This window comes from Pseudonocardia kujensis (assembly GCF_021283305.1).
Taxonomy (GTDB): Bacteria; Actinomycetota; Actinomycetes; order Mycobacteriales; family Pseudonocardiaceae; genus Pseudonocardia; species Pseudonocardia kujensis.
Genome location: NZ_JAJSOK010000004.1, coordinates 114,036 through 226,698, shown reverse-complemented (window position 1 = coordinate 226,698; position 112,663 = coordinate 114,036). Strand labels below are relative to the sequence as shown.

Below are 112,663 nucleotides of genomic sequence, written 5' to 3'. Positions count from 1 at the left end.
GCCTGGGACGACAACATCTTCAGCGAGTCCGCCGCCGCCGCCTTCTGGCAGACGCTGTCGCTGCCGCCGCTGCTCCTGGGGCTGCTGGGCAGTCTCGGCTACATCGGCGGCTGGTTCGGCCCCGACACGATCGGCCTGGCGGAGCAGCAGATCCTGCGCGGCGCGTCCACGGTCTTCAGCCGCAACGTCGTCGACGAGATCATCGCGCCGACCGTCTCGACGCTGCTCACCACGGGCCGCAGCGAGCTGGTGTCACTGGGCTTCGTGATCTCGCTGTGGTCGGGGTCGTCGGCCATGTCGTCGTTCGTCGACGCGATCACGCGCGCGCACGACCAGTACGGGGTCCGCAACCCGGTCTGGCAGCGGATCCTGGCGCTCCTGATGTACCTCGTGGCGCTGGTCGGCGGGATCGTCTCCCTGCCGCTGCTGGCCCTCGGGCCGGACCGGGTGCCCAAGCTGCTCCCGGCGTCGTGGCAGGACCCGGCGGTCACGTTGATCGGCTGGCTGTACTACCCGGTGCTCGGGTTCGTGCTGGTCTTCGCGCTGACCACGCTCTACAAGCTCGCCCTCCCCGCCAAACCGCCCTGGCACCGCGGGCTGCCGGGCGCGCTGCTCGCGGCCGTGGTGTTCCTGGCCGGGGTCACCGGGCTGCGGGTCTACATCAGCTGGCTGACCACCACGGGCTACACCTACGGCGCCCTCGCCGCCCCGATCGCCTTCCTGCTCGCCGCGTTCTTCATCGGGTTCGCCATCGTCCTGGGCGCCCACTTCAACGCCGCCGTGCAGCACTACTGGCCGAAACGGCTCAAGGACCGCCGTAACGTCGTGCCCCAGCCGCCACTGTCGTGACGGCCGCGAGATCGGCTCCGAACGCCCGCGGTCGACGGCGACCACGGAGGTGTCCACGTGCTGACCCCGGGCGAGACGAAGAACCTGATGCGGCGTTTCGAGGCCGCCATGAACGAGCGCCGACTCGACGACCTGGACGCGATCATGGCGCCGGACGTGGTGCGGCACTGCGAGGCGACGCCCGGCTTCGTCGTCACGAACCTGGCGCAGCTGAAGGACTTCCTGCGGGCCGACACCGCGGTCTTCCCGGACAACAAGCAGGTCTTCGAGCACATCGTCGTCGACGGGGACATGGTCGGGCTGTGGGCGACGTACGAGGGGACCCAGGAGGGCGACCTCGGCCCGTTCCCGGCGACGGGGAAGTACGCGAAGGTCAGCTTCGGGTGCGTGTTCCGGCTGTCGGAGGGCCGGATCGCCGAGTGGTGGGTCACCTGGGACAACATGACGATCCTCCGGCAGCTCGGGCTCCTACCGGGCTGACAGACGGCCGCATCGGCGGCAGGATTCCCACCATGACCCCGGGAGCGTGGCTGCGCCGTCACGACCCCGGGCTGTCCGCGGTCCGACGGGCCGCGCGCGTCACGATCGTCGCCTGCCTGGGCTTCTACGTGTGCCGGTACGTCCTCGGCGAGCCGGAGATGGCGGCGTACGCGCTGTTCGGGACGGTGGCGCTCGGCGCGCTCTCGCAGATCCCGGGCCCGCCGGCCCGCCGGGCACGCACGCTCCTGGCGATGCTCCCCTTCGGTGCCGTGCTGATCACGCTCGGGACCCTGCTGTCCTTCGACCTCGTGGCCGCGACGGCCGGGATGTTCGTCCTGGGCTTCGCGGTCAGCTTCGTGGGCGTGGGCGGGCCGCGGCTGGTGGGACTCGCCGCGGGCACCCAGCTGCTCTACATCCTCCCGTGCTTCCCGCCGTTCGAACCGGGGTCGCTGGGCGGGCGCATCGCGGGGTTCGCGATCGCCGTCGTGCTGCTGACCGCCGCCGAGCTGGTGCTCTGGCCCGACCGGAGCCCGCCGCCGTACACCGACCGGCTGGCCGCGGCCGTCGGTGGGCTCGCCGCGTGCCTCGACGCCGTGGCCGACGCCTGGTCCGGGCGGGGCCGGAACCGGCTGGAGGGCCTGCTGCCCGAGGCGGTGGACGCCGCCGAGGCCCTCCGGCCCTCGCAGCTCCCGCCGGGCCAGGCACCCGCGTCGGCGAGCCGGCGCGACCACGCCCTCGCCACGGCCGCCGGGACGACCCGACTGCTGCTCGGGCGCACCGCCGACCTCGCCCTGTCCGACGACCGGGAGGCCCCGGACCTGCCCGCCGCCGCGGCCCTGTTGCGCGTGGTGTCCGGGTGCGCCGCGGCCGCCGCCGCGTGGTTGCGCGGGGAGGGCGAGCTCCCCGACACCGATCGCATCTCCGAGGCGCTGCGCGCGTTCCGGGCCGCCCGCGCGGCCGTCCCTCCCGACGGCCTCCCGCCCGAGCGGCTGCGGCTCGGGTCGATGGCGCTGCAGCTGGGGGAGTGGACGAAGACGCTGGTCACCGCCCTGCGCGTGGCCGGCGGCGCGCCGATCCCACCCGATCCGACGCCGGCCTCGGCCCGGCCCGGCGTGTTCTGGTTCGCCCGCGAGCCGGAGTGGGCCCTGCTCTGGCACCGGGTGCGGGAGCACCTGACCCCGCGGTCGGTCTACTTCCAGGGCGCCCTGCGCCTCGCCGTGGCCCTCGCCGTCGCACGGCTGCTGGCGGGGGTGTTCGACCTGTCGCACGGGTTCTGGGTGCTGCTGACCATCCTCACCGTGCTCCGGACGACGGCGGCCGAGACCCGCGCCCTGCTGCGGCCGGCGCTGATCGGCACCACGGTCGGCGCGCTCGTCGCGGCCGGCCTGCTCGTGCTGGGCGTACCGCCGACGACGTATGCGGTCCTGCTGCCCTTCGTCATGCTCGTCGGCTTCGCGGCGGGTCCGCTGCTCGGTCCCGGCTGGGCCCAGGCGCTGTTCACGTTGGTCATCTCGCTGGTGTTCGCCCAGGTCAGCCCGGCCGACTGGCATCTCGCCGAGGCCCGGCTGCTCGACGTCGCCGTCGGCGCCGCGATCGGTGTGGTGATCGGGCTCATCGCCTGGCCCCGGGGCGGCACCGGCGAGCTGCACCGCGCCGCCGCCGAGTTCCTCGCGGACTCCGCGGGTGTGGTCCGCGAGACGGTCCGGGTGGTCGCCGAGGGTGCCCGGCCCGCCGACGCCCTGCCCCGCGCCCGTCGCACCGGCCGGCTCGCCGAGGCCTCGTACGCGCTGTACCAGAGCGAACGGCACCCGCAGGCCGGCGTCGTGGACTGGCAGGCGACCCTCGTGGCCGGGCACCACGCCGTCCGCGGTGCCGAGGCGCTGGTCCGTGAGTGCCCGACCGGCAGGCTCCTCACCTGCGTCGGGCCGCTCGACCTGGCCGCGGCCGACGTCGCCGCCCGCTTCGAGCACGTCGCCCTCGGCCTCGCCCGTCGGGACCGCACGGCCCTGTCGGTCCCGACCCTCCCGGAGCCGGACCTCGCCTGGCCCACCGACCTCGGCGTGGACCTCTACCACCTCGCCGACCTGCGGGTCTGGCTCGACGGCCTGCGCGACGACCTCTCCCGGGTCATGACGTCCCCGGCCGCCGGGCCCGCGTCCTCCGGTACCGGCGTCCGCGTGCGGCTGGCGCGGATCGCGGACGGGGCGCCCTGAGGGGGCGTCCTCAGCTCCGCAGCGCGGCGAGGGCCGCGCCGACCGCACCCTGCAGCAGCCCGGCCTCGGAGGGCAGGGTGAGCCAGGTGAAGCCGAGCGCGCGGTAGGTCGGGGCCCAGTCCGGGGCGCCGCAGTAGACCCCGACCGGCATGCCGGCCTCCCGGCACTGCGCGGTGACGGACCGGAGGAGGTCGCGGTACCCGTCGTCGTCGAGCGGCGGGATCGCGGCCCGCCCCGAGCTCAACGACAGGTCCGACGGCCCGACGAAGATCGCGTCGACGCCCTCGACCAGCAGGATCGCCGGGAGGTCGGCGACGGCCGCCATGGTCTCGACCATGATCACGCAGCGGCCCCGGGCGAGGACGTCCGCGCCGGTCCAGCCCACGCGCGTCGGCCCGAAGCTGCGGACCCCGGCCTCCGGGTAGGCGCAGGCGGACGCCGCGGCCGCGGCCTCCACGGCGGAGTCGACGAGCGGGACGATCACGCCGTCGGCCCCGCGGTCCAGCGCCCGGGCGATCGGGTCCGGCGCGTTGTGCGGCACACGGACCAGGGTGGGGACGCCGCGCAGCGCCTGGAGCGAGGCGAGCAGGGAGTCGTCGCCGAGCAGGCCGTGCTGGGCGTCGAGGCAGACCAGGTCCACGCCGGAGGAGCCGACGATCTCGGCCGCGGCGGGGGAAGGCAGCTGGCACCAGCCGGCGACGGCGCCGTCGAAGGAGAGGCTCATGACGTGACCCTGCCCCGTCGGCGCGCCTCGCGGGAAGCGGGGCTCGGTCGCCGTACGGTCACGCGGTGCTCGGGGTCAGTCACGCCACGTCCGGAGCGGCCCTCGGGCTCGCGGTCGCGGGGCTCGCCCCGCAGGTCGTCGGCATGTCCCCGACCGCCGGCACGATCCTGACCTTCGCCGGGGTCACGGCCGGAGCGGCCCTGCTGCCCGACCTCGACCACCCGTCGTCGACGGCCAGCCGCCGGTTCTCCTGGGCCTCCTGGCTGGCCGCGCACGCCGTCCGGCCGCTGTCGGCGCTGGTCTTCCGGCTCACCCGCGGACCGCGCGACTCCGGGCGCGGCACGCACCGAGGGCTGACGCACACGGTCGCGGGCGCGCTGCTGCTCGCCGCGGTCATCGGCGTCGCCGGTGCGCGCTGGGGAACGCCGGTCACCGCCGGCGTGCTGTTCGTCTGCCTCGCGCTGGCGATCAAGGGACTCGACGGCCTCGTGCCCGGCCCGCCCTCGCTGGTCGTCGCCGCGGGGCTGACCTGGGTCGCGGAGGAGCTCCTCCCCGGGGGCACCGCAGGTACGGGGGGCTGGCTCGGCCTGGCGGTCGGACTCGGGATGGTGGTGCACTCGCTGGGCGACGCCGTCACCGAGTCCGGCGCCCCGTTGCTGTGGCCGCTGCCGATCCGCGGCCGGCACTGGTACCCGATCGGCAGCCCGCGCCCGCTGCGGTTCCGTGCCGGCGGTCGTGTGGAGGCGCTGCTGGTGGCGCCGCTGCTCACCCTGGGCACCCTCGCCCTGGCGGTCTACGTCGTGCCCGGGGCGCTCGACGTCCTCCTGGACCTGCGCGCCCGGCTGGTCGCGGGCGGATGATGGTCGGCGTGAGCGACTGGAGCCTGCCCGCCCGGCCCGTGATCGGGATCCTGCACCCGGGGGCCATGGGTGCCGCCCTCGGCTCGGCGCTGAAGGCCCGCGCCGGCGCCGTGATCTGGGCCGACGCGGGCCGCTCGCAGGCGACCTCGAAGCGCGCCGAGCTGGCCGACCTGATCGCCGTGCCGGACGTCCGGGAGCTGGCCCGCCGCGCCCACGTCGTCATCTCGATCTGTCCGCCCGGTGCGGCGCGCGAGGTGGCCGAGCAGGTGGCCCACGCCGTCGCCGGCCTGGACCGGACGCCGCTCTACGTCGACGCGAACGCCGTCTCGCCGGCCACGGTCGCGAGCATCGGCGGGCTGTTCCCCGACGGGGCCGTGGTCGACGGGGCCGTGATCGGCCCACCGGCGTGGGAGGCGGGCACCACGGTGCTGTGGCTCTCCGGACCCCGGGCCACGACGGTCGAGGCGCTGTTCGCCGGGACCCCCTTCGCGACCCGCGTCCTCGGCGCCGAGCTGGGCACCGCCAGCGCACTCAAGGCCTGCTTCGCCCTGCAGAGCAAGGCGCTGCCCGCGATCTGGCTGGCGCTCGACGAGGCCGCCCGCACCCTCGGCGTCGACGGGCCGCTGCGCGAGGAGCTGGCCCGGACCGGCGTCGACTACCCCGCCGAGCTGGGCGCGGTGGCGGCACGGGCGAAGGAGAAGGGCTGGCGCTGGGTCGCCGAGATGGAGGAGGCCGCCGACGCCCTCGCCGCGGCCGGGGTGCCCGACGGCTTCTCCCGTGCCGCTGCCGAGATGTACCGGCGCGCCTGACCTCCCGACTCGCGGGTCCAGAGCTCCCGACTCGCGGGTCCAGAACTCCCGACTCGCGGGTCCAGAGCTCCCGACTCGCGGGTCCAGAGCTCCCGACTCGCGGGTCCGGAGCTCCCGACTCGCGGGCCGGGAGGGTCAGCTCGAGGGACCGAAGCGCTCCACCCGGATCCGGTCCGTGCCCACGCCGAGGCCCGTGAGCAGGTCGGTGGCGGTGTCGCAGAAGGGTGGCGTGCCACAGACGAAGACCGTCTGGTCCGGCACCAGCAGCGGTTCGAGGTCCGCGGCGGTGAGCCGGCCCGGCGGACGCGCGTACCCGGGCGGCACCTGCCGGGTGTAGACGACCGTGGTCTCCGGCCCGGGCAGCTCGTCGGCGTAGTAGAGGTCGGCCGGGCGGCGCGCCGAGACGATCAGCCGGAACAGCTCCGACCCCGCGATCCGGGCCGACCGCAGCATCGCCATCAGCGGCACCACACCCGACCCGCCGGCCACGCCGAGCGCCGGGGTCGCCCCGGGCCAGGCGAACCAGCCGCCGATCGGCCCGCGGACCTCGAGCTGGTCCCCGGGCTCGACCACCTCGTGCAGGAACTCCGACACCTCGCCGCCGGGCAGCAGCTCGACGGTCAGGTCGATCTCGTCCGTGCCGGGCACCGAGGCCACGGAGTAGTCCCGCTGGGCGGTGTAGCCGTCCTCCGCGGTCAGCCGCACCACGAAGTACTGACCGGCGATGTGCCCGGACGCCTCCGGGAGCTTGAGACGGAAGGTCTTCGCCGAGGGCGTCTCGCGGCGGACCTCGAGGACCGTCGCCGTCTGCCAGACCGCCATCAGTCCCCCTGGTAGCGCTGCTCGAGCCAGGGGTCGCCCCGGTCGTGGTACCCGTTGCGCTCCCAGAAGCCCTGGTCGTCCTCGGCCATGAGCCGCAGGCCGGAGGCCCACTTGGCGCTCTTCCAGAAGTACAGGTGCGGCACCAACAGCCGCGCCGGGCCGCCGTGCTCGACGGTCAGGGGCCGCCCGTCGGCCTGCCACACGACCCAGGCCTTGCCCCCGGTCACGTCGGCCAGCGGCAGGTTCGTGGTGTAGCCGGTGTGCGCCGTGGCCATGACGAACCTCGCCTCGGGCTGCACGCCCACGGCGTCGAGCAGGGTGTCGACCGAGACGCCGTCGAACGTCATGCCCAGCTTCGACCACGTGGTCACGCAGTGGATGTCGCCGGAGTACCGCGACCCGGGCAGCGCGTGGATCTCGTCCCAGGTCCAGCTGCGCGGACGGTCGACGAGCCCCTCGATCGTGAAGGTCCAGCGGTCCGTGCCGATCCGCGGGGTGGCCTCGGCGTTGAGCACGGGCCAGTCGTCCTTCGCGTCGTACTGGCCCGGGGGCAGCCGCGGGTCGCGCGTGGCCCGGCCGCGTCCGGTGAATCCTCGGGTGATCGCCATGCCCGTCCCTTCGCCCGTCCGGTGTCCCACCGGGGACAGCATGGCGGATCGGGTCGACATTCCCGCGCCCGGAGCGGTGTGAGGTCGTCAGATCCGGTCGAGCCCCGGTTCGCGGTCCGGGATCACGAACGACCCGGCGGTGCGGATCGGCAGGCCCGCCGTCGTCACGGCGTCGAGCACCCGGAAGTCCGCCGTGACCTGCCCGGGCTCGTACCGGGCCCGGACGTACCCGCGCCGGTTGCTGCGGAACCGCAGGTGCGGGTTGGTGTGCAGGTCGGGGTGGTCGACGGCGGCGTCGCCGTCGCCGCCGGAGGTGATCGAGCTGGACACGAGCTCGGTGCCGACGACCGGCGCGGCCGGGTCGCGGTAGTCGAGCTTGATCTCGTTGGCCCAGTGGGTGTGGACGTCGCCGGTGAGGACGACGGCGTTGCGCACCCCGGCGTCGACCCAGCTGCGGGTCACGCGGTCGCGGGAGGCGGCGTAGCCGTCCCAACCGTCCATCGAGAACCTCGCCGGCGCGCCCGGGTCGGTGTCGCGCTGCGCGAAGAACACCTGCTGGCCCAGCACGTCCCAGCGGGCCCGCGAGCGGCGGAAGCCGTCGGCGAGCCAGCGCTCCTGGGCGGCGCCGGGCAGCGAGCGGGCGGGATCGAGCCGCGCCGCGCAGTCGACCCGCTGCCCGTCGCCACAGGCCTGGTCGTCGCGGTACTGGCGCGTGTCGAGCATGTGGAAGGTGGCGAGCCCGCCCCACTGCACCCGGCGGTAGAGCTGCATGTCGTGCCCCCGCGGCACCGCGCTGCGGCGCAGCGGCATGTTCTCGTAGTAGGCCCGGGAGGCGGCGGCCCGGCGGGCCAGGAAGGCCCCCCGGGTCTGGCCGTCCTCGGGCACGTCGCCGGCCCAGTTGTCGTCGGTCTCGTGGTCGTCCCACACCACCAGCCACGGCGCGACGGCGTGTGCCGCCTGCAGGTCCGGGTCCGTCTTGTACTGCGCGTACCGCTGTCGGTACCCGGCCAGCCCGGTCGTCTCGGCCCCGGCGACGGGCCGCACGGACTTCTCCGGGGTGGGGTACTCGTACTGGTAGTCGCCGAGGTGCAGGACGAGGTCGGGCTCGTCCTCGGCGAGCCGCCGGTAGGCCGTGAACCAGCCGACGGGGTAGTTCGAACAGGACGCGACGCACGTCGTGAGCGCCGGGCCGAGGGCCCCGGCAGGGGGAGCGGTGCGGGTCCGGCCGGCGGGGGAGACCGCACCGTTCGCGCGGAACCGGTAGAAGTACTCGCGCCCCGCCGCCAGACCGGTCGTCTCGACGTGCACGGTGTGCGCGGCCTCCGGGGCGGCGTCGACCGTGCCCCGCTGCTCGACCCGGGTGAAGCGCTCGTCCCGGGCGACCTCCCAGTCGACCGGCACCACCCGGGTGGGCATGCCGCCCGACCCGTCGGCCGCGAGCGGGTCGGGGGCCAGGCGCGTCCACAGCACCACGCCGTCGGACGTGGGATCGCCGGACGCGACGCCCAGGGTGAAGGGGTCGCGCGTCCCGGAGAGGCGCGGGATCCCGGTCGCGATCACCCCGGTGGCGGCGGAGGCCCCGAGCAGGAACAGGCGGCGGCCGAACGGCGGGAGCGTCATGTCCCCCGTGCGACGCAGCGGAGATGACCGGCGCCCCTCTCCGCGGTCGACCCCCACCCCACCTCCTGATGAACAGTGGCGCTCAGCCGGCGGCGAGCCCCGGCAGCCTGCGGTCCAGCGCGAGCGCCCCGAACCCGAGCCCGACGAACAGCAGGGCCACGACCAGACAGTTGATCGCGACCCGCGCGTAGCCGTGCGCGACGACGTCGACGAACGGGTACGGGTACCAGTCGACGACCGCCCCGCGGGCCAGGGTGAACGCCAGCCACGCGAGCGGGTAGACCGCCGAGAGCAGCACGACGTCCAGGTCCACCAGCCCGCGCGGCCCGAACAGCAGCCACCCGAGGACGGCGAGCAACGGGGTGATCATGTGGCAGAGCACGTTGGCGACCTCGTGCAGGCCCTGCGGGTTCGCGGTCTGCGCCAGCACCAGGTTGTAGACGATGCCGGTGACCGCGATGGCCACCACGGCGTCGAGCACCAGGACCCGCATCGCCCGCGAGTCCCGCTCCGGGGCGGCCGCCAGCAGCACGTGGGCGATCCCGACCAGCAGGTTGCTGAGGATCGTGAAGAAGGCGAACAGATTGGCCACCCGGGCCCCGGTGCTCGTGAAGGCCGAGTACGGACCGGGGTCCACGGCCGTCGCCACCACCTGCAGCACGACCCCGAGCAGGGCGAACGCCGCCACGAGCCCGAACCACGGCCGGGCGAGCGGGAGGTAGCGGGGCACCGGGGGACTGTAGCCGCGGATCCGCGACGCCGAGGGGTGGTGACGGCCCGACCACGATGATCATCAGCAGGGGTGACGGTCCCGCTCGTCCCCTTTCGGCGGGTTCGTCCGGCGTGATGGTGACACTGGGCAGCGCTTCCGTCACCCGTTCGCCGGAGACGGACCACGGAGAGCGATCGTCATGCCGGTGGAACGCCGGCGTCACGACTGCGTAACACGCCCCCGGGACGGTGCAGACCGCTCCACGCTCCGCACCGCGATCAGGGAGACCCATGACGCCCGCCGACGACTTCGACATCGGCCTCACCGGTGCCCGCTTCGGCGGCGCGCCCCGGAAACGGCGGCGCAAGAAGGCCGAGGAGTCGGCAGCGGGCGCCTCCGGCAGCGGGCCCGGGCGGCGGACCGCGGACGAGGCGGACACCGCGGAGATCCCGGTCGTGTCCGAGCGGGTGCCGCCGCGCCCGGACCGCCCGGTCGAGGACGTCGACGACGAGCACGGCCACGACGTGCGCGGCCGCTCGCTCGCCGTGCGGCCGTACTTCTACACGAAGGGCCGCACCCGCTCCCGCTACGAGCTGGCCATGGAGACGCTGGTGTCGACCCCGCCCGCGGCCCTGCGCCGTGCGGAGCTCGCCGAGCACCTGCCGATCCTGGAGCTGTGTCGCGAGCCGCGGTCCGTCGCCGAGGTGGGCGCGATCATGGGCATGCCGCTCGGTGTGGCCCGGGTCGTGGTCGGCGACCTGGCGGTGACGGGCGGGCTCGAGGTGCACCGCACGGTCACGGCCGAGGGTCCGGACCTGGCCCTGATGGAACGGGTGCTCAGCGGCCTGCGCCGGCTCTGACCGACTCTCCTCCCCGGCTCCGGCGAACGGGTCCGGCCTGCCCGATCGGCCGGTCCCGGCGGGCGCGCGGGGTCGCGATGTGGCACAACAACCTCCATGAGCGACTTCCTGGCCCCGCCCGTCCCGGTCGTCCCCGCCCCGTTCCACACGCCGGAGCGGGAGAAGCTGCAGGAGCAGGCCCGCGCCTTCGCCGCCGAGCGCGTCCTGCCCGCCGCGGACGAGCTGGACAAGGTCAAGGGCGAGATCCCGCGCTCGCTGCTCGACGAGATGGCGGAGCTCGGCTACTTCGGCATCACCGTGCCGCGCGAGCACGGCGGGCTGGGGCTCGGCGCCTTCGAGTACTGCATGATCGCCGAGGAGCTGGCCCGGGGCTGGATGAGCGTGGGCAGCATCATCGCCCGCGCACAGGGGGCGGGCACCGGCGTGGCCGACGAGGCCCGCAGGGCGGAGCTGTTGCGTCGCAGCGCCGCCGGCACGTGGATCGGGGCCATCGCCCTCTCGGAGCCGGAGGCGGGGTCGGACCTCGCCGCCGTCGCCACCCGTGCGGAGCGCGACGGGGACGACTTCGTGATCACCGGTCGCAAGCGGTGGATCGGGAACGCGAAGGCCGCGGACTTCCTGCAGATCCTCGTGCGGACGTCGGACCCGGAGCCGGGGGAGAAGCGGTCCGCGGGGCTGGCGACCCTCGTCCTCGAGAAGGAGCGGGACGCCTTCCCCGAGGGCCTCTCCGGCACCCCGATCGACAAGATCGGGTACCACGGCTTCGTGACGTGGGACCTGGAGTTCGACGGGCTGCGCGTCCCCGCCGCGAACCTGCTCGGCGAGCAGGGCTTCGCGGAGGCCCAGCAGTGGCTCAACATCGCCCGCGTGCACACCGCGGCCCGCGCGGTGGGGCTCGCCCGGGGCGCCGTCGAGGACTGCATCGTCTACCTGCAGGAGCGCGAGCAGTTCGAGCACCCGATCGCCGACTTCCAGGCCGTCCGGTTCAAGCTCGCCACGATGGCCGCGAAGGTCGAGCAGGCGCGGTCGTTCTACCAGCACGTCGCACAGCGGCTGGACCAGGGCGAACCGTGCGAGCGGGAGGCGGCGATGGTGAAGCTGCTGGCCACCGAGATGGCCGCCGAGGTCACCGGGGACGGCATCCAGCTGCACGGCGGCAACGGCTACACCACCGAGCACCGCGTCGAGCGCTACTGGCGCGACGCCCGGCTCACCACGATCTTCGAGGGCACCAGCGAGATCCAGCAGAAGATCATCGCCGACCGGCTGCTGCCGCGGAGCCCGCTCGGCTGACCCAGCTCGGGAGCCAGGCGTCCGGCACCTCGCGGCGGTGCGCCGCGAGGTGTTCGCGCAGCCGCGCGAGGCCGGGGTGCCGGTTGTCGGTGCGCCGGATCAGCGACATCGGGTACACCGGCGCCGGGTCGCGGAGGGGGATGCGGCGCAGGTCGTAGCGGTCCGGCCACAGGTACCGGGAGCCCTCGCCGACCAGCGTCGCGAGCTCCGCCGACTCCGCGATCTCCGCGTGGAAGACCTCGTAGCCGAACACCGGCCCCCGCACGTCGATCGTCAGGCCGAACGCCGCGGCCAGCTCGTCGTAGTAGGTGGCCCACTCGGTGCCGGGCGCGAGGCCGGGCATCCGGATCGGGTGTCCGACGAGGTCGGCGGGCGTGACCGCCGCAGCGTCGGCGAGCGGGTGGCGGGGGCCGACGAGGAGCTGGTGGGGGTCGTCGAGGGCGTGGTCCGCGGCGATCGACGCCGGCAGCGGGCGCGGCACCGCGTGGAAGGTCGCGTCGATCGTGCCGGCCTCCACCGCCGCGACGGCGCCGTCGACGTCCGCGGTGAGGGCCACGACGTCCAGCTCGACGTCCGGGTGCCGCCGGTGGAAGTCCTGCAGGGCACCCGCGGGCGCGATCCGGCGGCTCAGGACGTCCACGCGCAGGGCACGCCGCCCGGGCCGGACGGCCGCCTCCGCCCGGGCCGCGACCCGGAGGAGCTCGCGGGCGTGGGGGAGGAAGGCCTGACCGTCGACGGTGAGGGTGACGCCGCGAGGGGTGCGCGCGAAGAGCCGGACGCCGAGAGCGCGTTCCAGGGCGGCGATGCGCTTCGACACGGCCTGTTGGGTGAGTGCGAGGGCATCGGCCGCGTCCTGGAACCGGCCGGTGTCCGCCGCGGCGACGGCGGTGCGCACGGCATCAAGGTCCACACCGGAACGGTAGTGCCACAACCAGCGGTTGTGACTCGCCGATGGTCGCGTTGTTGGCGTCCGGGTCGGTGATCGGCTTCGGTCCTGGTCGTGGATCGTCGCTTCCGGCTGCTGTGGACCGCCTACGCCCTCAGCGCATACGGGTCGGGGCTCGGGTTCGGCGCGCTGCCGTTGCTCGCCGTGCTGGTCGTGGGCGCCGGGCCGGCCGAGGTCGCCGCGCAGTCCGCGGTGGGCCCCGCCGTGGGCGCGCTGCTCGCGGTGCCGCTCGCGCCGTGGATCGAGCGCCGGCGCAAGCGGCCCGTCATGATCGCCACGGACCTGGTCCGGTTCGCGGCGACGGTCAGCGTGCCGGTGGCGGCCGCGGTCGGTGTCCTCGGCATCGCGCAGCTGATGGTCGTGTCCGCCGTGGTGGCCGCCGCCAAGATCGCCTCCACCGCGGCCACCGGTGCGTACCTCAAGGCGCTGCTGCCGGGGCCGGAGCTGCTCCGGGCGAACTCCCGCCTCGAGTCGACGACCTGGAGCGCGCTCGTCGTCGGGCCGCCCCTCGGCGGAGCGGCGATCGGGCTGTTCGGGCCCGTGACCACCGTGGTCCTCGACGCGGTCAGCTACCTCGCCTCGGCGCTCGGCCTGACGGCGATCGGGGGCGGGGAGACGCGGGCGATCCGGCCCCGGGTCCGCGCCGGCGAGCTGCTCGACGGCTGGCGCCACCTGCTCACCCATCCCGGCCTGCGCGGGCTCTACCTCAACACGATGCTCGTCAACGGGCTGGTCATGGCGACCGAGCCGCTGCTGGCCGTCCTCCTGCTCCGGGACCTCGGGTTCGCGCCGTGGCAGTACGGGCTCGCGTTCGCCGCGCCGTGCCTCGGCGGCCTCGTCGGGTCCCGGACGGCCCGCCGCGTGGTCGAGCGTGTCGGTACCCGGCGCGTGCTCCGGACCGTCGGCGCGGTGCGTGCGGTGTGGCTGCCGGGCCTGGCGTTCGTCCCCGCCGGGGCGGCCGGGCTGGTCACGGTGATCGCCGTGGAGTTCGCGATGATCGTCGGGATGAGCCTGTACAACCCGGTCCTCGCCACGTACCGCCTCGAGCGGACCCCCGACGACCGCGTGGCCCGCACGCTCGCGGCCTGGTCGATCGGCACGGGCACCGCGGTCGCGCTGCTCACCGCCCTGGCCGGGGTGCTCGCCGAGGCGGTGGGCACCCGCACGGCGATCGGCGTCGCCGGGGTGCTGATCCTCGCCGCACCGGTGCTCCTGCCCCGGGCACGAGCCCTGTCCTAGGCTCCTAGTCGCCGAAGCCGGTGATCCAGACGACGGCCTCGCCCGCCTCGTCCGACGCGGCCAGGTCGACCTCGGCGGTGATGGCCCAGTCGTGGTCGCCCTCGGGATCGTCGATCACCTGGCGGACGAGCCAGCGCTCCGGCTCCTCGACGATGTCGATCATCTTGGGGCCGCGGGCGTTCGGGCCGATGCCGATGCCGCCGAAGCCGTGCAGGTCGAAGAAGGGCCGGAACGCCTCCCGCCAGCGGTCCCCGGTCCAGCCGGACTCCTTGTCCAGCTCGCCGAGCAGGTCCCACCGGTTGAGCGAGGCGAGCTCGACCCGGCGGAACAGCGCGTTGCGCACCAGCACCCGGAAGGCCCGGGCGTTACGGGTGACCCCGGCCGGGCCCTGGTCGAGCGACGGGGGAGCGGACTCGTCCTCGACCCCGCCGCCGGCGGCGAGCTTCTCCCACTCGTCGAGCAGGCTGGAGTCGACCTGGCGGACCAGCTCGCCGAGCCACTCGATGAGGTCGGTCAGCTCGTCGGTCCGCGCGTGCTCGGGCACGGTCTGCCGCAGCGCCCGGTAGCAGTCCGCGAGGTACCGCAGCACCAGCCCCTCGGAGCGGGCGAGCTGGTAGAAGGCCACGTACTCGTGGAAGGTCATAGCGCGCTCGGACATGTCCCGCACCACGGACTTGGGCGAGAGCCGGGCGTCCTCCACCCACGGCGCGCCGCGCCGGTAGGTCTCCAGCGCGCCGACCAGCAGCTCCTCGAGCGGCTTCGGGTACGAGACGTCCTCGAGCAGCGTCATCCGCTCCTCGTACTCGATGCCCTCGGCCTTCATCGCCGCGACCGCCTCGCCCTTGGCCTTGTTCTCCTGGGCGTAGAGCACGGGGCGCGGGTCGTCGAGCGTCGCCTCCACCACCGAGACGACGTCGTGGGCGTACGACGGCGCCTCGCGGTCGAGCAGGTCGAAGGCGGCGAGGGCGAACGGCGACAGCGGCTGGTTGAGCGCGAAGTCGAGCTGGAGGTCGCCGACGAGCCGGACCGTGCGGCCCTCGGCGTCGGGCTCGTCGAGCTTCTCCACCACGCCCGCGGCGAGCAGGGCCCGGTAGATCGCGATGGCGCGCAGGATGTGCTTGCGCTGCCGGGGGCGCGGCTCGTGGTTGTCCTCGAGCAGGTGCCGCATCGCGGCGAAGGCGTCCCCCGGGCGGGAGATCACGTTCAGCAGCATGGCATGCGAAACGTGGAAGTGGCTGGTCAACGCCTCGGGCTGGGCGGTCTGCAGCTTCTCGTAGGAGGTCTGCGACCAGCCGACGAAGCCCTCCGGCGGCTGCTTGCGCACCACGCGGCGGCGCTTCCTGGGGTCGTCGCCGGCCTTCTGCAGGGCCTTGTGGTTCTCGATCTCGTGCTCGGGCGCCTCGGCGACGACCGTGCCGACGGTGTCGTAGCCGGCCCGGCCGGCCCGCCCCGCGATCTGGTGGAACTCGCGCGCCTTGAGCGGGCGGGTGCGCCGGCCGTCGTACTTCGACAGGCCGGTGAACAGGACGGTCCGGATCGGGACGTTGATGCCGACGCCGAGGGTGTCCGTGCCGCAGATGACCTTGAGCAGGCCGGCCTGGGCGAGGGTCTCCACGAGCCGCCGGTAGCGGGGGAGCATGCCGGCGTGGTGCACGCCGATCCCGTGCCGCACCAGCCGGGACAGGGTCTTGCCGAAGCCGGCGGTGAACCGGAAGTCGCCGATCAGCTCGGCGATGGCCGCCTTCTCCTCCTTCGAGGTGACGTTGACGCTCATCAGTGCCTGCGCCCGCTCGACGGCCGACTGCTGGGTGAAGTGCACGACGTAGACCGGCGCCTCGTGCGTCTCGAGCAGCTCGGTGATCGTCTCGTGCAGCGGGGTGAGGACGTACCGGTAGTGCAGCGGCACGGGCCGCTCGACCGAGGTGATCTCGCGGGTGGCCCGTCCGGTGCGGCGGGTGAGGTCGTCCCGGAAGAACGAGGTGTCGCCGAGCGTGGCGCTCATCAGCAGGAACTGCGCCTGGGGCAGCTCGACCAGCGGCACCTGCCAGGCCCAGCCGCGGTCCGGATCGGCGTAGAAGTGGAACTCGTCCATCACCACCGAGCCGACGTCGGCCTTCGCCCCCTGGCGCAGCGCGATGTTGGCCAGGATCTCGGCGGTGCAGCAGATGATCTCGGCGCCCTCGTTCACCGCGGCGTCGCCGGTGAGCATGCCGACCTTGTCCGCGCCGAACACGTCGATCAGGTCGAAGAACTTCTCGCTGACCAGCGCCTTGATCGGCGCGGTGTAGAAGGTGCGGGCACCCCGGGAGAGCGCGGCGGCGTGCGCCGCGATCGCGACCAGGGACTTCCCGGACCCGGTGGGGGTGGAGAGGATGACGTTGCCGCCGGTCGCGATCTCCAGCAGCGCCTCCTCCTGGGCGGGGTAGAGCGAGAGTCCCCGCTCCTCGAAGGCCCAGTCCGCGAACACCTCGACCAGGGCGTCCGGGTCGTCGCCGGTGGGCAGGCGGTCGGTGAGCAGCGCGGCGGAGGTGGCGGTCATGATGACACCGATTGTCCACGACTCCCGCCGGCGGGGCCGGGCCGACCTGCCGGGCCAGGCCGAGGAGCAGGAACACGGCGCCGAGCGCGATCCCGATGCCGGAGGCGAGCCGACCGCGAGCCCGGCCGCAGGGAGGTGCGGTGCGCCGACCACCATCCGCCGCACGGGGGGGCGCCCTGGGCGCGCTGCCACCGCCGTACGGCCGATCAGGTGACATCCGGCCCTTTCGGCCGTTTACCGTAGAGATCGTGACAGGGCGGGGAGCGGGCAGCGGCATGCCCGACGTCGTCCCGCCGATGCTCCCCTCCCAGGGGGACCTGGCCGACGGCGAGCGGGGTGGCGACTGGGCGGTCGAGTTCGCCTGGGCGGGCTTCCGCTGCGTCGCGTACGTCCGGCCCGGGCGCGTCCGGCTGCTGTCCTCGACCGCGCGCAGCGTCACCCGCAGCTTTCCGGAGCTCTCCGTGCTGGGCGAGCGGGTGCGCGGCTCCGGCATGGTGCTCGACGGTGTGGTCGTGGCCCTCGACGACGCCGGCCGGCCCAGCCGGCGTCCGCTGATGCGCCGCACCTCGACCGTGGCGCCCTCGGAGTCCCTGCGCGCCCGCGTGCCCGTCGGGTTCGTGGCGACCGATCTGCTCTGGCTCGACGGCCGCGCCTTGCTGCGCCGGCCCTACGCCGAGCGGCGCCGGCTGCTGGAGGGCCTGGACATCGCCGGGCCGCACGTGCTGGTGCCGCCCTCGCACCCGGCGGCGGAGGCCCGGTTCGTGATGGAGGCCGCCGAGCGCTTCGGACTCGACGGGCTGCACCTCAAGCGGGTCGACGCCGCCTACAAGGCCGGCCGGCGCACCCGGGACTGGCTGCGGGTGCCGCTGCGGCGCGCGCGCCCGGTCGTCGTCGGGGGGTGGATGCCGGCCGAGCGGAACCGCCCCGGTCGCGTCGGTGCGCTGCTGCTCGGGATCCCCGAGACCCCGCCCGCGCCGGGCGAGCCCCTCGGCCCCCTGCGGTACGTCGGACGGGTGGGGATCGGCTCCGGGCCCGCGCGCCGCGACCTCGGCGAGCTGCTCCGCACCCTGAACGCACAGATCTCCCCGTTCGCGGCCGCCGGGCCGGGCGCCGTGCCCGAGGCGGTGGCCGCGGACGCTCGCTGGCTCGTGCCCCGGCTCGTCGGGCAGGCCGAGTACCAGGGCTGGACCCGCGGCGCCCACCTGCGGCTGCCGGTGTGGCGGGGGATCCTGCGGCCCGGCGAGGTCGGGCAGCAGGAGTGGGCGGGCACCCCCTGGGACCACGACCGCACCACGCAGGCCGACGACGGGGCGGGGGTCTGGGGCCCGGGCCGGCGCACCGGGCAGGTCCGTCCGCCACAGGAGCACGGCCGGCGCCCGCACGCCGCGCCCGCTCCGGCGGCACCGGCCGCCTCGCCGGCCTCGGCCGGGCCCGAACCGCCCGCCCTCCCCGCGGTGCCGCGCGAGACCACCGGCCTCGCGCCGGCGGCGCCCGCCAGCTCGATCAACCGCAGCCTCGAGCAGCACTTCGTCTACAACGCCTTCAACACGATCGCGGCCCTGATGCGCACCGACCCCGGGCAGGCCCGCGAGCTCCTGCTCGGGTTCGCCGACCTCAGCCGCACCGCCGACCGCGTCGGCACCCCGGAGATCCCGCTCGCCGACGAGCTGGCCGCGGTCCGCGCCTATCTCGCGATCGAGCAGGCCCGCTTCGGCCGCCGCCTGGAGGCGACCGTGACGGTCGAGGACGGGCTCCGGCCGGACGACGTCGCCGTCGCGCCGCTGCAGGTGCTGGTGCTCGTCCGCGAGACGGTGCAGCAGCACATCGAGCCGCGCCCGGAGGGCGGAGCCGTCACCGTCCACGCCGCACCGGACGGAGCGGGCGGAGCCGAGGTCGTCGTCACCGACCGCGGGCACGGCGAGACGCGACTGCGGGTGCCTGCCCCCGCCGCCTGCCCGGGCTGAACACCCTCCTGTGTGAACGGCAGGTGACAACCTGCGAGGTGCCGGTGTGACGTGACGGCGTCGGTCTGCGGCGACGATCAGCGGGACGCTACGGTGCGCGCATGCTCGGCCTTCCCGAGGGCGCCCGCGCCTGCCTGTTCGACCTCGACGGTGTGCTCACCGACACCGCCAGCGTGCACGCGGCGTCGTGGAAGACGATGTTCGACGAGTTCCTGCAGAAGCGGGAGGGCCCGGGCTACCGGCCCTTCGACGTCGCGGCCGACTACGGTCCGTACGTCGACGGGAAGCCGCGGCTGGAGGGCACCCGCAGCTTCCTCGCCTCCCGCGGGATCACGCTGCCCGAGGGCACCCCGGACGACCCGCCCGAGGCCGAGACGCTCTGGGGCCTGTCCACCCGCAAGAACGACCTGGTGCAGGTGGTGCTGCAGGAGAAGGGCGTCGACGTCTACCCGGCCTCGCGGCCGTACCTGGAGGCCGTGCGCAAGGCGGGCCTGAAGGTGGCGGTGGTGTCGTCGTCGGCCAACGCCGAGCAGGTGCTCGACGTGGCGGGTCTGTCCGAACTCATCGACCACCGGGTCGACGGCGTGGTCGCGCGCGAGCGTCACCTGCCGGGCAAGCCGAAGCCCGACACCTTCCTCGCCGCGGCGCAGGACCTGGACGTCCCGGTCGCGGCCGCCGTGGTCTACGAGGACGCGCTGGCCGGCGTCGAGGCGGGCCGGGCCGGCGGGTTCGGCCGGGTCGTCGGCGTCGACCGGCTCGGGCACGCGGACAAGCTGCGCGAGCACGGCGCCGACCTCGTGGTGTCCGACCTCTCCGAGCTGTTGGAGGAGCAGTGGTGAAGCCGGACGCGGGCCGCACGTTCGCGGTCGAGCCCTGGGTCGTGCGCGAGCCCTCTCTCGACATCGCCGCGATGGGCCAGACGGAGTCCGTCTTCGCCCTGTCCAACGGCCACATCGGGCTGCGCGGCAACCTCGACGAGGGCGATCCGCACCACCTGCCCGGGACCTACCTGAACTCGTTCTACGAGGTCCGGCCGCTGCCCTACGCCGAGGGCGGCTACGGCTACCCGGAGTCCGGGCAGACCATCATCAACGTCACCAACGGCAAGCTGATCCGGCTGCTGGTCGACGACGAGCCGTTCGACCTGCGCTACGGCAAGCTCCGCCGGCACGAGCGGGTGCTCGACCTGCGCGCGGGCACGCTGACCCGCGAGGTCGAGTGGGAGTCCCCGGCCGGGCGCGTGGTGCGGGTGCACAGCACGCGGCTGGTGTCGCTGACCCAGCGCGCGATCGCCGCCATCTGCTACGAGGTCGAGGTGCTCGACGAGCCGGCGCTGCTCGTCGTGCAGTCCGAGCTGGTGGCCAACGAGCAGCTGCCCACCCGGGGCGCGGACGACCCGCGCCTGGAGGCCGCGCTCACCAACGCGCTCGAGTCCGAGATGCACCGCGCCGACGAGGCCGGCGCCACGCTCGTGCACAGCACCCGCAGGTCCGGCCTGCGCGTCGCCGCCGCGATGGACCACGAGGTGCACGGGCCCGAGGGCATCAAGATCACCTCGGACGCGACCGAGGACGCCGGCAGCACCACGATCATCGGCCGGGTCAAGCCCGGCGAGACGCTGAAGATCGTCAAGTACCTGTCCTACGGCTGGTCGTCGCAGCGCAGCCTGCCCGCGGTCTACGACCAGGTCCGCGCCGCCCTGGCCGCGGCCCGCTACACCGGCTGGGAGGGGCTGCTCCGGGAGCAGGCCGAGTACCTCGAGGACTTCTGGGAGACCGCCGACGTCGAGATCGACGGCGACGCGGAGCTCCAGCAGGCGGTCCGGCTGGCCACGTTCCACGTGCTGCAGGCAGGTGCCCGCGCCGAGCGCCGGTGCATCTCCGCCAAGGGCCTCACCGCGGACGGCTACGACGGCCACACCTTCTGGGACACCGAGACCTTCTGCCTGCAGGTGCTGTCCTTCCTGGCGCCCGACGCCGCGGCGGACGCCCTGCGCTGGCGGCAGTCGATCCTGCCCAAGGCCTTCGAGCGCGCCCAGCAGCTCGGCCTCGACGGCGCCGCATTCCCGTGGCGCACCATCCGCGGCGAGGAGTGCTCGGGCTACTGGCCCGCCGGTACCGCGGCCTTCCACATCAACGCCGACATCGCCGACGCCGTCCGCCGGCACGTCGCCGCGACCGGTGACACCCAGTTCGAGCTGGAGGTCGGCCTGGAGATCCTGGTCGCGACGGCGCGGCTGTGGCGCTCGCTGGGGCACCACGACTCGGCGGGCGAGTTCCGGATCGACGGCGTGACCGGACCGGACGAGTACTCGGCCATCGTGGACAACAACGTCTACACGAACCTCATGGCGCAGCTGAACCTGCGCTACGCCGCCGAGGTCGCCGCGAAGCACCCGCGCAGCGCGGCCAAGCTGGGCGTGAACTCCGAGGAGATGGCCAGCTGGCGCGACGCGGCGTCGTCGATGCGCATCCCGTTCGACGACGAGCTGCGCGTGCACCCGCAGTCCGAGGGCTTCACGAAGCACAAGATCTGGGACTTCGAGAACACCCCGGCCGACACCTACCCGCTGCTGCTGCACTACCCGTACTTCGACCTGTACCGCAAGCAGGTGATCAAGCAGGCCGACCTCGTGCTGGCGATGCAGCTGCGGCCCGACGCGTTCCCGCCGGAGCAGATGCGCCGCAACTTCGCCTACTACGAGGCGATCACGGTGCGGGACTCGTCGCTGTCGGCCTGCACGCAGTCCATGGTCGCCGCGCGCACGGGGCACCTGGACCTGGCCTACGACTACCTGGCCGAGGCCGCGCTGATCGACCTCAACAACCTGGCCGGCAACACCGACCACGGCATGCACATCGCGTCGATGGCCGGGACCTGGGTGGCGATCACCACCGGGCTCGGCGGCATGACGTGCGACGCGACCGGGCTGGCCTTCGCCCCGGTGCTGCCGGCCGCGCTGAGCCGGATCTCGTTCGGGCTGCGCTGGCAGGGGCGGCACATCCGGGTCACGATCACGCAGGACGACGTCGAGTACCGCCTCGTCAGCGGCCCGCCCATGCGGCTGCGCCACCACGGCGAGCCGGTCGCGCTCGCCGAGGACCCGCAGGTGCGTCCGCTGCCGTCGCCGCCGACGGTGGACCCGGTGGAGCAGCCGTACGGCCGCGCCCCGCGCCAGCGGCACCACGGCGGCTGACCCGGCCGGTACGCCGGAACCGATCGTCCGGGGGATTGCGGAAGGGCGGCCGGGGTACCTCCCGGCCGTGACCGCAGCAGCAGTCGATCCCCCTGCCGGGCTCGTCCGCTCCGACCCCGCCGCGCCGGGGTACGGGCGGCGCCGCTCCGGCCGGGGCTGGGTCTTCCTCGGGCCGGACGGCGACCGGATCGACGACCGCGCGGAGATCGCGCGGATCAAGAGCCTGGTCATCCCGCCGGCGTGGCGCGACGTCTGGATCGCGCCCGACCCCCGCGGTCACATCCAGGCCGTCGGGACGGACGACGCAGGCCGCCGCCAGTACCGCTACCACGACGACTGGCGTCGCGCCCGCGACGAGGAGAAGCACGACCGCGTGCTCTCCCTCGGCCGCCGGCTGGCCGACATCCGCGGCGAGATCACCACGCGGCTGGAGGACAGCGGGCTGCACCGCGAGCGGGTGCTGGCCGGGGCCGTGCGGATGCTCGACATCGGTGTGTTCCGTGCCGGGGGCGAACAGTATGCCCCGAGCTGCGGCGACGACGGCTCCGACAACTGTGCCGACGGAACCGGCTCCGCCGGTTGTGGGCACGACGGCGACGACCACGACGACTCCGGCACGTTCGGGCTCGCCACCCTGCGCCGCGACCACGTGTCGCTGCGCCGGGGCCTGATCCACTTCGACTACCCGGCGAAGGGCGGGGTGCCGCGCAAGCTGGACCTGCGCGACCCGCTGCTGCACCGGCTGGTCAACGGGCTGCTGCGGCGCAAGGGCGGCGGCGAGGACCTGCTGGCCTACCGCACCGGCCGGTCGAGTTGGCACGACGTGCGCTCGGAGGACCTCAACACCGCCGTGAAGGAGCTGGCGGGGGAGCAGTTCACCTGCAAGGACCTGCGCACCTGGAACGCCACCGTGCTCGCCGCGGTGACCCTGGCCGGGGCGGTGGCCGAGGAGGGCCGGGTGCCGTCGGCCGAGCGGGCGCGGGCCCGGATGGTGCGCCGCGCGATCACCACGGTGTCCGACCACCTCGGCAACACCCCGACCGTCGCCAAGAACTCCTACGTGGACCCGCGCGTGGTCGAGCGGTTCGAGGAAGGGCGCACCGTGCTGGTCGCCCTGCAGCGGCTGGAGGTCCCCGACCTCACCGACGACCACAGCCGGGCCGCGGTGGAGCGGGCCGTGGTGCGGCTCGTCACGGGCTGAGCCGCACCCCGGCGCACGCCTCGGTCGTTCCACGGTCGTTCCACGGTCATTCCTCGCCCAGGCGCTGCCGCAGCTGGGCGAGCGTGCGGGCCAGCAACCGGGAGACGTGCATCTGGGAGATCCCGATCTGGTCGGCGATCTGCGTCTGGGTCTTGTTGCCGAAGAAGCGCAGCACCAGGATCGTGCGCTCGCGCTGCGGCAGCTCGTCGAGCAGGGGCGCCAGGGTCTGCCGGTACTCGACCTTGTCCAGCTCGGCGTCGGCCTCGCCGAGGGTGTCGGCGAGCGGGGAGTCGGCGCCGGCCACCAGCTCGTCGAGCGACGGGCCGCGGTAGGCCTGCTGGGCGTCGAGCCCCTCCAGGACCTCCTCGGCCGAGAGCCCGAGCCGCTCGGCGATCTCCGACGGCTTCGGCGCACGGCCCAGCTCCTGGGACAGCGGCCCGATCGCGCCGTTGATGGAGCTCTGCATCTCCTTGAGCCGGCGGGGCACCCGCATCGCCCAGGTGCGGTCGCGGAAGTGCCGGCGGACCTCGCCGGTGATGGTCGGGATCGCGTAGGAGAGGAAGTCGACCCCGCGGTCCGGCTCGAACCGGTCCACGGCGTTGATGAGCCCGACGGTGCCGGCCTGCTCCAGGTCGTCGACGGGCTCGCCGCGGTTGGCGAAACGGCGGGCGATGTGCTGGACGACGGGGAGGTGGCCGGTGACCAGCTCGGCGCGCAGCGCGTCGCGGTCGGGATGGTCGGCGGGGAGCGCCACGAACTTCTCGAACAGCGGGGCGAGGTGCGCGTACTCCGAGTCCGACCCCTGCCCGTTCGGGGCGGGGGCCTGCGCGGAACGCGGGTCCCGGTCAGCCACGACGCCCCGGGGAACGGTCTGCGATGTGCGACGCCACGCAGGGATCTACCCGACGGCCCCGATCCTTCAAACGCGGCCACCCGGCCGGGGAAATGCGGGCGGAGGCCGCGCGAGATCGCTGGTAGGTTGGACTGCCGCGCTGCCGGGCGACGAGGGACGACGAGGACGTCGGCCGCGCCGCACGCGCGTCCCATGCCGACAGATCGAGGGACGACCGGGAGGACCGGCCGATCCGTCACTCCCGCGAAGGACATCTGAGCAGGTGCCGACCTCCGAACCCGCCACGGGCGAAACGCCGCTCGAGCACGAGCGCGCCTATGTCGCGATGCTCTACGAGCGGCTCGACGAGCGCCGCCGGGACACCGCGCGCCGGCTGGCCGACGTGCTGCACGGCGAGACCGTGGGCACACCGCAGGCCCTGACCGAGCGCGACGCGGCCGCCGCGATGTACACCGACCGGCTCGCCGCGCTGCGGGCCGCCGAGCACGGCCTGGCGTTCGGCCGGCTCGACGCGGAGACCGGCGAGGTGCGCTACATCGGCCGGCTCGGCCTCCTCGACGAGGAGCACGACTACGAGCCGCTGCTCATGGACTGGCGCGCCCCCGCGGCGCAGCCCTTCTACACCGCCACCGCGGCCAACCCCGAGGGCATGCGGCGCCGCCGGCACCTGCGTACCCGCGGCCGCTCGGTCGTCGCCGTCGACGACGAGGTGCTCGACCTCGCCGACGCCGCCGCCGGCGGCAGCGGATCGGGCCTGACCAGCGAGGCCGCCCTGATGGGTGCCTTGGTCGAGCCCCGTACGGGCCGCATGAGCGACATCGTGGCCACGATCCAGGCAGAACAAGATCGAATCATCCGGTCCAAGCCGTCGGGTGTGCTGGTGGTGCAGGGCGGGCCGGGTACCGGGAAGACCGCGGTCGCGCTGCACCGGGCGGCCTACCTGCTCTACACGCACCGGGACCGGCTGGCCCGCCGCGGCGTGCTGGTGATCGGGCCGAACCCGACCTTCCTGCGCTACATCGGCCAGGTCCTGCCGTCGCTGGGCGAGACCTCGGTCGTGCTCGCCACCCCCGCCGAGCTGTTCCCGGGCCTGCACGCCCGCCGGCACGAGGACACGCGCACCGCGGAGGTGAAGGGCCGCGCCGACATGGCCGCGGTCGTCGCCGCGGCCGTCCGGGACCGACAGCAGCTGCCGCGCAAGCCGATCGAGCTCGTGGTCGAGCGGCAGGAGGTGCGCATCGACCGGGACCTGGTCAACGCGGCCCGCTCGCGCGCCCGACGCTCGCGCAAGCCGCACAACGAGGCCAAGCGGATTTTCCGCAACGAGGCGCTGCGGCTGCTCGCGCAGCAGGTGGCGCGGACCCTCGGCGGCCGGAACCTGCTCGGCAAGCTCGACGTCGAGGACATCCGCGACGAGCTCGCCGAGGACGCCGCCGTCGCCCGCGAGCTCGACGCGCTGTGGCCCACGCTCACCCCGGAGCAGCTGCTCACCGACCTGTTCGCCGACCGGCGCAAGCTCAACTCGATCGCCCGGCGGATCCCGGCCGAGGACCGGGCGCTGCTGGAGCGCCCCGCGCCCGGCGCGGACGTGCCGCCCGAGCTGCGCTGGACCCCGGCGGATGTCCCGCTGCTCGACGAGGCCGCCGAGCTCCTGGGCGACGACGGGTCCGCCGCCCGGGCCGCCGAGCAGGCCGCCCTGCGCGAGGAGGTCGAGTACGCCCAGGGCGTGCTCGACGTGCTGGACCTCGAGGAGGACCTGGACCCGGAGCTGTTGCGGGCCACGGACATCGTCGACGCCGACCGGCTGGCCGAGCGCATGCAGGTACGGACCTACGAGTCGACCGCCGACCGCGCCGCCGCGGACCGCGAGTGGACCTACGGGCACGTGATCGTCGACGAGGCGCAGGAGCTCTCGGCGATGGCGTGGCGGCTGGTGATGCGCCGGGTGCCCAGCCGCTCGATGACGATCGTGGGCGACGTGGCGCAGACCGGCGACATCGCCGGGACCTCCACCTGGGGACAGGTGCTCTCGCCGTTCGTGCAGAACCGGTGGAAGCTCGAGCAGCTCACGGTGAACTACCGGACGCCGGCCGAGATCGCCGACGTCGCCGACGACGTCCTGGCCGCGATCGACCCCGGCCTGACCCCGCCGACGTCCGTGCGCAGCACCGGCGTGCCGCCGCGGGCCGTGCCGGTGGCCGCGGGCTCGCTGGAGGGGAGCGACGAGGTGGTCGCCGGGATCGTCGCCGAGGAGCAGGGCGCGGTGGGCGAGGGTCGCACCGCGGTGCTGGTGCCGGCCGCGCGGCTCGCGCAGATGCGTGAGGCGGTGCTCGGCGACGCCGCGCCGGAGGACCCCGAGGACCTCGAGGCGCCGGTCGTCGTCCTCCCGGTCGGCGCGTCGAAGGGCCTGGAGTTCGACGCCGTGGTCCTCGTCGAGCCGGCCGAGGTGCTGGCCGAGAGCCCGCGCGGGATGAACGACCTCTACGTGGCGCTGACCCGCGCCACGCAGCGCCTCACGGTGGTGCACGCCGCCGACCTCCCGGAACCGCTCAAGCGCCTGCGCCGCGCCTGACGCCCGCGTCGGCAGCCGGGTTGTTCGGTTCGGCGGCGCAGCGCGAACGAGGACTCCCGGGCGTCGGCGTGCAGCAGGGTGATGTTCGGCCCGGAGTCCGCCGCGACGAGCGACCGAGCCGGCCGGCGCCCGCTGCTGGGCTCCGTCGAAACGTCCCGTCCCTGCTCGGCTCAGCCGGGGTCGAGGTCGAGCCCGTCGGCCGCGTTGTGCCGCCACTGGTCCACCGTGCGGATGTAGCGGAACAGCTCCTGCGAGCCCGGCGCCCAACGGCCCTGGGTGGCGATGTCGAGCAGCGACGCACCGGCGCGGTAGGACTCGGTGGCGAAGCCGGCCCGCAGCGAGTGGCAGGTGACCGGGTAGGGGAGCCCCGCCCGCTCCCCGGCCCGCGCGATCACGGCGGTGACGGCGTCGGGGGAGAGGGGCTCGTCGCGGACGGTGTCGTGCCGGTCGATGCGCCGGAAGGCCGGGCCGCCCGTGTGTCCGCCCGCGCGCAGCCACGCGAGCCAGGCCGAACGCGGGCACAGCAGCGGGTGGCGGCGCCGCGGCAGCGCGCTGCGCCCGGTCGTCTTGCCGACCCGGACGTCGAGGACCACGCCGTTCTGCTCGACGACCACGTCGGAGACGAGCAGGTGGGCCTGGTCGCTGGCCCGGGTCGCGCCGTAGAAGCCGAGTGTGAGCATGGCGCGGTCGCGCAGCCCGCGGCGCGAGTCGGGGCAGGCCTGCGACATGGCCAGCACCGCCGGCAGGTCGACGGCGTGGGCCTGGCCGCGGCCGCGGCGCTCGCCGCCTGCGGCGAGCCGCCTCTGGTAGATCGTGAGGGCCTCGCGGGCGGCCGCCGGGCCCCGCGGGTCGACGTCCGCGCCGAACTTGCGGAGCCCGTGCAGCGCACCGGCGAGCTTGCGGCGGATGGTGGCGGGTGCCGCCGGCGCTCCGGGCACCCGCCCGACCCGGGGCGCGCCCTGCTCGAGCCAGAGCACGAAGCCGACGAGGGCACCGCGGCCGCCGGAGAGCAGCGGGATGCCGGCCCAGCGGGTGTAGTCCTCCCAGGCCGCCCAGTCCCGGGCGTAGGCCTCGCGGGTGCTGGCGACGCGCTCGGCGTCGAGGTAGCGGTCGGCTGCCGCGTCGAGGGCCTCGACGCGCAGGCCGGCGTCCGAGGCCGGGTCACCGGGCAGCGGCCGGCGTCGCGGCGCGGACGCGGACCGGGGGGTCAGCGCGGAGCCGGTCACCGGCACGTCGCGTGGTCGGGTCCGGGATGCTCGGGGGGCGTGGTGACCGGGTCGTGCACGGGACCGAGCCTACGAGCCGGGCGGTCGACGTCGTCGGCGACGCGCCCGGCTTGGCGGCCGGCCCCGCGGGGGTGGGACCGGCCGTCGTCCGGGAGCCGGTTCGGCGCCGGATCAGCGCCGGTTCAGCGGCGCAGCATCCCGCGCCTCCGCCGGCCGTAGGCGCCCGAGGCGAGGCTGACGCCGATGGCCGCGACGACCACCTGGATGACCAGCAGGAGCCACGGGAACCCGCCGCCGGCGTTGTGGTAACCGAACAGGCCGGCCAGGTACGAGCCGACGAACGAGGCCACGATGCCGATCACGATGGTCAGCCAGATCGGGATGTGCTGGCGCCCGGGCACCACCAGGCGGCCCAGGGCTCCGATGACGAGGCCGACGACGATGGCCGAGATGATGCCGGTGACGGTCATGGCGTTCTCCTCCGCGTGAGGCCGTGACCCCGGTGTACCCCTTTCACAACATCGTTACCGGACTTCTCAGCAGGTCCACAGCGCGGGACCGAGAGCGTAGGGCTCCGCGCCCGGAGACCGGGAGGCTGACCCGCCGGCCGCTACCGGAGCCGAGCCGGGCACAACCAGGCCCGGCAGGACCCGTCAGAGGTCGAGGACCAGCCGGGCCGAGCAGGAGCGGGACACGCAGATCATCATCGCGTCGTTCTCGGCCTGCTCCTCGGCGGTGAGCACCGAGTCGCGGTGGTCCGGGACGCCCTCGAGCACCCCGGTCTCGCACGTCCCGCAGGTGCCCTCGCGGCACGACGAGAGGATCCCGACGCCGGCCTCCTCCACCACCTCGAGGATCGACCGGTCCGCCGGCACGGTCAGCGTGGTGCCGGTCTGCGCGAGCTCGACCTCGAAGGCCTCCCGCGGCCCGTCGTCCGCGCCGGCCTTGGGCGCGAACCGCTCCAGGTGCAGGGAACCGGCGGGCCAGGCGGCGCACCGCTCCTCGACGGCGGCCAGCAGCGGCTCGGGGCCGCAGCAGTAGACCGCCGTGTCCGCGGCCGGCTCGCCGAGCAGGGCGGCCAGGTCGAGCAGCCCCGTCTCGTCCTGCGGCCGGACGTCGACCCGGTCGGGGTACCGCTCCTCAAGCCGGTCGCGGAAGGCCATCGACGCGCGGCTGCGACCGCCGTAGACGAGCCGCCAGTCGGCGCCGGCGGCCTCGGCCGCGGCGACCATCGGCAGGATCGGCGTGATGCCGATGCCGCCGGCCAGGAACAGGTAGCGCGGGGCGTCGACGAGCGCGAAGTGGTTGCGCGGCCCGCGGACCCGCACGGTGTCGCCCTCGGCCAGCTCGTCGTGGACGTGGGCCGAGCCGCCGCGACCGGCAGGTTCGCGCAGCACGGCGACCTGCATCACGGAGCGCTCGGCCGGGTCGCCGCAGAGCGAGTACTGCCGGGTCAGGTCCCCGGTGAGCACCAGGTCGACGTGCGCCCCGGGCGCCCAGGCGGGCAGGTCGGCGCCGGCGGGGTCGCGCAGGGTCAGCTGCACGACGCCGTCGGCGAGGGTCTCCTTCTTCTCCAGGACGAGGTCGAGCTCGGGCTCGGTCGTCTCGCTCGGCATGGGTCTCCTCGGTGGCTCAGGCCGGCGCGGGTTCGCGGGCCGGGGCGGGTTCGGGCGAGGGGGCGGGAACGGCGGCGGGCTCGTGACCGTCCGGGTGGGCGAGCAGCCACTCCCACAGCTCCACCGGGTCCTCGAAGATCCGCTCGCTGCCGCAGTGGCAGACCGCGCGGAGCCGGTCGGTGCCGAGGACCCAGTGGATGCGGTAGACGCGGTCGCCGCCCAGGACGGGCGGGGCCTCCGGGATGCCGCCGCTCATCGGGCGGGGGCCGCCGGCGCGTTCCGCGGGGCCTGCCCGACCATCCGGGCGAGCATGCGGCGCGCGGCCAGGCCGCCGGTGTCGATGTTGATCGAGAGCTCCTGATAGCCCTCCGGCTCGCCCTGGATCACCTGCTCGAGCACGTCGAGGGCCTCGACGTCCTGCAGCACCACGGTCCGGTTGTTCTCGGCGAGGAAGGCCGAGACCTCCTCGTCGTCGAGCGCGAAGTCCCGGGCGACCATCCAGAAGTCGTGCGTGGAGTGCTCGGTCTCGGGGGTGATCGCGTAGACGACCTCGACGTGGAAGGCGTCGGGGTCGGTGCCGTCGGGGTTCGGGACGGAGCCGACGGGCGCGATCCGGCTGTGCAGCTTGTACAGGCACGGCGGGGTGTACTCGATGTCCTGCCAGCGGGCGATGCGCCCCTGCAGGCCGGTGGACCTCGCGTAGAAGGGCGGGCACTCCGCGTCGTCCATGTGCCGGGAGACGTAGACGATGCCGGCCTCGTCGTCGACCTCGGTGGAGATCGGGGTCGAGGCGACCTCGGGGGTGCCGATGTAGCCGCCGTGCAGGTAGGTCTCGTGCGACAGGTCGAGCAGGTTGTCGACCAGCAGCGAGAAGCGGGCCTGCAGCGGCTCCATCCCGCGGACCGTGGTGAAGGCCGGCGAGGCCAGGTAGGTCGCGCGGGGGATGCGGGTCGGGTCGGCCAGGGCGGGGTCGCCGATCCAGATCCAGACCAGCGAGTCGAGCTCGACGACCGGGTACGGGGTGAGCCGGGCGGTGCGCGGCACGCGGGTCTGGCCGGGCACGGCGACGCACTTGCCGTCGCCGCCGTAGGTGAAGCCGTGGTAGCCGCAGACGACCTTGTCGTCGACGAGACGGGACGGGGCCTGGGAGAGCGGGAAGCGGCGGTGCACGCAGCGGTCGGAGTTGGCGACGACCTCGCCGGACCCGGTGCGCCAGAACAGGATCGGCTCGTCGCAGATCGTGCGGGCGAACAGCTCGTGGCGGATCTCGGAGCCGTACGCGGCGACGTACCACTGGTTGCGGGGGATGGTGCTCATGAGGTGGCTCCCTCGGCTCGGACGGTGGTGGTGCCGGCGGCGCGCGATCCGGTGGTGTCCGCGGTGGTGCTGCGCAGCCGGAGGAGGAAGAGCAGGGCGGCGGTCGCGACGAACACCGCGCCGAAGGCGACGTAGAGCTGCTCGGGGGTCCAGCCGCCGTCGAGCAGCGTGCCGGCGAGCGTCGGGGCGAGGATCGCGCCGGCGCGACCGATGGCCAGTCCGGTGCCCACGCCCGTGGTGCGCACGGCCGGGTCGTAGACGGTCGGGGTGAGGGCGTAGAGGCCGGCGACACAGCCGTTGACGAACACGCCGATCACGGCGGCGATCGCGAAGGCCGCGGCCAGCGACGACGACGCGCCGATGAAGACCGCCAGCAGCACGCCCGTCGCGACCAGGTAGGTGGCAAGCACGGTGCGCAGGGCGAACTTCGCTGCCAGCAGGCCGAGCAGCGCGGCGCCGAAGATCCCGCCGACGTTGAGCAGGGTGCCGCCGGCGATCCCGGCGGTGGGGGAGAGGCCGGCCTCGACCAGCAGGGTCGGCGTCCAGCTCGTCACGAAGTAGAAGCCCGCCATGATGCAGAAGAAGACGACCCAGAGCACGAGCGTGGTGCGGCGCAGCCGCGGGGTGAGCAGCTCCTTGTAGCCGGCGCCGACGCCCCGGGGTGCCGCGGTCTGCTCGGGCAGGGCGACCAGCGGCTCGTGGCGCATCCGCGCGAGCAGGCCGTTGACCCGCTCCAGGGCGCGCGCCGGGCGGCGGACCAGGAGGAAGTCCAGCGACTCGGGCAGCCGCCACCAGACCAGCGGGATCGACGCGGCGGTCGCGAGGCCACCGGCGAGGAACACCGCCCGCCAGCCGAACTGGCCGATGAGCACGGCGGCGAGCAGGCCGCCGAGGGTGGCGCCGAGCGCGTAGCCCGTCGAGTTCAGGCTGACCGCGAGGCCGCGCCAGCGGGTCGAGGCGTACTCGGCGGCGATGACGTTGCTGGTGGCGAGGATGCTGCCGATGCCCAGGCCGGTCACCGCGCGGAGCACGCCGAGCTGGGCCGGGGACTGGCTGGCCGCCGACAGCAGCATCGCGGCGGCCGCGACGGCGAGGCAGCCGAGCACGATCGGGCGCCGGCCGAGCCGGTCCGCCCACGGGGCCACGACCATCGAGCCGACGGCCATACCGATCAGGCCGGCGGAGAGCAGCAGGCCGAGCTGGGCACCGTTGAGACCCCAGTCGGCGGCGACGGACTTGCCCGTGAAGGCCATGACCAGCACGTCGAAGCCGTCGAGCATGTTCAGCAGCACGCACACCACGACGGCGCCCCACTGGAAACGGGACATCGGCCGCTCGTCGATCAGCTCCCGGACCGTGGCGCTCATCGGCGCCGGCCCGCGGGATCGCGAGGGGTGGGAGGACGCATGGCAGCACTCCGTTGTCGTCTGCGCCGGGCCCGCCGTGCGTCGGTGGTGACCGGGGCGGGCGCCGCCCGGGTCTGGTCCCGGTGCGGTGTCCGAGAGCATGCGTTCGGCGACCGGCGGCGCCGAACCCGACTTCCGGGAAATGGAAGGATTTGTGCGGTGTCGGGCGTCCTCAGCCCGCGCGGTAGCCCTCGGCGAGCGCCCGGCTGATCGCGCGGGCGCTCGTCCGCACGAGCGGGCTGAGCGTGTGCGGTGAGGCGGTGCCGTGCCGGACCACCAGCGAGACGGCCGCGACGACCTGCCCGCGCTCGTCCTGGATCGGCGCGCCGACGGAGAGCGCGTCCATCGTCACCTGGCGGTCGCTGATCGAGAACCCGTTCACGCGGACGTCGGCGAGCATGCGGCGCAGCCGGTCGGCGTCGGTGACCGTGCGCTCGGTGAACCGCTCGAGGCGGCTGCCGAGGACGTCCTCCTGCACCTCGGTGGGGGCGTGCGCGAGCAGCACGAGCCCGACCCCGGTGGCGGTGAGGGCGAACCGCCCGCCCACGCGCGTCAGCACCGGGACCGCGCCGGAGCCGCCGATCCGCTCGACGAACACGACCTCGGTGCCCTCGCGGACCGCGAGCTGGACGTTCTCCCGGGTGATCTGGGAGAGGTCCTCCAGGAACGGCAGGGCGCGTTCGCGCAGACCCTGGCCGCGCGGGGCGAGGGCGCCGAGCTCCCACAGCCGCAGCCCGACGCGGTAGGAGCCGGTGTCGTCGCGTTCCAGGGCGCCCCACTCGACGAGCTCGCCGAGCAGCCGGTGCGCGGTCGACAGCGGCATCCCCGTGTGCCGGGCGAGCTGGCTCAGCGTCATCGCCGGGCGGGTCGGACCGAAGGCGGCGAGCAGCGCGAGCCCCCGGGTCAGCACCGGGCCCGTCGGGCCCGTCGGTCGCCCCCGACCCGCCATGTCCGCTCCCGCTCGTCCGTCTGCCGCGCCCGGATGCCCGGTGTGTGCTTGTCTACCGCAGCGGGGTCCGACCGGTTCGGTCGCGGCGTCCCGGGCTACCGCCCGCGGCACCGGTGCTCCGCCCGGGCGGCGGGGAGGTCGCGATGACCGGCATGTACGACGTCGCCGTGGTCGGGGCGGGACCTGCGGGGAGCGCGGCCGCGCTGCGGGTGCTCCAGCTCCGGCCCGACGCCCGTGTCCTGCTGCTCGACGCGGCCCGGTTCCCGCGGGACAAGACGTGCGGCGACGGCGTCGCCGCCGGGGTCTTCGACCTCCTCGCCGCGCTCGGCGTGCCCGACCTCGCCGGCCTCGGCGCCTCCGTGCCGCGGCTGCACGTCCGCTCGTCGCGCGGGGCCGTCGCCGACCGGCGCTGCGCCCGCCCGAACCGCGTCGTGCCCCGGGCCGTGCTCGACGACGCCCTGGTCACGGCGTGCGTCGAGCGCGGGGCCCGGCTGCGGCGGCAGCGCGTGCGCCGCGTCGACGCCCACCCCGACCACGTCGTGCTCGACGGCGACACGGCCGCCCGCACGGTGATCGGCGCGGACGGCGCCAACTCCGTCGTCCGCCGCAGCCTCGGGATCGGGTCCCGGCCCCGCGAGCTGGCCGTGGCGGTCCGGGGCTACAGCCCGCACACCCCCGCGACCCCCGGGGCGTTGCACATCGCGTTCGCGGAGGGCCGCCGGCCCGCCTACGCGTGGTCCTTCCCGCTCGCCGACGGCGGGGCGAACGTCGGGTACGGGATCTTCGACGGCACCGTGCCGACCAGCCGCGACGAGCTCCTCGCCGGCCTCGACGCACAGCTGCCGGGCCTGGAGCTCGATCCGGCGACCGTCCGGGGCCACCGCCTGCCGCTGTCGACCGGCGGCCGCACGCAGCCCGACGGGCGGGTGCTCCTCGCCGGCGATGCGGCGGCGCTCGTCAACCCCCTCACCGGCGAGGGCATCTTCGACGCCGTGGCCTCCGGGGTGCTCGCCGGCCAGGCCGCGTTGTGCGGGGCGGCGGCCGGAGCGGTCCACCGCGCGAGCCTGCGCCGTTGCTTCGGCCGGCACCACCGGCACACCGCGGCGCTGGCCCGTCTCATGCGCAGCCCCCGGTTCGTCCACGCCGCCGTGCTCGCCGCGGCGCGGGACCGCGCGGTGTTCGACGACGTCGTCGAGGTCGGCCTGGGACGAGGCGCCGCAAACGCCCGCACCCTTGCCACGATCGGCGCCCTCTTCGTCCGGCCGGGGACGGGGCGGCGCGCGGGCGTGCCCACAGGGCCGCTCCTCGCCCCGGCGACCTCCTGAGGAGCAGCCGTCGGGGCCTCGTGACGGCGCGGCCGCCCGACCCCGTGGTCGAGACGCGCCGTTGCGTCCCCCGGGGGACGAACGGCCGCGCCGCTGCGGGTTCCGAACGAAGGGTGAGGACCCGCAGCCCGGAGGTTCCCGGGCACGCCGCCCCGCCGAACACCGTGTCCAGGTTGGGCAGCGCGATGTCGAGGTTTTCGCGGCGCCGAACACCCGGTGACCAGGATCGGCCACGCCAGGTGACGACGCCGCACCCCCGAGCACGCGCCTCCTGCCCCTGCTCGCGGTGGTCGCCCCCGGCCTCGCCCCGAGGGCACCGTCTCGACTCCTCACCCGTGGCGGGTGATGAGGCCCGTTCGGCGCGCAGAGTCGAATGCCCCATGGGCACGGAAGACTCCCCGAATCGCTGGGCCCTCCGCGGTGATCCGGCCCTGCTCGAGGAAGCGGCGACGACACTGCGCGGCTCGCGGCCCGAGCAGATCTTCGGCGCGCGCTTCCCGGGCGAGTACGTCCTGTCCGCGATCGCCCGGCTGCTCGAGAGCCTCGCCGGTGAGATCCGCCAGAGGGACGACGTGCTCACGCACGGCGTGGTGTCGGCGGCCGCCGATCTGTCGGGGCACGTGCTGCGCTACCTCCCCGAGCTCGAGGCCGCGACGACCGGGCGTGACCACGCCGGCGCACGCGCCGACCCGACGGACACGAACCCGCCGACCCCCTGACCGATCCCCGTGGCTCTGCGGGGAGCGGGCCTCCTCCCGCTCAGCACGCGCTCACAACGGATACCGGGAAAGGAACACCATGAGTGGCCGTCCGAACATCGTCCTCGTCCATGGTGCGTGGGCCGACGGCTCCTGCTGGAGCGCGGTCGTCGAGCGCCTGCAAGCCGAGGGCTACACCGTCACCGCGCCCCAGTTCCCGGAGACCTCCCTGGCGGCCGACGTCGCCCGGCTCCGCCAGGTGCTGGCCCGCCAGGACGGTCCGACCGTCGTCGCCGGCCACTCCTACGGCGGGCAGATCGTCACCGCGCTGGGTACGGACGCCCCGAACGTCGTCGGCCTGGTCTACATCGCGGCGTTCGGGCTGGACGAGGGCGAATCGATCGGCAAGCTGCTCGCGCAGGGCCCCCCGGGTCCGGCGCTGGCGCACCTGCAGGTCGACGAGCAGGGCTTCGCCTGGCTCCCCGAGGACGACTTCGTCAACCACTTCGCCGCCGACGTCGACCCGACGAAGGCCCGCGTCATGTACGCGGTGCAGCAGCCGCTGTCCTGGTCGGCGGTCGAGGAGGTCATGGGCGTGCCGGCCTGGCGGACGCTCCCGTCGTGGTTCCTGGTCGCCGACGGCGACCAGGCCATCCCGCCCGAGGCCCAGCGTCAGTTCGCCGCCCGCATGAACGCCACGACCGTCGAGGTCGCGACGAACCACGTCGCGATGGTCTCCCACCCCGACGACGTGCTCCGGTTCATCCTGACCGCTGTCGAGGCCCTCCGGACCACCGCGTGAGGCCCTGACGAGGAGGACGCAGTGCGGATCCCGCCGGGCGGCCGGCGGGGCGGCGGGGTCGAGCGAGTCGCACCGCTGCGTGGTCCTGAGCGGGTCGCCTGAGCCGGACGCGGCGGTGAACCTCGCCGAGTTGCACGACGTCGAGCCGGCTACCTGGCCAGGTAGGTCCAGCTCCCTGTCCGGGGCAGGGCCGTGCGGGGCGGGGCTACGTGCTCACGCGCCTACGAGTGCGATCTCGGTGGTGGACACGTCGAGGCGATTGGCGGCGCACAACCCGCGTGGTGTCGTCCTTCCGGTCCTGAGGTCGGGCCGGCGGGGTCATCGACCTGACCTTCGTCCCGACCTGGGCGGGGGTGCCTCCGTGAGCGTCATCGTCGACGCGTTCTCTCGCACGATCGTCCGGTGACGGGTCGTGCACGTGCGCACCACCATGATCTTCGACGCCATCGAGATGGCCCGCTGATCGCGCCGGGCCTCCACCAGACCCGGGGCGAGTCGGATCACCGGACGATGTTCAGCGGCCGTCGCTCGTCGGAGCCGGCTCCTCGACAGCAACGGGAGGGGCCGGATCGCTGCCCCGACGGCTGGCCGACTCCTCGGCCCCCCGTCGAGGGGATGGGGCCAGACCCCGTACGAGCGCTGCGAGTCCGATCTCGAATTCGTGGTCGGGCCCCAGCTCGGCGACCGTCTCGGCGATGCGGGCGAACCGGTCGGCTCCGGGGAGCTCGTCCTCGCCGGGAACGAGGATGGCGGTCCCGTCGCGGGCGGACTGCTGCTCGAGCGTCGACCCGATCGTGTAGCGGGACACGGCGATGGCGGCAAGCACCGCGTCCGGCCCGCTGAAGCCGTGGCCCTCGAGGAAGCTCACCTGGGCGAGCGAGTTGGCGGGGTTGGGTGCCCGCGCTCCGGCCGTGGCGATCAGTCTGGCTCCGTCGCGGACGGCAAGCATCGCGCGTCGCATGCTGCGGGCGTTACGCAGCAGGAAGCTGTCCCAGTTCTCCCCGGCCTTCGGGAGACGTTCGGTGTGCCAGCGGTCGAGCACCTCGGCTGCCACGGCGGCCAGGAGCTCGGCCATGTCACGAAAGTGGTGGTAGAGCGCCGGCTGTCGTACTCCGAGCCGAGCGGCGACGGCGTGGCTCGAGAGTCTGTCGAGTCCGCGCTCGTCAAGGGCCTCGAGGGTGGCCGCGACGATCGCCTGCCGGTCGAGCCTCGGGCGTCCTCGTGACATGGCGTGACTGTACTGACGGATCGAGGCTCCCGCGCTCCCAGCTTATCGGTGATAAGTTGCCGTGACGGACGGACGGCACCTCAGGGGGAGAACATGGCTGCACAGGACGCCTGGAGCGGAACGGTCGTGCGGAAGACCCGCGCCCTGCTCGACGGCTCGAATCTCTACCGACGGGTGGAGGTGCGACTGGAGGACGGGACGACGGCCCGAGTCCGGGTGCGTCGCGCCGTGTGGAAGGACCTGCAGGTGGGCGACCGGCTCGTGAAAGAGGCCGGCGCCGACCCGCACCGCGGCTGATCCCTGATGGCGACCGACTCCCACGGAAGCGCCGCGGCACGACCGGTTGACCCCGGGCGACGCCACCGTCGCGCGGCCTGGACGCTTGTCGTCCTGGCCCCGCTCGTGTCGGAGCTCGCGCTGGGCTCGACACCGGTCAGAATGGCCTGGCTGATCCTGCTGTGGATGCCGATCTACGGGGCCGGGGCCCTCCTGATCCGGGAGGTCGTCCTGCGGCGCGGCCGCGGCTGGCCGAGCATCCTGCTGCTGGCGATCGCCTACGAGATCGTCGAGGACGGGATCGGGTTGCAGGCGCTGAGCAGCCCACGGCTGTACGACGCCGCCTCGTGGGGAGCGCGCATCCTCGGGATCAACGCTCCCTACTGGGAGGCGAACGCGCTGTATCACGCAGTGTTCACCGTCTCCGTCCCGATCGCTCTCACCGATCTCTTGTTCCCCGCGCACCGCGCTCGCCCGTACCTGGGCCGCACGGGCACCGCGGTCGCCGCGGTGATGGCGGTGCTCGGCGTCGCCGTGCTGCGCCTGACGGTCCCGCCGTCGCAGGACCCCGGCTATCAGGCGCCGCTTCCGGTCGTCCTCGGCTGCCTGGTGCTGGTGCTCGCGCTCGTGGCGCTCGCGCTGAGGGTGTTGCCGCCCACCCACACGGCGCCGGCCAAACCCGCGGCACCGCCCCGGCTCGTCGTCCTCTACGGCGCGTCCGCGACCGCGACGCTGGTCTTCTTCGGGCTGTCGTTCCCGGTGTTCGGGCAGCAGCAACCGGCGTTCACCCACGGGCTTGCCGTGCTCGTCCCGATGGGCGTGACCGCGGTGACCGCCATCGCCTGCTACCGCTTCCTGAGCAGGGCAGCAGCCCGGCCGGCGTGGACACAGCGGCACACGCTGGCCGTCGTCGGCGGCGCGCTCGTGGCCCACAGCGTCGGGGGGCTGGTCATCATGGCGCGCACAGCCGTGGACCGGGTCGGCCTGGTCGCGATCATCGGGCTGACCGTGCTGGGGCTCGTGGTCCTCGACCGGCGGCTCCGCACGGCGGACATCACCGGGGGCGGTGGGCCCGCACCGCTTGGCATCCACGCCCTCCGCTCCCGACCGGAGTGAAGGTCACGCCCGCGACCGATCACCGTGTGGATGCGTTCGCACCGGCGCCGGCGCGGTCCGCGTGTCTGCGCGCCCGTGCACCATCTTCTCGTTCTGCATGGAGGGTCGCGGCCACCGCTCGGCCATGTGGCCCACAGGGCGCTGCCGGGCACGATGATTGACGTGCGGCGCTCGATGACTGCTGGTGCGGCGACCAGCCTGACCAGGCCGAGCACGTCGACGAGCACGTGGCCGACGAGCCTGCCCACTCCCGACGACGGGCCCGACGACGACCCCAAGCAGCCTGGGAAGACCCTTGGCCATCAGCCTGCTGGGGACCCCCGCCGAGCTCGGCGTCGCCGTCCGAACCGGGGTCTGCTGCGGGAGGGTCAGGCCGTGGTCGCGTTCGTGGCGCGGCGCGGCGCTGGCGGCATACGACGGCCGTGCGCCGGGATCGACACGCTCTGCTGCTCAGTGCTCGCGGGCGCAGTCGTGCGCGGTCTCGGATTGGCGTAGACCTCCACCGAGCGCCCGTCGCTGATGGCGAACCCGCCGGGCCCCGTCACCGGTGCCCCGGCGGCTCGCGCCCTCAGCTCTTGGCGGCGACGATCCTTTCGACCGCCCGGGGGGCCGTGCGCTGGAAGTCGTTGAGCCGCACCCAGGTCGGCGTGACGACGACGCGGGCCATCGAGTCGTAGAGCCCGCGCACCTGGGCGTCGAAGGCCTCGTGCTGCTCAGCCGGAACGGTGCGGTGCGAAGCCTGCAGGTACTCCTCCGGCACGCCGTCGACGACCTCGACGTGCGCGGTGCCGCGCACCAGGAGGCAGCACAGCGGCTGCGGGACGTCGATCGTGATCGCCACTCGCGGGTCGCGCTGCAGCGCGGGCACCTTGTCCGAGGAGGTGACGGTGCAGAAGACGAAGGTCTCGGCGCGCAGCAGGTAGGCGAGCGGAACGACCCTCGGCGCCCCGTCCAGCCCGGTGTACCCGATCCGCATCAGCGGCGACCGCTCGACCAGCTCGAGGGTGACGGGGTCGGTAAGGATCTCGGTGATCCGGGTGGCGTCCATGTCAGCACTCCGTCCTGCGTGGGCACATCTCACCGGAGAGGACCGGATCTTCGCCCGGAACTCATCGCGGCGTGCTTCGAGGCGGAGTTGATCAGACGGCGGATCACGGTCAGCGCGGCGGCGAGGTAGAGGTAGAACTCGACGACATCGCGCGTTCGTCGGTGCCGCCGCACAGCCTGCCGTCGCCGTTCATCCACGAGTGCAGGCGCTCGACCGGCCACCGTCTGCCGGCCTGGATCGCGCTCTGAGCTGAGACATGCTGGCAAGCCCCCCGCGCGGGTGCCAGCTTCGCTGAGACAGGGCACCCACTTTTTCGGGGCGCTCGGGCCACAGGCCGGCGTCCGACCCAGGAGAAGAGGTGTTCTCCTTGGTTGAGTATGCTGCGAACTACAGAACTGTAGTTCTCCTATATGAATTAGAACTATGTAGTTTCAGGAGGCACGCGTGGAGGAGCCGGCGATGGCACGGCGACCTGCGGAAACGGCGGCGGCGCGCGCCGGGACGCCCGGGGAGATCGGAGGGGAGCCCCGCCGGTGCGCGTTCCGGCGCTGCCGGGAACCGCTGCCCGTGCTGGCGGGGCGGGGCAACCGGCCGCGCTACTGCCAGGACGGCCGGACCTGGGGGACGAAGGGGTTGAGCTGCAAGGACGCCGAAGCGGCGTTCGTCGCGGTCGAGTCGTTGCGCGAGGAGGGGGACACGGCGGGGGCGGTCACCGCCGTCGACGACCTCGGAGCCCGGCTCGCCGCCGCGAGCGGCCCGCTCACCGCGGTGCTCGACGGCGTCGCGGTGCTGCGCGCGCAGCTCGACGACGAGGTCCGCGAGGCATTGGCGGCGCGGGACGCGGCGCTGGCGCGGGCGGCGGAGGACCACGGCGCGCGGCTGGCCGCGGAGGAGCGCGGGGCCCGGGCCGAGGCGAAGCAGGCGGAGGCGGACACGCGGGCCGCCGAGGCGGTGGAGCTGCGGGCGGAGGCCGACCGGGCCCGCACGCGGGCAGAGCAGGCGGCGGCCGCCGCGGAGCGGGACAAACTGCGCGCCGAGGGCCGATCCGTCGCCCTGGAGGACCGGGCGGTGCGGGCCGAGGAGCTCGCCGAGGCCGCGGCCGCCCAGACCGCGCAGCTGCGCGACGAGCTGGCCGCCCTGCGCGCCACCCTCGCGGCCCGCGACGCCGACCTCGACGCCGAACGGCGCCGCGCGCGCGAAGCGGCGCAGACCCACCGGGCGGAACTCGAGGCGGAGCGGGAACGCAGTCGCGCCGCCGCCGAGGAGTACCGGGCGGAGCTCGACGCCGAACGCCGGCGGTCCCGGGACGCCGCCGCCACCCATCGCGCCGAGCTGGACAGCGCGCTGGCCGGGCTGCGCGAGGAGCACGCCGCCCAGGTGGCGGCCCTCCGCACAGGCGCCTCCGAGGCGCAGGATCGGCTGCGGGCGGAGCACGCCACGGCGCTGGACCGGCGTACCGCCGAGCACGCTCGGGAGGTCGCCGACCTGCACCGTCGGCTCGGTGCGGCCGAACACGAGCTGGCGCTGCTCCGCACCGGACCTGCTGACGGCGCCGCCACCGGCAGCAGCGCCTCGGGCGGCGGCGGCGCGGCGGAGGCGACCTCGGACGGGTGACGTGCGGGGACGGCCTGCGCCCGCCGAGGGCTACCGCTCGAGCCCGCCGGTCCGCAGGCCGGCCCGCAACGCCTTCTTGTCGATCTTGCCGACGGCCGTCGTCGGCAGGGCCTCGACCAGGTGGACGGACTTCGGCGTCTGCACCGCGCCCTTGAGGGCCCGCACGTGCGCGGCCAGCTCCTCGGCGGTCGCCCGCGCGCCGGGCCGCAGCACGACCGCGGCGGTCACGGCCTCGCCCCACTTCTCGTCCGGCAGCCCGAACACCGCGGCCATCGCGACGGCGTCGTGGCTGGTCAACGCGTCCTCCACCTCACGCGGGAACACGTTGAAGCCGCCACTGATGATCATGTCCTTGGTGCGGTCGACGATCGTGAGGTAACCCCGGTCGTCGCGCCGGGCGACGTCGCCGGTGTGCAGCCAGCCGTGCGCGAAGGCCTGCGCGGTGAGGTCGGGCTTGCGCCAGTACTCCTCCATCGTGCCGGGGCCCCGCACGCAGATCTCGCCCGGCTCGCCGGGCTCGACGGGGTTGCCCTCCGGGTCGAGGAGCGTGACGTCGACGGTGCTGATCGGCACCCCGCACGACCCGTCGAGGGTCGGGTCGGCGTGCTCGGCCCGGCGCAGAACGCTGATCGGGTAGCACTCGGTCTGCCCGTAGAGCTGCGAGAACACCGGCCCGATCCGCTCCAGGCCCTCCGCCAGCCGCGTCGGCGACATGGGGGAGGCGCCGTAGAGCAGCAGCTCCAGCGAGCCGAGGTCGGTGCGGTCGAGGGCGGGGTGGTCGAGCAGTGCGTAGATCATCGTCGGCACGGCCAGGGTCATCGTGATCCGCTCGCGTTCGATCGTCTCCAGGACGCGGCCCGGATCGAAGCCGTCCTGCAGGTGCACGGTGCCGCCGCGCTGCAGGACCGGGACGACCTTGGTGCCCGCGACGTGCGTGATCGGTGCGACGGCGAGGTACCGGGCGTCGAAGGGGATCTCGAAGTCGGTGAGGGTGCCGACGGACATGATGTGCGTGACGGCCGGGTGCCGGCGCATCACGCCCTTGGGCCGGCCCGTGGTGCCGCCGGTGTAGTTGACCAGCGCGATGTCGTCGACGTGCGCGACGTCGTGCGCGCTCGCGGTGCCGCCCGCGGCCGCCTCGGCGAGCAGGTCCGGGCCGAAGTCCGACGGGCCGAGGCCGAGCACCGGCACGTCGCCGGAGCCCCCGGCCAGCTCCGCCCCGCGGGCGCCGTGCCGGTGGGCGTCGACCAGGCAGCCGGCCGCGCCGAGGTCGGCGAGCTGGTAGAGCTGGTCCTCCACCGAGCCCAGCGGGTGCAGCCACGAGGTGGCCATGCCGGCGGCCTGCACCGCGATGCCCGCGCACCAGGCCTCCGGACTGTTGCCGGCCAGGAGCCCGATCCGGTCGCCGCGGCGGAACCCGCGCTCCGCGAGCACCCGTTGGATCCGTCCGACGAGGTCGGTCACGGCGGCGTAGGTGAGCGTTCCGGCGTCCGACGCGAACGCGACCCGGTCCGGGTAGCGACGCAACGCACGCAGCACCAGCGTCCCGACGGTGGTGCCCGCCCACAGGGGCGGGGTGCCGGTGGCGGCGGTGGTGCTCCGGATCTCCGTGCTCATGGGGGCTCCCTCGGTGCGGCGGTGGACGTCAGGGGCGGGCTCGGTCAGGGGCGCGACGGTGGCCGCGCGACAGCGGGCCACGACGACCGTTCAGGACGGCGGGTGTGGCAGCGGTGCTGGCACCGGCCTAGGACAGCGTCCTCCCACGGCGCGCTACGAGGGGGCTCCGGCGCGGTCCGGTCTGCCGGCGGCCTCGTACTCGCGGGCGAGGCGGTCGACGAGCTCGTCGACGGTCGGGATCTCGCGGACCCCGGAGACCGAGTGGCCGGCGCTCCAGACCTCGGTCCAGCGACGCGGGCCGAGGCCGCCGTGGCCGTAGAGGGCGTCGGCGTCGGCCGGGGTGACCGTCTCGTCGAGGGCGGCCGGGTCGAGGCCCGCGGCGCGGATGGCGGGGGCGAGCATGCTGCTGGGCAGGCCGGTGAACGCCCGGGTCAGGACGACGTCGTCGAGCGTGCTGTCGACGCACATCCGCTTGTACTCGGGTGCCGCCATGCTCTCCTGGGTGGCGAGGAACGCGGTGCCCAGGTAGCCGAGGTCGGCGCCCAGGGTACGGGCGGCGGCGAGGGCGGTCCCGTCACCGATCCCACCCGCGAGCACGACCGGGCCGGCGAAGAAGCCGCGCACGGCCCGGACGAACGCGAAGGGGTTCATCCAGCCGGTCTGCCCGCCCGCGCCCGCGGCGAGCAGGACCAGCCCGTCCGCCCCGGCTGCGGCGGCCCGCTCGGCGTGGCGCAGGGTCGCGACGTCGGCCAGCACGAGCGCGCCGACGTCGTGCAGCGGGCCGAGGATCGGCGCCGGCGACCCGACGCTCGCGATCACCAGCTCGACCCGGTGCCGCACCAGCACCGCGAGGTCCTCGGCGAGGCGCGGCGAACGCATGATCAGGTTCGGCGCGCAGGGTGCGGCGGCCGGGCCGGACCGTGCGCCGATCTCGGCCAGCCACCGGTCGAGCTCGTCGGCGCTGCGGGCGTTGGCGGTGGGGAAGCCGCCCACGACGCCCGCCTCGCACGCCGCCACCACCAGGTCCGGGCCGGAGACCCGCAGCATCGGCGCGGCGATCACGGGCAGGCGCAGCCGTTGCGCGATCCGCGCGGGCAGGCCGGTCGGTTCCGGCACGCATCCTCCTGATGGTCGGCGGCGGGTCCGTCCGCGATTATCGAGCGTTCGGCGGGCCGAACCGAGGGGCCGACGGGGTGACGCGGGCGCTCACGGACCCCACGGGTCGTCCTCCGGGTAGTCCGGCTCCGGCGGCTCGTCCAGCGGCCGGTCCTCCTCGGGCGGGCCCGCCGCCGGGGGAGTGGAGCCGGCAGTGGGACCCGTGGCGCCCCCGTCGGCGCCCGCGACGGCCGCCAGCACCCCCGCCCCGTACTTCGCGAGCTTGTTCTCGCCCACCCCGCTGACCGTGCCGAGGGCGGCGGGGGAGGAGGGGGCGAGTGCGGCGATCGCGCGCAGCGTGGCGTCGTGGAAGATCACGTAGGCGGGGACGCCCTGCTCCTTGGCCGTCGCGGCCCGCCAGGCCCGGAGCCGCTCGAACACCGGCGCCGCCGCGGCGGGCAGGTCCGCCGCCGGGGCCGTGGCGCGCGAGGACCGCCGGGTGCGCGTGCGCTCGGGGTCCTTGCGCAGCATCACCTGGCGCTCGCCCTTGAGCACCGCCGAGCTGCCCTCCGTGAGCTGCAGCGTGTTGTAGGCCCCACCGACCTCGACCAGCCCGCGCGCCAGCAGCTGCCGGACGACGCCGCGCCACTCCTGCTCGGACAGCTCGGTACCGATGCCGAAGGTGGACAGCTCGTCGTGCCGGGACTGCTCGACCTTCGCCGTGCGCTTGCCGACCAGGATGTCGACGACCTGCCCGGCCCCGAAGCTCTGGTTCCGCTCGCGCTTGAGCCGCCACACCGTGGACAGCAGCTTCTGGGCCGGCACCGTGCCGTCCCACGACTCCGCCGGGGTGAGGCAGGTGTCGCAGTTGCCGCACGGCTCGGCCTTCTCCGAGAAGTAGGCGAGCAGCTGCACCCGCCGGCACTCGACGGTCTCGCACAGCGCGAGCATCGCGTCGAGGTGCTGGGCGAGGCGGCGCTTGTGGGCCTGGTCGCCCTCCGAGTCGTCGATCATCTTGCGCTGCTGCACCACGTCGGCCAGCCCGTACGCGAGCCAGGCCGTGGACGGCAGCCCGTCCCGGCCGGCGCGGCCGGTCTCCTGGTAGTAGCCCTCGACCGACTTGGGCAGGTCGAGGTGGGCGACGAACCGGACGTCCGGTTTGTCGATCCCCATCCCGAACGCGATGGTCGCGCACATGACCAGGCCCTCCTCGCGGAGGAACCGGGCCTGGTGCTCGCGGCGGACCCCGGCGTCGAGTCCGGCGTGGTAGGGCAGCGCCGGAATGCCCTGCGCGGCGAGGAACTCCGCGGTCTGCTCCACCGACTTGCGGGACAGGCAGTAGACGATGCCGGAGTCGCCGGCGTGCTCGGTGCGGAGGAGATCGAGCAGCTGCCGGCGCGGTTCGGCCTTCGGCACGATCCGGTACTGGATGTTGGGCCGGTCGAAGCTCGCGACGACCTGCTTGGCGCCGGTGAGATCGAGCCGCTCGGCGATCTCCGCGCGGGTGTGCTCGGTGGCCGTGGCGGTGAGCGCGATGCGCGGCACGGCGGGCCAGCGCCGGTGCAGCTCCGAGAGCATGAGGTAGTCCGGCCGGAAGTCGTGGCCCCACTGCGCCACGCAGTGCGCCTCGTCGATCGCGAACAGCGCGATGCCGCCCTGGCCCGCCAGTCGGTCCAGCAGGTCGACCGTCGACCCGACGCGCAGCCGCTCCGGGGCGAGGTAGAGCAGGTCCAGCTCGCCGGCGAGCAGGGCCCGCTCGGTGTCCCGGCGCTCCTCCGGGCTCTGGGTGGAGTTGAGGAACCCGGCGTCGACCCCGAGGGTGCGCAGCGCGTCGACCTGGTCCTGCATGAGCGCGATCAACGGCGAGATCACCACGCCCGTGCCCGGCCGGACCAGCGCCGGGACCTGGTAGCACAGCGACTTGCCGCCGCCCGTGGGCATGAGGACCAGGGCGTCGCCCCCCGCGCAGACGTGCTCCACGACCTCCTGCTGCGGCCCCCGGAACGCCTCGTAGCCGAAGACGCGGTGGAGCACCTCGAGCGCGGGGGCGGGGGGAGCGGTCACGGCGCGATCGTAAAGGCCGGCACCGACGGTCCGGGACCGGCACGCGAAGGGTCCCGACGGCGAGCGGGGGCCGAGGCGTCGTGCCAGAGTCGGTCCATGAGCGATCAGCGCGGCGCCGACCTCCTCACCGGCGACTTCTTCGGCTACGGGTCCCTGCTCACCGACGACGAGCAGAAGGTCGTCGGGCGCGTCCGGGAGTTCTGCCGGACCGAGATCGCCCCGATCGCCCAGGACGCCTGGAGCCGGGCCGAGTTCCCGCGCGACATCGTCTCGAAGTTCGCGGAGCTCGACATCGCCGCGCTGCCCTACGACGGGCTCGACGGACCCGCCGCGCGCCGGCTGCTGATCGGGTTCGTCTCCCTCGAGCTGGCCCACGCCGACGCCTCGCTGAACAGCTTCTTCGGCATCCACAACGGCCTGGCGATGGGCAGCATCGACCTCTGCGGATCCGACGAGCAGCGCGAGCGCTGGCTCCCCGCGATGGCGCGGATGGAGCAGATCGGCGCCTTCGGCCTCACCGAGCCGCACGGCGGGTCCGACGTCGCGCAGGGCCTGGAGACGACCGCCCGTCGGGAGGGCGACAGCTGGGTGCTCAACGGCGAGAAGCGCTGGATCGGCAACGCCACCTTCGCCGACCTCGTCGTGATCTGGGCGCGGGACGAGGGCGACGGCGCGGTCAAGGGCTTCGTCGTGCACAAGGACAACCCCGGCATGACCACCACCAAGATCGAGAACAAGATCGCACTGCGCACCGTGCAGAACGCCGACATCGTGCTGACCGACTGCCGGGTCCCGGAGGAGGACCGGCTGCAGCGCGCGAACTCGTTCAAGGACACCAACGGCGTGCTGCGCCGCACGCGCGGTGGCGTGGCCTGGGGCGCCACCGGCACGATGATCGGCGCCTACGAGGCGGCGCTCGCCTACAGCAAGGAGCGCGAGCAGTTCGGCCGGCCCATCGCCGGGTTCCAGCTGGTCCAGGACTCGCTGGTGCGGATGCTGGGCAACATCACCGCCTCGCTGGGCATGTGCGTGCGGCTGGCCGAGATGCAGGACGCGGGCGAGGCGCGCGACGAGCACGCCGCCCTGGCCAAGGAGTACACGACCACCGCGATGCGCGAGAGCGTGGCGCTGGCGCGACAGGTCGTCGGCGGCAACGGGGTGGTGCTCGACTACGGCGTCGCCAAGTTCTTCGCCGACGCCGAGGCCCTCTACTCCTTCGAGGGCACCCGCGAGATCAACACCCTGGTCGTCGGCCGGGCGATCACGGGCCACTCCGCCTTCGTGAGGTGAGGCCGCACTATGGAACCATGACGCGGCACTCGACGGGTCCCGACCGCGTTATGGAACCATAACGCGAATTCGGCCCGCTCCTGCGCGCGTTATGGTTCCATAACGCGGTTCTCGACGACTCCCGAGCGCGTCATGGAACCCTACTGCGACTTCGGGCGGGGGTCAGCGGAGGGAGTCCTGCCAGGCCGCGTGGAGGTCGGCGAAGTCGCCGCCCGACGCCAGGAGCTCGCCCGGCGTGCCGTCCTGGACGATCCGGCCCCCGCCCATCACCAGCACCCGGTCGGCGATCGCGACCGTCGAGAGCCGGTGGGCGATGATCAGCGCCGTGCGGTCCGCCAGCACCGTCTCCAGCGCGGCCTGCACCGCCCGTTCGGACGGGATGTCGAGGCTGGAGGTGGCCTCGTCGAGCAGCACGACCGCCGGGTCGGCCAGGACGACGCGCGCCAGCGAGACCAGCTGCCGCTGCCCGGCCGAGAGCCGCCCCCCGCGCTTGCGCACGTCGGTGTCGAGCCCCTCCGGCAGGTCGTGCGCGAAGCCCGCCCCGACGGCCTCGACGGCGGCGGCGATCTCCGCACGCGAGGCGCCGGGCCGTCCCATGGCGACGTTGTCCGCCAGCGAACCGGAGAACAGGAACGGCTCCTGCGTGACCATGACGAGCGCCCGCCGCAGGTCGGCGTCGGCGAGGTCGCGCAGGTCCACGCCGTCGAGCAGCACGGCGCCGCTGACCGGGTCGTGGAACCGGGCGGCAAGCTTGGCGAGTGTCGTCTTGCCCGCCCCGGTCTCGCCGACCAGCGCGACCGTCTGCCCGGCCGGCACGGTCAGCGAGAACTCCGGCAGCACGACCCGCTCGGGCGCCCGCGGATAGGCGAAGGTCACGCGGTCGAAGGCCAGCGCGCCGCGCACCGGGACGGGCAGGGCCCGCGGGTGCGCCGGCTCCGGCACCCCGATCGGCGTCTCCAGCACCGAAGCCAGCTTCTCCAGGGCCGCGGCCGCCGACTGGTAGGCGTTCATGAACTGGGCCAGCTGGTCGAGCGGGTCGTAGAAGCGCCGCAGGTAGAGGAGGAACGCCGTGAGCGCCCCCAGCTCCAGCGCCCCGGAGGTGACCCGCAGCGCGCCGAGCAGCAGCACCAGCGCCAGGGTCAGGTTCCCGACGGCCCGCACGCAGGCCACGAACCAGGACAGCGTGAGCAGGGCGTCGGCGTTGGCGTCGCGGTACCGGTGGTTCAGCTGCTCCATGATCGACTCGTTGCGCGCCTCGCGGCGGTAGGCCTGCACCGCGCGCATCCCGTTCATGGACTCGACGAACTGGACGATCACGCGCGCCACCCAGGTGCGGGTGAGCCGGTAGCTCGCCCGCGAACGGCGCTGGAACCAGCGGGTCAGCAGCGCCAACGGCGCGAACCCGGCCAGCACCACGCCCGCAAGCACCGGGTCGATCAGCAGGAGCAGCACGGTGATGCCGGCGAGCGAGAGCAGCGCGCCCAGCAGGCCGTCGAGCCCCTGCTGCAGCAGGTCGTCGATCGACTCCAGGTCGCTGGTCAGCCGGGAGATCAGCCGCCCGGAGGTGTACGACTCGTGCCACTCGAGGGCGAGCCGCTGCGCTTGCCGGAACACCCGCCGGCGCAGCTCCAGCAGCACGTCCTGCCCGATCCGGCCGGAGAGCAGCAGGAAGGCCGCCCGCAGCCCCGACGACGCGAGCCCGCACGCCGCGTACCCGGCGACGGACCACGCCAGCGGGGCCGGGCGGCCGTCGAGCGCCGCCGGGACGCCGGTGTCCACGGCCAGCGCCACGAGCAGCGGCCCCGTGAGCATCACCGCGTTCTCGACGACCAGGATCAGCAGCGCGAGCGCCACGGCCGGGCGACGGGGCCGCAGCAGGTCGGCGACCAGGCGGCGGGCGCTGCGGGCCAGCCGCAGCCCGGCGGCCCGGGTGACCTCCTCGCTGTCGTCGCCGACGCCGCGCCAGTCCAGGTCGACGTCCGTCGTCCCGGCGCTCATGCCGCACCCACCCGTTCGGCGTCGGGGCTGCTCAGCAGGTCCCGGTAGGTCGCGTTGCGGGCCAGCAGCTCACGGTGCGTGCCGACCGCGGTCACCCGGCCGTCCTCCAGCAGCGCGACCCGGTCGGCCAGCTGCACGGTCGACGGGCGGTGGGCCACCACCAGCGCCGTCACCCCGCCGAGCACGCTGCGCAGGGCGGCCTCCACCTCGGCCTCGGTGTGCACGTCGAGGGCGGAGAGGGGGTCGTCGAGCACCAGGACGGGCGGGCGGCCGAGCACGGCGCGGGCCAGGGCGAGCCGCTGACGCTGCCCGCCGGACAGCGACAGCCCCTGCTCGCCGATCCGCGTCGCGAGGCCCCAGGGCAGCGCCTCGACGAACCCGGCGGCGCCCGCGACCCGCAGGGCCTCCCACACGTCCGCGTCGCTCGCGTCGGGCAGGCCGAGGGCCACGTTCTCCCGCACGCTCGCCGAGATCAGCACGGGGTCCTCGAAGGCCGTCGCGACGGCCGTGCGCAGGTCCGCGAGCCGCAGCCGCCGGACGTCGACGCCGTCCAGCAGCACCGCGCCGCCGGTGACGTCGGCCAGCCGGCCGACCAGCGAGGTCAGCACGGTCTTGCCCGCGCCGGTGGCGCCGACCAGGGCCATCGTCTCGCCGGGCTCGACGACGAGGTCGACGCCGCGCAGCACGTCGGCCTCGGCCCCCTCGTGCCGGAACCGGACCGCGCGGAACTCGACGCGGCCGCGGACCGGGCCGAGGTCCACGGGGTCCGGCGGGTCCACGATCGCCGGTGCGACGTCGCGGACCTCCCAGTACCGGCGGGTCGCGGCCGCGGCGTTCCCGGCCTCGGTGAGCAGCCACCCGAGCGACGCGATCGGCCAGTACAGATACGTCATGATCGTCACGGCGGCGACCAGCGTGCCGACGGTCAACGCGCCCGTCGCCACGCCCCATGCACTGATCGCGAGGATGATCGCGATCGCGGCCTCGGGCAGCAGCACGAGCACGCACCACAGCGCCGCCTGCAACCGCACCTTCCGCAGCTCCGTGCGGCGCAGGCCGCGGGCGCCGGCGACGAACCGCTCGGTGATCTGCCGGCCCCGGCCCAGCGCGCGCAGCACGCGGACGCCGAGCGCCGACTCCTCCACCACCGTCGCGAGGTCCCCGTCCTGGTCCTGCGCCAGCCGCGCCACCACGGCGTAGCGGCGCACGAGCCGCAGGGTCAGGGCCACCAGCGGCACCGCGACGACCAGCACCGCCACCCCGAGCAGCCACGACAGGGCCCCGAGGATCGCGATGCCGACCAGCGCGGTGATCGTGTTGACCACGAGGAAGACCCCGGCGAACGCCAGGAACCGGCGGATCGTGGAGAGGTCCTGCACCGCACGGGAGAGCAGCTGGCCGGAGGGCCAGCCGTCGTGGAAGGCGATCGGCAACCGTTGCAGGTGTGAGTAGAGGTCGGCGCGCATGTCCGCCTCGATGCGGGTGGTCGGGCGCGCGACAATGCGACGGCGGACGAGCAGCAGCACGGCCTCGGCCAGTCCCAGGGCGAGGACGCCGCCGACCAGCCAGGGCAGCGGAGAGAGGTCGCCGCGGGCGATCGGCCCGTCGACGATCCGGCGGGTGACCAGCGGGATCACCAGGGCCGCGAGGGTCGCGGCGAGCGCCGCCGCCCCCGAGCCGAGGAGGGCGCGGCGGTGCGGCCGGACGTAGGGGGCGAGGCGGCGCAGCGCGGCCAGGGTCGCCGCGGGCCGGATCACGGCCCCGGACGGCTCGGTCGTGGGAGGGTCCTGCGCCTGCGCGGTGTCGGGATCAGCAGGCATGGTTTCGTCCACGCTACGAACCCGCCGTGCCGCGCGCATCCGAGTTCCGCCGGGTTCGCCGTGGGCGGACCCGGTGCGCGTCGTCCCCGCCCTTGTGTCGATCACCACCCGACCGTGCGACCTGAACCGCGGTCGAGGTCAAGTGGCGCGGGTGTCGGCGGCCGCCCGGTGTAGTAGACCTGTGCGCAGGAGGGGTGACCCCAGCGGAAGGACCAGCGTGGACCTGAAGATCGGTTACAAGGCCTCGGCGGAGCAGTTCGGGCCCCGTGACCTGGTGGAGTACGCCGTGCGGGCCGAGGAGGTGGGCCTGGACAGCGTGTGGGTGTCGGACCACTTCCTGCCGTGGCGGCACGAGGGCGGCCACGCCCCGTCGGCGCTGACCTGGATGGCGGCGGTGGGGGAGCGCACCCGGCGGGTGCAGATCGGCACGAGCGTGACCACGCCGACGTTCCGCTACAACCCTGCCGTGATGGCGCAGACCTTCGCCACCATGGCGCTGCTCTACGACGACCGGATCATCCTCGGCGCGGGCACCGGCGAGGCGCTCAACGAGATCGCGGTGTCGGGCCGGGAGTGGCCGGAGTTCAAGGAGCGCTTCGCCCGGCTGCGCGAGGCGATCCGGCTGATGCGGGCGCTGTGGACCGAGGACAACGTCAACTTCGAGGGCGACTACTACACGCTCGTCAACGCCAAGATCTACGACCGGCCGGAGAAGCCGGTGCCGGTCTACATCGCCGCCGGTGGGCCGGTGGTGGCGCGCTACGCGGGGCGCTCCGGCGAGGGCTTCATCTGCACCTCGGGCAAGGGCATGGACCTCTACACCGAGAAGCTGGTCCCGGCGGTCAAGGAGGGCGCGGAGAAGGAGTCCCGGTCCTTCGACGACATCGACCGCACGATCGAGATCAAGCTCTCCTACGACCGCGACCCGGACGCCGCGCTCGAGAACACCCGCTTCTGGGCGCCGCTGTCGCTGACCGCCGAGCAGAAGCACACGGTGGACTCCGCGGAGGAGATGGAGCGCCTCGCCGACGAGCTGCCCATCGAGCAGGTCGCCAAGCGCTGGATCGTGGCCAGCGACCCGGACGAGGCGGTCGCGCAGATCAAGCCCTACCTCGACGCCGGGCTCAACCACCTGGTCTTCCACGGTCCGGGCCACGACCAGGAGCGCTTCCTCACCCAGTTCGCCGAGGACGTCGTCCCGAAGCTGCGCGCGCTGGCCTGAGGCCGGTGTCGGCCGCCTCACCCGGGGCGATCGTTCCCTCCGGTCAGCGCTGACCGTTAGTCTGCCGGGTCGACGGGGACGCGCCCCGGGTGAGGAGCGGTGGGATGAGCGGTGCGAGCGGGAGCCCGGTGGTGGTGCAGGACGGCCGGGTGCTGCGGTGCCGGGTGACGGCGGGCAAGGCCGGCGCGCTCGACGGCCCGGCCATGGCCGAGGTCGCCGCGGCGCTGCGCGGGCTCGGCACGGCCGAGGAGGCGGCCGAGCGGGGTATCGGCGCGGTCCGGCTCGCGCACGACGGCGGCAACTTCTGCGCGGGCGGCGACGTCCGGTCGTTCGCGGCCGCGGAGGACCGCGGCGCGTTCGTGCGCGAGGTCGCCGACCTGTTCCACGAGATGCTCGAGGCGTACGTCCGCTGCGCCGTCCCGACGGTGGCCGGCGTCCAGGGCTGGGCCGCCGGCGCGGGCATGAGCCTGGTGCTCGCCACGGACGTGGTGGTCGTCGGCACCTCCACGCGGATCCGGCCCGCCTACCCGGCGATCGGGTTCTCGCCCGACGGCGGCATGAGCTGGACGCTGCCGCGGATCGTCGGGCTCGGCCGCGCCCGGCACATCCTGCTGACCGACCAGGTGCTCTCCGCCGAGGACATGCTGTCCCTGGGCGTCGCGTCCGTGCTGGTCGAGGACACCGAGCTGGCCGCCGAGGCCGAGGCCACGGCGTACCGCCTGGCCCAGGGCCCCACGGCCGCACTGGGCCGGATCAAGCGGCTCCTGGCCGGGACCTTCGACCACGACCTGCGGACCCACCTGGACGCGGAGGCCGCGTCGATCTCGGCCAGCGCCGCCGGACCCGAGGGCGCCGAGGGCCTCACCGCGTTCGGGGAGAAGCGGGCGCCCCGCTTCCACGGCTGACCCGGTCCGGCCACGCGGCGGCGGTCCCTGTTTGCCGGGCGCGCCCTCGGGGGATACCAGGCGAGGCGACCGGACCCGGTGCGCCACACCGTCGATCTCCCCGGGGGCACTCCGCTCGTGAACGCGTACGGCCCGCAGCGCGGCGTCCCGGCTGCACCGACGGCGCACCCGACGGCGGGACACGCCGCGGCCGGCCGCAGGCCGGGCCGCGCGGTACCGGACGAGCTGCGCATCGTCCGCACGGCGGTGGCGGACGAGCTCTCCGGCATCCGCAGCGCCGTCTCCCGGTGGGGCAGGTGCGCCGGGCTGTCCGCCGACGTCCTCGTCGACCTGCTGCTCGCGGTCGGGGAGGCGGCGGCCAACGCCGTCGACCACGCCTACCGCGGCGGACCGCCCGGTCCCGTCGAGGTCGACGTGCAACTACGCCGGCGCCGCTCGGGCAGCGTGATCGCCGCGCGGATCTCCGACCAGGGGCGTTGGCGGCCCACCTCCGCCGGCGTCGCCCGGGATCGCGGCCGCGGGCTGCCGATGATCCGGGCCCTGGCCGCGCGCCTCGACGTGATGGCCACCGGCCGGGGCACCGAGGTGTGTCTGGAGCTGGCGATCCCGGACTGAACCGGGCCGCGGCCGAGAACGCCGGAACCCCGGCCGCGGGGCGACCGGGGTTCCGGAGGGACAGTCGGGACGGGTGCGCTCAGCGGCCGGGCACCGAACCGCCGGAGACCAGCCGGCGCGGGGCACCGGGCGAGGCCGGGCGCGCGGCCCGCAGCCCGGGCAGGACCACCGCCGAGCGCTGCACCGGGCGGCGGAACCCGCCCATCCCGGGCCGCATCGGCCAGGCGCCGGCGAACGGGAACAGGCTCTCGAGGCCCGCGCTCTCCGGGCCGACGCTGGTGCGCAGCAGCTCCTGGAACGCGTCGTACTGCGCGACCGCCTCGACGACGTCGCCCTTGGCCAGCAGCGCCTCGATCAGGGTCCGGCGCGCGCTCTCCCGGCTGGGGGCGGCGGTCACGGCGATCTCGGCGATCTCCACGGCGTCGGCGAACAGGCCGGCCGCGGTGAGCTTGAGGGAGACCTCCTCGAGCGCGGCGAGCCGGAGCTGGCGGAAACGTTCGCGCTCGACGGCGATCCACGGGGAGGTCCAGGCCGGCAGGATGTCCTCGGCCAGCAGGTCGACCGCGGGACGGTCGGTGAGGCGGCCACCGCCGTTGAAGGCGCGGACCAGCAGCATCGCGTCGGACAGGTCGACCTCGACCTCGTCGGCCAGGGCCAGCGGGGCGGCCTCGTCGCCCGGGTCGCCCACGAGCAGGCCCGGTACGTCGATGCCGCCCACCGCCTCGGCGAGCAGCCGGTGTGCGGACTCGGCGGGTACGCCCGGCCAGAGGTCGGCGGCGAGGCCGGCGCGCGGCTGCGGCCGGCGGTGCACGGCCAGGTACGCGACGACGCGGCGGGAGTCCACACTCAACGGCACGGTGGTGCCGTCCGAGGTGAGACCGAAGGAACCGAGCACCGTGATGCGGTGGCCCGGACACTCGGAGAGGGATCGGCGGTGACCGTCAGACATGGTTATCCCGACTGTGGTGGTACTCGACTGGTGACCCGTGGGCACGCCTCGTGGGCTCCGTGCCGCCGAACAGTGTTCTCCCGACGACCCGGATTGCCAAGAGGCTGTTTCGTCACAGTTACGATCTGCACGTACCCAATTGACAAACCGCAGGTACAGCCCAAGTGATGACGCCCGGGAGCGATCTTAACGCGGCCTTCGCCGCCCCCGGTCAGGGGGTCGCGTGCAGCCGGACGTGCGTTCCTCCCGGGTCCTGCCAGACGTGCAGCAGGTCGCACAGCTGGCGCGCGATCCAGACCCCGCGCCCGCGGGGTTCCGCCGGGTGCGGTGCGGTGAGTCCGGGGAGGGGTTCGTCGAGCTCGCCGGTGTCGTGCACCTCGCAGACCAACCCGCCCGCGGTCGCCCACAGCTGGATCTCCGCCTGCGGCGCCCCGTGCTCGACGGCGTTCGTGGCGATCTCGTTCACGGCCAGCACCAGGTCCTCGGAGCGCACCGGGTCGAAGCCCAGCGCCGGCGCGAGCCGCGCGACCATCCGGCGGACCTCGTGCAGCTGCCAGGAGTTGTACCGGTAGGTGACGTCCGGCGGGCCCAGGACCAGCGGCGCCGCCCGCTCCCGCCCGCGCAGGACCTCCAGCGGGCAGCGGTGCTCCGGGTTGGCCGTCAGCGCGCCCTCCGCGCGCACGTACGGGTGGTTGGCGCGGGCGCCCTCGAGCACCTCGAGGTGCAGCGGCCACGCGGGGTAGAGGCAGACGAGCTCCACCGGCAGGTCCGCCAGCGAGACGTTGAGCGCGGCGTCGAGCTCGGTCCAGTAGCCGCCGTCGACGCCGTCGTGCGCCGGGTCGTGCCCGCACAGCACCGTGGCGCCGGCGTCGCTCTGCACCAGCGAGCGCAGCTCGCGGGCCCAGGACGCGGCGGTGGTCTGCCCGGAGCCGCCGGAGGCCCCGTACGGCGCCGTCAGGGCGACGACACCGGCGTGCCCCACCGCGTCGAACACGGCCTTCTCGACCAGCGGCGGCACCGCCACCGCCAGCTGCTCGCCGCGGCGCACGGTGGCCCGGGCGAAGGCGACGGCGCGCGCGAGCTGGTCCGCGGGCCCGTCGTGGAACTCCACGGCGTGCCGCAGCCGGGTGTGCGCGGGGACGCGGGACTCGACCTTCATCAGGGCGCCCCCTCGGTCGCGGGCTCACGGCGGGGACCGTCGTCGGGGACGTCGGCCGAGCGGTCCTCGGGCGTGTCGTCCCGCCCTGCCCCGTGGGGACCTGCCCCGTGCGGACCTGCCCCGTGCGGACCCGTCCCGCCCGGACCCGGTCCCGGGGCCGGGTCCGCCGCGGCGAGGCGGCGCTCGCGCGCACCGTGCGGCCCGTCCGCCGGCTCGGGCAGCCGGGTCGGGGGCTGCCGGGCCTCGCGGACCACCAGCTGGGTCGCGAACGGCGCCCCGCACCGGTCGAGCACCCGCTGCACGGCCGGCCGGACGTCGCCGAGCACCAGGCGGTGGCTGCTCGGGAACTCCTCGGCGGCGTGCACCAGGGCGACCGCCCCGGCGACGTCGAGGAACCGCAACGAGGCCAGGTTGAGCTCGATGTCCGTGGGCGCGTCGGCCGAGCGCAGCGCCCGGTCGAGGGTGTCGGTGATCAGCTTGTGGATCACCGGGCGGTTGCTGTGGTCGGCCTCGCCGGCCAGGCGTACCGCCGTGACCCCGGTCTGCGTGATCCGCAGCAGCCCGTCGTCGTAGGCGGCGGGGGCGCTGAGCTCCTCGCGGTGCGCCGCCCGCATCCGCTCGATCTGGTCCTGGCTGTAGTGCCCGTGGTCGTAGAGGCACAGGGCGGCGAACCGGCGCTCGCGGACGACGTCGTCGAGGGCGGCGTCGTAGGTCGTCATCGGGATGCCCGCGGGGGCGTCGGCGCCGTAGCTCATCTGCCCGGTCATCCGGAAGCCCGACCAGCCCTGGGCGACCGAGCCGTCGACGTAGGAGTGGAGGAGGGCGCGGACGTCGGCGACGGGGGAGCGGAAGGCCCCGCGCGTGACGTCCGCGGGCACGACCTGCAGCTGGCCGCTGCGGAGCGTGGCGGCGACCGGCACCCGGTCCTCGGTCAGCCGCTCCAGCACCCGCTCGGAGGTGCCGTCGTCGAAGTAGACGACCTTCTCGTTGCGGCGCAGCCCGCCGGAGAGGAACTGCGCCGTGAGCTCCCAGAGCTGCTCGTCGCTGACCGGCACGGCGCAGGCGTGGTCGCCGGACGCCAGATCCTCTGCCGCTCGCACGCTCATGTCTCTCGCTCGCTGCTCGTGACCAGATCACCACCCTACGGGCGCGCCCGAGGGTCACCCGTCACACCGCCGGGGGTACCCGCGCCGAACCGACACGACACCGCGGCGAACGGCGGGATCGGCGGTCAAGATCAGGGGACGAGCGGCGGGACCTGGGCGGCGACCAGGTGCGGGCCGGGCTCGGCGGCGGCCCGGCGCAGCGCGTCGGCCAGTTCCTCGGCCGTCGACGCCCGCACCGCGGGCACCCCCATCCCGGTGGCGAGGGCGACGAAGTCCAGCCGCGGCGAGCCGAGGTCCAGCAGCGACCGGGCCGGCGAGTCCGCGGGCAGGGACGCGCCGACGCCGAGCAGCTCGCCCCGCAGGATCGCGTAGGCGCCGTTGTCGTAGACGACCGTGGTGATGTCGAGGTTCTCCCGCGCGTGGGTCCAGAGCGCGGAGATCGTGTACATCGCGCTGCCGTCGGCCTGCAGGCACCAGACGGGCCGGTCGGGACACGCGACGGCCGCGCCCGTCGCCGCGGGCAGGCCGAACCCGATGGCCCCACCGGTCAGGGTGAGCCAGTCGTGCCGCGCCGACCCGGCCGTGGCCTCCGGCAGGCCCGCGCCGGAGGTGACCGACTCGTCGACCACGATCGCGCCCTCGGGCAGCAGCGCCCCCACGACCTCGGCGGCCGACTGCACGGTCAACGGGCCCGTCGGCAGCGCGGGCGGAGCGGCCTCGGCGCGCGGCACGTCGGTGACGGCCCCGGCGACCAGGTCCGCCAGCGCCTCCAGCGCCACGGTCCCGGCCGCCCCGACGTCGGTGACGCGGTGGACGGTGGCACCCTCCGGCACCAGGTCGCCGCGCTTGCCGGGGTAGCCGAAGAAGGTCACGGGCGAGGCGGCCCCGGCGAGCACGAGGTGCGCGGTCCCCTCGAGCTGCTTGCGGGCGACGTCGCCCGAATAGGCCAGCCGGGAGATCGGCGGGGCACCCGCGCCGCGCTCCATCCGGGTCGGGAAGCACTCGGCCAGCACCCGGGCCCCGGTGGCGGCCGCGATCCGGTGCGCCGCGACCAGTCCGCGCTCGCGCAGGCCGGTGCCGCCGACGAGCAGGGTGCACGGCTCGCCGGACCAGAGCGCCTTGGCCGCGGACTCCAGGCCGTCGGCGTCGAGGGTGCCGCGGCCGGGGGCGGCCGGCGGCGCGACGGTGCCCGGCTCGAGCCCGGCGGCCGAGCTCCAGGCGACGTCGGCGGGCACGAGCAGCGTCGAGACGGCGGGCGGCGGACCGCAGGCCGCGGCCACGGCGTCGGCGGTGTCCCGGCCCAGGTCCGCGGTCGAGAGGCTGCGGTGCACCCGCGCCGAGACCGTCCCGGCCAGCGCGTCGACGTCCGACTCCAGCGGGGCGTCGAGCGGCTTGTGGTCCAGCGCATGGTCGCCGACGACGTTGACCACCGGCGTGCCGGCCCGCCGCGCGTTGTGCAGGTTGGCCGTGCCGTTGGCGAGGCCGGGCCCGAGGTGCAGCAGCGTGGCCGCCGGCTTGTCCGCCATCCGGGCGTAGCCGTCCGCGGCGCCGGTGGCGACGCCCTCGAACAGGGTCAGCACCGCGCGCATCCGGGGCTCGGCGTCGAGCGCCGCGACCAGGTGCATCTCGGACGTGCCGGGGTTGGCGAAGCAGACGTCGACGCCGGCGTCGACGAGGGTGCGCAGCAGCACCTGCGCACCCGTGCGCTCTTCCGTGGTCCGTGCGGCCGGGTCGGGTCCTGTCTCGGGTCCTGCCATGCCGCGACGCTACCCGGCGGTGGTCACCGCAACCTCGGTGTGCGGGTTGCCCTTGATCGTCTGCAGCACCACGCAGTACCGCTCGGTCAGTTCGACCAGGCTCGCGACCTGGTCGTCGTCGGCCGTCGTGTCGAGCGCGAAGGACAGGCGGACGTCGCGGAACCCGACCGGCGCCTCCTTGTCGACGCCGAGGGTGCCGCGGAAGTCCAGGTCGCCCTCGGCGCGCACGGTGCCGGAGACCTCGAGGCCCATCGACGTCGCCACGGCCCGCAGGGTGACCCCGGCACAGGCGACCAGCGCCTCGAGGAGCATGTCGCCGGAGCAGAGCTGGGTGCCGTCGCCACCGGTGGCGGGGTGCAGACCGGCCTCGGCCAGCGCGGTCGCGGTCCGTACCCGGCAGGCGACGCCGGTGCCGTCGAGCTCGCCGTCGGCGTGGAGGGTGACCACGGCGGACTCCGGGTCCTCCCTGTACTGCTTCTTCAGCGGGGCCTGCACGTCTCGCAGCCGGGTGGCGTCCATGGGGCCATCGTCGCCCGCCGGGGCGCCGATCTCCACCGGTACCCTCCCCGTCGTGACAGGGGTGATCCGGCAGGAGCGGGTGCTCACCGTCCCCAACCTGCTCAGCGTGCTGCGGCTCGCCGGGGTCCCGCTGTTCCTGTGGCTGCTGCTCGGCCCGCGGGCGGACGGGTGGGCGATCCTCGTCCTCGCCGTCGGCGGGGTGACGGACTGGGCCGACGGCAAGCTCGCCCGGCTGCTGGACCAGTACTCACGCCTCGGCGAGCTCCTCGACCCGGCCGTCGACCGGCTCTACATCCTCTCCGCTCTGGTCGCGCTGGGTGTCCGCGAGGTGGTGCCGTGGTGGGTCGTCGGGGTGCTCGTGGCCCGCGACCTCGTGCTCGGGCTGTGCGTGTCGGTGCTGCGCCGCAACGGTTACGGCCCGTTCCCGGTCGTCTACCTCGGCAAGGCGGCCACGTTCCTGCTGCTCTACGCCTTCCCGCTGCTCCTGCTGGGCACCCGGACGGGGTTCTGGGGCGAGCTCGCGCGGCCGTTCGGGTACGCCTTCGCCGCCTGGGGCGTGGCCCTCTACCTGTGGTCCGGCCTGCTGTACTTCGCGCAGTTCGTCCTCGCGATGCGCGCAGGACCGGTCCGCGCCGAGGGATCACGACCCGAGGGCTAGGCTGCGCTGCGTGACTGCCGAGCAGACCGCCACGCCGGACGACCTGCGGTACACCGAGGCCCACGAGTGGGTCCGGGTCCTCGACGGGAACCGGGTCAGGGTCGGCATCACCGACCACGCCCAGGAGCAGCTCGGCGACGTCGTCTTCGTGCAGCTCCCGACGGTGGGGGACCGTTTCGCCCAGGGCGACGCGCTCGGCGAGGTCGAGTCGACCAAGTCCGTGTCGGACATCTACGCCCCGCTCGCGGGCGAGGTCACGGCCGTCAACCAGGCGCTGGAGGACAGCCCGGAGCTGATCAACTCGGCGGCGTACGGCGAGGGCTGGATCGTCGAGCTGGAGCTCGGCGAGGACGCCGCCGGCGCCGTCGCGGGACTGCTCGACGCCGCGGCCTACCGGCAGCTCGTCGACGGCGCCTAGCGCCGTCCCCCGGCCCCCGCGCACCGCCCCGGCACGATAGGTTCGGCGGGTCGTGCCGCGGCGGCCCGCACGACAGCAAGCCCCTGCGGCGCCCGAGCGGCGCCACCGGGACCGCACCACGCAGGAGGAGACCCCGAGGTGACCACGAACGACGGGCCCGGCGTTCCGCCGGAGCGTTCCCCGGAGACCACGTCGGTCTTCCGGGCGGACTTCCTGGCCGACGTCGAGCCGCCCGCCCAGGAGCAGCCGGTCTCGGGGGTCGACGCACTGCCGCCCGGCTCGGCCCTGCTGGTCGTGCGCCGCGGACCGAACGCCGGATCGCGTTTCCTGCTGGACCGGCCGACCACGAGCGCGGGCCGGCACCCGGACAGCGACATCTTCCTCGACGACGTCACGGTGTCCCGCCGGCACGCGGAGTTCCGCCGCGACTCGGGCGAGTTCGTCGTCGTCGACGTCGGCAGCCTCAACGGGACCTACGTGAACCGGGAGCCCGTCGACACGGCGGTCCTGGCCAACGGCGACGAGGTCCAGATCGGCAAGTTCCGGCTCGTCTTCCTCACCGGGCCCGAGCCCGGGGCGGAGGGCTGACCGGGCGCGGAGGCGTTGCGGGGCGGAAAAGTCGCCGCCGACGCCCGTCCGGAGGCGCGCGAAGCACGGGTCGCGCGTGTAGCGTCGAGGATGTCGGACCCCAGGGTGAGGAGGCGGGCGCATGAGCGAGATGCGCGTCGTGGGAGTCAGGGTCGAACTGCCCGCCAACCAGCCCATCCTCCTGTTGCGGGAGACGCAGGGCGACCGCTACCTGCCGATCTGGATCGGCTCGGTGGAGGCCACCGCGATCGCGCTGGAGCAGCAGGGGGTCAAGCCTGCCCGTCCGTTGACCCACGACCTGTTGAAGGACGTGATCGGCGCGCTCGGGCGGCGGCTGGAACAGGTGCGGATCACCGATCTTCAGGAAGGCACGTTCTACGCCGAGCTGATCTTCGACGGCGGGATCACGGTGTCCGCGCGGCCGAGTGACTCGGTGGCGCTCGCGCTCCGCATCGGGGTGCCGATCCACGCCGACGAGAGCGTGCTCTCCGAGGCCGGGCTGGTCATCCCGGACGAGCAGGAGGACGAGGTCGAGAAGTTCCGCGAGTTCCTCGACTCCGTATCCCCGGAGGACTTCCGGGGCGCCCAGCCGGGCTGAGGGTCCGTCCGGGTGCGGGTTGATCGCCGACACGCCCGGATGAGCAGGTCGTACGGCGGCGTGGCGCGTTGACCGTCGGCGTCCGCGCGCTTACCGTCGGCTCCGTCAACAGGTGAGTGGGTCGTCGGGACAGGAGGTCCCGGCCGGCGGAGGGAGTGCCGTGGACGGGTCGTCGTCCGACGGGCCCGAGCAGGGCGAGCTCTTCCCGGACCCGCTGGTCGGAGAGGGCCTCGACGGCCTGCCGGACCAGCTCGTCGGGTTCCGTGGTCCCACCGCCTGCCAGGTCGTCGGGATCACCTACCGGCAGCTGGACTACTGGGCCCGCACCGGGCTCGTCGTCCCGTCGATCCGCGGGGCCGCGGGCTCCGGGTCGCAGCGGCTGTACTCGTTCAAGGACGTCCTGGTCCTCAAGGTCGTCAAGCGCCTGCTCGACGCCGGGGTCTCCCTGCAGAACATCCGGGTCGCGGTCGAGCACCTGCGCCGGCGCGGGATAAGAGATCTCGCTCAGATCACCCTCTTCTCCGACGGCACCACGGTCTACGAGTGCACCTCGCCCGAGGAGGTCGTCGACCTGCTGCAGGGCGGCCAGGGCGTGTTCGGGATCGCGGTCTCCGGCGCGATGCGCGAGATCAGCGGCTCGATCAAGGACTTCCCGGTCGAGCGCGCGGACGGCGGTTCGGTCGACGAGGCGCCCGAGGACGAGCTCTCCCGTCGCCGCGCCCGCCGCGCCATCAGCTGACGCCTCGGGCGCGTACTGCGGTCCTGGCCGCTCATGCGGCGAGTCCGGGGGATCCCGGCGCGGCTCCTCGGGTGGAACCACGGGATCCGGCGCTAGGCTGGGTGGGCAGTCGCCGAACCCGCGCGGGAGAGACCCGGTCGCACGTGGACCGGGCGCCGAAGGAGCAACTCCTCCCCGGAACCTCTCAGGCACCCGAGACCGCGCGGGCGAGACGCCTCTGGAAAGCGACGCCGGCCACCGGGCCGGCGTCCGCCGACGGGGAAAGCCCGGCTCCGGCCGGGTGAATCTCTCAGGCACCCGGGTACCCGGGTGGGGACAGAGGGGGAGGGCAGCACGACCGGCATGCCGTCCTGCCCACCGCCCGAAAGGTCGTCCTCGTGACCGACGCGCCGCCCGTACCGTCGAGCACCACCACCACCGCCGACCCCGCGCCGCAGCGGGGCCCCTCGCTGGCCGAGCTCGAGGCGGGGGTGCCCTTCGCCGACCGGCACGTCGGGCCCCGGCCCGCCGAGCTGGACCGGATGCTCGCCGCGATCGGCGTCGGCTCGCTGGAGGAGCTGGCCGACCGCGCCCTGCCGCCCAGCATCCGGGACACCGGCGAGGTGCCGACGAGCATCCCGGCGCCCGCCTCGGAGACGGCGATGCTGGCCGAGCTGCGTGGGCTGGCCGACCGCAACACCGTGACGGTGCCGATGATCGGGCTCGGCTACGCGGGCACGGTCACGCCGCCGGTGGTCCGCCGGCACGTGCTGGAGAACCCGGCCTGGTACACGGCCTACACGCCCTACCAGCCGGAGATCAGCCAGGGTCGGCTGGAGGCCCTGCTGGCCTTCCAGACCATGGTGGCCGATCTCACCGGCCTGCCCGTGGCCGGGGCGTCGCTGCTCGACGAGGCCACCGCCGCCGCCGAGGCGATGACGCTGCTGCGGCGGGCGGGCAAGGCGAGGAGCCCCCGGTTCGTGGTCGACGCCGACACCCTGCCGCAGACGATCGACGTGCTGCGGACGCGCGCCGAACCGCTGGGCATCGAGCTCGTGGTCGCCGACCTGGCGGCGGGCCTGCCCGAGGGCGAGCTGTTCGGCCTGCTGCTCTCCTACCCGGGCGCGTCCGGCCGCGTCGCCGACCCGCGGGCGCTGATCGAGGCCGTGCACGCCCGCGGCGGTCTGGTCGCCGTGGCCGCGGACCTGCTCGGGCTCACCCTGCTCACCCCGCCCGGCGAGCTCGGGGCCGACGCGGCGGTGGGCACCACCCAGCGGTTCGGCGTCCCGCTCGGGTTCGGCGGACCGCACGCCGGCTACCTGTCGGTGCGCCAGCAGTTCGCGCGCCAGCTGCCGGGCCGGCTGGTCGGCGTGTCCCGGGACGCCGACGGCAACCCCGCGCTGCGGCTCGCCCTCCAGACCCGCGAGCAGCACATCCGGCGGGAGAAGGCGACGTCGAACATCTGCACGGCGCAGGTGCTGCTCGCCGTCGTCGCCGCCTGCTACGCGATCTACCACGGCCCCGACGGGCTGACCCGCATCGCCCGGCGCACCCACCGGATGGCCGCGGTCCTCGCGGCCGGGCTGCGCGCCGGCGGTGTGGACGTCGCGCACGGAGCGTTCTTCGACACCGTGGTGGCGCAGGTACCGGGGCGCACCGCGGAGATCGCCGACGCCCTGCACGCGGCCGGGATCTCGGTGCGCCGGATCTCCGCCGACGAGCTGGGCCTGGCCTGCTCGGAGCTGACCACGACCGCGCACCTGCGCACGCTCTGGGAGGCCTTCGGCGTCCAGGCCGACGTCGCCGAGCTCGACGCCGCGACCGCCGACGCCCTGCCCGCGGACCTGCGGCGGGAGTCGGAGTTCCTCACCCACCCGACCTTCCACGCGCACCGCTCGGAGACCGCGCTCATGCGCTGGCTGCGCCGCCTCGCCGACGCCGACCTCGCCCTCGACCGCACGATGATCCCGCTGGGCTCCTGCACGATGAAGCTCAACGCGACCGCGGAGATGGAGCCGATCACCTGGCCGGAGTTCGCGGAGCTGCACCCCTTCGCCCCCGAGCGGGACTCCGCGGGGACCCGGGAGATGATCACGCAGCTCGAGCGCTGGCTCGCCGAGCTGACCGGCTACGCCGCGGTGTCGGTGCAGCCCAACGCGGGCAGCCAGGGCGAGCTCGCCGGACTGCTGGCCATCGCGGCCTACCACCGCTCCCGCGGGGAGGCCGAGCGGAACGTCTGCCTGATCCCGTCGAGCGCGCACGGCACCAACGCGGCGTCGGCGGTCATGGCCGGGATGCGGGTGGTCGTGGTGGCCACCGACGCGGCGGGCAACGTCGACCTCGCCGACCTGCGCGCCAGGATCGCCGAGCACGGAGCCGCGCTCGCGGCGCTGATGATCACCTACCCGTCGACCCACGGCGTGTACGAGGCCGAGGTCCGGGACGTCTGCGCCGCGGTGCACGAGGCCGGCGGCCAGGTCTACGTCGACGGGGCCAACCTGAACGCCCTGCTCGGGCTGGCCAGGCCGGGTGCGTTCGGCGGCGACGTCAGCCACCTCAACCTGCACAAGACCTTCTGCATCCCGCACGGCGGCGGCGGTCCGGGCGTCGGGCCGGTGGCCGTCGCCGAGCACCTGGTGCCGTTCCTGCCCGGCCGCGGCTCCGGGGAGCACGCCGTCGGCCCGGTGTCGGCGGCCCCGTACGGCAGCCCCGGCGTGCTGCCGATCTCCTGGGCGTACATCCGCATGATGGGCGTCGAGGGCCTGCGCCGGGCCACCCTGACCGCGGTCGCGGCGGCGAACTACGTGGCCGTCCGGCTGGGGGAGCACTACCCGGTGCTGTACGCGGGCCGCGAGGGCGCGGTCGCGCACGAGTGCATCCTCGACCTGCGCGGGATCACCAAGGAGTCCGGGGTGACGGTCGACGACGTCGCCAAGCGGCTGGCCGACTACGGCCTGCACGCGCCGACGATGTCCTTCCCGGTCGCCGGCACGCTGATGGTGGAGCCGACCGAGAGCGAGGACCTCGCGGAGATCGACCGGTTCGTCGACGCCATGATCGGCATCCGGGACGAGATCCGTCGCGTGCAGGCGGGGGAGTGGCCGGTCGACGACAACCCGCTGCGCGGGGCGCCGCACACCGCCGCCTGCCTGGTGGACAAGTGGGACCACCCGTACCCGCGCGATCTCGCCGCCTACCCCACGGGCGCGACGCCGGGCGTGCACGACCGCAAGGTGTGGCCACCGGTCCGGCGCATCGACCAGGCGCACGGGGACCGCAACCTGGTCTGCTCCTGCCCGCCGATCGAGGCCTACAGCTCATGAGGCCGTCCGGCGGTCAGCCGGGCCGCGGGTTCGGTGAGGGCGGCGCACAGGGCGAGGAGGCGGTCGCGGAGCGGGGCGGCGCGCTCCGCGAACGCCTGCTGCGCCCGCGCGTACTCGGTGCGGCCCTCGGGCGTCTCGATCCGCACCGGCGCGTAGCCGCGGTCGGCGAGGTCGTAGGGGCTGGCGCGCATGTCGAGCTCGCGGACCTCGGCGGCCAACGCGAAGCAGTCGCCCAGCAGCTCCGCCGGCGTGGCCGGGAGCAGCTTGTACGCCCACTTGTAGAGGTCCATGGTCGCGTGCAGGCACCCGGGCTGCTCCAGCCCGACCTGGTCCTCGCGCCGCGGCTGCAGCCGGTTGAGGGGGCGCGCGGCGGGGGTGAAGAAGCGGAACGCGTCGTGGTGGGTGCAGGTCACCGGCAGCGACTCGACGACCTCGTCGGTGCCGGCCGGGCCGAGCCGCAGCGGCACGCCGCCGTGCCGGGGCCGGTCCGTTCGGTAGACCATCGCCCACTCGTGCAGGCCGAAGCAGCCGTAGCGGGCGGGGCGCGCGGCCGTGGCCGAGACGAGCCCGCGGACGAACCCGGCCGTGCGGCGCAGGCGGTCCGGCAGGAGCGCCGGATCGAGGACGACGCCGGCGCCGTCGGGCCGGTAGCCCGGCCGCCCGGTGAACCCACCGTCCGCGCCCAGCAGCCGCACCCCCGGGCCGGGCTGCCACTGCTCGAGCTGGGCGGGCCGCAGCGAGTAGTAGGTGAACAGGAAGTCCTGCACCGGATGCGGTTCGCGGCGGCGCCGGCGCTCGCGGTGCGGGAGCGTCCAGTGCTCCATCCGGCTGCGGTGGGCGGCCGCCCGGGCCCGCCACGCGGGCTCGTCCAGCTCCTCGGTCACCACGGCGCGCCACGGTACGCGGCGCGACTCACGCTCCGCTGGTGTGGGTGGCGTCGCGGACCGTGCCGACGTAGTGCTCGATCAGGTCCTCCATGGCCACCATCCCGACCGTGGCGCCGAACCGGTCGACGGCGCGGGCGAGGTGGGCGCGGGTGGTCCGCAGGGCGGCGACGGCCTCGTCGAGCCGGGCGTCGGCCGGTACCTCGGGCAGGCCGCGGACCCGGGTGGGCGGGATGACGGCGTCCGGATCGTCGATCACGTCGAGCACGTCCTTGACGTGCAGGTATCCCGTGAAGCGGCCGTCCGGGGCGCGCAGCGGGAACCGCGAGAACCCGGTCTGTTCCACCGCACGCTGGACGTCGCCGACCCGCGGCCGCACCGGCAGGGAGACCAGCTCCCCGGCGGGTACCAGGACGTCGCCGACGGTCGCCTCGGCGTTGCGCAAGGTACGGGAGATCCGGGTGGACTCCTCGTCGTCGAGCAGGCCCTCGCGGCGCGAGTCCGCGATCATCGCCGACAGCTCGCCGGAGGTGAACGCCGACTCCAGCTCGTCCTTCGGCTCGATCCGCAGCAGCCGCAGGGTCAGGTTCGCCAGGTGGTTGAACAGGTCGATGAAGGGCCGCATCACGGTCGTGAAGACCAGGAACGGCGGCACGAGCAGGATCGCCGCGCGCTCCGGCCCGGCGATCGAGATGTTCTTCGGCACCATCTCGCCGAGCAGGATGTGCGCCACCGACACCAGCGCGAGCGAGAGCGCGAACGCGATGGGGTGCAGCACGGCCTCCGGCAGGCCCGCCCACTCCAGCGGCGCCTCGATGAAGTGCGCGACGGCGGGCTCGCCCAGGCGGCCGAGCAGCAGCGACGCGATCGTGATGCCCAGTTGCGAGGCGGCGAGCATGCGGGCCAGGTCGGAGCTGGCGCGCAGCACGGTCCGCGCACCGGTCACCCCGCTGTCCGCCATCGCCTCCAGGCGGTCCTTGCGGGCGCTGATCAGGGCGAACTCGGCCATCACGAAGAACGCGTTGGCGGCGAGGAGCAGGATCGCCGCGAGGACGGCGAGGACGTCGCTACCCATGGGCGATCGCCTCCGGGGCCAGCCGCGCGAGCCGCAGCTCGGCGATGCGGTTGCGGTCGCGGCGCATCACGGTGATCCGCCAGCCCTCGACGGTCACGTCGTCGCCGACGTCGGGGATGCGGCCCAGCTTCTCCAGCACCAGCCCCGCCAGGGTCTCGTAGTCGCCCTCCGGCATCCGGAAACCGGTGGCCTCGTCGACCTCGTCGGCGCGCATCAGCCCGGAGACGAGCCAGCTGTCCCGCCCGAGCGGGCGCACCCGCGCCTGCTCGGCGCGGTCGTGCTCGTCCCGCACGTCGCCGACGATCTCCTCGATCAGGTCCTCGAGGGTCACCAGACCGGCCGTGCCGCCGTACTCGTCGACGACGACGGCGGTCTGCAGCCCGGACTCGCGCAGCCGGGAGAGCAGCTCGTCGCCGTCGAGGGAGGCGGGCACGATCTCCGCGGGCTGCACGAGGTCGCGGACCGGCGTGCCCGCCCGGGCGCTCGGCTCGACGCCGAAGGCCTGCTTGACGTGCACCAGCCCGAGGACGGCGTCGGGGTCGCCGTCGTGGACCGGGAAGCGGGAGTGGCCGCTGCGGCGGGCGAGGGCGACGAGGTCGGCGACCGAGTCCGCGGCGTCGAGCGCGTCGACGCGTACCCGCGGCGTCATCAGGTCCTCGGCGACCCGGTCGGTGAACCGCAGCGACCGGTCGAGCAGCGCGGCGGTGCCCTCGTCGATCGTGCCGTGCTCGGCGCTGGAGCGGACCAGCGAGCTGAGCTCGTGCGGCGACCGGGCCGACCGCAGCTCCTCGGCGGGCTCGACGCCCAGCCGCCGCACGATCGCGTTGGCCGAGCGGTTGAGCAGGTCGATCAGCCAGCAGAACGCGTGGGCGAACGCGCTCTGCAGCCAGACGACGGCGCGCGCGGTCTCCAGCGGCTTCGCGATCGCGATGTTCTTGGGCACCAGCTCGCCGAACACCATCGACAGGGTCGTGGCGATCACCAGCGAGGCGATCGTGGCCGCGCCGGCCGACACCGCCTCGGACAGGCCGACGGCCTCCAGGGCCGGCCGGATGAGCTCGGCGATCGCGGGTTCGGCGATGTAACCGGTGGCCAGCGTGGTGACCGTGATGCCGAGCTGGCTGCCGGAGAGCTGGAAGGACAGCGCGCGGTGCGCGCGCTGCACGGCCCGGGCCCGCCGGTCGCCGACCGCGGCGGCGTGCGAGTCGACCTGGCTGCGTTCCAGGGCGGTCAGCGAGAACTCCGAGGCCACCGAGATCGCGGTGCCCAGGGTGAGGGCCACGACGGCGAGCAGGCCGAGGAGGGAGAGGAGGACGGTCACCGGGGCCGCCGGTGCGGGGAGGGTCGGTACAGCCGGGCCGGGCCCGGCGCGCTACTGCCTGACGGTCCTGGGGACGCGGACGGCAACGGGACTCCTGTCGGACTCGGGTGCTTGCGCCCCGGGCGGCGGTACCGGCAGCGCTCGGGCGAGTCTAGGGCGCACGGCGCCGTCGCGCCCCCGACGGTGGGCGCACTCGCGGCGGGTTCCGCCGGACGGACGCGGGCGGGCGTCGCCATCCCGTCCGGACGACGGCCCCGCGCGCGCCCCGGACCTGGCGGACCCGCTCCGCCTCGACCCCCACGGCGCCGGTCGCGGCCCGGGGAGGGGCGGAACACGTCGACGTGACCTCCAGCACTCGCCCGCGCGCCCGGGTGCACCGGTCGCAGGTTCTGGTCAGCGCGTCGACCAGCTCCGGCGGGCAGAGCGCCGACCGGGCCCGCGTCGGTGACGCGCACGAGGTGGGCGGGAAGCGCCGGGCGGGCGACCAGCCCGTGCGCCGCGGACCGGTGGGCGGGGACGCGGCGGCCGTCGCGTGCGGGCCGTCCGGACATACCGTGCATCGCGCCGGAGCGTTCGATTGATCACGCCCCGCGGCGGAGTGGTTCGGCCCACGTCGCCGGGTCGATCAGCCGCACGACGTCTAGGTTGGACCCCCATCGCACCCGAAGAACCCGACAGGACCGAGGTCCCGATGCCCGCGACGGTGCAGGCCACAGACCAGAACGCGCACGCCCGGCGTGCCCACGACCTGACGGCACGCGATCTGCCGCCCGGAGTGCCCCCGGCACTGGCCCCGTCGCGTTCGGGTGGGCACTCGCCGTTCGTCGACTTCGATCGTGCCTCCTGGGCCCGGCTGGGCGAGACCAGCCCGCTGCCGCTCACCGCGGCGGAGCTGGAGCGGGTGCGCTCCCTGGGCGACGCGGTCGACCTCGCCGAGGTGCGCGAGGTCTACCTGCCGCTGTCCCGGTTGCTGAACCTGCACGTGCAGGAGGGCGGGCGGCTCTACCGCGCCTACCGGACCTTCCTGGGCGGCACGGCCGCGCGCACGCCGTTCGTGATCGGGATCGCGGGTTCGGTCTCGGCGGGCAAGTCCACGACCGCGCGCCTGCTGCGGCTGCTGCTCGCCCGCTGGCCCCAGCACCCGCGGGTGGAGCTGGTCACCACGGACGGCTTCCTCCACCCGAACGCCGAGCTGGAGCGGCGCGGGCTCATGCAGCGCAAGGGCTTCCCGGAGTCGTACGACCGCAGGGCCCTGCTGCGCTTCGTCACGGAGGTCAAGGCGGGCCGCGCCGAGGTGACCGCGCCGGTCTACTCCCACCTGGTCTACGACATCGTCCCCGACGAGCGGCTGGTCGTCCGGCGCCCGGACATCCTGCTGATCGAGGGGCTCAACGTCCTGCAGCCGGCGTCGGGCAACACGGCCCTGACCGTCAGCGACTTCATCGACTTCTCGGTGTACGTCGACGCCGCGACGCCGGACCTGCGCCGCTGGTACGTCGACCGCTTCCTCAAGCTGCGCGAGACGGCGTTCCGCGACCCGGCCTCGTACTTCCGCCGCTACGCCGAGCTGGACCACGACGCGGCGGTGGCGCATGCCGAGAACATCTGGGCGACGATCAACGGGCCGAACCTCGAGGAGAACATCCTGCCGACCCGGGGCCGGGCCAGCCTGGTCCTCACCAAGGGCCCGCGGCACGACGTCACCCGGATCCGCCTGCGGAAGGTGTGACCGCAGGCCAGGGGGACCGGCGGCTGTCCGATCTGTCCGGCTGGCAGGATGGGCGGATGACCGCGGAGCACGTCCCGCCGCCCGATCACCCGGTCGAGACCGTCGAGCACGATCCCGAGGATCCGGAGCTCACCGAGGAGGCCACCCGGCTGCGGCTGGCCGTCGGCCGGCTGCACCGGCGGATCCGCATCGACGGCGGGGACTCGCTGCCCCCGCTGCAGCTCTCCGCGCTGGTGACGATCGCGATGCACGGCCCGCTGCGGCTCTCCGAGCTGGCGAGACGCGAAGCCGTCACGGCCCCGACCATGTCCCGGGTCCTCGGTGCGCTCGACGACCAGGGCCTGGTCGTCCGCGCGCCGGACCCGCAGGACGCCCGCGGGGTGCTCATCACGCTGTCCGACGCGGGCCGGGTCCGGCTGGACGAGATCCGCACGCACCGGACGGCACTCGTCGCCCGCCGGCTGCAGCGCCTCGACGCCGAGCAGCGCGCCGTCATCCGGGCCGCGCTGCCCGCCATCGAGGCCCTGCTCGAGGACGAATAGGGCCCGCGCACGGGCAGGATCAGGCCGGCTCGCCGTCGACCAGGACCTCGACGCCGTCGCCCCAGAAGCTGAGCAGCCCGGCGACCCGGGCCGACTCCGGCAGCGGCGTCTCGTACTCCCAGGCTGCGTCGGCGATCTCGGTGCCGTCGGGCAGCGCGGCGGTCCAGTAGCGGGCCTCGCCCTTGTAGGGGCAGCGCGAACGGGTGTCCGACGGGCGCAGCTCCACCTTCGCCGCGTCCTTCGGCAGGTACCAGCGGTTGGGCAGGCCGGTCTCGGAGAGCACGGACGGCGCGTCCGACTCGGCGAGCACGATGTCGCCGTGCCGGACCTGCACGTGGCGGCGGGTCGGCCGGACGTCGACGCGGGTGTACGGGTCGGCGAGGTGGGCGAAGACCTGCTCCTCCTCGTCGTACCAGGCGTCGAGGGCGTCCCAGTAGAAGGCGGCGTGCCCCTTCAGCCAGGGGGCCTCGGGCTTCGGCTCGGGGTAGGACCAGACGGCGTTCTCCGCGGTCCGGTCGCCCACGACCAGCGAGTGGTAGCTCGCGTCGCCCTTGAACGGGCAGTGGGTCGAGTGGTCGGTGGGCACGAGGACGTCGGGGTCGACGTCCTCGAACGGCACGTAGAGCACCGGGAGCAGCGCGGTCTCGTGGACCAGCATCCCCCGCGTGGTGTCGACGACCGTGCGGCCGGCGAACTCGGCGCGGATGCGCCGCGGGAAGGGCTGGGCGAACAGCTTGTGGGCCGGGCCGTCGATCGCGTAGTTGACGGTGGTGGGTGCATCGGGGGCCAGGGGTCCCTCGCGTCGGGTGAGTCCCATGTCACGGCCAACCCCCGGCCGTCGACCCGCATTCCGCGCTGCGGTGGGCGGCGCTCCGGCACCACCCACCGCGCACGGGCGTGCTAGCGCAGGTCCAGCTCCACGTCGTAGTCGCGCAGCCAGGCGTCGACGTCGAGCACCCGTTCGAGCTGGGTGCGCCGGCCCATCTCCGTGTACCCGTCGAGCGGGGCGTCGATCCGGGCGGCGACGGCCTTCCGGTCGATCAGCGGGGCGGCGGGGGAGTCGTCGCGGCGCAGCAGGTCCGCGGCGCGCTCCCGCAGCTCCTTCTCGTAGGTGTCGTCCTGGGTCGACGGGTACGGGCTCTTCACCCGCTGCACCACGGACTCGGGCAGCAGGTGGGCGGTGGCGTGTCGCAGCAGGCTCTTCTCCCGGCCGTCGAAGGTCTTGTGCGCCCAGGGCGTGCCGAAGACGTACTCGACGAGCCGGTGGTCGCAGAAGGGCACCCGCACCTCGAGGCCGACGGCCATGCTCATCCGGTCCTTGCGGTCGAGCAGGTTGGGCAGGAAGCGGGTCAGGTAGAGGAAGCAGATCTCCCGCATGCGCCGCTCGTGCGGGTCGTCGGCGGCGGGCCCGGTCAGCTCGGGGACCTCGGCGAGCGCGGCCCGGTACTGCGCCTCCAGGTGCCCCGGCAGGTCGAGCCGGCCGGCCACGGCGGCGTCGAGCAGGCCGGGATCGGACGGGTCGGCCTTCATCATCCGCCCGGCGAGCCACGGGAAGGTGTCGGCCGCCACCGTGTCCGGGTCGTGGAAGTCCCGGTAGCCGCCGAAGACCTCGTCCGCGGACTCGCCCGAGAGCGCCACCGTCGACCGCTCCCGGACCGCCTTGAACAGCAGGTACAGCGAGGTGTCCATGTCGCCGAGGCCCATCGGCAGGTCCCGGGCGTGCAGCGCGGCGCGCCGGACGTCGGGGTCCATCAGCTGCTCGGTCGACAGCTTGATGTCGGTGTGGTCCGTGCCGACGTGCGCGGCCACCTCCCGGACGTACGGGGCGTCGGGCGTGCCGCGCACGTCGTCGGCACGGAAGTTGTCCTCGTAGCCGGTGAAGTCCACGGCGAAGGAGCGGATCCGGCCCTCGGTGTGCCGGGCGGCGAGCGCGGTCAGCGCGCTGGAGTCGAGCCCGCCGGAGAGCAGGGTGCACAGCGGGACGTCGGCGACGAGCTGACGGCGCGCGGTGTCCTCGAGCAGCTCGGCGACCCGCCGGACGGTGGTCGGGACGTCGTCGGTGTGTCCGGTGTCCGCGAGCTGCCAGTACCGCTCCTCGCGCAGGCCCTCGCGGGTGATCCGCACGACCGCGCCCGGCGGCACCTCGCGCATCCCGGCGAACACGGCGTTCGACGGGTCGTGCACCCAGGCCAGCAGCCGGCGCAGCCCGTCGAGCGTGACCCGGCGCTCCACCCGCGGGTCGGCGAGGATCGCCTTGGGCTCGGAGCCGAAGAGCACGCCGTCGGCGGTGGGCAGGTAGTAGAGCGGCTTGATCCCCAGCCGGTCGCGGACCAGCACGAGCTCCTGGGCCGCCGGGTCCCACAGCGCGTAGGCGAACATGCCGTTCATCCGTCGGACGGCCTCGCGCGGGTCGCGCCGGCCCCACTCGCGGTGGGCGTGCAGCACGACCTCGGTGTCGCTGTCGGTGCGGAACGTGTGCCCGGCCGCGGCGAGCTCCGCGCGGAGCTCACGGAAGTTGTAGGTCTCGCCGCTGTAGACGAGCACGGCCTCCGGCTCGTCCGTCCCCGGCCGGGGCGGCAGGGCCATCGGCTGCCGGCCGCGCGGGACGTCGATCACCGCGAGCCTGCGGTGCCCGAGCGCCGCGTGGGCGTCGAGGTGGAGGCCCTCGTCGTCCGGCCCCCGGCAGGCCATGGTCGCCGTCATGGCGGCGAGGACCTCCCGCCGCTCCTCCGCACGCCGGCTCTGCCGGAACTCGACTCCACCGCAGATACCGCACATTCCGGGTGCCTCCTTGTCACGTCGTGTAACACCTGGGTCACGCAGCCGTGATCCGATTGCACGACGAAACATTGCAGGCCGCAATGCGGGTACGATCGATTGATGCCCGAACGACCGATTTCAGCGGAGGGATGATCCCGTGACGTCGACCACTGGTGCGGTCGCGCCCGAGGAACCGGGACAGGACTCGTTGCACCGCCTGGAACACGAGATCACCGTGCTGATCCGCCGGACCATGGAGCCCGTCTGGTCCGGCGGCTACGGCACGCACGAGGCCGTGGACCGCTACACCTACCCGGTGCTCGCCGCGCTCGACGAGAACGGGGCGCAGTCGCTCACCGTCCTCACGGCGCGGCTGGGCGTCAGCAAGCCGACCGCGAGCCGGCAGGTCTCCCGGCTCTCCCGGGCCGGGCTCGTCGAGGTCCGGCCGGACGAGCGGGACTCGCGCTCCGTCGTCGTGTCGCTCACCGCCGAGGGCCTGGCCCAGCGGGAGCTCGTGCGCGCGGCCCGGCTGCGCCCGTTGCAGGCCGTGCTCGAGGCGTGGCCCCAGGGGGACCGGGAGGCGCTCGGCATGCTGCTCGAGCGGTTCAACGAGGACCTGGACACGTACCGGGAACAGGGCGGACGCTGAACGGCACCGGACGGCACGGCGGGCGGCCCGGGCGGTACCCCCGGACGGCGGCCGCGCGGGGCGGCGAACGGGCGACACGCTGTGCTCGGCACGGCCCGGCGCGGGGGACCCCCGTGATGCCATAGTGGGGGTGCCGGCCACGTCCCGGTCGCGTCACGTATCGCGCCCGGCGTCCGGGTGCTCCGACAGGGGGAGGGGGAGCCGGTGGACACGCTCGTCGCGCTGGTCGGGCAGCTGCTGTCCGTGCTGCGCGAGACCGTGGCCCCGCAGGCCTGTCCGGGGGTCTGGGCCTGGGCGACGTCGGCGCTCGGCCTCGGCGTCGGGCTCCTGCCGGCCGCGGGCGCGCTGGTCGTGGCCCTGCTGCGGCGGCGCTTCGGCGCCGCGTACGGCGGGGGGCGCGGGGTGCTCCTCGCCGGGACCGGCCTGCTGACCGCCGGACTGCTCCCGCTGCTCGTCTTCGTCGCCGCGGGGCGGGTGTTCGCCGCCTCGGCAGGTCGCGGCGCCGTCCCCGGCCTGACCGGGGCCGCAGCGCGCTCGCTGCGTTCCACGGAGTGCTTCGTCGGCGCGCAGAGCACCTACCTCGGCTCCGGCACGGTGGGCGACGCGTTCGACCCGTCCGACCCGGTCCGGCTCGGCGTCGCCGTGCTGCTCCTGGGCATCGTGCCGCTGGTCACCGCGGTGTTCGTCGGGATCCAGGCGCGGCTGGCGCTGCGTCGCGGGCCGGCCTGGCCCGCCCGGTTCTTCTGGGGGCCCGCTCTGGCGCTGGGCGTGCTCACGGCGGGCGTGCCCGCGGGCGCGGCCGAGCACCTCTGGGTCGGGGCCTGCCTGGGCGCCTTCGCCGGCATGCTGCTGGTCAGCGCCGTGCCGCCGCCCTCACGGGAGACCGTCCGGCGGTCGCTGCAGCCCGCGGGGCCGGCGCGCGGGAAACAGCCGGTCGAAACCGGGGAGCAGCGGCTCGCCCGGCTCAAGGAGCGGATGCAGCCGATCGTCCAGCTCCCCTCCCCGGAGGAGCGCCGGGCGGAGCGCCCCGCACCGCAGGAGCCCCGTCCGCAGTACGCCGACTTCGACAGCAGCCGGATGCCGGTCGCGCCTCCGTCCGCCTCGTCGGGCGCCGTCCCCCGGCCCCGCGCCGCCGGTCCCGCACCGCTCGCGGCCGCGCCGGGCGCGCTGCCGCCGATCCCCGGCCGCGGGCCGAACGGGTTCGGCGCGCCTCCCGGCCGCCCCACGGGACCCGGCGGCACGCTCGCAGCCCCGGGAGCGTCCCCCGGCGCGCCCGGTCCGCTGGGCGCCGTGCCGGCGGGCGGCACCCCACTGAACGGGAGGGCGCCCCGCTTCCGGGTGCTCCGGCGCATCGGCGCCGGCGGCTTCGGCAGGGTCTGGCTGGCGCACGACGCCAAGCTCGGCCGCACCGTCGCACTCAAGTCGGCGCACGCGCCCGACGGCGAGACGGAGGAGCGGATCCGCCGGGAGGCCGCCGCCCTGGCCGCCGTCCGGCACCCGCTGTGCGTCCACATCCACGACCTGGTGCACGCGCAGTCGGATCCCGGGCTCTCCCAGCTCGAGGGCCTGGTCATCGTGATGGAGTACGTCGAGGGCGTACCGCTGTCGCGGCTGGTGCAGGAGCGCGGGCCGGTCGACGACGTGTCCGCCGCCCGGATCTGGACCGGCGTCGCCGGCGCCCTCGACGCCGCCCACCGGCGCGGGGTGCTGCACCGCGACCTCAAGCCCGGCAACGTGATCGTCGACGCCGCCGGGCACCCGCACCTGATCGACTTCGGCATCGCGCGGCGAACCGGGGACTCCACGCTCACCATGACCGGCTTCGTGCTGGGCACCCCGGACTACCTGGCTCCCGAGGTCGCGGCCGGGCAGAAGGCCACCACGCGGTCGGACATCTGGCAGCTGGCGGCCACGGTGTCGTTCGCGCTCACCGGCTATCCACCCCGGGGCGGGCACGCCGACGCGATCTCCGGGCTGCGGGCCGCAGCCGTCGGGGCGAAGCTCACCCACCTGCCCCGTCGCACCGCGCACCTCTCCCTGCTCAAGCAGGCCCTGCGCACGGACCCGGACCGCAGGCCGGACCTGGCCGCCACGCAGCGGTCGCTCGACGAGTGGCTGCGCCGGGCGGGTGTGCCGGTCGGCGGCCCGGTGGGGGCGGGCACCGCCCGACCGTGACGGCCGCCCCGCCGGCAGGGCCGGGCACCCGGCCCGTCCGGGACCGATCGCCGGAATCGGGAAGGCGATCGCCGCCGCGTCGGGCCCCGGAGCCGGCCGAGGCGGTGGTGTCCGCGGCCTCACGTGCGGCCCGCCGCGCTGTGCTGCGTCCCGCGGGCTGATCCGCCGGTCGGACGTGCCCAGGAGAGCCGTTCGGCGCAGAAGGATTCGTTTCCGGGCGCAACCCGGACACCACGTCGGCCGTCTTCCGGACAGGAGCCGGCCCCTCCCGGTCGGTTCCCACCGGACGGGGGTCCGGTGTCGGGGAAGGGGGAGCACATGTCGATCACACCCAGCGCGCGCCGGTTCGCCGCCGCCGGGGTCACCGCCGCGGCGCTGCTGCTGGCCGGGTGTTCCGGCGGCACGGACGAGGTCAACGGAGGGACACCGGTCGTGAGCGGCACGCCGGACCCGGCGGCCCCGTCGGAGTCCGTGGCCGCGCCGCCCGCGAGCACCACCGCCGCGGCCGCCCCGAGCCCGTCGGGCGGAGATCCGCTCACCCCGCCCAACTGCGCCACCGCCGCCCTGCGGATCACCCTCGGCGCGGGCGACGCCGGGGCCGGCTCGGTCTATCGCCCGCTGGTGTTCACCAACACCGGCGGCACGACCTGCCAGCTGCGCGGGTTCCCGGGCGTCTCGTACGTGGCCGGCGACGACGGGCACCAGGTCGGGCCGGCCGCGGCCATGTCGGGCGAGCGCGGCGGGGAGGTGCGCCTCGGGCCCGGGGGTTCCGCGGCGGCCCCGCTGCAGCTCGCGAACGTCCAGAACTTCGACCCGGCCACCTGCCGGCCGACGCCGGTGCGTGGCCTGCGCGTGTACCCGCCGGGCGAGACGCAGTCCGCCTTCGTGCCGCTCGAGACGACCGGGTGCACGGGCGAGCAGCTGCCGGGCAACCAGCTGAGCGTGCAGACGATGACGGCGCAGTAGGACAGCACAGGAGGACAGCACAGGAGGACAGCACAGGAGGACGAGTGGACGGCGCAGTGGGACGTGGCAGCAGCGCGGCGGGGCGGGGCCGGGGTCGTGCTGGGATGACCGGGTGAGCGAACTCCTGCTGCTGTCGAACTCCACGAACCACGGCGCCCCGCCGCTCGCGCACGCGCCGCTCGCGGAGTTCTACGGGGGTCGTGAGGTCCGGTTCGTGCCGTACGCCCTCGCCGACCACGCCGGGTACACCGAGGCGATCGGGACCGCCTTCGCCCGGGCCGGGCTGAAGCTGCGCAGCGTGCACACCGAGCCGGACCCGGCCGCGGCCCTGCGGGCAGCCGAGGCGGTCTGGGTGGGCGGTGGCAACACGTTCCGGCTGCTGCGGGCCCTGCAGCGGCTCGACGGCCTCGTGGCGCTCCGCGAGGCGGTCGCCGGCGGCGCCCGGTACGGCGGCGCGAGCGCGGGCACGAACCTGGCCTGCCCGACGATCCGCACGACCAACGACATGCCGATCGTCGAGCCGGCCGGCTTCGCGGCACTCGGGCTCGTCGGCTTCCAGGTCAACCCGCACTACCTCGACCCGGTCCCCGGGTCGCGGCACATGGGCGAGACCCGGGAGGAGCGGATCCGGGAGTTCCTCGAGGAGACGGACGAGGAGAACGGCGTGCCCGTCGTCGGGCTCCGCGAGGGCGGCTGGCTGCGGGTGTCCGGTGGTGCGGTGACGCTGCACGGGTCGGCGCGGGTGTTCCGCCGCGGCGCGGAACCGGAGGAGGGCCGGACGGGCCCGCTCAGCCCGTGACCCGGGCCGCGGTGCGCCCGATCGCGAGCCGCAGCCCGATCTCCACCAGCGCCCAGCCCACCCGCCGGCGCAGCGGCGACGGCCCCGCCGGGAGCCGGCGCGCGCTCCGGCGCAGTCGCGCGACCTCGGCGGCGCGGAGCAGCTCCGCCTGCCGTTCCCGGACGAGTCCCTCGGCGACGATCGGGTGCAGGACGGGGCCGGTCATACCCTGAGTTGGTACCGGCCGGGCGGCCGCACGGCGACGGGTTTTCGCCCCGGGCAGGAGACGTTCGCCCACGGCGTGCGGACGCACGACGCCCGGTCCGCGGGCGGCGGACCGGGCGTCGGGGTCGGGGGAGCGGCCGGTTCTCAGGCCCAGCGGACGACGTCGGCGTGCTCGAGGCGCGGCAGGCGCGGGAACCAGGCGTCGGGGCCGGGGTGACCGAGGTTCACGACCAGCAGGACCTTCTCGCGGCCGCCCGGGTAGAACTCCTCGGTCACGGCGTCGTGGTCGAAGCCGGCCATCGGGCCGGTGGCCAGGCCGTGCGCGCGGGCGGCGAGCAGGAAGTAGCCGATCTGCAGCGTGGAGTTGAAGCGCGCCATGTCCTCGCGGCCCTCGCGTCCGGAGGCCTCGAAGGTGTCCTTCATCTCGGCGCGCGCGGGGAAGGTCTGCGGCACGAACTCGTGGAAGTCCAGGTCCGCGGCGAGGATCGCCACCACCGGGGCCTTCTCCGACTTGGTCCGGTTGCCCTCGGCGAGCAGCGGGATCAGCCGGTTCTTGCCCTCCTCGCTGCGCACGAAGGTCACGCGCAGGGGCTGGGTGTTGGCCGCGGTCGGCGGCCACTTCGCGAGCTCCCAGACCGCACGGAGCGTCTCGTCCGCGACGGGTTCAGGGGAGAAGGTGTTGGCCGTCCGGGCCTCGGTGAAGAGCGCTGCGCGGCCCGCGTCGTCGAGGACGGGGAGGGTCACGGGGCTGTCAGTCACTGTCGTCACGAAATAGTCAAACGCTCAACTCTCCAGGGTGTTCCTGGGCGGCCGGGTGGTGTCGATCACCCCGGCCGGAAGCAGACCCGTCCCGCCGCATCCCTCCGGCGGCGGGACGACCGAGCCGGGCGGTCTGCTCGTTCAGACCGCAGGGACCTCCATGGCGGCCTGCACCGCGGCGACCTCCGCGGGCTCCGAGCCGGCGAACGGGTGGTCGACCACGTAGAGCCACCCGCCGCCGGGTTGGCGTCGCGCGACTTCGGCCGTCACCGCCGACAGCCGCTCCCCGCCGCCCTCCCACGTCCATTCGTTGCTGAGCACGGCCAGCTCCCCGGCGGCGATGGCGTAGCGGCTCCGCACCGTCATGTGCCCCTGCAGGGCGAGGATCCCGAGCCACTGCGCGCGGATGGCGCGCAGGCCCGTGACGGTCGAACCGTCCGTGAGGACCATGGTCGCGTCGTCGCTGTACAGCGCCACGAGACCGTCGATGTCCCGCTCGTTGAAACCTCTTTCGACAGCAGGGTGAATGGCGGCGAGTTCCGTTCCTGGTCGCATCGGAAGGTCCTCCGTTCCTCGGGTCGTCATCGACGACGAACAGGCTAGGCAGGCCCTCGGCGGGAAACATCTGCCGATCCGCAGACCCGCTCACGACGCGCACTCGGCGGCCCCTGGGCACGGGGAGTGGCGGAGCACCGACGGTCGCCGGACGGCCCTGCCGGCGCGGCTCGACGACCCGGCGACCCGGAGCCGGCGCCGGTGGTGCGAGACGGCATCGCTCTGTCGATCCCGGTAGCTTCGCGCCGATTCCGGAGGCGTCGGCTGAAGCCGTTGGCGGAGGGGCCGCGTCAGGCTAGCCTGACACCGTGACCGTGGACCCGTGGCGGGAGGCGAGGGAGGCGCTCGAGCGCCTCGCCCGCCGGCGCACCCGCGAAGGGGCGCTCGACGCCCTGTCCGACATCGGGTCGCTGCGGCGGCTGCTCGACCGGGCGGAGCTCGACGCGGTGCGGGACGCCCGGGTGGCGCGGCGCTCGTGGGCGGAGATCGCGACCCGGCTCGGCATCACCAGGCAGTCCGCCTGGGAGCGCTGGCGAGAGCTCGACGAGGAGGCGCCCGAACCGCTGCGCCGCGCTGCGGACGAGGCCGCGCGCGACCTCGCCGCACGGCCCGTCACCGTGCCCGACGTCGTCGGGACGACCTGGGCCGCCGCCCGCCTGCGCCTGCAGGAGGAGCGCCTGGACATCGTGAGCGCCGACCCCGACCTGCCGCCCTTCCTCGGCCCGGAGGCCGCGGACTTCCGCGTGGTCGACCAGAAGCCGCCCGCGGGGGAGCGGGTGGCGGCGTACACGGCCGTCACCGTGTGGCTCCGCCGGGGACCGGGCTCGGCCGGGGTGACCGCGCCGCTGCGGCCGCCGCCGGACCCACGGGAGCGCCGCGGCGCCGTCGACGAGGCGACGGGGGAGAGCGTGCCCTGATCCCGGGCGCACCGGCCTCGTCCGGAGGACACTGGGGGACGATGACCTCCCCCCGGCCCGGACGCGCCGAGCGGCTGCGCGCCGTCGCGGCCCGCGACGGCGACACCTGTGTGTGGTGCGGGCGCCCGTGCGTCGGCCTCGTCGCGCCGACGACCGACCACCTGGTGCCGAAGGTCAAGGGCGGCCCGTCGTGGGTGGAGAACGAGGTCGTCGCGTGCCGGCGGTGCAACGCCGCACGCGGGCACTGCAGCCCGGCCGAGTGGTTCGCCGAGTGCGAGCGGCGCGGCTGGGAGCCGAACCTCCCCGCGGTGCTGGGCGCGCTCCGTGCGCTCGACGCGGCGATCGGTGTCCGCGGCGGGCAGCGCCGGGCCCGCCCGTACCTCGCCGCGCAGCTGCGCCGGCTGGCCCGCGCCGAGCAGGAGCGCCGGGCGTCCTAGGGGTGTCTGGTGGATCGTGGTGGATCATCCACCGGACGCCCCCCGGCGAACGAACCCGTCGCCGAACGCCCCGGGCGGCCGGTCGGGCAGCGCGAGATCGGCCACCAGACCGAGATGGTCGCTCGGGGGGACGCCGTCGGGACCGCCGGTGAAGGCGAGCTCGCAGCCGTCGACCCGGAGGGTGGGGCCGTGGCTCGTGCCGCGGACCAGGACGTAGTCGATGCGGCGCGGCCGGACCAGCGGCATGTCCCCGGCGGCCACCAGCGGGTTCGCGGGCGTGAAGGTGTGTCCGGGCTCGCCGGGGTGCGCGGTCTCCCAGGCGTCGTGGTAGCTCACGCTCAGCCCCTCCAGCGACTGCCGTCCGGTGAGGAACCGGATGCTGGCGGCGTCGGGCGTCGCGTCGAGGTCGCCGAGGAGCACGGCGTGGGCCGGCCGCTCCGCCACCAGCCGCTCCACCAGCTCGGCGGTCGCCACGGCCTGCAGCTCGCGCTCCCGCTCGAAGCCCAGCTGGAAGCAGGGCTTGTGGTGGGCGACGACGAGCCGCCCGAGCCCGGGCACGTCCAGCTCCGCGACCACCGTGCCGCCCCACCGGAACTCCCGCGCGCGCGGCGTGACGTCGAGGTCCAGCCGGTGCACCCGCACGAAGGGCCACCGGCTGGCGAGCACGGCCGTGCTGCCGTCGGCGGCGACCGCGGGGTGCGGAGCGAGGTGGTGGCCCGGCACGAGGTCGGCGACCTCGTCGCGCACGACCTCCTGCAGCGCGACGACATCGGCGTCGAGCCCCCGCAGCTCCGCTCGGACCGCGGCGCGCCGCCGCGGCCCGTCGGCGTACTGCGGGGACAGGGCGTTGAGCGTGACGATCCGGATCGGGCTCACCGTGCCCCGGTGTCGGCGAGGCCGGCCCGGTCACGCAGGACCTCCGGCTGCGACGACGGGTCGTAGCCGCAGACGGTCCCGAACAGCCGCCCGTCCCCGCTGACGATCGGGGTGCCGACGTAGGCGCCGACGCCGAGCTGCAGGTACTCCAGCACGCGCCGGCAGGCGACGTCGAAGCTGCGGGTCGGCTGCAGTGCGTCGGCCACCGCCGGGGCCACCCGGGGCCCCGGTGTCGCCAGGGGAGGGCCGGACACGACGCCTCTGGTTGAGCCGGACATCGGCGGCAATGTAGCCCATGCGAGCCACGCGGAATCCTCCGGCGGTGCCGACCGGGGACGCCCGCCCGCCGTCCGGCGCCGCGCCCGGCCTCGGGGGTCCGGGGCCGGGCGCGGCGGTGCTCAGCTCCCGGTCGGCACCTCGACGACGGCGATGTTGTTGCCGTCCGGGTCGCGCAGCATGAACAGCTTCGGCGCCCCGGGCGTGCTGTCGTCGGGCGCGGCGTCGAGGTCGACCCCGCCGATCGCGCTGAGCCGGGCGTGCTCCGCGGCGGCGTCCGGGGTCTCGACGCCGATCGAGCCGCCCCCGGGCTGGTCGAACATCGGCGGGTTGAGGGCCAGCCGGGCGGTGGAGCCACGCGGGGCGACCTCCACCCAGCGGTGCTCGCCGTTCGGGCCGAACCGCGTGTCGCCGCGGACCTCGAAGTCGAGGACAGTGGTGTACCACTCGAGCGCGGCGTCCTGGTCGGCGACGGTGAACATGACCACGCCGATGTTCGTGACGGTGGTGCGGGACCTGGTCTCGTTGCTCATGCCCCTACGACCGCCCGGCCCCGCGGAACTCATCGGCGCCCGACGGATTCCTCGCGCCCGATCGCGTCGAGCTCCGCCAGGGCGTCGGCCGGCAGGCGAAAGTACGGCACGAACGCGATGCCCTACTCCGCGGTGAGGTCGACGAGCGCGTCGTCGGCCCGGCGGGCGACGTTGTAGAGGTTCTGCACGCAGACCACCGGGGTGATGCGCTGCGCCTCGGCCAGCTGTCCGGCCGAGACCGTGCTGAGCCCGAGGTGCCGGATCACCCCCTGCTGCTGCAGCTCGGCCAACGCGCCGAACTGCTCCGCGATCGACCCGGGCTCCGGCGCCTCGACGCCGCCCACCCGCAGGTTGACGACGTCGAGCCGGTCCAGGCCGAGCCGGCGGAGGTTGTCGTGGACCTGGTCGCGCAGCTCGGTGGGGGTGCGGGCGTGCGGCCAGCCGCCCTGCTCGTCGCGCCGGGCGGCGACCTTCGTGACGCGGTGCAGGTCCTCGGGGTAGGGCGACAACGCCTCGCGGATCAGCTCGTTCGTGACGTGCGGCCCGTAGAAGTCGGCGGTGTCGATCTGGGTGATGCCGAGGTCGACCACCGCACGCAGCACCGCGATCGCCTCCTCCCGGTCCTTCGGCGGCCCGAAGACGCCGGGGCCGGCGAGCTGCATCGCGCCGTAGCCGACGCGCGTCAGGTCGACGTGGCGGGACCAGGGCCGCCCCTCGACCCGGGCGTACCGTGATCGCGTGGCCCGACCGACCCCGCTGGGGGAGTACCTGCGGGCGCGCCGCGCACTGACCGACCCCGCCGACGTGGGGCTGCCGGTCGCGGGCGTGCGTCGCACCCCCGGGCTGCGCCGCGAGGAGGTCGCGACGCTCGCCGGCATCAGCGCCGGCTGACCGCGTCAGCCGTGGCGGTCCGCCGGCGCGAGGCGGGCTCCGGCCCTGCTTCCACTGTGGCTCCAGCATCCCCTGCCGATCGGGAGCCCGCTCGGCTCAGACGCAGAGGCCGGCAAGGTCGATCTCGGGCACGCGCTCGGCGGGTAGCCCTTCGGCCGGTCCGGGCACCGCCGCGGGATCGTCGTCGCCTGCATAGGCAGGATGGTTCTGCGCCTCCTCCAGACTGACGAAGTGGAAACCCATCTCACGATAGAGCGCCAGCGTGCGTGGGAACATGCGTGCATCGAAGGATCCGAAGTGGGTGAGTAGTACGTACGGGATGTCGCTGCCGTAGGCCGCTTTCGCCAGGGTGCGCGATGCCTCCGCGTTGTAGCGGACCGCGTCGAGCCAATCCTCCTCGAGCTTCGCAATTGCCGCCTGATCACCTCTCGCGGCGCAGCGCACGTAGGCGTCGTTGTACTTCCAGTCGTCGAAGGTCATCGTCACGCTCGCGATCCTGTAGCCGTGAGAGGCGAGATATCGGCGGACTGCGAGCCTTTTGGCCGGATCGTCGCCCTCTTGGAGGTAGGGGTAGCGAAACCAGTGCCAGTCGCCGCGCGAGACCTTTTTGAGCAACGGCTCGTCGCGTGCGATCTCGTCGCCGAAAGCTTCAGCGGTGAGATCATTCAGATTGGCATGCGTCCAGGTGTGATTGCCGACCGGAAACGCATCGGCCCAATACTCGAGCGCGGCCGTGGCGTCCGGGTTCGCCTGGGCACGCGAGCCGTTCACGAAGCCACGAGCGGGAACGCCCGCCGCTGTGAGTGCGGCCACCAAGCGGCGGCTGAGGTCGAGACGCGTCTCGCCCGGCGCCAGCCCGCCATGCGCAGGAATGTCGTCGACCGTGACCGCGATCGAGGGATGGTCATCGGACGGCGCCGCCGCTACGGCCCTGGACGTAGCCGCGGGTGCGCAAGCGGCAACAAGAGCCGCGAGTCCGACCAGAACGCAACTCGTGATTCTCCGGATCATCGTGTTCTCGGATCGCGAGGTGAAGGTACTCATCAGGACCCGTCACCCGGCGTTCGCCGTCGACTGCCGGTGGCGCCTCGCGGGAACGTCGGGTGCTTCGACGGGCAGATTCACCTCGCCCGAGAAGGCCGAGGGCGCGCAGGAGGCGGTCCCCTCGACCTCGGCAATCGAGACTCCACCGTCCATCGGCCTTACCCCTCCGCCGGCGCTGTCGCCTGGCGCAGATCGTGGGACCCCTGGAGAGCGACCCTCGGCCTCGAGGTCGAAATCCGTATCGAAAGCGTTACCGACGGTGAGACGGCGAGGCAGTGGCGTCTACAGCTGGGACCAGGCGCACATCGTCCAGATGGGCGCCCGCACCACGCCGGCGTTCCGGCCGACCGCGGAACGACTGCACGCCGGCGTCCGGACGCTGACCGGACCTTCCTGCGGCGGAGCGGGCGCGTGCGCACCGAGGAGGTCGAGGTCGAAGCCGAGCGGTTCGCCGCGCTGGTCTCGACGGGCTCGGACTCGCCGGCACCCTGCATCCCGCGGCGCTCCCGCCGGACCTGGCCCGCGCCGTGGTGCGCCGACATCGGCGCTCTTTGGGGGACCCTGGCGACCGGGCCGGCTACGAACGAACTGTCATAACATAGATTATCGGCTCACCGATGACGGGCTGCTGCAGCGGCAGCCCGAGCCCCCTGAGCAAGGACGATGTCCGAGCGGCCGCCATTCGCGATCAGACGAGGCGGTCACCGGGCAGCGCGCCCAGGACGACGGTGAACATCGCCAGCACTGCGAACGCCCCCACGATGCTGCCCACGACGGCAGAGTAGCCGGGCCACTCACCCGTGCCCGAGCCTTCGAACCACGGCGCGATCTGTCATAACGTCGACGCGCGCCGCAGCGGGCCGGGATCAGCGGCGTCGGCGCCGGCCCGACGTGAGCTGACGGACGGCGTCGCGAAGGACGCTCCCGGCGACGACGAGCAGGACCACCGCTTCCAGGCCGCGGTGCCGGTCGGCGGCGGCCCGGACCGGCATTGCCGGCGGCGGGGTCCGCTCCGCAACGTCCTCGCGGCCCCGGGCCCCGGCGGGGACCGACGGCGGCGACGACTCTTGCAGCATCCCGTGCTGTTGCAGCCAGTACAGCCACACGAACGCGGGGAACACGAGCACCAGGGCCAGCCCCAGGGCGACGAGGAGCGCCAGCTGCGCCGGCTCGGGCGCAGCGCTCTGGCTGAGCGTGACGGCCCCGGGCAGGACCCAGGGGTACTGGGCGACGCCCCATCCGGCGACCACGCCCACCACCGCGAGCGCCGCGGCGCCGCGCAGGAGCATCGGTCGCCTGGTCAGCAGCAGCGCCAGGGCGGCGATCCCGCCGAGGACGGAGACGGCGACCGCCGGGAGCGCCGGGCCGGTCAGCCCGGCCCACAGGTACGGCGCGCTGCGCGCCAACAGGACCAGGTTGATCGCCGCCAGGAGGCCGGTGACCAGCCCCGCGGCGAGCGAGCGGCGGCGGAAGTAGCGCGCCAGGTCGTCGTGGCCGCGGCGCTCGCAGTCCGCCACGAGGTAGACGCCGGCGACGTAGGCGCACGTGGCCACGAACAGCAAGCCGGTCACGAGCGCCGTGGGGCTGGTCCACGCGCCGAGCAGGTTGCCCGCCGGGTCGGCCGGTACCGCGCCGGTGGCCACCCCGCCGACGGCGGTCCCGAGGAAGAAGGGCGTGAGGAGGGAGGAGGCGGCGAACAGCGCTCCGTACAGCCTGGTCGTCGCCGGGCGCTGGGCCTCGTGCCGGAAGGCGAAGCCGATCCCCCGCAGCACGATGCCGAGCAGCGACAGGGCGAGCGGCACGAACAGCGCGACCATCACGGCGCTGAACGCGCTGGGGAACCCGGTCCAGAACACGACGAGGCCGAAGATGATCCAGACGTGGTTCCCCTCCCACACCGGCGTGACGGACGCGTCGATCTCCTCCCGGGGACGGGCGCCGCGCTCGTCCCCGCCCGCGAGCAGGTCCCACGTGCCCCCGCCCAGGTCGGCACCGGCGAAGAGGGCGTACCCGGCCACCGTCACCAGCAGCACCACGGCGACGGCGAGAGTGGCGACCGACGGACCCGGCACGGGGTTCACGGCGGGGGTCACGGCCGCGCGTCCTCGGCTCGTCGTGGTCGCTCGTAGGGCGCCCACACGGTGTCTGCGCCCGCCCCCGCCGCGTCCTGGGCCCGCCAGCGGCGGCCCATGAGCCACGGCACCGCGATGCTGGTCACGGTCAGCACCCCGTAGATCGCCACGGTGACGGCCAGGGTGACGGGCACGCCGTTCGCCGGTGTCACGGCGTCGCGGGTGAGCAGCAGCCCGTAGACGACCCAGGGCTGGCGGCCCACCTCGGTGGTGATCCAGCCGAGCTCCATCGCGACGATCGACGCGGCCCCGGCGAGGGCTGCCGGGACCAGGAACCACCGGGTCGACAGGACGTCGCGGCGGAACTTCCACACCCACGCCTGCCACGCGCCGAGGACCACGAGGAGGGTCCCGATCGCGACCATGCCGTCGAACGACAGGTGGATCAGGTTCGGCAACGGCGGCCGCAGCTCCGGGGGCACGGTGTCCCAGCCGGTCACCTCGGTGTTCGGCGAGAAGCCGACCAGCAGCGAGTCGAGGTACGGGATGGCGACCCCGAAGTAGACCTGCCCGTGCCAGTAGACCCCGCCGAGCCACTCCGGGACGCCCCGCGCCGTGGTGTCCACCAGCTCCATCGCCGCGAACTTGATCGGCTGCTGGTGGGCCACCGCACGGGCGAGCACGTCGCCGACGTACACCTGCAACGGCGCGCACACGGCGCCGACCCAGAACGGGATGAGGAACCCCAGCCGGTGGTAGCGGTCGCGCCGCCCGCGCAGCAGGCCGGTCGCGTAGACGCCGGCGACGACGAACCCGGCCACCATGTAGGCCGCCAGGATCATGTGCGGGGTCTCGTAGGGCGTCGCGGGGTTGAACACCACCGCCCAGGGGTTCACCGTCGCGACCCGCCCGTCCACCAGGGTGAAGCCACTCGGCTGGTTCATCCACGAGTTCGCCGCCACCACGGCCAGGGCCCCGAGCAGTCCCGCGACCACCATCGGCATCCCCGCCAGTGCACCCACGGCCGCAGCCGGCCCCAGCCGTACAGGTAGATGGCCGTGAAGATCGCCTCGACGAAGAACCAGATGCCCTCGATGGCGAACGGGATGCCGAACGCCGAGCCGTAACGGCCCATGAGTCCGGGCCAGAGCAGCCCGAGCTCGTACGACAGCACGGTCCCCGACACCGCCCCGACGGCGAACACCACGGCCGCGACCTTCGCCCAGCGCCGCGCGAGCACCAGCGCGACCTCGTCGTGACGCCTCATCCCCAGCCAGTGCGCGATCAGCACGACGGTCGGGAAGGCGATGCCGAAGCAGGCGAAGACGATGTGGAAGCCCAACGACGCCCCCATCTGCACCCGCGCGGGGACGTCGCCCTCGGCAAGGACCAGCACCGGCGTGTTCACGACCCCACCGCCGCAACTTCCGGCCCGCGGGGGCACGATGGGGTCGGAGGGGGTGCCGACATGGTCTCCGCACTGCTCGTCGTGCTGTTCGGGCTCGGGCTCGGGGCCCTCGGCCTGCTGCTCCCCGACCTGTACGTCGTGGGACTCGTCGTGCTTCTCGTCGGTGGCATCGGCGTCCTCGCACGGCTGGGCGACTGGTATCGCATCACCGGACGGCGAATGCCGTAGTCGGACAGGATCGGCCGACGGGCTCGGCAGGGTCGCCCCGCAGTGCAGGTATGCGCGCTCGCGGCATCGAAACCCTCGCGACCAGGCGAGGAACCCGATGGATCATCCGCGTGCGGCCGCCGGGATCCAGCGGTCGGCCAGCGCCGACACCCGGTCGGCGGCGAGGCGCGGCTCGGCCGGCGGTGCGTCGACGATCACCAGCTCGGTCACGCCGAGATCGGCGAGTTTCGCGACGTCGTCGTCCTGCGGGTTGCGCAGGGCGACGGCGAGCCGCAGCTCCGTGATGTCGCGTCCCGACTCCCGGCAGCGTGCCCGCAGGAACTCGAGACGTCCGGCGACGTCGGCGACGCCGTCCAGGTTGAACCCGTACCACCCGTCGCCCACCGCGGCGACGCGGCGCAGCGCCGCGTCGCTGTTGCCTCCGAAGACGATCGGGATCGCCCTGTCCCGCACCGGCTTCGGGTTGACGCGTACGGAGTCGAGCCGGACGAACTCCCCGACGAAGGAGGCGACGTCGTCGCGCCACACCGTGCGCATCGCGGCGACGTACTCCTCGGTCCGCGCCCCTCGCCGCGCAAACGGCACCCCGAGCGCCTCGAACTCCTCGCGCGACCAGCCCACGCCGACGCCGAGGGTGAGCCGACCGCCCGACAACGAGTCGAGCGTCGCCGCCTGTTTGGCCACGAGCACCGGATTGTGTTCCGGCAGCAGCAGCACGCCCGTCGCCACGCCGATCGTCGAGGTGGCCGCTGCGACGAAGCTGAGGCCGATCAGGGGGTCGATCCAGTCCGCCGTCGCCGGGACGGCGATCCGGCCGTCGTCCGAGTACGGATAGCGCGACGACGTCCGGTCGACCATCACGACGTGCTCGCCCGACCACAGCGTGGCGAAGCCGCAGGACTCCGCCGCCCCCGCGACCGCGTCGATGACGGGCCGCCGGGCGCCGGTCCCGATCCCCAGAGCGTGCAGACCGACCTGCATCGGGCGAGCCTCCCACACGCAGCCCGGTCGCTGTACCGACGACGGTGATCCGTCTGCGCTGGGGGGCCCGGGTCGGGTCTCGTCCTGGCGCCGTCGACGCCGGCGGACGCGGCGCGCCGCCGTTCGGTCCGCACCGATCCCTCAGGCGGAACGCAGCGCCCCATCCAGGCTCGCCATCAGCCGTGCAACGCGACTCGGGCCGGTCACGACGGGCGGGTACCGCTTCAGGACGGCGACGAGGCGGGGTGACGCCCGCTCGCACGCCTGCGCGAGGTGGCGCTCCCCCACGCCAGGGTCGTCCTCGGCCGCCAGTTCGAGGGCACGGGCGGCACACGCGACGGATCGCAGGATGTGCCCGACCTGGGTCGCCTCGGCGAGCGGGTGCAGGTACGCCGCGGAAGCCGCATCACCGGCCGCACGCGCCGCATGCCTCGCGCTCTCCGCGCCCGCTTCTCGTGCGGCCCGGTGGGCGTCCACGGCGGCCACCCGCTGGAGCCTCGTGCGCGCGGCGCCGTCCACGAACACCCACGCCGCCTCCACCGCCGACCGAGGCCTCCGGTCCTCCGGACGGTCGCGCTCGAACAACGGCAGGACCTCGACGGCGCTCTCCACGGCGTACCGCGCCACCTCCCGGAGCTCCTCCATGGTCAGCACGAAGTCGCCGGACACCCGCTCCCCTGGCCCCGGTCCCGAGCGAACCATGCGGTCATCCTAGTGACGGGACACTTGTCCCGTCGCCGGTGTAGCGTGATGGGACAAGAGTCCCGTCACCATTGGAGATGCTCATGCGTGTCCTCGTCACCGGAGCCAGCGGCGCGATCGGCTCGGCCCTCGTCCCGGAGTTGCTCGGCGCGGGCCACGAGGTCGTCGGCCTCGCCCGGTCGGAGGCCTCGGCGGCCGCCCTCACCGCCGCCGGGGCCGACGTGCTCCGCGGCGACCTGGCCCACCTCGACACGCTGCGGTCCGGGGCGGCCGCCGCCGACGGCGTCGTCCATCTCGCGTTCTCGCACGACTTCACCGACTTCGCCGCCTCCGCCGAGGCCGAGGGCCGTGCCGTGGCCGCCCTCGGCGAAGGCCTCGTCGGCACCGGGAAGCCGCTGGTCCTCGCCTCCGGTACCCCCGTGGTGCCCGGCCGGACCGCGACGGAGGAGGACGCGATGCCGACGGACGGTCCCGTGGGCGGCCGGGGTCGCACGGCGGCGGCGACGCTCGCCCTCGCCGACCGGGGCGTCCGGGCGGCGGTCGTGCGGTTGCCGCGCACGGTGCACGCCCACGGCACGGGCGGGTTCGCCGGGCTCCTCGTCGACATCGCCCGCCGCACCGGCGTCTCCGGCTACGTCGGCGACGGCACCCAGCGCTGGCCGGCGGTCCACCGGCTCGACGCCGCGCGGCTGTTCCGGATCGCCCTGGAACAGGCGCCCGCCGGGTCGGTGCTGCACGCCGTCGCGGACGAGGGTGACCGCATGCGGGACATCGCCGCCGCGATCGGCCGAAGGCTCGACCTGCCCGTCGACGAGGTCCCCGGGGACGACTACGGCTTCCTCGGCGCCGTCTTCGCCCTCGACCAGCCCGCCTCGAGCGCCCGCACCCGGGAGCGCTTCGGCTGGACGCCGACCGGGCCGAGCCTGCTCGCCGACATCGCCGCTGCGCCCGACGCCGCCTGACCCGGCCCGGAACCGCCCCCCGTCGACGGGCGAGCCCCGGCTCAGGCCCCGACGTAGGCGGCGAGGTGCTCGCCGGTGAGCGTCGAGCGGGCGGCGACGAGGTCGGTGGGCGTGCCCTCGAAGACGATCCGGCCGCCGTCGTGGCCGGCGCCCGGGCCCAGGTCGATGATCCAGTCGGCGTGCGCCATGACCGCCTGGTGGTGCTCGATGACGATCACGGACTTGCCGGTGTCGACCAGGTGGTCGAGCAGGCCGAGCAGCTGCTCGACGTCCGCGAGGTGCAGACCGGTCGTCGGCTCGTCGAGGACGTACACGCCGCCCTTGTCCCCCATGTGCGTGGCCAGCTTGAGCCGCTGCCGCTCGCCGCCGGAGAGCGTGGTGAGCGGCTGTCCGATGGTGAGGTAGCCGAGGCCGACCGCGGCGAGCCGCTCGAGGATCTTGTGGGCGGCCGGCGTCCGTGCCTCCCCCGCGCCGAAGAACTCCTCCGCCTCGGCCACCGGCATCGCGAGAACCTCGCTGATGTCCTTGCCGCCGAGCCGGTACTCCAGCACCGCCGCCGAGAACCGCTTGCCCTCGCACTCCTCGCAGGTGGTGGCGACACCCGCCATCATCGCCAGGTCCGTGTAGATCACGCCGGCGCCGTTGCAGGTCGGGCAGGCACCCTCGGAGTTGGCGCTGAACAGCGCCGGCTTCACGCCGTTGGCCTTCGCGAACGCCTTGCGGATCGGCTCGAGCAGGCCGGTGTAGGTGGCGGGATTGCTCCGCCGTGAGCCCCGGATCCCGCCCTGGTCGATCGCCACCACGCCGTCCCGCCCGGCCACCGAGCCGTGGATCAGCGAGCTCTTCCCCGAGCCCGCCACCCCGGTCACGACGACGAGGACGCCGAGCGGGATGTCGACGTCGACGCCGGTGAGGTTGTGGGTGGTCGCGCCGCGCACCTCCAGCGCCCCCGACGGCGCGCGCACCGCGGGCTTGAGAGTGGCGCGGTCGTCGAGGTGCCGCCCGGTCAGCGTGCCGCTGGTTCGCAGCCCCTCGACCGTGCCCTCGAACACCACCTGGCCGCCCGCGGCGCCCGCGCCCGGCCCGAGGTCGACGACGTGGTCGGCGACCGCGATCGCCTCCGGCTTGTGCTCGACCACCAGCACGGTGTTGCCCTTGTCCCGCAGCCGCAGCAGCAGGTCGTTCATCCGCTGGACGTCGTGCGGGTGCAGGCCGATCGTCGGCTCGTCGAAGACGTAGGTGACGTCGGTGAGCGACGAGCCGAGGTGCCGGATCATCTTGGTCCGCTGCGCCTCGCCGCCGGACAGCGTGCCCGACGGCCGGTCCAGCGAGAGGTAGCCCAGCCCGATCTCGACGAACGAGTCGAGCGTCTCCCCCAGGGCCGTCAGCAGCGGCGCCGCCGACGGCTCGTCCAGCCCGCGGACCCAGCCGGCCAGGTCGTTGATCTGCATCGCGCAGGCGTCGGCGATGCTGATGCCGGCGATCTTCGACGACCGGGCCGCCGCGGTGAGCCGGGTGCCGTCGCACTCGGGGCAGGTCGTGAAGGTCACCGCCCGCTCGACGAAGGCGCGGATGTGCGGCTGCATCGCGTCGACGTCCTTGGACAGGTACGACTTCTGGATGCCGGGGACCAGGCCGGAGTAGGTGAGGTTGATGCCCTCGACCTTGATCTTGGTGGGCTCCTTGTACAGCAGGTCCTGCAGCTGCTTCTTCGTGAAGTCCTTGATGGGCGTGTCGCAGTCGAAGAAGCCGCACCCGCGCAGGATCCGGCCCATCCAGCCGTCCATGCTGTACCCGGGGATGGTGAGCGCACCCTCGTTGATCGACCTGGTCTCGTCGTAGAGCTGGGTGAGGTCGATGTCGTTGACCGCGCCGCGGCCCTCGCAGCGCGGGCACATGCCGCCCGTGATGGAGAACTCGCGGCGCTCCTTCGTCTTCTGGCCGCCCTTCTCGATCGTGACGGCGCCCGCACCGCTGATCGAGGCGACGTTGAACGAGAAGGCCTGGGCCGAGCCGATGTGCGGCCGGCCGAGTCGGCTGAACAGGATGCGCAGCATGGCGTTGGCGTCCGTCACGGTGCCGACCGTGGAGCGGGGGTTGGCGCCCATCCGCTCCTGGTCGACGATGATCGCCGTGGTCAGGCCGTCGAGGACGTCGACCTCCGGCCGGGCCAGCGTGGGCATGAACCCCTGCACGAACGCGCTGTAGGTCTCGTTGATCAGCCGCTGCGACTCCGCGGCGATCGTGCCGAACACCAGCGAGCTCTTGCCCGAGCCGGAGACCCCGGTGAACACCGTCAGCCGGCGCTTCGGGAGCTCGACGCTGACGTCCTTCAGGTTGTTCTCCCGCGCGCCGTGCACCCGGATCAGGTCGTGTGCGTCCGCGATGTGCACGGTGTGCGTCGGGGCCTCCGTGGCCGAGCTCATCCTGTGTTCCCCCCTGTGGTGCGACGTGCCGTGTCGATGTCCGCCCGCGCCCCGCTCAGCCGAGCTGCTTGATCCTGATCATGTTGCCCGCCGGGTCACGGAAGGCGCAGTCCCGCACGCCGTAGGGCTGGTCCATCGGCTCCTGGACGACCTCCGCGTCGGCGGCCTGGAGCCGGTCGAACGTCGCGTCGAGGTCCTTGGTGGCCAGGTTGATCGCGGCGTAGGTGCCCTTGGCCATCATCTCGGCGACCACCTGGCGCTCCTCGTCGGTGACGCCCGGGTCCGCCGCCGGCGGGTGCAGGACGATCGAGACCTCCGGCTGCCCGGGCGGGCCGACGGTGATCCAGTACATGTCGTTGTAGCCGACCTCGTTCTGCACCTCGAAGCCGAGGACGTCCCGGTAGAACGCGATCGCCTCGTCCTTGCCGGTGTGGGGCAGGTAGGTCTGGCTGATGACGATGTCGGTGCTCTGTGCTGTCATGCCGAGGACGCTAGCGGCGCTCCGCCGGCCGGGGCTTCTCGATTCCTGACCGGTCGCGTCACCTGCTTGACCACGCAGGACGGAATGTCCACCCGCTGCTCCTCGGCCGCCCGGCGGTAGGCGCCGGGCGGCATGCCGACGAGCTCGGCGAAGCGCGTGCTGAACGTGCCAAGCGACGAGCAGCCCACCGCGAAGCAGACCTCGGTGACGCTCATGTCGCCCCGCCGCAGCAGGGCCATCGCGCGCTCGATGCGGCGCGTCATCAGGTAGGAGTAGGGGGACTCGCCGTAGGCCCGCCGGAACTCCCGGCTGAGGTGCCCCGCCGACATGTGGGCGCCCCGGGCGAGCGCCTCGACGTCGAGCGGCTGCGCGTACTCCCGGTCGATCCGGTCCTTCACGCGGCGCAGCCGGGCCAGGTCGCTGAGGTTCGCGGCGGATCTGCTGCTCACGTGCGCGATCGTGCCATGTCCCGCGTCCGAAGTGCACTGTCCCCGTCCGGTCCTGAGAGTCGCTCAGCCGTGGTGCGGCTACCGTTGGTCGGGTGCGTGCTCCCGTGTTCACCAGCAGGGCCGTCCGTTGCGTCAACGCCGGCGTCGAGGCCCTGACCCGCACGCCGCGGCTGGGCCGCGTCGTGGGCCGCAGCATCGCGATGATCAGTTACGTCGGCCGCCGCTCGGGCCGGACCTTCCGGACGCCGGTCGCCTACCGGCGCACCGGGGACGAGCTCCTCGTCGGGGTGCAGTTCCCCGACGCCAAGAACTGGTGGCGCAACTTCCTCGGCGCGGGTGGCCCGATCACCGTCGAACTCGAGGGCGCGGACCGCACCGGCCACGCGGTCGCCACCCGGGACGAGCGCGGACGGGTCGAGGTGCGGGTCCGGCTCGACCCGGTGCCGGGCGAGCCGGACTGACCGCCGGTCAGTTCCCGCGCCCCGCCGCGGCCTGCAGCTCGTCGATCCGCTTCGACGCCTCGGCCTTGGTCAGCCGGCCGAGGTCGTCGGGCAGCTCCTGGCCGGCCTGCTGGGCGAGCGTCTCCAGGTAGGAGCGCTGCGGGCCGGTGATCGGTTCGTCGCCGGTGGTCCAGTCCTCCGGGTCCTTCGCCGCCGGGGCGCTGGTCTGGTCCTGGGTGTCGCGATCGGTCATGCTTCGAACATATCTTCGACCGCGCTCCCCCGCGACCCGAGGGCGTCAAGCGGGGTTCGAGGAGGGCCGCGCCCCTGCCGCACCCCTGGCGATCGCCCGCACGCGGAAGGCCCACCCGATCAGGATCACGCCGCCGATCAGCGCGAACAGCCCGACGAGCCAGATCAGCGCCAGGATCCCGGTGGCCGGCCACACGAGCAGGGCGAGGCCGAAGAGGATGTTCACGATGCCCGCGACGAGGGTCCAGCCCCAGGCGTGCGCCCCGGCCCGCCGGGCGGTGAAGGCCTCCGCGATCTCCGCGACGCCCATGACGATCGCCCAGAACGCCACGACGAAGAGCAGCGCCAGGGCGGTGACGCCGGGCCAGACGAGCGCGACGACGCCGGCGATCACCGACAGCACGCCCTGCACCACCGGCCACACCCAGTGCGCCGCCGTCCGCCGCGCCCGGACCCCCATGACGACGGCGACGACGCCGTCGAGGATCGCGTAGAACCCGAACAGGAACACCAGGGTGAGCAGGGCGATGCCCGGGCTCACCAGGGCGATGATCCCGAAGAGGGCGATCAGGACACCCCGCAGCAGCACCATCCACCAGACGGCGCCCGCGAACTCCCGCACCGCGTCGGCCGGGCGCCGCCCGGACTCGCCCGCCCGATCGTCGGCACTCACGTTCTCGCTCATGACGACCCCCTCGGCGTCCCGGGTGGACACCCGCGACCTGTGTACTCCTCGCGAGGGGAACGCGGAATCAGCCGGGCGTGGGAGGCTGGTCGACCAGCTGGGCCAGGTAGAGCTGCTCACCCAGGCGGTCCATCAGCTCGAGGTTCGTCTCGATGTAGTCGATGTGGTGCTCCTCGTCGGCGAGGATCTCCTCGAACAGGTTCGCCGTGGTGATGTCGCCCTTCGAGCGGCACATCGCGATGCCCGGCCGCAGCCGCTGCACGACCTCCAGCTCGATGGCGAGGTCGGACTGCAGCATCTCGCGGACGTTCGTACCGATCCGCAGCTGGAACAGCCGCTGGTAGTTGGGGAGGCCCTCGAGGAAGAGGATGCGGTCGGTGATCTTCTCCGCGTGCCGCATCTCGTCGATCGACTCGCTGCGGGTGTAGGCGGCCAGCTTGGTCAGGCCCCAGTTCTGCTGCATCTTCGCGTGCAGGAAGTACTGGTTGATCGCGGTGAGCTCGCTGGTGAGCTGCTCGTTGAGCAGGGAGATGATCTCCGGGTCCCCACGCATGGCACCGTCCTCCGTTCGCTGTGATGGGCGGCACGAACGGTAGTGGGCCCGGTTCGTCCCGATCCACGAAGGACGGGCTGTCCGATAGCTAGGCTTGCCTGCGGAAACGCCTCGATCGGGTGCGCCGGTCGGTCATGCCGAGAGCGGCAGGTCCGCCATCACCGACGGGGCGAGCTCGGCGGCCAGCAGGACGTCGACGGTGTCGAGGCAGCTCCCGCACCCCGTGCCGGCACCGCACGCGTCGCCGATCTCCTCCACCGTGCGGGCGCCCTCGCCGATGCAGTCGCGCAGCTCGACGTCCGTCACGGCGTGACAGATGCAGACGTACATGCAGGCCAGCCTTTCGTCAGGTAAGCCTATGCTCGCAAATGATCACGGCCGGTGACAAGCCCTGCACGGCGTTAGCCTGACGACGTGCCGCTCGACGAGTACCGCCGCAAGCGCGACCGTGGGCGCACGCCGGAGCCGGTCCCGGAGGCCGACCCGGCGGCCGCTGCTTCCTCCGCGGGGCCCGGCGACCGCTTCGTGATCCAGGAGCACCACGCCCGCGCGCTGCACTGGGACCTGCGCCTCGAACGCGACGGCGTACTGGCCTCGTGGGCGGTGCCGAAGGGCCTGCCGGTCGACACCGAGACCCTGCGGCTGGCCGTCCGCACCGAGGACCATCCCCTGGAGTACCTGGAGTTCTCCGGGGAGATCCCCCGCGGCGAGTACGGCGGCGGGACCATGACGATCTGGGACCACGGCCGCTACGAGACCGAGAAGTGGTCCGACCGCGAGGTCGCGTTCACGCTGCACGGCGAGCGCGCGCGGGGCAGGTACGTGCTGGTCAAGAGCAACCGCGACCGTCGGGACGGCTGGCTGCTCAAGCGTTCCGACCGCACCGACCGCAGCCCCCTCCCCCACGACACGGCCCCGATGCGCGGCGTGCCCGGCGAGCTGCCGGAGGACGCCGAGGGCTGGCTGCTGCAGGTCCGCTTCGGCGGGCGCCGGGTGATCGTCGAGATCGACGGTGGGCGGGCCCGGGTGACGGCCGGCGGCGAGGAGGTCCAGGCGAAGACGCTCGCCGAGCTCGGGCCGTCCGTGGGCGCGACGGCCCTCCTGCTCGACGCGGAACTCACCCGCGGCGGCGAGCTGTGGATCTCCGACCTGCTGTTCCTCGACGGCCGGGACACCTGCGGGCTGGGGTTCGCCGACCGGCACGCCCTGCTCGAGGAGCTGCCGCTGTCCGGCCCGCACTGGCGGCTCGCCCCCGTGTACCCGGCCGAGGGCGGCGCCGCGGTGCTCGACGCCGTCCGCGGGCAGGGGCTGCCGGGCGTCGTCGCGAAGCGGGCGGACTCGGCGTACCTGCCCGGGAGACGTTCCGAGACCTGGCGGGAGGTGGGCGAGATCGCCGAGCCCGAGAAGCCGCGACGGCGACGCACCGACGGGAAGGGCGGGGTGGGCCGCGCGAAGCTGACCAACCCCGACAAGGTCCTCTACCCGCTCACCGGCACCACGAAGGCCGACGTCCTGGCGCACTACCGTGCGGTCGCGCCGGTGATGCTGCCGCACCTCGAGGGCCGGCCGGTCACGCTCGTCCGCTGGCCCGACGGCGTCGAGAAGCCCTCGTTCTTCGAGAAGGACGTGTCGCGGCACGCGCCGGACTGGATCCGCACCGAGCGGGTCGGGACGCCGGGCGGACGCTCGGAGTCCGCCGACTTCCCCCTGCTCGAGAGCGAGGAGGGACTCGCGTGGGCGGTGAACCTGGCCGCCCTCGAACTGCACGTGCCGCAGTGGCGGGTGGGTCCGCGCGGCGGCCGGCAGACCCCGGACCTGGTCGTCTTCGACCTCGACCCCGGCGAGGGGACGACCGTCGTCGAGTGTTGCCGGGTCGCCCAGCAGATCGCCGAGGTGCTCGCCGAGGACGACCTCGAGTCCTACCCCCGGACGTCGGGCGGCAAGGGGCTGCAGCTCTACCTACCGGTCGCGGTCAGCCGGGCCGAGCAGACGATCGAGTTCGCGAAGGCGGTGGCCGAACGGCTGGCCGACGAGTCCCCGCGGACCGTCACCTCGGTGATGGCCAAGGCACGCCGGCGCGGCAAGGTCTTCGTGGACTGGAGCCAGAACAACACGGCCAAGACGACCATCGCCAGCTACTCGTTGCGCGGGCGCGCGCGCCCGACCGTCGCCACCCCGGTGACCTGGGAGGAGGTGCGCGGATGCCGCCGCCCGGACGACCTCGTCTTCACCCTCGACGACCTGCCCGCACGCCTGGACGAGCACGGTGACCTGCTCGAACCACTGCTGTTCACCGAGCGGCAACGCCTGCCCCGTCGCGGATGATCGCGCCCGGATGAGAGGGTGCCGGGCGTGACGGAGGCGGAGCGTGCGGAGCCGACCATGAGCGGGGACCGGCACCCGTACCTCGACGGGCCCTACCCGCGCCGGTACGCGCACCGCGGCTGGCACGTCGGCGAGCTCGCGGGCTGCGAGAACACCCTCGCCGGCTTCGAGCTCGCGGTGGCGAACGGCTTCTCCTACATCGAGATGGACGTGCACGCCTCCGCCGACGGCGTGCCGATGGTCCACCACGACCCGACCCTCGACCGCACCACCGACGGCAGCGGCCTGCTCTCCCGCCTGCCCGCCGCGGTGATCGAGGACGCCCGGGTGGCCGGGCGGGAGCCGGTGCCGCGGCTGGAGGCCGTCCTCTCCGCGCTGCCGGAGACCCGGTTCACGATCGAGCTGAAGTCCGACGCCGTCGTGCTGCCCACCCTGGCCGTGCTCGAGCGACTCGACGCCTGGGACCGGGTCTGTCTGGGCGCCTACCACGAGGGCCGGCTGCGGCGGGCCCGCGCGGCGGGTCCGCGGCTGTTCACCTCGATGGGCTTCGAGGCCGTGCTCGGGCTGCGCGCCCGCGCCTGGCTGGACGCCACCCCGTCGGCCCTGCCCTACCTGGAGCCGGTCCTGCCCAGGGTCCGCGGCCGGCTCGCCCAGATCCCGCGGCACTTCGGCCCCCTGACGGTCGTCGACGACGGCCTGCTCACCCGGGCCCACGACGCGGGCCTCGAGGTCCACGTGTGGACGGTGGACGAGCCCGCCGAGATGCGCGCGCTGCTCGCCATGGGGGTCGACGGACTGCTCTCCGACCGGCCGGACCTCCTCATCGCCCTGTGAACACGGCCGGCTCTAGGCTGCCGCGGTGAGCAGCGAGGCCGCCCCCGCGGACCGGACCGGAGCGGCGTCCGTCGCGCGGCGGCAGGTGCTGGCCTGGGCCTTCTGGGACTGGGGCTCGTCGGCCTACAACACCATCACGCTCACCTTCGTCTTCTCCGTCTACCTCACCGACACCGTCGGGCGGGACCTGCCGGGCACGGTCGACGCCAACAGCTGGCTCGGGTACGCGATCGGCGCCGCCGGGCTGGTGATCGCGCTGCTCGCGCCGGTGGTCGGGCAGAGCGCCGACCGGGCCGGGCGGCGGCTGCGGTCCACCGCGATCTGGACCGCCGCCACGGTCGCGTCGACGGCCCTGCTGTTCCTCGTCCGCGACGACTGGCACTACCTGTGGCTGGGGCTGCTGCTGCTCGCCCTGGGTTCGATCTTCTTCGAGCTCGCCTCGGTGTCCTACAACGCCGTCCTGCGGCAGATCTCGACGCCCGCGACGATCGGCCGCGTCTCCGGTTTCGGCTGGTCGATGGGCTACTTCGGCGGGATCGTGCTGCTCCTGGCGGTGTACGTGCTGTTCATCGCCGGCGAGGGCGGCGCACTCGGGGTGAGCACCGAGGCCGGGCTCAACGTCCGGGTGGTCGCGCTCGTCGCGGCCGCCTGGTTCGCACTGGCGGCGATCCCGCTGTTCCTCGCGGTGCCCGAGGCGCCACCGGCCGTCGACCGCCCGGCCCGGCTGGGCGTGCGGGCGAGCTACCGCAAGCTCGCCACCGACCTGCGGGAGCTCCATCGCACGAGCCCGCACACGGTCTACTTCCTCGGCGCGAGCGCCCTGTTCCGCGACGGGCTGGCCGCGGTGTTCACCTTCGGCGCCGTGATCGCGGTCAGCGTGTACGGGCTGAGCGCGGGCGACGTGCTGGTCTTCGGCGTGGCCGCGAACGTCGTGTCGGCCATCGGCGCCCTGACCGGCGGCTGGCTCGACGACCGGATCGGCCCCAAGGCGGTCATCGCCGGCTCGCTCGTCGGGCTGATCCTGTGCGGCGTCGTGCTGCTGTTCCTGTCCGGCCCCACCGCGTTCTGGGTGTTCGGGCTCGGGCTCTGCCTGTTCGTGGGACCGGCGCAGTCGTCGTCGCGCACCTACCTGGCCCGGCTCACGCCGCCCGGTCAGGAGGGGCAGATGTTCGGCCTCTACGCGACGACCGGGCGGGCGGTGTCCTTCCTCGCGCCCACGCTGGTGGGCTTCTTCACGTACGCGTCCGGCTCGGACCGCGCCGGCACGGTCGGGATCCTCGTGGTGCTCGCGGCGGGGCTGCTCGCGCTGTGGCCGGTCCGCCGGCCCGACACCGGGTCCGCGAAGCCGACCGGCTGATCACGGTTCCGCCGGTCGTCGCATTCCGACGGTTCGCGCTGCAACCACTCCGACCTGCACATATCCTGATGCATGAGGATCGCGGGTAACGGGAAGCCACCCCCGTGTAAACACTCGGATCCCGGTCGGTGAGGTAAGTCACAGACGGCTGACACGTCACATTCGCGTGTGGCAAAGCGCCCGATGGGCCACACTCTGACGTCGGGACAGGAGCGGGTTACCGACGGTCGCGAGGACGTCGGCGTGTCCGCGCAATGCCTCCCCCGGGAATGCACGGCTGTACTGCAGACGTTACACCGGGTGGCGACGATGTGACCGTCGAGGGGTGCCCCCCTCGGCAGAAGACGGGAGGATGACGCATGGCCGACCGCGTGCTCCGTGGCAGCCGGCTCGGGGCTGTCAGCTACGAGACCGACCGGAATCACGACCTGGCGCCGCGGCAGCTGGTCCGCTACGTCTCCCCCTCGGGCCATGAGTTCGAGGTGCCGTTCGCGAACGACGCCGAGGCGCCCGCGACCTGGGAGTCGCCGCAGGGCGGCGTCGGGCGTCGCGTCGACGGTGTCGAGGCGGAGCAGAAGAAGACCAAGCCGCCGCGCACCCACTGGGACATGCTGCTGGAGCGCCGCTCGATCCCGGAGTTGGAGGCGCTGCTCAACGAGCGCCTCGACCTGCTCCGCGAGCGTCGTCAGGAAATCGCCTAGCGATCGCCCGACCCACCCGAACGGGTCGGCGTCGCGACGGCGAACGCGCCGCAGCACGCACCACGAAGCCGGGCCACCTCCCGTGGGGCCCGGCTTCGTCGTGTGCGGACGGCGGCGATGATGACCGCATGTCCGCACGCACGATCAGGGACCTGGCCGACGCCCACGTCGCCGCGCACGCCGAGCTCGACCCGCTGCTCGCGACCTCGCTCGGCCTGCCCACCGGCCAGGACCGGCTCCCCGACCTCTCCCCCGCCGGCGACGAGGCCCTCGACGCCCTCGAGCGGGACACCCTCGTGCGCCTCGACGCCGCCGGCGAGCCGCAGAACGACACCGAGCGTCGATGCGCCCGGCTGCTCCGCGAGCGTCTCGCCGCCGCGCAGGCCACCCGCACCCTCGGCGAGCACCTCCGCAACGTCCAGATCCTCTTCGGTCCGGTCCAGGACCTGCGCACCACGCTCACGCTGATGCCCACCGGCACGGCCGAGGAGCGCGCGAACCTCGCCGCCCGACTCGCCGCCGTCCCCGCCGCGTTCGCCGGCTACGCGGAGAGCCTCCGAGCCGGCGCCGACCGCGGGCTGCTGGCGGCGCCCCGCCAGGTCGACGCCGTGGTCGAGCAGTTCGGCTCGTGGCTCGCGGCCGACTGGTTCGCCTCCTTCGCCGCCGACGCCGGGCTGCCCGCGGGCAGCGCGGACGCCCCGACCGCCGCCCTCGGCACGCTGCGAGAGTTCCTCGCGCGCGAGTACCGCCCGCGCGCCGAGGGCGTCCCGGACGCCGTGGGCGAGGAGCGGTACCGGGTGGCCGTCCGCCGCTGGACGGGAGCCGACCTCGATCCCCGCGAGGCCTACACCTGGGCGTGGTCGGAGTTCCACCGGATCCTCGACGAGCAGCGGGCCGAGGCGGCGCGGATCCTGCCCGGCGCCACCCCGCGCGAGGCGATGGCGCACCTCGAGACGCACGGCGAGGTCGTCGAGGGCGTCGACGCCGTTCGCGCCCGGCTGCAGGCGATCATGGACGACACGATCACCGCCCTGCAGGGCACCCACGTCGACCTCGCGCCCGAGCTGCTGCGCGTCGAGGCCATGATCGCGCCCGAGGGCAGCGCCGCCGCGCCGTACTACACGCAGCCCTCCCTGGACTTCGCCCGGCCCGGCCGGACCTGGCTGCCGACGCTGGGCCGCGACCGCTTCCCGATGTGGGACCTCGTGAGCACCTGGTACCACGAGGGCGTCCCGGGGCATCACCTGCAGCTCGGGCAGTGGGCGCTGTGCGCGGGTGAGCTCTCCACCTTCCAGGCCTCGGCCGGGATGATCAGCGGCAACCTCGAGGGCTGGGCGCTCTACGCCGAGCGGCTCATGGACGAGCTGGGTTTCCTCACCGACCCCGGCGAACGGCTCGGCTACCTCGACGCCCAGATGATGCGGGCGATCCGGGTGATCATCGACATCGGTATGCACCTGCAGCTGGAGGTCCCTGCCGACTCGCCGAGGCACGGCGGGCTGACCTGGACACCCGGGCTCGCCCGGGACTTCTTCGGCGCCTACTGCGGCCGCGACGCCGCCTTCCTGGACAGCGAGCTGTTGCGGTACCTGGGCGGGCCGGGGCAGGCGATCAGCTACAAGCTCGGCGAGCGCGCGTGGCTGGCCGGGCGGGACGCCGCGAAGCGGGCGCGGGGCGCGGAGTTCGACCTCAAGGCCTGGCACATGGCCGCGCTCTCGCAGGGCTCGCTGGGCCTCGACGACCTCGAGCAGGAGCTGGCCGCCCTGTAGACCGGGCCCTGGCGGTCGTGTTCTCCGACGTCGGGGCCGTCCTGGGAGCCGCTGCCACCCTGAGGCCCCTGCACCGGCCGCCCTGTGGGCGCGGCCGTCCGGACGGCCCCTCAGGCGTCGAGCACCGAGGTCTAGACGACCGGGGGCAGCGTCGACCAGGGGAAGTTGATCCAGAGCGGGGTGTGCCGCCAGACGTACTCGCAGCGCACCTCGCTCTGCGGCTTCTCGTACACGACCGCGCACCGGACGTCGGCCACGTGCTCGCCGCAGAAGTCCCGCACGAGCTTGAGGGTGGCCCCGGTGTCGGCCACGTCGTCGGCGACGAGGACCCTCGCCCCGGACAGGTCGACGATGTTCGGCACGGGTGGGAGCATGACCGGCAACGCGAGCCGCTCCCCCACCCCGGTGTAGAACTCCACGTTCATGACGTGCAGGTTCTTCACACCGAGCGCGTAGCCGAGGGCGCCGGCCACGAACAGCCCGCCGCGCGCGATCGAGAGGATGATGTCCGGGCGGTAGCCGCTGTCCGCGACCTGCTCGGCCAGCTCGCGCGAGGCCGCGCCGAACAGCTCCCAGGTCAGCGTCTCGCGCTCCGCACCGCTCATGGCCGTGAGCCTAACGAGGCGTGATCAGGCTCGGACGGACCCGTCTCCCGCGGCGGCGTCCCGCGTCCTCCGGGCGGGGCGCAGCCGGCGGAACCGGTGCTCGAAGCCCCATCGCGCGACGTTGACGAACGCCTCGAGCATCACCGCGGCGTCCATCTTCGACGAGCCGATCTGGCGCTCGGTGAACGTGATCGGCACCTCGGCCACGCGGAACCCGGCCTGCAACGCGCGCCACGCGAGGTCGATCTGGAAGCAGTAGCCCTGCGAGATCACCGAGTCGAGGTCGAGCTGCTCGAGCACCTGCCGGCGGTAGACCCGGTAGCCGGCGGTGATGTCGCGGACGTGGGCGCCCAGCGCGAGCCGCGCGTACAGGTTCGCGCCGCGGGAGAGCCACTCGCGGTGCGCCGGCCAGTTGACGACCTCGCCGCCGGGCACGTACCGGGAGCCGAGGACGAGGTCGGCGCCCGGTCCCTCCTCCAGCGCGGCCAGCAGGGCCGGCAGGTCCTCGGGGGCGTGGGAGCCGTCGGCGTCCATCTCGACGACGACCTGGTGCTCCCCGCTCAGTGCGTGCCGGAAACCGGCGAGGTAGGCGGCGCCGAGGCCGCTCTTGCCCTCCCGGTGCAGGACGCGCACGCGCGGGTCCGCGGCCGCCATCTCCTCGGCGAGCTCGCCCGTGCCGTCCGGGCTGGCGTCGTCGACGACCAGGATGTCCGCGGTGGGTACGGCCGCGTTGAGCCGCGCGACGACCCGGCCGAGGTTCTCCCGCTCCTCGTAGGTCGGGATGACCACCAGGACCGGTCCCGGGGGCTCAGCCATCGACGTCCTCTCCTGCCCGGGGGGCGTCCGCGGACCCCGTGCGGGACCCTGCCCCCTCCTGCGCGGCGGCCGCACCGCGGCGTGCCCGCCTTCCGGCCAGCAGCGCGGAGCCGATCGCCATGACTCCCGCTGCGGTCAGCACCCACTCCGGCACGGACCGCAGCCGAGTGGCCAGCGTAGTCGTGTCCTCCGGCGTCTCGACAGCGACCAGGGTTCCGGGCACGAACTGCCCGGTACTGCCGGTCACCGCGCCCTCGGGAGTGATCGTCGCGCTCACACCCGAGGTCGTGGCGACGACGACCGGCCGGTCGTGCTCGACGGCCCGCACCCGCGACATCGCCAGCTGCTGGAACGTCATCTCCGACAGTCCGAAGGTGGCGTTGTTGCTGGGGACGGCGAGCATCGTCGCACCCGCCGAGACGCTGTCGGCCACCAGGTCGTCGAACGCGACCTCCCAGCAGATCGCGATGCCGATGTCGGCGCCGCCGGCCTGCAGCACACCGGGCCCCGGGCCGGGCACGAAGTTGCCCGCGCGGTCGACGTAGCCGGAGAAGAGCCGGAAGAACGAGCGCCACGGCATGTACTCGCCGAAGGGCTGGATGCGCCGCTTGTCGTTGCGCGCGACCGGGCCCAGCACCGGGTCCCAGACCAGGATCGTGTTGCTGGCCGTGCGGTCGGCGTTCACCAGGACCGAGCCCACCAGGATCGGGGCCTTGATCGCGGCCGCGGCCCGGGAGATCACCGCGGCGGCGTCGGCGTTGCGGAACGGGTCGATGTCCGAGGAGTTCTCCGGCCAGATCACGACGTCCGGCTGCGGTTGCCGGCCCGCCGCCACGTCGGCCGCGAGCTGCTCGGTGACCCGGACGTGGTTGTCCAGGACGGCGCGGCGCTGGGCGTTGAAGTCCAGCCCCAGCCGCGGGACGTTGCCCTGGATCGCGGCGACGGTGAGCGGCTTCGCCGGGCCGTTCACCGTGGCCGGCACCAGGCTCGCGACCGGGCCGGCCACCAGGGCGACGACGAGCAGCACCGCCGGCACCACCGCCGCCCGGACCTCGCGCCGCGCGAGCCGCCGGCCCAGCTCGCCGAGCGCGAGGCCGGCCAGCACGGTGACGAACGACAGCAGGGGCACCCCGCCGACCGACGCGGTGTGCAGGAAGAGCCCCTCCGGCTGGCCGAAGCCGACGCGTCCCCAGGGCAGCCCGCCGAACGGGACCCGGCTGCGCAGCGCCTCGGCCGCGACCCACACGGCGGCACCCCACAGCGGCGCGGCGGGCAGCCGGGACGTCACCGCCGTCCCGGCGCCCGCGAGGCCGAACGCAACTGCCTCGAACACGCACAGGGCCAGCCAGGGCAGCGCCCCGACGAAGCTGCCGGTCCAGCTCAGCAGCGGGACCAGGAAACCGAGGCCGAAAAGGAAGCCCAGCAGGAACCCGCGACGGGCGCGGACGCCGCGCAGCACCACGCCGAGCACGGCGAACACCGGCGGGGCGAGCCACCACAGCTCGCGCGGCGGGAAGCTCAGGTACAGCACCACACCGGCGGCGATCGCCGGCACCGCCCGGGCCAGGAGCCGCAGCGAGCGGGTGGACCGCGGGACCCGGGGGGCGGACCCGGCCGGGGCGGGGTCGACGGTCGGTGCGGCCACGCGGAGAGCGTACGGCGCAGCCCCGGGCGGTCTGCTAGAGGAGGTCGAGGACGCCCGGCCGGGTCGCAGGGCCGGCCCGGCGGAACCACTCCCGGCCGTAGGCGGCGGCGAAGTCGTGCTCGGGGAGCTCGGCCGGGTCGACCTGGCTGGCGTGCGCCAGGATCGCGGCCCGCTTGACGGCGAGGTGCCGGGCGTCGCCCGCCACGGTCAGCGCGATCTCGGTGCGATCGCGGCCGAACGGCACGGCCGCGGCGCGGGCGGCGCCGTGCACGAGGTGCCCGTCCGGGCCGAGCCGGCCGAGCCCGTCCCGGTCGACGGTCGCGAGGTACGCGTCCGCGCCGGTCAGCTCGGCGGCGATGGTGCCGACCACGCCCGCCATCCGGTGGTCGGGGTGGCCGTAGACGCCCTGCTCGTCGTCGGCGAGCAGGGTGCCGGCGCCCTCGTCGTCGACGATCTCGGCGAGCCGGCTCGCCAGCGCGAGCGGCTCGGCGCCGGCGAGGGCGCGGGCGTGGGTGCTGTCGGGGCCGCCCGGCAGGCCGGAGTCGCGACGACCCAGCAGCACGAGGCGGGCGACGCCGAGCAGTTCGGCGGCGTGCTCCAGCTCGGCGATCCGGCGCTGCCGGACGGTCTCGCCCGGACGCAGCGGGAGCCGCGAGCCGCCCAGCTCACCACCGGTGGCCATGACGAGCACGACGCGGGCGCCGGCGTCGGCCAGGCGGCGCAAGGTGATGCCGGTGAAGATCGCCTCGTCGTCCGGGTGCGGGTGCAGGGCGACGACGGTGTGCCCGCGCAGGTCGGGCTCGGCGGGCGCCGGGGCTGCGGCGACGGCAGAGCCGGAAGGGACGACGGAGCCGGCGGGGACGACGGGGTTCAGGGCAGGGGCCGCGGGAGCGGTCATGGAGGTGATCGCAGTCTGTGTGGGCCGCGGGAGCGCGGCGGGCGGACTCTTCCGGGGGTGTCAGCGGCAACAGCGACAACACCCCGGACAGCAGCGACCCACGAGGGGGCGACGGCTGGTCCGGTCGATCACGCGGGACAGGATGCCAGAACGGCAGGGCGGGGCGGAAGCGGGGTTGCCCGACGTCACTCCTCGGGTTCGGTCCCGGTCCCGTGCAGGATCCGGCCCCCGCGCACGGTCCGCAGACACCGCGAGCCGTCCCAGAGCGCGTAGGACGCCGGGCCACCGGTCACGGGGACGGGGGTGCCGGAGCCGCCGGCGGCGTGCCGGCCACCCGCCGTGTGCGCGGCCAGCGCGGTCGCCTCGTCGACCGACGACGACGGGGTGCGGTGCGCCGTCGCGGCGCGGACCGCGGCCCACGGGTCGAGCGGCGTGACCGGGGAGTCGGAGCCGAAGGCGAGCACGACGCCGGCCTCGTCCAGTGCGCGGAAGGGGTTCATCCCGCGGGCCCGCTCCGCCCCGAGCCGGGCCGCGTACATGCCGTCGGGGCCGCCCCAGGCGGCGTCGAAGAGGGGCTGGACGCTCGCCACCACGCCCAGCGCGGCCAGCCGGGCCGCCTGGCCGGCGTCGACCATCTCGAGGTGCTCCAGGCGGTGCCGGGCCGCGCGGACCTCGGCCGGCGACGTGCCGCGGGCGGCCTCCTCCAGCGCCGCGACGGCCGCCTCGACGGCGGCCTCGCCGATCACGTGGAACCCTGCCTGGATCCCGGCCCGGGTGCAGGCGGTGAGGTGCGCGGCGAGCGTCCCGGGGTCGAGGTAGCGGTTGCCGGTGCAGCCCGGGGCGTCGAGGTAGGGGGTGTGCAGCGCGGCGGTGCGCGAGCCGAGCGAGCCGTCGACGAACAGGTCGCCGGCCAGGCCGTGCGCGCCCGTCTCCGCGCGGAGCGCCCGGGCGGCCTCCGGGGTGTCGACGGCCTCGCCCCAGTACCCCACGACCCGCACCCCGTGCCCGCTCCCGAGCAGGTCCGCGAGGTCGTCGCGGCCGGAGATCTCGGGACCGGCGCACTCGTGCACCTCGGCCACCCCGCGGGCGGCGGCGTGGTCGAGGAAGGCGGCCTGCGCCGACCGGCGCTGCGCGGGGTCCAGGGCGGCGAGCGCGGCCCGGCGGAGGTGGTGGTGCGCGTCGGCGCTCACCGGGCCGGTCGGGCTCCACCCCGAGGCCCCCACCGCTCCGGGTGCGCGGTCGACCAGGGCGGTGGACACCAGGGCCGAGTGGATGTCGATGCGGCTGAGGTAGACCGCCCGGCCGCCGGCGGCACGGTCCAGCTCGGCGCGCCAGGGCGGCGGGCCGGACCAGCGGTCCTCCTCCCAGCCGTGCCCCCACACGACGGCGGCGGGCGGGGCCGCACCCGCGGCCTCCGCCACCGCGGCCAGGACCTCCGCCGCGGTCGCGCAGCGGGTGAGGTCCAGGCCGTCGAGCAGCAGGCCGGAGGCGGTCGCGTGGACGTGCGCGTCGACGAAGGGCGAGGTCAGCAGGACCCCGTCGAGCTCGTCGACGCGCACCCCGTCCGGCGCCCTGCCGCGGGCCTCCTCGGCCGCGCCGGTCCAGGTGACCCGCCCGCCCTCGGTCTCGAGCGCGACGGGACCGGACCGGCCGGGCAGCCGGAGGCCGGTGAGCAGGGTGCGGGCCACGGTCGGGGTGTCTACCGCACCCCGGGCGGTGGATCGGCACGGGGTCGATCGGCACGGGGTCGATCAGCTCTGGCCGATCAGCTCTGGCCGATCAGTAGGGGGCCTTCGGCATCAGGATCCACAGCACGATGTAGATCACGAACTGCGGGCCCGGGAGCAGGCAGGACAGCAGGAAGATCAGCCGCACCACGAACGGGCTCAGGCCGAAGCGCTGCGCGAGGCCGGCGCAGACACCGGCGATCACGGCGCCGTTGCGCGGGCGGGTGAGGGTGGTTGCCATGGTTTCGTCGAGCTCCTCGTTCCGGTCGGCGGCGGTTCTCGCCGCCCTGCACCTCACGATGCCGCCTCCGCGGTGTGGGTGCCTCCGGACAACGCCCGGAGAAAGTCCGGGGTTCCCCCGAGGGGGCGACGGCGCAGACAGCACCGACGGCACCGACACTTCCGGCGCTCCGCGCGCAGTTGTCCACATCGGTGGCGCCGCCCCGGTCCGTGGCCGCGGTTGCGCGTGCCGGGCGGCCGAGTTGTCCACAGCGAATCGACGAGGGCCCCACCGGCCGGGTGCGCGCTCCTAGCGTCCGCCGTGTGCCGACCCGCCTGCTCCCCGTCCCGTGCCGCCGAGCCCTGCCGGTGCTCGCCCTGCTCCTGGCCTTCGCCGCGACCGGCGCGGGTACCCCGGCCCTGGCCGCCGGGGTGCCGCCCGATCCCCGGCCGACGGCCGTCGTCGCGCTCGGCGACAGCGCCGCGTCCGGCGAGGGCACCGGTGGCTACGAGGCCGGCACCCGCGGCGAGGGCGGGAACTGGTGCCACCGCTCCCCCGCCGCCTACGTGCACCGCAGCGCGCTGGCCGAGGTCGCCGTGGACCTCGCCTGTTCCGGCGCCGGCGCGGAGCACGTCGCTTTCGGCACGGCGGTGCACCACACCGAGGGCTCGCAGGCGCAGCGGCTGGTCGAGGTCGCGCGGCGGCACCGGGTCCTGGCGGTGACCCTGCAGGTGGGGGCGAACGACGAGCCGGACCTGTCCGGCGTCGCCGTCGCGTGCATCCGGGCCTTCCTCGACCTGCGCGAACCGGGCTGCCGGACGACGGTCGGGCCGGGCTGGGCCGACCGGCTCGCGGCGGTGGCGCCCCGGATCGAGGCGGCGGCCCGGGACGTCCGCGCCGCCATGTCCGAGGCGGGCTACCTCCCGGACGGGTACGCGTTCGTGCTGCTGTCGTACGCCGCCCCGGGCAGCGAGACCATGCCGGCCTGGCACGGTCTGCAGGGCTGCCCGTACTCCCGGCCGGACGCCGGGTGGGCGCGCACCGTCGCGTTCCCGCAGCTCGCCGCCACGATCGGGGCGGTCGCCGAGCGGGTGGGCGCGCGCTTCCTCGACCTCACCCGGCTCGCCGAGGGTCGCGAGGCGTGCACGGGTCCGCTGCGCGACGAGTGGCAGCGCCGGCTCACCGTCGACCCCCGGACGCTGGTGCAGGGCGCGCTCGACACCGCGGGCCGGCACCTGTTCCAGGAGTCGTTCCACCCGACCGCGGCGGCGCACACCGCGATCGCCGGGTGCCTGCGCGAGTTCGTCGGCGGCACCGCGGCGCGCGCGGCGTGCGTTCCCGGCCGGGACGGCACCGCGCACCCGGAGGGGGCGGCGTGATCAGGGCCCGGTCAGAGGACGACCAGGTCCCGGGGCCCGTTGTTGAGCCGCTCGACGCCCGTCTCGGTCACGACCACGATGTCCTCGATACGGGCGCCCCACGCGCCGTCGAGGTAGATGCCGGGCTCCACGCTGAAGGCCATACCCGGCTCGAGGGTCAGCGCGTTGCCGCCCACGATGTAGGGCTCCTCGTGCACGTCCAGCCCGATGCCGTGTCCGGTGCGGTGGAGGAAGCGCGGTCCGAGGCCGGCCCGGGTGATCGGGCCGCGCGCCGCCTCGTCGACCGACTCCGCCGTGACCCCCGGGCGCACGGCCTGGACCGAGCGCTCCTGCGCCTCCTGCAGCACCGCGTAGGTCTCACGGACCTGCGCCGAGGGCTCCGCCCCCACCGCGTACGTGCGCGTGCAGTCGGAGTTGTAGCCGCTGGCGAGCGGGCCGCCGATGTCGACGACCACGACGTCGCCCGGCTCGATGACCCGGCCGGACACGTCGTGGTGCGGGCTCGCGCCGTTCGGCCCGGAGCCGACGATCACGAACGCGGCCTCGGTGTGCCCCTCCGCCACGATCGCGGCCGCGATGTCCGCACCGACCTGCGCCTCGGTGCGGCCGGGCTTGAGGATCTCGCCCATCCGCGCGTGCACGCGGTCGATCGCGGCACCCGCCTCGCGCAGCTGGGCCACCTCCGCGGCGTCCTTGCGCATCCGCAGCTCGCGCAGGACCGGCCCGGCGAGGGACTGCCGCACGTCGGGGAAGGCGTCCCGCAGGCCGAACACGTGCCGCGCCGGCATCCCGTCCGCCACCGCCATCCGGGTCGGGCCGCCCGCCAGGTCGGAGACGAGCAGGTAGGGGTCCTCGCCGTCCGTCCAGGTCAGGACCTCCACGCCGAGCGCCTCCAGCGTGGCGACGTCGAACCCGGGGGCCTCCAGCCGCGGCACGACCAGGGCGGGCGGCGCCCGGTGACCGGCGGCCGGGAGCACGAGGCAGGTGAGCCGCTCGTGGGACTCGCCGGCGTGGTCGACCAGGTAGCGCAGGTCGGTGCCGGGGGTGATGAGGAGGACGTCGGCGCCCTGCTCGGCGGCGACCTCGCCGGCCCGGCGCAACCGGTCGGCGAGCAGCTCGGTGGGGACGGCGTGGCTCATGCGGCGAGCTTAGGGCGCTCACGCTGCGCGTCGCCCCCGCCTGGCATGCTGGCTCACCGTGACGGCACCCCACCCGGCCCCGCAGGCCCCCGCCGGCTCGCTGATGCTGCTCGACGCCGCGAGCATGTACTTCCGCGCCTTCTACGGCGTGCCCGAGTCGATCACCGCGCCCGACGGGACACCGGTCAACGCCGTCCGTGGGTTCACCGACATGATCGCCCGGCTCGTCGCCGAGCACCGCCCGGCCCGGCTCGTGGCGTGCCTGGACCTCGACTGGCGGCCGGCGTTCCGCGTGGAGGCCCTGCCCTCCTACAAGGCGCACCGCATCGAGGGCTCCCTGCCCGGCAGCGGGCCGGACACCGCGCCCGCGGGGATCCCCGAGGAGGTGCCGGACACCCTCGCGCCGCAGGTGCCGATCATCCTCGACGTCCTGGCCGCGGCGGGCATCGCGACCGGCGGAGCCGAGGGCCACGAGGCCGACGACGTGATCGGCACGCTGGCGCACCGTGAGTCCACGGACCCGGTGGTCGGGGTCAGCGGGGACCGGGACCTCATGCAGATCGTCCGCGAGGAGCCCACGCCCGTGCGGCTGCTGTACGTGGGTCGCGGTCTGGCCAAGGCCGAGCTCCTGGGTCCGGCGGAGGTCGCCGTGAAGTACGGCGTGCCGCGGGACCGGGCCGGCGAGGCCTACGCCGAGATGGCGATGCTGCGTGGCGACCCCTCCGACGGGCTGCCGGGCGTGCCCGGGGTCGGGGCGAAGACGGCCGCCACGCTGGTCGGGCGGTTCGGCTCGTGGGCCGAACTGGTCGCGGCCGTG

The 112,663-nt window shown here is 74.4% G+C and carries 103 protein-coding genes, 4 pseudogenes and 1 riboswitch (2 of these 108 only partly in view); of the genes and pseudogenes, 48 read left to right on the top strand and 59 right to left on the bottom strand.

Annotation, left to right across the window (positions count from 1 at the left end; translation table 11 throughout):
* The 3 genes in view from LWC35_RS05235 to LWC35_RS05225 are tightly spaced (at most 57 nt apart) and all read left to right on the top strand, a layout consistent with a single transcriptional unit that may run on beyond the window.
* On the top strand, positions 1-849 hold the 3' portion of the coding sequence (locus LWC35_RS05235) for a YihY/virulence factor BrkB family protein (RefSeq protein WP_372462993.1). It extends 225 nt beyond the left edge of the window; only the last 849 of its 1,074 coding nucleotides appear in the window; the start codon falls outside the window, past its left edge; it ends in the stop codon at positions 847-849.
* A gap of 57 nt (positions 850-906) precedes the next feature.
* Complete coding sequence (locus tag LWC35_RS05230) at positions 907-1,329, top strand: ester cyclase (RefSeq protein ID WP_232868723.1); 423 nt, start codon at positions 907-909, stop codon at positions 1,327-1,329.
* A 32-nt stretch (positions 1,330-1,361) separates the two neighbouring features.
* On the top strand, positions 1,362-3,542 hold the full coding sequence (locus tag LWC35_RS05225; RefSeq protein ID WP_232868722.1) for an FUSC family protein: 2,181 nt from the start codon (positions 1,362-1,364) through the stop codon (positions 3,540-3,542).
* Positions 3,543-3,552: 10 nt separating this feature from the next.
* Here the strand turns inward: LWC35_RS05225 and LWC35_RS05220 are convergent, their stop codons facing one another.
* Positions 3,553-4,266, bottom strand: a complete 714-nt coding sequence (locus tag LWC35_RS05220; RefSeq protein ID WP_232868721.1) for an HpcH/HpaI aldolase family protein — start codon at positions 4,264-4,266, stop codon at positions 3,553-3,555.
* 65 nt (positions 4,267-4,331) lie between these two features.
* On the opposite strand from LWC35_RS05220, the gene LWC35_RS05215 reads away from it, so the two are divergent.
* Positions 4,332-5,126, top strand: coding sequence for a metal-dependent hydrolase (locus LWC35_RS05215; RefSeq protein ID WP_232868720.1), 795 nt, complete (start codon positions 4,332-4,334; stop codon positions 5,124-5,126).
* Between the two features lie 8 nt (positions 5,127-5,134).
* The gene (locus LWC35_RS05210; protein ID WP_232868719.1) at positions 5,135-5,935 is read left to right on the top strand and encodes an NAD(P)-dependent oxidoreductase; all 801 of its coding nucleotides are present in this window, start codon (positions 5,135-5,137) and stop codon (positions 5,933-5,935) included.
* Positions 5,936-6,070: 135 nt separating this feature from the next.
* On the opposite strand, the gene LWC35_RS05205 is transcribed toward LWC35_RS05210, so the two are convergent.
* The 4 genes from LWC35_RS05205 to LWC35_RS05190 form a co-directional block, all read right to left on the bottom strand.
* Entirely contained in the window at positions 6,071-6,757 is a 687-nt protein-coding gene (locus LWC35_RS05205; protein WP_232868718.1) for a ferredoxin reductase, read from the bottom strand.
* Complete coding sequence (locus LWC35_RS05200) at positions 6,757-7,365, bottom strand: sulfite oxidase-like oxidoreductase (RefSeq protein WP_232868717.1); 609 nt, start codon at positions 7,363-7,365, stop codon at positions 6,757-6,759. Before LWC35_RS05200 ends, LWC35_RS05205 begins: the two co-directional genes overlap by 1 nt.
* An 87-nt stretch (positions 7,366-7,452) precedes the next feature.
* Positions 7,453-8,985 (bottom strand): alkaline phosphatase D family protein, encoded by a 1,533-nt coding sequence (locus tag LWC35_RS05195; protein ID WP_232868716.1) that lies wholly within the window; start codon positions 8,983-8,985, stop codon positions 7,453-7,455.
* A gap of 82 nt (positions 8,986-9,067) precedes the next feature.
* Positions 9,068-9,715 (bottom strand): Pr6Pr family membrane protein, encoded by a 648-nt coding sequence (locus LWC35_RS05190; protein WP_232868715.1) that lies wholly within the window; start codon positions 9,713-9,715, stop codon positions 9,068-9,070.
* Between the two features lie 272 nt (positions 9,716-9,987).
* Between LWC35_RS05190 and LWC35_RS05185 the strand changes: the two genes are divergently transcribed.
* Positions 9,988-10,557, top strand: coding sequence for a DUF742 domain-containing protein (locus LWC35_RS05185; protein WP_232868714.1), 570 nt, complete (start codon positions 9,988-9,990; stop codon positions 10,555-10,557).
* Between the two features lie 96 nt (positions 10,558-10,653).
* Positions 10,654-11,850 (top strand): acyl-CoA dehydrogenase family protein, encoded by a 1,197-nt coding sequence (locus tag LWC35_RS05180; protein WP_232868713.1) that lies wholly within the window; start codon positions 10,654-10,656, stop codon positions 11,848-11,850.
* Here the strand turns inward: LWC35_RS05180 and LWC35_RS05175 are convergent.
* Positions 11,810-12,760 carry a LysR family transcriptional regulator gene (locus LWC35_RS05175; protein WP_232868712.1) on the bottom strand — a complete coding sequence of 317 codons (951 nt, stop codon included), beginning with the start codon at positions 12,758-12,760 and terminating at the stop codon, positions 11,810-11,812. The genes LWC35_RS05180 and LWC35_RS05175 overlap by 41 nt on opposite strands.
* A 90-nt stretch (positions 12,761-12,850) precedes the next feature.
* Here LWC35_RS05175 and LWC35_RS05170 point away from each other — a divergent pair, with 90 nt between their 5' ends.
* On the top strand, positions 12,851-14,035 hold the full coding sequence (locus LWC35_RS05170; RefSeq protein WP_232868711.1) for an MFS transporter: 1,185 nt from the start codon (positions 12,851-12,853) through the stop codon (positions 14,033-14,035).
* 4 nt (positions 14,036-14,039) lie between these two features.
* Here the strand turns inward: LWC35_RS05170 and LWC35_RS05165 are convergent, their stop codons facing one another.
* Positions 14,040-16,574, bottom strand: coding sequence for a DEAD/DEAH box helicase (locus LWC35_RS05165; RefSeq protein ID WP_232868710.1), 2,535 nt, complete (start codon positions 16,572-16,574; stop codon positions 14,040-14,042).
* 248 nt (positions 16,575-16,822) lie between these two features.
* Between LWC35_RS05165 and LWC35_RS05160 the strand changes: the two genes are divergently transcribed.
* The 4 genes from LWC35_RS05160 to LWC35_RS05145 all read left to right on the top strand — a co-directional run bounded on the left by LWC35_RS05160 (position 16,823) and on the right by LWC35_RS05145 (position 22,935).
* Entirely contained in the window at positions 16,823-18,538 is a 1,716-nt protein-coding gene (locus LWC35_RS05160) for an ATP-dependent DNA ligase (protein WP_232868709.1), read from the top strand.
* A 101-nt stretch (positions 18,539-18,639) separates the two neighbouring features.
* Entirely contained in the window at positions 18,640-19,377 is a 738-nt protein-coding gene (locus LWC35_RS05155; RefSeq protein WP_232868708.1) for a beta-phosphoglucomutase family hydrolase, read from the top strand.
* On the top strand, positions 19,374-21,734 hold the full coding sequence (locus tag LWC35_RS05150; protein ID WP_372462992.1) for a glycoside hydrolase family 65 protein: 2,361 nt from the start codon (positions 19,374-19,376) through the stop codon (positions 21,732-21,734). Before LWC35_RS05155 ends, LWC35_RS05150 begins: the two co-directional genes overlap by 4 nt.
* A gap of 67 nt (positions 21,735-21,801) precedes the next feature.
* Positions 21,802-22,935, top strand: a complete 1,134-nt coding sequence (locus LWC35_RS05145; RefSeq protein ID WP_232868706.1) for a DNA topoisomerase IB — start codon at positions 21,802-21,804, stop codon at positions 22,933-22,935.
* Between the two features lie 46 nt (positions 22,936-22,981).
* Here LWC35_RS05145 and LWC35_RS05140 read toward each other — a convergent pair whose 3' ends face one another.
* Complete coding sequence (locus LWC35_RS05140; RefSeq protein ID WP_232868705.1) at positions 22,982-23,788, bottom strand: RNA polymerase sigma factor SigF; 807 nt, start codon at positions 23,786-23,788, stop codon at positions 22,982-22,984.
* A gap of 262 nt (positions 23,789-24,050) precedes the next feature.
* On the opposite strand from LWC35_RS05140, the gene LWC35_RS05135 reads away from it, so the two are divergent.
* A complete protein-coding gene (locus LWC35_RS05135; RefSeq protein WP_504938556.1) occupies positions 24,051-26,360 on the top strand; it encodes a HelD family protein in 2,310 nt (769 codons plus the stop codon).
* Between the two features lie 170 nt (positions 26,361-26,530).
* On the opposite strand, the gene LWC35_RS05130 is transcribed toward LWC35_RS05135, so the two are convergent.
* The 7 genes from LWC35_RS05130 to LWC35_RS05100 form a co-directional block, all read right to left on the bottom strand.
* On the bottom strand, positions 26,531-27,586 hold the full coding sequence (locus LWC35_RS05130; protein WP_232868704.1) for a tyrosine-type recombinase/integrase: 1,056 nt from the start codon (positions 27,584-27,586) through the stop codon (positions 26,531-26,533).
* Positions 27,587-27,768: 182 nt separating this feature from the next.
* Positions 27,769-28,056, bottom strand: a complete 288-nt coding sequence (locus LWC35_RS05125) for a GlsB/YeaQ/YmgE family stress response membrane protein (RefSeq protein WP_232868703.1) — start codon at positions 28,054-28,056, stop codon at positions 27,769-27,771.
* A 183-nt stretch (positions 28,057-28,239) separates the two neighbouring features.
* Complete coding sequence (locus tag LWC35_RS05120; RefSeq protein ID WP_232868702.1) at positions 28,240-29,202, bottom strand: PDR/VanB family oxidoreductase; 963 nt, start codon at positions 29,200-29,202, stop codon at positions 28,240-28,242.
* A 16-nt stretch (positions 29,203-29,218) separates the two neighbouring features.
* On the bottom strand, positions 29,219-29,458 hold the full coding sequence (locus LWC35_RS05115) for a hypothetical protein (RefSeq protein ID WP_232868701.1): 240 nt from the start codon (positions 29,456-29,458) through the stop codon (positions 29,219-29,221).
* Entirely contained in the window at positions 29,455-30,519 is a 1,065-nt protein-coding gene (locus LWC35_RS05110) for a Rieske 2Fe-2S domain-containing protein (protein WP_232868700.1), read from the bottom strand. The genes LWC35_RS05115 and LWC35_RS05110 overlap by 4 nt, the downstream gene beginning before the upstream one ends.
* Entirely contained in the window at positions 30,516-31,886 is a 1,371-nt protein-coding gene (locus LWC35_RS05105) for an MFS transporter (RefSeq protein ID WP_232868699.1), read from the bottom strand. The genes LWC35_RS05110 and LWC35_RS05105 overlap by 4 nt, the downstream gene beginning before the upstream one ends.
* 211 nt (positions 31,887-32,097) lie before the next feature.
* A complete protein-coding gene (locus LWC35_RS05100; RefSeq protein ID WP_232868698.1) occupies positions 32,098-32,874 on the bottom strand; it encodes an IclR family transcriptional regulator in 777 nt (258 codons plus the stop codon).
* A 143-nt stretch (positions 32,875-33,017) separates the two neighbouring features.
* On the opposite strand from LWC35_RS05100, the gene LWC35_RS05095 reads away from it, so the two are divergent.
* From LWC35_RS05095 to LWC35_RS05085, 3 genes are all read left to right on the top strand, one after another.
* A complete protein-coding gene (locus tag LWC35_RS05095) occupies positions 33,018-34,199 on the top strand; it encodes a geranylgeranyl reductase family protein (RefSeq protein WP_232868697.1) in 1,182 nt (393 codons plus the stop codon).
* Between the two features lie 380 nt (positions 34,200-34,579).
* Positions 34,580-34,918, top strand: a complete 339-nt coding sequence (locus LWC35_RS05090) for a hypothetical protein (RefSeq protein WP_232868696.1) — start codon at positions 34,580-34,582, stop codon at positions 34,916-34,918.
* Positions 34,919-34,997: 79 nt separating this feature from the next.
* On the top strand, positions 34,998-35,699 hold the full coding sequence (locus tag LWC35_RS05085; RefSeq protein ID WP_232868695.1) for an alpha/beta fold hydrolase: 702 nt from the start codon (positions 34,998-35,000) through the stop codon (positions 35,697-35,699).
* Positions 35,700-36,213: 514 nt separating this feature from the next.
* Here LWC35_RS05085 and LWC35_RS05080 read toward each other — a convergent pair.
* The gene (locus tag LWC35_RS05080; RefSeq protein ID WP_232868694.1) at positions 36,214-36,927 is read right to left on the bottom strand and encodes a TetR/AcrR family transcriptional regulator C-terminal domain-containing protein; all 714 of its coding nucleotides are present in this window, start codon (positions 36,925-36,927) and stop codon (positions 36,214-36,216) included.
* Positions 36,928-37,020: 93 nt separating this feature from the next.
* Here LWC35_RS05080 and LWC35_RS05075 point away from each other — a divergent pair, with 93 nt between their 5' ends.
* Together LWC35_RS05075 and LWC35_RS05070 are read left to right on the top strand one after the other, a co-directional pair.
* Entirely contained in the window at positions 37,021-37,224 is a 204-nt protein-coding gene (locus LWC35_RS05075) for a DUF7489 domain-containing protein (RefSeq protein WP_232868693.1), read from the top strand.
* A 6-nt stretch (positions 37,225-37,230) separates the two neighbouring features.
* Positions 37,231-38,319, top strand: coding sequence for an AF_0692 family protein (locus tag LWC35_RS05070; RefSeq protein WP_504938551.1), 1,089 nt, complete (start codon positions 37,231-37,233; stop codon positions 38,317-38,319).
* A 568-nt stretch (positions 38,320-38,887) separates the two neighbouring features.
* Here LWC35_RS05070 and LWC35_RS05065 read toward each other — a convergent pair.
* Together LWC35_RS05065 and LWC35_RS05060 are read right to left on the bottom strand one after the other, a co-directional pair.
* Positions 38,888-39,367: a pyridoxamine 5'-phosphate oxidase family protein gene (locus tag LWC35_RS05065; RefSeq protein WP_232868691.1), complete on the bottom strand. Its 480-nt coding sequence runs from the start codon at positions 39,365-39,367 to the stop codon at positions 38,888-38,890.
* Between the two features lie 29 nt (positions 39,368-39,396).
* Positions 39,397-39,605 (bottom strand): annotated as a pseudogene (locus tag LWC35_RS05060) (hypothetical protein); the annotation flags it as partial.
* 221 nt (positions 39,606-39,826) lie between these two features.
* Between LWC35_RS05060 and LWC35_RS05055 the strand changes: the two are divergent.
* A complete protein-coding gene (locus LWC35_RS05055; protein WP_232868690.1) occupies positions 39,827-40,981 on the top strand; it encodes a coiled-coil domain-containing protein in 1,155 nt (384 codons plus the stop codon).
* Between the two features lie 30 nt (positions 40,982-41,011).
* Here the strand turns inward: LWC35_RS05055 and LWC35_RS05050 are convergent, their stop codons facing one another.
* From LWC35_RS05050 to recQ, 3 genes are all read right to left on the bottom strand, one after another.
* Entirely contained in the window at positions 41,012-42,598 is a 1,587-nt protein-coding gene (locus LWC35_RS05050; protein WP_232868689.1) for an AMP-binding protein, read from the bottom strand.
* 153 nt (positions 42,599-42,751) lie between these two features.
* A complete protein-coding gene (locus tag LWC35_RS05045; protein ID WP_232868688.1) occupies positions 42,752-43,714 on the bottom strand; it encodes an NAD(P)H-dependent flavin oxidoreductase in 963 nt (320 codons plus the stop codon).
* Positions 43,715-43,804: 90 nt separating this feature from the next.
* Positions 43,805-45,757, bottom strand: coding sequence for a DNA helicase RecQ (gene recQ / locus LWC35_RS05040; protein ID WP_232868687.1), 1,953 nt, complete (start codon positions 45,755-45,757; stop codon positions 43,805-43,807).
* 96 nt (positions 45,758-45,853) lie between these two features.
* Between recQ and LWC35_RS05035 the strand changes: the two genes are divergently transcribed.
* Complete coding sequence (locus tag LWC35_RS05035) at positions 45,854-47,047, top strand: acyl-CoA dehydrogenase family protein (RefSeq protein WP_232868686.1); 1,194 nt, start codon at positions 45,854-45,856, stop codon at positions 47,045-47,047.
* 162 nt (positions 47,048-47,209) lie between these two features.
* Here LWC35_RS05035 and LWC35_RS05030 read toward each other — a convergent pair whose 3' ends face one another.
* Both LWC35_RS05030 and LWC35_RS05025 read right to left on the bottom strand, forming a co-directional pair.
* On the bottom strand, positions 47,210-49,045 hold the full coding sequence (locus LWC35_RS05030; RefSeq protein WP_232868685.1) for an ABC transporter ATP-binding protein: 1,836 nt from the start codon (positions 49,043-49,045) through the stop codon (positions 47,210-47,212).
* A complete protein-coding gene (locus LWC35_RS05025; RefSeq protein ID WP_232868684.1) occupies positions 49,042-50,865 on the bottom strand; it encodes an ABC transporter ATP-binding protein in 1,824 nt (607 codons plus the stop codon). Before LWC35_RS05025 ends, LWC35_RS05030 begins: the two co-directional genes overlap by 4 nt.
* Positions 50,866-51,082: 217 nt before the next feature.
* Between LWC35_RS05025 and fgd the strand changes: the two genes are divergently transcribed.
* The 3 genes from fgd to LWC35_RS05010 all read left to right on the top strand — a co-directional run bounded on the left by fgd (position 51,083) and on the right by LWC35_RS05010 (position 53,607).
* Entirely contained in the window at positions 51,083-52,087 is a 1,005-nt protein-coding gene (fgd, locus tag LWC35_RS05020) for a glucose-6-phosphate dehydrogenase (coenzyme-F420) (protein ID WP_232868683.1), read from the top strand.
* Positions 52,088-52,191: 104 nt separating this feature from the next.
* The gene (locus LWC35_RS05015) at positions 52,192-52,992 is read left to right on the top strand and encodes an enoyl-CoA hydratase/isomerase family protein (RefSeq protein WP_232868682.1); all 801 of its coding nucleotides are present in this window, start codon (positions 52,192-52,194) and stop codon (positions 52,990-52,992) included.
* Between the two features lie 117 nt (positions 52,993-53,109).
* Positions 53,110-53,607, top strand: a complete 498-nt coding sequence (locus LWC35_RS05010; protein ID WP_232868681.1) for an ATP-binding protein — start codon at positions 53,110-53,112, stop codon at positions 53,605-53,607.
* A gap of 79 nt (positions 53,608-53,686) precedes the next feature.
* Here the strand turns inward: LWC35_RS05010 and LWC35_RS05005 are convergent, their stop codons facing one another.
* From LWC35_RS05005 to LWC35_RS04985, 5 genes are all read right to left on the bottom strand, one after another.
* The gene (locus LWC35_RS05005) at positions 53,687-54,502 is read right to left on the bottom strand and encodes an AfsR/SARP family transcriptional regulator (protein ID WP_232868680.1); all 816 of its coding nucleotides are present in this window, start codon (positions 54,500-54,502) and stop codon (positions 53,687-53,689) included.
* A gap of 265 nt (positions 54,503-54,767) precedes the next feature.
* Positions 54,768-55,715, bottom strand: a complete 948-nt coding sequence (locus LWC35_RS05000) for an ATP-binding protein (protein ID WP_232868679.1) — start codon at positions 55,713-55,715, stop codon at positions 54,768-54,770.
* Complete coding sequence (locus LWC35_RS04995) at positions 55,715-56,821, bottom strand: MEDS domain-containing protein (protein WP_232868678.1); 1,107 nt, start codon at positions 56,819-56,821, stop codon at positions 55,715-55,717. The genes LWC35_RS05000 and LWC35_RS04995 overlap by 1 nt, the downstream gene beginning before the upstream one ends.
* Positions 56,822-56,952: 131 nt before the next feature.
* Complete coding sequence (locus tag LWC35_RS04990; RefSeq protein WP_232868677.1) at positions 56,953-58,578, bottom strand: acetolactate synthase large subunit; 1,626 nt, start codon at positions 58,576-58,578, stop codon at positions 56,953-56,955.
* Between the two features lie 9 nt (positions 58,579-58,587).
* The gene (locus LWC35_RS04985) at positions 58,588-59,097 is read right to left on the bottom strand and encodes an OsmC family protein (RefSeq protein ID WP_232868676.1); all 510 of its coding nucleotides are present in this window, start codon (positions 59,095-59,097) and stop codon (positions 58,588-58,590) included.
* A 52-nt stretch (positions 59,098-59,149) separates the two neighbouring features.
* On the opposite strand from LWC35_RS04985, the gene clsA reads away from it, so the two are divergent.
* The 6 genes from clsA to gcvP all read left to right on the top strand — a co-directional run bounded on the left by clsA (position 59,150) and on the right by gcvP (position 65,400).
* Positions 59,150-59,755, top strand: coding sequence for a cardiolipin synthase ClsA (gene clsA, locus LWC35_RS04980; RefSeq protein WP_232868675.1), 606 nt, complete (start codon positions 59,150-59,152; stop codon positions 59,753-59,755).
* 10 nt (positions 59,756-59,765) lie between these two features.
* Complete coding sequence (gene gcvH, locus LWC35_RS04975) at positions 59,766-60,173, top strand: glycine cleavage system protein GcvH (RefSeq protein ID WP_232868674.1); 408 nt, start codon at positions 59,766-59,768, stop codon at positions 60,171-60,173.
* Positions 60,174-60,311: 138 nt separating this feature from the next.
* Positions 60,312-60,761, top strand: a complete 450-nt coding sequence (garA, locus tag LWC35_RS04970; RefSeq protein WP_037038971.1) for a glycogen accumulation regulator GarA — start codon at positions 60,312-60,314, stop codon at positions 60,759-60,761.
* Positions 60,762-60,882: 121 nt separating this feature from the next.
* Positions 60,883-61,359 carry a bifunctional nuclease family protein gene (locus LWC35_RS04965; protein ID WP_037038968.1) on the top strand — a complete coding sequence of 159 codons (477 nt, stop codon included), beginning with the start codon at positions 60,883-60,885 and terminating at the stop codon, positions 61,357-61,359.
* 160 nt (positions 61,360-61,519) lie between these two features.
* Entirely contained in the window at positions 61,520-62,098 is a 579-nt protein-coding gene (locus LWC35_RS04960; RefSeq protein ID WP_372462991.1) for a MerR family transcriptional regulator, read from the top strand.
* Between the two features lie 113 nt (positions 62,099-62,211).
* A riboswitch (glycine riboswitch) is annotated at positions 62,212-62,309 on the top strand.
* A 238-nt stretch (positions 62,310-62,547) separates the two neighbouring features.
* On the top strand, positions 62,548-65,400 hold the full coding sequence (gcvP, locus tag LWC35_RS04955) for an aminomethyl-transferring glycine dehydrogenase (RefSeq protein WP_232868746.1): 2,853 nt from the start codon (positions 62,548-62,550) through the stop codon (positions 65,398-65,400).
* On the opposite strand, the gene LWC35_RS04950 is transcribed toward gcvP, so the two are convergent.
* From LWC35_RS04950 to LWC35_RS04940, 3 genes are all read right to left on the bottom strand, one after another.
* Entirely contained in the window at positions 65,388-66,224 is an 837-nt protein-coding gene (locus LWC35_RS04950; RefSeq protein ID WP_232868745.1) for a 3-methyladenine DNA glycosylase, read from the bottom strand. The two genes, gcvP and LWC35_RS04950, sit on opposite strands and share 13 nt — an antisense overlap.
* A gap of 88 nt (positions 66,225-66,312) precedes the next feature.
* The gene (locus tag LWC35_RS04945) at positions 66,313-67,359 is read right to left on the bottom strand and encodes a hemolysin family protein (RefSeq protein ID WP_232868673.1); all 1,047 of its coding nucleotides are present in this window, start codon (positions 67,357-67,359) and stop codon (positions 66,313-66,315) included.
* Positions 67,352-68,680 (bottom strand): hemolysin family protein, encoded by a 1,329-nt coding sequence (locus LWC35_RS04940; RefSeq protein ID WP_232868672.1) that lies wholly within the window; start codon positions 68,678-68,680, stop codon positions 67,352-67,354. Before LWC35_RS04940 ends, LWC35_RS04945 begins: the two co-directional genes overlap by 8 nt.
* A 691-nt stretch (positions 68,681-69,371) precedes the next feature.
* Here LWC35_RS04940 and coaA point away from each other — a divergent pair.
* Together coaA and LWC35_RS04930 are read left to right on the top strand one after the other, a co-directional pair.
* Complete coding sequence (gene coaA, locus LWC35_RS04935; RefSeq protein ID WP_232868671.1) at positions 69,372-70,409, top strand: type I pantothenate kinase; 1,038 nt, start codon at positions 69,372-69,374, stop codon at positions 70,407-70,409.
* Positions 70,410-70,465: 56 nt separating this feature from the next.
* On the top strand, positions 70,466-70,951 hold the full coding sequence (locus LWC35_RS04930) for a MarR family winged helix-turn-helix transcriptional regulator (RefSeq protein ID WP_232868670.1): 486 nt from the start codon (positions 70,466-70,468) through the stop codon (positions 70,949-70,951).
* A gap of 19 nt (positions 70,952-70,970) precedes the next feature.
* Here LWC35_RS04930 and LWC35_RS04925 read toward each other — a convergent pair whose 3' ends face one another.
* Together LWC35_RS04925 and asnB are read right to left on the bottom strand one after the other, a co-directional pair.
* Complete coding sequence (locus tag LWC35_RS04925; RefSeq protein ID WP_232868669.1) at positions 70,971-71,768, bottom strand: DUF427 domain-containing protein; 798 nt, start codon at positions 71,766-71,768, stop codon at positions 70,971-70,973.
* Between the two features lie 83 nt (positions 71,769-71,851).
* A complete protein-coding gene (gene asnB / locus LWC35_RS04920; protein WP_232868668.1) occupies positions 71,852-73,729 on the bottom strand; it encodes an asparagine synthase (glutamine-hydrolyzing) in 1,878 nt (625 codons plus the stop codon).
* 139 nt (positions 73,730-73,868) lie between these two features.
* Between asnB and LWC35_RS04915 the strand changes: the two genes are divergently transcribed.
* The 4 genes from LWC35_RS04915 to pepE all read left to right on the top strand — a co-directional run bounded on the left by LWC35_RS04915 (position 73,869) and on the right by pepE (position 78,300).
* The gene (locus LWC35_RS04915; protein WP_232868667.1) at positions 73,869-74,360 is read left to right on the top strand and encodes a MarR family winged helix-turn-helix transcriptional regulator; all 492 of its coding nucleotides are present in this window, start codon (positions 73,869-73,871) and stop codon (positions 74,358-74,360) included.
* Positions 74,361-74,564: 204 nt separating this feature from the next.
* Positions 74,565-76,535 carry a protein kinase domain-containing protein gene (locus LWC35_RS38980; protein ID WP_308194464.1) on the top strand — a complete coding sequence of 657 codons (1,971 nt, stop codon included), beginning with the start codon at positions 74,565-74,567 and terminating at the stop codon, positions 76,533-76,535.
* Positions 76,536-76,853: 318 nt separating this feature from the next.
* A complete protein-coding gene (locus tag LWC35_RS04900; protein ID WP_232868666.1) occupies positions 76,854-77,501 on the top strand; it encodes a DUF4232 domain-containing protein in 648 nt (215 codons plus the stop codon).
* 112 nt (positions 77,502-77,613) lie between these two features.
* Entirely contained in the window at positions 77,614-78,300 is a 687-nt protein-coding gene (gene pepE, locus LWC35_RS04895) for a dipeptidase PepE (RefSeq protein WP_232868665.1), read from the top strand.
* On the opposite strand, the gene LWC35_RS04890 is transcribed toward pepE, so the two are convergent.
* The 3 genes from LWC35_RS04890 to LWC35_RS04880 all read right to left on the bottom strand — a co-directional run bounded on the left by LWC35_RS04890 (position 78,290) and on the right by LWC35_RS04880 (position 79,818).
* Positions 78,290-78,505 (bottom strand): hypothetical protein, encoded by a 216-nt coding sequence (locus tag LWC35_RS04890; protein ID WP_232868664.1) that lies wholly within the window; start codon positions 78,503-78,505, stop codon positions 78,290-78,292. The genes pepE and LWC35_RS04890 overlap by 11 nt on opposite strands.
* 143 nt (positions 78,506-78,648) lie before the next feature.
* Positions 78,649-79,263 carry a malonic semialdehyde reductase gene (locus LWC35_RS04885; protein WP_232868663.1) on the bottom strand — a complete coding sequence of 205 codons (615 nt, stop codon included), beginning with the start codon at positions 79,261-79,263 and terminating at the stop codon, positions 78,649-78,651.
* Positions 79,264-79,404: 141 nt separating this feature from the next.
* Entirely contained in the window at positions 79,405-79,818 is a 414-nt protein-coding gene (locus LWC35_RS04880; RefSeq protein ID WP_269803579.1) for a YybH family protein, read from the bottom strand.
* Positions 79,819-80,126: 308 nt separating this feature from the next.
* On the opposite strand from LWC35_RS04880, the gene LWC35_RS40125 reads away from it, so the two are divergent.
* Both LWC35_RS40125 and LWC35_RS04870 read left to right on the top strand, forming a co-directional pair.
* Positions 80,127-80,735, top strand: a complete 609-nt coding sequence (locus tag LWC35_RS40125; protein WP_232868661.1) for a PASTA domain-containing protein — start codon at positions 80,127-80,129, stop codon at positions 80,733-80,735.
* 41 nt (positions 80,736-80,776) lie between these two features.
* Positions 80,777-81,172, top strand: a complete 396-nt coding sequence (locus LWC35_RS04870; RefSeq protein ID WP_232868660.1) for an HNH endonuclease — start codon at positions 80,777-80,779, stop codon at positions 81,170-81,172.
* A gap of 24 nt (positions 81,173-81,196) precedes the next feature.
* Here LWC35_RS04870 and LWC35_RS04865 read toward each other — a convergent pair whose 3' ends face one another.
* From LWC35_RS04865 to LWC35_RS04850, 4 genes and pseudogenes are all read right to left on the bottom strand, one after another.
* Positions 81,197-82,048, bottom strand: a complete 852-nt coding sequence (locus LWC35_RS04865) for an endonuclease/exonuclease/phosphatase family protein (RefSeq protein WP_232868659.1) — start codon at positions 82,046-82,048, stop codon at positions 81,197-81,199.
* A complete protein-coding gene (locus LWC35_RS04860) occupies positions 82,045-82,326 on the bottom strand; it encodes a hypothetical protein (protein WP_232868658.1) in 282 nt (93 codons plus the stop codon). Before LWC35_RS04860 ends, LWC35_RS04865 begins: the two co-directional genes overlap by 4 nt.
* A gap of 120 nt (positions 82,327-82,446) precedes the next feature.
* On the bottom strand, positions 82,447-82,857 hold the full coding sequence (locus LWC35_RS04855) for a VOC family protein (RefSeq protein WP_232868657.1): 411 nt from the start codon (positions 82,855-82,857) through the stop codon (positions 82,447-82,449).
* Between the two features lie 125 nt (positions 82,858-82,982).
* Positions 82,983-83,543: pseudogene (locus LWC35_RS04850) on the bottom strand (oxidoreductase); the annotation flags it as partial.
* A gap of 52 nt (positions 83,544-83,595) precedes the next feature.
* Between LWC35_RS04850 and LWC35_RS04845 the strand changes: the two are divergent.
* A pseudogene (locus LWC35_RS04845) lies at positions 83,596-83,742 on the top strand (transcriptional regulator); the annotation flags it as partial.
* A gap of 102 nt (positions 83,743-83,844) precedes the next feature.
* Here LWC35_RS04845 and LWC35_RS04840 read toward each other — a convergent pair.
* The 3 genes and pseudogenes from LWC35_RS04840 to LWC35_RS04830 all read right to left on the bottom strand — a co-directional run bounded on the left by LWC35_RS04840 (position 83,845) and on the right by LWC35_RS04830 (position 88,218).
* Positions 83,845-84,792, bottom strand: coding sequence for a polysaccharide deacetylase family protein (locus tag LWC35_RS04840; protein WP_232868656.1), 948 nt, complete (start codon positions 84,790-84,792; stop codon positions 83,845-83,847).
* A gap of 866 nt (positions 84,793-85,658) precedes the next feature.
* Complete coding sequence (locus tag LWC35_RS04835; protein ID WP_232868655.1) at positions 85,659-86,885, bottom strand: cytochrome d ubiquinol oxidase subunit II; 1,227 nt, start codon at positions 86,883-86,885, stop codon at positions 85,659-85,661.
* A pseudogene (locus tag LWC35_RS04830) lies at positions 86,882-88,218 on the bottom strand (cytochrome ubiquinol oxidase subunit I). Before LWC35_RS04830 ends, LWC35_RS04835 begins: the two are co-directional and overlap by 4 nt.
* A 114-nt stretch (positions 88,219-88,332) precedes the next feature.
* Between LWC35_RS04830 and LWC35_RS04825 the strand changes: the two are divergent.
* Positions 88,333-88,500, top strand: coding sequence for a hypothetical protein (locus LWC35_RS04825; protein WP_232868654.1), 168 nt, complete (start codon positions 88,333-88,335; stop codon positions 88,498-88,500).
* Positions 88,501-88,602: 102 nt separating this feature from the next.
* Here the strand turns inward: LWC35_RS04825 and LWC35_RS04820 are convergent, their stop codons facing one another.
* On the bottom strand, positions 88,603-89,481 hold the full coding sequence (locus LWC35_RS04820) for an LLM class F420-dependent oxidoreductase (RefSeq protein ID WP_232868653.1): 879 nt from the start codon (positions 89,479-89,481) through the stop codon (positions 88,603-88,605).
* 141 nt (positions 89,482-89,622) lie between these two features.
* Positions 89,623-90,183, bottom strand: a complete 561-nt coding sequence (locus tag LWC35_RS04815) for a putative immunity protein (RefSeq protein WP_232868652.1) — start codon at positions 90,181-90,183, stop codon at positions 89,623-89,625.
* Positions 90,184-90,266: 83 nt separating this feature from the next.
* Here LWC35_RS04815 and LWC35_RS04810 point away from each other — a divergent pair, with 83 nt between their 5' ends.
* Complete coding sequence (locus LWC35_RS04810; RefSeq protein WP_232868651.1) at positions 90,267-91,145, top strand: SDR family oxidoreductase; 879 nt, start codon at positions 90,267-90,269, stop codon at positions 91,143-91,145.
* Between the two features lie 41 nt (positions 91,146-91,186).
* Here LWC35_RS04810 and LWC35_RS04805 read toward each other — a convergent pair whose 3' ends face one another.
* The 3 genes from LWC35_RS04805 to LWC35_RS04795 are packed head-to-tail and all read right to left on the bottom strand — an operon-like array spanning position 91,187 to position 94,501.
* A complete protein-coding gene (locus LWC35_RS04805; RefSeq protein ID WP_232868650.1) occupies positions 91,187-93,571 on the bottom strand; it encodes an ATP-binding cassette domain-containing protein in 2,385 nt (794 codons plus the stop codon).
* A gap of 55 nt (positions 93,572-93,626) precedes the next feature.
* Positions 93,627-94,052: a VOC family protein gene (locus tag LWC35_RS04800; protein WP_232868649.1), complete on the bottom strand. Its 426-nt coding sequence runs from the start codon at positions 94,050-94,052 to the stop codon at positions 93,627-93,629.
* Entirely contained in the window at positions 94,049-94,501 is a 453-nt protein-coding gene (locus LWC35_RS04795) for a helix-turn-helix transcriptional regulator (protein ID WP_232868648.1), read from the bottom strand. The genes LWC35_RS04800 and LWC35_RS04795 overlap by 4 nt, the downstream gene beginning before the upstream one ends.
* A 92-nt stretch (positions 94,502-94,593) precedes the next feature.
* On the opposite strand from LWC35_RS04795, the gene LWC35_RS04790 reads away from it, so the two are divergent.
* Positions 94,594-94,962 (top strand): nitroreductase/quinone reductase family protein, encoded by a 369-nt coding sequence (locus tag LWC35_RS04790; protein ID WP_232868647.1) that lies wholly within the window; start codon positions 94,594-94,596, stop codon positions 94,960-94,962.
* 7 nt (positions 94,963-94,969) lie between these two features.
* Here LWC35_RS04790 and LWC35_RS04785 read toward each other — a convergent pair whose 3' ends face one another.
* The 4 genes from LWC35_RS04785 to LWC35_RS04770 form a co-directional block, all read right to left on the bottom strand.
* Positions 94,970-95,194: a DUF3072 domain-containing protein gene (locus LWC35_RS04785; protein ID WP_232868646.1), complete on the bottom strand. Its 225-nt coding sequence runs from the start codon at positions 95,192-95,194 to the stop codon at positions 94,970-94,972.
* Positions 95,195-95,239: 45 nt separating this feature from the next.
* Positions 95,240-95,878 carry an HdeD family acid-resistance protein gene (locus tag LWC35_RS04780; protein ID WP_232868645.1) on the bottom strand — a complete coding sequence of 213 codons (639 nt, stop codon included), beginning with the start codon at positions 95,876-95,878 and terminating at the stop codon, positions 95,240-95,242.
* Positions 95,879-95,945: 67 nt separating this feature from the next.
* Positions 95,946-96,431 (bottom strand): bacterioferritin, encoded by a 486-nt coding sequence (gene bfr, locus LWC35_RS04775; protein WP_037038919.1) that lies wholly within the window; start codon positions 96,429-96,431, stop codon positions 95,946-95,948.
* A 132-nt stretch (positions 96,432-96,563) separates the two neighbouring features.
* Positions 96,564-96,761, bottom strand: coding sequence for a (2Fe-2S)-binding protein (locus LWC35_RS04770; protein ID WP_232868644.1), 198 nt, complete (start codon positions 96,759-96,761; stop codon positions 96,564-96,566).
* 84 nt (positions 96,762-96,845) lie between these two features.
* Here LWC35_RS04770 and ligD point away from each other — a divergent pair, with 84 nt between their 5' ends.
* The 5 genes from ligD to LWC35_RS04740 all read left to right on the top strand — a co-directional run bounded on the left by ligD (position 96,846) and on the right by LWC35_RS04740 (position 103,417).
* Complete coding sequence (gene ligD, locus LWC35_RS40120; RefSeq protein WP_308194463.1) at positions 96,846-98,756, top strand: non-homologous end-joining DNA ligase; 1,911 nt, start codon at positions 96,846-96,848, stop codon at positions 98,754-98,756.
* Between the two features lie 57 nt (positions 98,757-98,813).
* Positions 98,814-99,590: a glycerophosphodiester phosphodiesterase family protein gene (locus LWC35_RS04755; RefSeq protein WP_232868643.1), complete on the top strand. Its 777-nt coding sequence runs from the start codon at positions 98,814-98,816 to the stop codon at positions 99,588-99,590.
* A gap of 25 nt (positions 99,591-99,615) precedes the next feature.
* A complete protein-coding gene (locus LWC35_RS04750) occupies positions 99,616-100,947 on the top strand; it encodes an MFS transporter (protein WP_232868642.1) in 1,332 nt (443 codons plus the stop codon).
* A 359-nt stretch (positions 100,948-101,306) separates the two neighbouring features.
* Entirely contained in the window at positions 101,307-101,648 is a 342-nt protein-coding gene (locus tag LWC35_RS04745) for an RNA polymerase-binding protein RbpA (protein ID WP_232868641.1), read from the top strand.
* A gap of 128 nt (positions 101,649-101,776) precedes the next feature.
* Complete coding sequence (locus LWC35_RS04740) at positions 101,777-103,417, top strand: DUF885 domain-containing protein (protein ID WP_232868640.1); 1,641 nt, start codon at positions 101,777-101,779, stop codon at positions 103,415-103,417.
* 131 nt (positions 103,418-103,548) lie between these two features.
* On the opposite strand, the gene LWC35_RS04735 is transcribed toward LWC35_RS04740, so the two are convergent.
* From LWC35_RS04735 to LWC35_RS04710, 6 genes are all read right to left on the bottom strand, one after another.
* Positions 103,549-104,022 carry a phosphoribosyltransferase gene (locus tag LWC35_RS04735; RefSeq protein WP_232868639.1) on the bottom strand — a complete coding sequence of 158 codons (474 nt, stop codon included), beginning with the start codon at positions 104,020-104,022 and terminating at the stop codon, positions 103,549-103,551.
* 24 nt (positions 104,023-104,046) lie between these two features.
* On the bottom strand, positions 104,047-104,838 hold the full coding sequence (locus tag LWC35_RS04730) for a polyprenol monophosphomannose synthase (protein ID WP_232868638.1): 792 nt from the start codon (positions 104,836-104,838) through the stop codon (positions 104,047-104,049).
* Positions 104,831-106,483 carry an apolipoprotein N-acyltransferase gene (gene lnt, locus LWC35_RS04725; protein WP_232868637.1) on the bottom strand — a complete coding sequence of 551 codons (1,653 nt, stop codon included), beginning with the start codon at positions 106,481-106,483 and terminating at the stop codon, positions 104,831-104,833. Before lnt ends, LWC35_RS04730 begins: the two co-directional genes overlap by 8 nt.
* A gap of 34 nt (positions 106,484-106,517) precedes the next feature.
* Positions 106,518-107,381, bottom strand: coding sequence for a PIG-L deacetylase family protein (locus LWC35_RS04720; RefSeq protein WP_232868636.1), 864 nt, complete (start codon positions 107,379-107,381; stop codon positions 106,518-106,520).
* A 185-nt stretch (positions 107,382-107,566) separates the two neighbouring features.
* Positions 107,567-109,069: an amidohydrolase gene (locus LWC35_RS04715; protein WP_232868635.1), complete on the bottom strand. Its 1,503-nt coding sequence runs from the start codon at positions 109,067-109,069 to the stop codon at positions 107,567-107,569.
* A 91-nt stretch (positions 109,070-109,160) separates the two neighbouring features.
* Positions 109,161-109,349 carry a PspC domain-containing protein gene (locus tag LWC35_RS04710; protein WP_232868634.1) on the bottom strand — a complete coding sequence of 63 codons (189 nt, stop codon included), beginning with the start codon at positions 109,347-109,349 and terminating at the stop codon, positions 109,161-109,163.
* 302 nt (positions 109,350-109,651) lie between these two features.
* Between LWC35_RS04710 and LWC35_RS04705 the strand changes: the two genes are divergently transcribed.
* Positions 109,652-110,707: a GDSL-type esterase/lipase family protein gene (locus LWC35_RS04705; RefSeq protein ID WP_232868633.1), complete on the top strand. Its 1,056-nt coding sequence runs from the start codon at positions 109,652-109,654 to the stop codon at positions 110,705-110,707.
* An 11-nt stretch (positions 110,708-110,718) separates the two neighbouring features.
* On the opposite strand, the gene LWC35_RS04700 is transcribed toward LWC35_RS04705, so the two are convergent.
* Positions 110,719-111,846 carry a M24 family metallopeptidase gene (locus LWC35_RS04700; protein ID WP_232868632.1) on the bottom strand — a complete coding sequence of 376 codons (1,128 nt, stop codon included), beginning with the start codon at positions 111,844-111,846 and terminating at the stop codon, positions 110,719-110,721.
* A gap of 103 nt (positions 111,847-111,949) precedes the next feature.
* Between LWC35_RS04700 and LWC35_RS04695 the strand changes: the two genes are divergently transcribed.
* On the top strand, positions 111,950-112,663 hold the 5' portion of the coding sequence (locus tag LWC35_RS04695; RefSeq protein ID WP_232868742.1) for a 5'-3' exonuclease. Its footprint extends 237 nt past the window's final position; 714 of the gene's 951 nt are visible here — the first part of the coding sequence; it begins with the start codon at positions 111,950-111,952; its stop codon lies off the right edge, out of view.

What these genes read in the sequence shown, in the direction of transcription:
- LWC35_RS05225 (WP_232868722.1), top strand. Translation starts at nt 1,362, where the DNA reads ATGACCCCGGGAGCGTGGCTGCGCCGTCACGACCCCGGGCTGTCCGCG.
- LWC35_RS05220 (WP_232868721.1), bottom strand. Translation starts at nt 4,266, where the DNA reads ATGAGCCTCTCCTTCGACGGCGCCGTCGCCGGCTGGTGCCAGCTGCCT.
- LWC35_RS05205 (WP_232868718.1), bottom strand. Translation starts at nt 6,757, where the DNA reads ATGGCGGTCTGGCAGACGGCGACGGTCCTCGAGGTCCGCCGCGAGACG.
- LWC35_RS05200 (WP_232868717.1), bottom strand. Translation starts at nt 7,365, where the DNA reads ATGGCGATCACCCGAGGATTCACCGGACGCGGCCGGGCCACGCGCGAC.
- LWC35_RS05195 (WP_232868716.1), bottom strand. Translation starts at nt 8,985, where the DNA reads ATGACGCTCCCGCCGTTCGGCCGCCGCCTGTTCCTGCTCGGGGCCTCC.
- LWC35_RS05185 (WP_232868714.1), top strand. Translation starts at nt 9,988, where the DNA reads ATGACGCCCGCCGACGACTTCGACATCGGCCTCACCGGTGCCCGCTTC.
- LWC35_RS05180 (WP_232868713.1), top strand. Translation starts at nt 10,654, where the DNA reads ATGAGCGACTTCCTGGCCCCGCCCGTCCCGGTCGTCCCCGCCCCGTTC.
- LWC35_RS05165 (WP_232868710.1), bottom strand. Translation starts at nt 16,574, where the DNA reads ATGACCGCCACCTCCGCCGCGCTGCTCACCGACCGCCTGCCCACCGGC.
- LWC35_RS05155 (WP_232868708.1), top strand. Translation starts at nt 18,640, where the DNA reads ATGCTCGGCCTTCCCGAGGGCGCCCGCGCCTGCCTGTTCGACCTCGAC.
- LWC35_RS05125 (WP_232868703.1), bottom strand. Translation starts at nt 28,056, where the DNA reads ATGACCGTCACCGGCATCATCTCGGCCATCGTCGTCGGCCTCGTCATC.
- LWC35_RS05120 (WP_232868702.1), bottom strand. Translation starts at nt 29,202, where the DNA reads ATGCCGAGCGAGACGACCGAGCCCGAGCTCGACCTCGTCCTGGAGAAG.
- LWC35_RS05115 (WP_232868701.1), bottom strand. Translation starts at nt 29,458, where the DNA reads ATGAGCGGCGGCATCCCGGAGGCCCCGCCCGTCCTGGGCGGCGACCGC.
- LWC35_RS05110 (WP_232868700.1), bottom strand. Translation starts at nt 30,519, where the DNA reads ATGAGCACCATCCCCCGCAACCAGTGGTACGTCGCCGCGTACGGCTCC.
- LWC35_RS05105 (WP_232868699.1), bottom strand. Translation starts at nt 31,886, where the DNA reads ATGAGCGCCACGGTCCGGGAGCTGATCGACGAGCGGCCGATGTCCCGT.
- LWC35_RS05100 (WP_232868698.1), bottom strand. Translation starts at nt 32,874, where the DNA reads ATGGCGGGTCGGGGGCGACCGACGGGCCCGACGGGCCCGGTGCTGACC.
- LWC35_RS05095 (WP_232868697.1), top strand. Translation starts at nt 33,018, where the DNA reads ATGACCGGCATGTACGACGTCGCCGTGGTCGGGGCGGGACCTGCGGGG.
- LWC35_RS05090 (WP_232868696.1), top strand. Translation starts at nt 34,580, where the DNA reads ATGGGCACGGAAGACTCCCCGAATCGCTGGGCCCTCCGCGGTGATCCG.
- LWC35_RS05085 (WP_232868695.1), top strand. Translation starts at nt 34,998, where the DNA reads ATGAGTGGCCGTCCGAACATCGTCCTCGTCCATGGTGCGTGGGCCGAC.
- LWC35_RS05080 (WP_232868694.1), bottom strand. Translation starts at nt 36,927, where the DNA reads ATGTCACGAGGACGCCCGAGGCTCGACCGGCAGGCGATCGTCGCGGCC.
- LWC35_RS05075 (WP_232868693.1), top strand. Translation starts at nt 37,021, where the DNA reads ATGGCTGCACAGGACGCCTGGAGCGGAACGGTCGTGCGGAAGACCCGC.
- LWC35_RS05070 (WP_504938551.1), top strand. Translation starts at nt 37,231, where the DNA reads ATGGCGACCGACTCCCACGGAAGCGCCGCGGCACGACCGGTTGACCCC.
- LWC35_RS05065 (WP_232868691.1), bottom strand. Translation starts at nt 39,367, where the DNA reads ATGGACGCCACCCGGATCACCGAGATCCTTACCGACCCCGTCACCCTC.
- LWC35_RS05055 (WP_232868690.1), top strand. Translation starts at nt 39,827, where the DNA reads ATGGCACGGCGACCTGCGGAAACGGCGGCGGCGCGCGCCGGGACGCCC.
- LWC35_RS05050 (WP_232868689.1), bottom strand. Translation starts at nt 42,598, where the DNA reads ATGAGCACGGAGATCCGGAGCACCACCGCCGCCACCGGCACCCCGCCC.
- LWC35_RS05035 (WP_232868686.1), top strand. Translation starts at nt 45,854, where the DNA reads ATGAGCGATCAGCGCGGCGCCGACCTCCTCACCGGCGACTTCTTCGGC.
- LWC35_RS05030 (WP_232868685.1), bottom strand. Translation starts at nt 49,045, where the DNA reads ATGAGCGCCGGGACGACGGACGTCGACCTGGACTGGCGCGGCGTCGGC.
- LWC35_RS05025 (WP_232868684.1), bottom strand. Translation starts at nt 50,865, where the DNA reads ATGCCTGCTGATCCCGACACCGCGCAGGCGCAGGACCCTCCCACGACC.
- LWC35_RS05015 (WP_232868682.1), top strand. Translation starts at nt 52,192, where the DNA reads ATGAGCGGTGCGAGCGGGAGCCCGGTGGTGGTGCAGGACGGCCGGGTG.
- LWC35_RS05000 (WP_232868679.1), bottom strand. Translation starts at nt 55,715, where the DNA reads ATGAAGGTCGAGTCCCGCGTCCCCGCGCACACCCGGCTGCGGCACGCC.
- LWC35_RS04995 (WP_232868678.1), bottom strand. Translation starts at nt 56,821, where the DNA reads ATGAGCGTGCGAGCGGCAGAGGATCTGGCGTCCGGCGACCACGCCTGC.
- LWC35_RS04990 (WP_232868677.1), bottom strand. Translation starts at nt 58,578, where the DNA reads ATGGCAGGACCCGAGACAGGACCCGACCCGGCCGCACGGACCACGGAA.
- LWC35_RS04985 (WP_232868676.1), bottom strand. Translation starts at nt 59,097, where the DNA reads ATGGACGCCACCCGGCTGCGAGACGTGCAGGCCCCGCTGAAGAAGCAG.
- LWC35_RS04965 (WP_037038968.1), top strand. Translation starts at nt 60,883, where the DNA reads ATGAGCGAGATGCGCGTCGTGGGAGTCAGGGTCGAACTGCCCGCCAAC.
- LWC35_RS04950 (WP_232868745.1), bottom strand. Translation starts at nt 66,224, where the DNA reads ATGGAGCACTGGACGCTCCCGCACCGCGAGCGCCGGCGCCGCCGCGAA.
- LWC35_RS04945 (WP_232868673.1), bottom strand. Translation starts at nt 67,359, where the DNA reads ATGGGTAGCGACGTCCTCGCCGTCCTCGCGGCGATCCTGCTCCTCGCC.
- coaA (WP_232868671.1), top strand. Translation starts at nt 69,372, where the DNA reads ATGCCCGCGACGGTGCAGGCCACAGACCAGAACGCGCACGCCCGGCGT.
- LWC35_RS04930 (WP_232868670.1), top strand. Translation starts at nt 70,466, where the DNA reads ATGACCGCGGAGCACGTCCCGCCGCCCGATCACCCGGTCGAGACCGTC.
- LWC35_RS04925 (WP_232868669.1), bottom strand. Translation starts at nt 71,768, where the DNA reads ATGGGACTCACCCGACGCGAGGGACCCCTGGCCCCCGATGCACCCACC.
- asnB (WP_232868668.1), bottom strand. Translation starts at nt 73,729, where the DNA reads ATGTGCGGTATCTGCGGTGGAGTCGAGTTCCGGCAGAGCCGGCGTGCG.
- LWC35_RS04900 (WP_232868666.1), top strand. Translation starts at nt 76,854, where the DNA reads ATGTCGATCACACCCAGCGCGCGCCGGTTCGCCGCCGCCGGGGTCACC.
- LWC35_RS04890 (WP_232868664.1), bottom strand. Translation starts at nt 78,505, where the DNA reads ATGACCGGCCCCGTCCTGCACCCGATCGTCGCCGAGGGACTCGTCCGG.
- LWC35_RS04880 (WP_269803579.1), bottom strand. Translation starts at nt 79,818, where the DNA reads ATGCGACCAGGAACGGAACTCGCCGCCATTCACCCTGCTGTCGAAAGA.
- LWC35_RS04870 (WP_232868660.1), top strand. Translation starts at nt 80,777, where the DNA reads ATGACCTCCCCCCGGCCCGGACGCGCCGAGCGGCTGCGCGCCGTCGCG.
- LWC35_RS04860 (WP_232868658.1), bottom strand. Translation starts at nt 82,326, where the DNA reads ATGTCCGGCTCAACCAGAGGCGTCGTGTCCGGCCCTCCCCTGGCGACA.
- LWC35_RS04855 (WP_232868657.1), bottom strand. Translation starts at nt 82,857, where the DNA reads ATGAGCAACGAGACCAGGTCCCGCACCACCGTCACGAACATCGGCGTG.
- LWC35_RS04840 (WP_232868656.1), bottom strand. Translation starts at nt 84,792, where the DNA reads ATGAGTACCTTCACCTCGCGATCCGAGAACACGATGATCCGGAGAATC.
- LWC35_RS04825 (WP_232868654.1), top strand. Translation starts at nt 88,333, where the DNA reads ATGGTCTCCGCACTGCTCGTCGTGCTGTTCGGGCTCGGGCTCGGGGCC.
- LWC35_RS04820 (WP_232868653.1), bottom strand. Translation starts at nt 89,481, where the DNA reads ATGCAGGTCGGTCTGCACGCTCTGGGGATCGGGACCGGCGCCCGGCGG.
- LWC35_RS04815 (WP_232868652.1), bottom strand. Translation starts at nt 90,183, where the DNA reads ATGGTTCGCTCGGGACCGGGGCCAGGGGAGCGGGTGTCCGGCGACTTC.
- LWC35_RS04810 (WP_232868651.1), top strand. Translation starts at nt 90,267, where the DNA reads ATGCGTGTCCTCGTCACCGGAGCCAGCGGCGCGATCGGCTCGGCCCTC.
- LWC35_RS04805 (WP_232868650.1), bottom strand. Translation starts at nt 93,571, where the DNA reads ATGAGCTCGGCCACGGAGGCCCCGACGCACACCGTGCACATCGCGGAC.
- LWC35_RS04800 (WP_232868649.1), bottom strand. Translation starts at nt 94,052, where the DNA reads ATGACAGCACAGAGCACCGACATCGTCATCAGCCAGACCTACCTGCCC.
- LWC35_RS04785 (WP_232868646.1), bottom strand. Translation starts at nt 95,194, where the DNA reads ATGACCGATCGCGACACCCAGGACCAGACCAGCGCCCCGGCGGCGAAG.
- LWC35_RS04780 (WP_232868645.1), bottom strand. Translation starts at nt 95,878, where the DNA reads ATGAGCGAGAACGTGAGTGCCGACGATCGGGCGGGCGAGTCCGGGCGG.
- bfr (WP_037038919.1), bottom strand. Translation starts at nt 96,431, where the DNA reads ATGCGTGGGGACCCGGAGATCATCTCCCTGCTCAACGAGCAGCTCACC.
- LWC35_RS04770 (WP_232868644.1), bottom strand. Translation starts at nt 96,761, where the DNA reads ATGTACGTCTGCATCTGTCACGCCGTGACGGACGTCGAGCTGCGCGAC.
- LWC35_RS04755 (WP_232868643.1), top strand. Translation starts at nt 98,814, where the DNA reads ATGAGCGGGGACCGGCACCCGTACCTCGACGGGCCCTACCCGCGCCGG.
- LWC35_RS04745 (WP_232868641.1), top strand. Translation starts at nt 101,307, where the DNA reads ATGGCCGACCGCGTGCTCCGTGGCAGCCGGCTCGGGGCTGTCAGCTAC.
- LWC35_RS04740 (WP_232868640.1), top strand. Translation starts at nt 101,777, where the DNA reads ATGTCCGCACGCACGATCAGGGACCTGGCCGACGCCCACGTCGCCGCG.
- LWC35_RS04735 (WP_232868639.1), bottom strand. Translation starts at nt 104,022, where the DNA reads ATGAGCGGTGCGGAGCGCGAGACGCTGACCTGGGAGCTGTTCGGCGCG.
- LWC35_RS04730 (WP_232868638.1), bottom strand. Translation starts at nt 104,838, where the DNA reads ATGGCTGAGCCCCCGGGACCGGTCCTGGTGGTCATCCCGACCTACGAG.
- LWC35_RS04720 (WP_232868636.1), bottom strand. Translation starts at nt 107,381, where the DNA reads ATGACCGCTCCCGCGGCCCCTGCCCTGAACCCCGTCGTCCCCGCCGGC.
- LWC35_RS04710 (WP_232868634.1), bottom strand. Translation starts at nt 109,349, where the DNA reads ATGGCAACCACCCTCACCCGCCCGCGCAACGGCGCCGTGATCGCCGGT.
- LWC35_RS04700 (WP_232868632.1), bottom strand. Translation starts at nt 111,846, where the DNA reads ATGAGCCACGCCGTCCCCACCGAGCTGCTCGCCGACCGGTTGCGCCGG.